The 112869-nt window shown below is 72.7% G+C and carries 104 protein-coding genes, 1 tRNA gene and 1 pseudogene (2 of these 106 only partly in view); 48 read left to right on the top strand and 58 right to left on the bottom strand.

The features are described from left to right. The 11 genes from ACY0MR_RS29055 to ACY0MR_RS29005 form a co-directional block, all read right to left on the bottom strand. Nucleotides 1-910, bottom strand: partial view of a DEAD/DEAH box helicase gene (locus tag ACY0MR_RS29055; protein WP_473556209.1) — the 5' end (the start) only. 1919 nt of this gene lie to the left of the window's left edge; the window shows 910 of its 2829 coding nt (coding positions 1-910); it begins with the start codon at nt 908-910; the stop codon falls past the left edge of the window. A 192-nt stretch (nt 911-1102) separates the two neighbouring features. Continuing rightward, nucleotides 1103-2005, bottom strand: coding sequence for a twin-arginine translocase subunit TatC (gene tatC / locus ACY0MR_RS29050; RefSeq protein WP_473561915.1), 903 nt, complete (start codon nt 2003-2005; stop codon nt 1103-1105). 105 nt (nt 2006-2110) lie between these two features. Continuing rightward, on the bottom strand, nt 2111-2407 hold the full coding sequence (tatA, locus tag ACY0MR_RS29045) for a Sec-independent protein translocase subunit TatA (protein WP_473556207.1): 297 nt from the start codon (nt 2405-2407) through the stop codon (nt 2111-2113). 185 nt (nt 2408-2592) lie between these two features. After that, nucleotides 2593-2790, bottom strand: coding sequence for a hypothetical protein (locus ACY0MR_RS29040; RefSeq protein WP_361856070.1), 198 nt, complete (start codon nt 2788-2790; stop codon nt 2593-2595). A 49-nt stretch (nt 2791-2839) separates the two neighbouring features. Then, nucleotides 2840-3103: a hypothetical protein gene (locus ACY0MR_RS29035; RefSeq protein WP_361856068.1), complete on the bottom strand. Its 264-nt coding sequence runs from the start codon at nt 3101-3103 to the stop codon at nt 2840-2842. 174 nt (nt 3104-3277) lie between these two features. After that, on the bottom strand, nt 3278-4231 hold the full coding sequence (locus ACY0MR_RS29030; RefSeq protein ID WP_361856065.1) for a helix-turn-helix transcriptional regulator: 954 nt from the start codon (nt 4229-4231) through the stop codon (nt 3278-3280). A gap of 16 nt (nt 4232-4247) precedes the next feature. Further along, complete coding sequence (locus ACY0MR_RS29025; RefSeq protein WP_388804581.1) at nt 4248-5204, bottom strand: helix-turn-helix transcriptional regulator; 957 nt, start codon at nt 5202-5204, stop codon at nt 4248-4250. Between the two features lie 292 nt (nt 5205-5496). Beyond that, the gene (locus ACY0MR_RS29020) at nt 5497-5877 is read right to left on the bottom strand and encodes an FKBP-type peptidyl-prolyl cis-trans isomerase (protein ID WP_351899861.1); all 381 of its coding nucleotides are present in this window, start codon (nt 5875-5877) and stop codon (nt 5497-5499) included. A 43-nt stretch (nt 5878-5920) separates the two neighbouring features. Next, nucleotides 5921-6862 carry an FKBP-type peptidyl-prolyl cis-trans isomerase gene (locus ACY0MR_RS29015; protein ID WP_388804577.1) on the bottom strand — a complete coding sequence of 314 codons (942 nt, stop codon included), beginning with the start codon at nt 6860-6862 and terminating at the stop codon, nt 5921-5923. 117 nt (nt 6863-6979) lie between these two features. Then, the gene (gene pafA, locus ACY0MR_RS29010) at nt 6980-8341 is read right to left on the bottom strand and encodes a Pup--protein ligase (protein ID WP_056566373.1); all 1362 of its coding nucleotides are present in this window, start codon (nt 8339-8341) and stop codon (nt 6980-6982) included. Between the two features lie 69 nt (nt 8342-8410). Further along, on the bottom strand, nt 8411-9691 hold the full coding sequence (locus ACY0MR_RS29005; RefSeq protein WP_473556201.1) for an MFS transporter: 1281 nt from the start codon (nt 9689-9691) through the stop codon (nt 8411-8413). Between the two features lie 134 nt (nt 9692-9825). Here ACY0MR_RS29005 and ACY0MR_RS29000 point away from each other — a divergent pair, with 134 nt between their 5' ends. Continuing rightward, nucleotides 9826-10929, top strand: a complete 1104-nt coding sequence (locus ACY0MR_RS29000; RefSeq protein WP_473556199.1) for a LacI family DNA-binding transcriptional regulator — start codon at nt 9826-9828, stop codon at nt 10927-10929. A gap of 127 nt (nt 10930-11056) precedes the next feature. Here the strand turns inward: ACY0MR_RS29000 and prcA are convergent, their stop codons facing one another. From prcA to arc, 5 genes are all read right to left on the bottom strand, one after another. Next, complete coding sequence (gene prcA, locus ACY0MR_RS28995) at nt 11057-11809, bottom strand: proteasome subunit alpha (protein ID WP_361851245.1); 753 nt, start codon at nt 11807-11809, stop codon at nt 11057-11059. Between the two features lie 46 nt (nt 11810-11855). Further along, nucleotides 11856-12695: a proteasome subunit beta gene (gene prcB / locus ACY0MR_RS28990; RefSeq protein WP_361851247.1), complete on the bottom strand. Its 840-nt coding sequence runs from the start codon at nt 12693-12695 to the stop codon at nt 11856-11858. Between the two features lie 160 nt (nt 12696-12855). Then, nucleotides 12856-13068 carry a ubiquitin-like protein Pup gene (locus ACY0MR_RS28985; RefSeq protein ID WP_187283998.1) on the bottom strand — a complete coding sequence of 71 codons (213 nt, stop codon included), beginning with the start codon at nt 13066-13068 and terminating at the stop codon, nt 12856-12858. 159 nt (nt 13069-13227) lie between these two features. Then, nucleotides 13228-14739 (bottom strand): depupylase/deamidase Dop, encoded by a 1512-nt coding sequence (dop, locus tag ACY0MR_RS28980; protein WP_388804567.1) that lies wholly within the window; start codon nt 14737-14739, stop codon nt 13228-13230. A gap of 180 nt (nt 14740-14919) precedes the next feature. After that, nucleotides 14920-16686: a proteasome ATPase gene (arc, locus tag ACY0MR_RS28975; RefSeq protein WP_148004858.1), complete on the bottom strand. Its 1767-nt coding sequence runs from the start codon at nt 16684-16686 to the stop codon at nt 14920-14922. A 250-nt stretch (nt 16687-16936) separates the two neighbouring features. On the opposite strand from arc, the gene ACY0MR_RS28970 reads away from it, so the two are divergent. After that, the gene (locus tag ACY0MR_RS28970) at nt 16937-17248 is read left to right on the top strand and encodes a ferredoxin (RefSeq protein WP_361851251.1); all 312 of its coding nucleotides are present in this window, start codon (nt 16937-16939) and stop codon (nt 17246-17248) included. A 4-nt stretch (nt 17249-17252) separates the two neighbouring features. Here the strand turns inward: ACY0MR_RS28970 and ACY0MR_RS28965 are convergent, their stop codons facing one another. From ACY0MR_RS28965 to ACY0MR_RS28955, 3 genes are all read right to left on the bottom strand, one after another. Beyond that, nucleotides 17253-17837, bottom strand: coding sequence for a hypothetical protein (locus ACY0MR_RS28965; protein WP_361851253.1), 585 nt, complete (start codon nt 17835-17837; stop codon nt 17253-17255). Between the two features lie 182 nt (nt 17838-18019). Next, nucleotides 18020-18907, bottom strand: a complete 888-nt coding sequence (locus tag ACY0MR_RS28960; protein WP_015032448.1) for a tRNA (adenine-N1)-methyltransferase — start codon at nt 18905-18907, stop codon at nt 18020-18022. Between the two features lie 18 nt (nt 18908-18925). After that, complete coding sequence (locus tag ACY0MR_RS28955) at nt 18926-20059, bottom strand: site-2 protease family protein (protein ID WP_361851278.1); 1134 nt, start codon at nt 20057-20059, stop codon at nt 18926-18928. Nucleotides 20060-20240: 181 nt separating this feature from the next. Between ACY0MR_RS28955 and ACY0MR_RS28950 the strand changes: the two genes are divergently transcribed. Together ACY0MR_RS28950 and ACY0MR_RS28945 are read left to right on the top strand one after the other, a co-directional pair. Further along, nucleotides 20241-21143 carry a RecB family exonuclease gene (locus ACY0MR_RS28950; RefSeq protein WP_361851255.1) on the top strand — a complete coding sequence of 301 codons (903 nt, stop codon included), beginning with the start codon at nt 20241-20243 and terminating at the stop codon, nt 21141-21143. Between the two features lie 42 nt (nt 21144-21185). After that, nucleotides 21186-21863, top strand: a complete 678-nt coding sequence (locus ACY0MR_RS28945) for a response regulator (RefSeq protein ID WP_148004852.1) — start codon at nt 21186-21188, stop codon at nt 21861-21863. Nucleotides 21864-21939: 76 nt separating this feature from the next. Here ACY0MR_RS28945 and ACY0MR_RS28940 read toward each other — a convergent pair whose 3' ends face one another. The 4 genes from ACY0MR_RS28940 to metH all read right to left on the bottom strand — a co-directional run bounded on the left by ACY0MR_RS28940 (nt 21940) and on the right by metH (nt 30134). Further along, complete coding sequence (locus ACY0MR_RS28940) at nt 21940-23520, bottom strand: ABC transporter substrate-binding protein (protein WP_392865337.1); 1581 nt, start codon at nt 23518-23520, stop codon at nt 21940-21942. A gap of 135 nt (nt 23521-23655) precedes the next feature. Continuing rightward, on the bottom strand, nt 23656-25245 hold the full coding sequence (locus ACY0MR_RS28935; protein WP_473556191.1) for an ABC transporter substrate-binding protein: 1590 nt from the start codon (nt 25243-25245) through the stop codon (nt 23656-23658). Nucleotides 25246-25767: 522 nt separating this feature from the next. Next, complete coding sequence (locus tag ACY0MR_RS28930; protein ID WP_388804549.1) at nt 25768-26466, bottom strand: HAD family hydrolase; 699 nt, start codon at nt 26464-26466, stop codon at nt 25768-25770. A 137-nt stretch (nt 26467-26603) separates the two neighbouring features. After that, nucleotides 26604-30134: a methionine synthase gene (metH, locus tag ACY0MR_RS28925; RefSeq protein ID WP_403316703.1), complete on the bottom strand. Its 3531-nt coding sequence runs from the start codon at nt 30132-30134 to the stop codon at nt 26604-26606. A 243-nt stretch (nt 30135-30377) separates the two neighbouring features. Here metH and ACY0MR_RS28920 point away from each other — a divergent pair, with 243 nt between their 5' ends. The 6 genes from ACY0MR_RS28920 (at nt 30378) to ACY0MR_RS28895 (ending at nt 37871) form a co-directional block, all read left to right on the top strand. Further along, a complete protein-coding gene (locus ACY0MR_RS28920; protein ID WP_388804543.1) occupies nt 30378-31142 on the top strand; it encodes an IclR family transcriptional regulator in 765 nt (254 codons plus the stop codon). Nucleotides 31143-31408: 266 nt separating this feature from the next. Next, nucleotides 31409-32167: an MIP/aquaporin family protein gene (locus tag ACY0MR_RS28915; RefSeq protein ID WP_361851268.1), complete on the top strand. Its 759-nt coding sequence runs from the start codon at nt 31409-31411 to the stop codon at nt 32165-32167. Between the two features lie 35 nt (nt 32168-32202). Then, nucleotides 32203-33729, top strand: coding sequence for a glycerol kinase GlpK (gene glpK, locus ACY0MR_RS28910; protein ID WP_388804540.1), 1527 nt, complete (start codon nt 32203-32205; stop codon nt 33727-33729). A gap of 6 nt (nt 33730-33735) precedes the next feature. Next, on the top strand, nt 33736-35340 hold the full coding sequence (locus tag ACY0MR_RS28905) for a glycerol-3-phosphate dehydrogenase/oxidase (protein WP_361851272.1): 1605 nt from the start codon (nt 33736-33738) through the stop codon (nt 35338-35340). A gap of 113 nt (nt 35341-35453) precedes the next feature. Continuing rightward, nucleotides 35454-36515, top strand: a complete 1062-nt coding sequence (locus tag ACY0MR_RS28900; protein ID WP_388804535.1) for an LLM class flavin-dependent oxidoreductase — start codon at nt 35454-35456, stop codon at nt 36513-36515. A gap of 141 nt (nt 36516-36656) precedes the next feature. After that, on the top strand, nt 36657-37871 hold the full coding sequence (locus ACY0MR_RS28895; RefSeq protein ID WP_473556186.1) for a PAC2 family protein: 1215 nt from the start codon (nt 36657-36659) through the stop codon (nt 37869-37871). Between the two features lie 309 nt (nt 37872-38180). Here the strand turns inward: ACY0MR_RS28895 and mshC are convergent, their stop codons facing one another. The 4 genes from mshC to ACY0MR_RS28875 form a co-directional block, all read right to left on the bottom strand. Continuing rightward, entirely contained in the window at nt 38181-39410 is a 1230-nt protein-coding gene (gene mshC, locus ACY0MR_RS28890) for a cysteine--1-D-myo-inosityl 2-amino-2-deoxy-alpha-D-glucopyranoside ligase (protein WP_388804529.1), read from the bottom strand. 159 nt (nt 39411-39569) lie between these two features. Further along, a complete protein-coding gene (locus tag ACY0MR_RS28885; protein ID WP_388804526.1) occupies nt 39570-40376 on the bottom strand; it encodes an SCO1664 family protein in 807 nt (268 codons plus the stop codon). Continuing rightward, a complete protein-coding gene (locus ACY0MR_RS28880; RefSeq protein WP_388804523.1) occupies nt 40373-40963 on the bottom strand; it encodes a DUF3090 domain-containing protein in 591 nt (196 codons plus the stop codon). The genes ACY0MR_RS28885 and ACY0MR_RS28880 overlap by 4 nt, the downstream gene beginning before the upstream one ends. Nucleotides 40964-41031: 68 nt before the next feature. Next, nucleotides 41032-41721, bottom strand: a complete 690-nt coding sequence (locus tag ACY0MR_RS28875) for a histidine phosphatase family protein (protein WP_473556183.1) — start codon at nt 41719-41721, stop codon at nt 41032-41034. A gap of 94 nt (nt 41722-41815) precedes the next feature. Between ACY0MR_RS28875 and corA the strand changes: the two genes are divergently transcribed. Beyond that, on the top strand, nt 41816-42808 hold the full coding sequence (gene corA, locus ACY0MR_RS28870) for a magnesium/cobalt transporter CorA (RefSeq protein WP_473561913.1): 993 nt from the start codon (nt 41816-41818) through the stop codon (nt 42806-42808). A 36-nt stretch (nt 42809-42844) separates the two neighbouring features. On the opposite strand, the gene ACY0MR_RS28865 is transcribed toward corA, so the two are convergent. Together ACY0MR_RS28865 and ACY0MR_RS28860 are read right to left on the bottom strand one after the other, a co-directional pair. Continuing rightward, on the bottom strand, nt 42845-43630 hold the full coding sequence (locus ACY0MR_RS28865) for a ferritin-like domain-containing protein (RefSeq protein WP_361858954.1): 786 nt from the start codon (nt 43628-43630) through the stop codon (nt 42845-42847). Between the two features lie 311 nt (nt 43631-43941). Further along, nucleotides 43942-44991, bottom strand: a complete 1050-nt coding sequence (locus ACY0MR_RS28860; protein ID WP_388804754.1) for an LLM class F420-dependent oxidoreductase — start codon at nt 44989-44991, stop codon at nt 43942-43944. A gap of 130 nt (nt 44992-45121) precedes the next feature. On the opposite strand from ACY0MR_RS28860, the gene ACY0MR_RS28855 reads away from it, so the two are divergent. Together ACY0MR_RS28855 and ACY0MR_RS28850 are read left to right on the top strand one after the other, a co-directional pair. After that, nucleotides 45122-46099: an aldo/keto reductase gene (locus ACY0MR_RS28855; protein ID WP_361858946.1), complete on the top strand. Its 978-nt coding sequence runs from the start codon at nt 45122-45124 to the stop codon at nt 46097-46099. Continuing rightward, complete coding sequence (locus ACY0MR_RS28850; protein WP_473556181.1) at nt 46096-48450, top strand: helix-hairpin-helix domain-containing protein; 2355 nt, start codon at nt 46096-46098, stop codon at nt 48448-48450. The genes ACY0MR_RS28855 and ACY0MR_RS28850 overlap by 4 nt, the downstream gene beginning before the upstream one ends. Before the next feature lie 126 nt (nt 48451-48576). Here ACY0MR_RS28850 and ACY0MR_RS28845 read toward each other — a convergent pair whose 3' ends face one another. Next, nucleotides 48577-49266 carry a hypothetical protein gene (locus ACY0MR_RS28845; protein ID WP_473556178.1) on the bottom strand — a complete coding sequence of 230 codons (690 nt, stop codon included), beginning with the start codon at nt 49264-49266 and terminating at the stop codon, nt 48577-48579. Between the two features lie 47 nt (nt 49267-49313). Here ACY0MR_RS28845 and ACY0MR_RS28840 point away from each other — a divergent pair, with 47 nt between their 5' ends. Beyond that, a complete protein-coding gene (locus tag ACY0MR_RS28840) occupies nt 49314-49502 on the top strand; it encodes a DUF5703 family protein (RefSeq protein ID WP_073915128.1) in 189 nt (62 codons plus the stop codon). 122 nt (nt 49503-49624) lie between these two features. Here the strand turns inward: ACY0MR_RS28840 and ACY0MR_RS28835 are convergent, their stop codons facing one another. From ACY0MR_RS28835 to ACY0MR_RS28825, 3 genes are all read right to left on the bottom strand, one after another. Then, nucleotides 49625-50512 (bottom strand): chaplin, encoded by an 888-nt coding sequence (locus tag ACY0MR_RS28835; protein ID WP_473556175.1) that lies wholly within the window; start codon nt 50510-50512, stop codon nt 49625-49627. Nucleotides 50513-50652: 140 nt separating this feature from the next. Next, nucleotides 50653-50886, bottom strand: coding sequence for a chaplin ChpH (gene chpH, locus ACY0MR_RS28830; RefSeq protein ID WP_030315925.1), 234 nt, complete (start codon nt 50884-50886; stop codon nt 50653-50655). A 128-nt stretch (nt 50887-51014) separates the two neighbouring features. After that, the gene (locus ACY0MR_RS28825; RefSeq protein ID WP_361863032.1) at nt 51015-52349 is read right to left on the bottom strand and encodes a M20/M25/M40 family metallo-hydrolase; all 1335 of its coding nucleotides are present in this window, start codon (nt 52347-52349) and stop codon (nt 51015-51017) included. 208 nt (nt 52350-52557) lie between these two features. On the opposite strand from ACY0MR_RS28825, the gene ACY0MR_RS28820 reads away from it, so the two are divergent. Together ACY0MR_RS28820 and ACY0MR_RS28815 are read left to right on the top strand one after the other, a co-directional pair. Next, nucleotides 52558-52645, top strand: a tRNA-Leu gene (locus tag ACY0MR_RS28820). Nucleotides 52646-52721: 76 nt separating this feature from the next. Beyond that, nucleotides 52722-53648, top strand: coding sequence for a pseudouridine synthase (locus ACY0MR_RS28815; protein ID WP_388804503.1), 927 nt, complete (start codon nt 52722-52724; stop codon nt 53646-53648). Here the strand turns inward: ACY0MR_RS28815 and ACY0MR_RS28810 are convergent. The 4 genes from ACY0MR_RS28810 to ACY0MR_RS28795 all read right to left on the bottom strand — a co-directional run bounded on the left by ACY0MR_RS28810 (nt 53632) and on the right by ACY0MR_RS28795 (nt 57838). Then, a complete protein-coding gene (locus tag ACY0MR_RS28810) occupies nt 53632-54261 on the bottom strand; it encodes an MBL fold metallo-hydrolase (RefSeq protein ID WP_473556171.1) in 630 nt (209 codons plus the stop codon). The genes ACY0MR_RS28815 and ACY0MR_RS28810 overlap by 17 nt on opposite strands. Then, nucleotides 54261-55346, bottom strand: coding sequence for an S-(hydroxymethyl)mycothiol dehydrogenase (locus ACY0MR_RS28805; protein WP_388804497.1), 1086 nt, complete (start codon nt 55344-55346; stop codon nt 54261-54263). The genes ACY0MR_RS28810 and ACY0MR_RS28805 overlap by 1 nt, the downstream gene beginning before the upstream one ends. A gap of 121 nt (nt 55347-55467) precedes the next feature. Further along, nucleotides 55468-56925: an amino acid permease gene (locus ACY0MR_RS28800; protein WP_361856820.1), complete on the bottom strand. Its 1458-nt coding sequence runs from the start codon at nt 56923-56925 to the stop codon at nt 55468-55470. A 211-nt stretch (nt 56926-57136) separates the two neighbouring features. Continuing rightward, the gene (locus tag ACY0MR_RS28795) at nt 57137-57838 is read right to left on the bottom strand and encodes a FadR/GntR family transcriptional regulator (RefSeq protein ID WP_055603653.1); all 702 of its coding nucleotides are present in this window, start codon (nt 57836-57838) and stop codon (nt 57137-57139) included. A 157-nt stretch (nt 57839-57995) separates the two neighbouring features. On the opposite strand from ACY0MR_RS28795, the gene ACY0MR_RS28790 reads away from it, so the two are divergent. From ACY0MR_RS28790 to ACY0MR_RS28780, 3 genes are all read left to right on the top strand, one after another. Beyond that, nucleotides 57996-58523 carry a gluconokinase gene (locus tag ACY0MR_RS28790; protein WP_473556167.1) on the top strand — a complete coding sequence of 176 codons (528 nt, stop codon included), beginning with the start codon at nt 57996-57998 and terminating at the stop codon, nt 58521-58523. An 85-nt stretch (nt 58524-58608) separates the two neighbouring features. Beyond that, on the top strand, nt 58609-60006 hold the full coding sequence (locus ACY0MR_RS28785; RefSeq protein ID WP_388804489.1) for a GntT/GntP/DsdX family permease: 1398 nt from the start codon (nt 58609-58611) through the stop codon (nt 60004-60006). A gap of 53 nt (nt 60007-60059) precedes the next feature. Beyond that, entirely contained in the window at nt 60060-60500 is a 441-nt protein-coding gene (locus ACY0MR_RS28780) for an ASCH domain-containing protein (RefSeq protein ID WP_388804486.1), read from the top strand. On the opposite strand, the gene ACY0MR_RS28775 is transcribed toward ACY0MR_RS28780, so the two are convergent. The 3 genes from ACY0MR_RS28775 to ACY0MR_RS28765 are packed head-to-tail and all read right to left on the bottom strand — an operon-like array spanning nt 60488 to nt 65974. After that, nucleotides 60488-63847 (bottom strand): NACHT domain-containing protein, encoded by a 3360-nt coding sequence (locus ACY0MR_RS28775; RefSeq protein WP_473556163.1) that lies wholly within the window; start codon nt 63845-63847, stop codon nt 60488-60490. The genes ACY0MR_RS28780 and ACY0MR_RS28775 overlap by 13 nt on opposite strands. Continuing rightward, complete coding sequence (locus ACY0MR_RS28770) at nt 63844-64266, bottom strand: hypothetical protein (protein ID WP_473556162.1); 423 nt, start codon at nt 64264-64266, stop codon at nt 63844-63846. Before ACY0MR_RS28770 ends, ACY0MR_RS28775 begins: the two co-directional genes overlap by 4 nt. A gap of 52 nt (nt 64267-64318) precedes the next feature. After that, nucleotides 64319-65974 carry an FAD-binding dehydrogenase gene (locus ACY0MR_RS28765; protein ID WP_451059752.1) on the bottom strand — a complete coding sequence of 552 codons (1656 nt, stop codon included), beginning with the start codon at nt 65972-65974 and terminating at the stop codon, nt 64319-64321. A gap of 105 nt (nt 65975-66079) precedes the next feature. On the opposite strand from ACY0MR_RS28765, the gene ACY0MR_RS28760 reads away from it, so the two are divergent. From ACY0MR_RS28760 to ACY0MR_RS28740, 5 genes are all read left to right on the top strand, one after another. Further along, a complete protein-coding gene (locus tag ACY0MR_RS28760) occupies nt 66080-66733 on the top strand; it encodes a TetR/AcrR family transcriptional regulator (RefSeq protein ID WP_388804474.1) in 654 nt (217 codons plus the stop codon). Then, entirely contained in the window at nt 66730-67494 is a 765-nt protein-coding gene (locus ACY0MR_RS28755) for a glucose 1-dehydrogenase (protein ID WP_392046754.1), read from the top strand. Before ACY0MR_RS28760 ends, ACY0MR_RS28755 begins: the two co-directional genes overlap by 4 nt. A 69-nt stretch (nt 67495-67563) precedes the next feature. Continuing rightward, nucleotides 67564-68100: an NUDIX domain-containing protein gene (locus tag ACY0MR_RS28750; RefSeq protein ID WP_388804468.1), complete on the top strand. Its 537-nt coding sequence runs from the start codon at nt 67564-67566 to the stop codon at nt 68098-68100. A 192-nt stretch (nt 68101-68292) separates the two neighbouring features. After that, the gene (locus ACY0MR_RS28745) at nt 68293-68688 is read left to right on the top strand and encodes a YidH family protein (protein ID WP_361856845.1); all 396 of its coding nucleotides are present in this window, start codon (nt 68293-68295) and stop codon (nt 68686-68688) included. Further along, complete coding sequence (locus tag ACY0MR_RS28740) at nt 68685-69011, top strand: DUF202 domain-containing protein (RefSeq protein WP_361856848.1); 327 nt, start codon at nt 68685-68687, stop codon at nt 69009-69011. Before ACY0MR_RS28745 ends, ACY0MR_RS28740 begins: the two co-directional genes overlap by 4 nt. 97 nt (nt 69012-69108) lie before the next feature. Here ACY0MR_RS28740 and ACY0MR_RS28735 read toward each other — a convergent pair whose 3' ends face one another. Further along, the gene (locus tag ACY0MR_RS28735) at nt 69109-70038 is read right to left on the bottom strand and encodes an NADP-dependent oxidoreductase (protein WP_361856851.1); all 930 of its coding nucleotides are present in this window, start codon (nt 70036-70038) and stop codon (nt 69109-69111) included. Between the two features lie 88 nt (nt 70039-70126). Between ACY0MR_RS28735 and ACY0MR_RS28730 the strand changes: the two genes are divergently transcribed. Continuing rightward, a complete protein-coding gene (locus ACY0MR_RS28730; RefSeq protein WP_473561911.1) occupies nt 70127-71062 on the top strand; it encodes an MBL fold metallo-hydrolase in 936 nt (311 codons plus the stop codon). Between the two features lie 239 nt (nt 71063-71301). Here ACY0MR_RS28730 and ACY0MR_RS28725 read toward each other — a convergent pair. Continuing rightward, nucleotides 71302-72573: pseudogene (locus ACY0MR_RS28725) on the bottom strand (enolase C-terminal domain-like protein); the annotation flags it as partial. Nucleotides 72574-72705: 132 nt separating this feature from the next. On the opposite strand from ACY0MR_RS28725, the gene ACY0MR_RS28720 reads away from it, so the two are divergent. Together ACY0MR_RS28720 and ACY0MR_RS28715 are read left to right on the top strand one after the other, a co-directional pair. Further along, complete coding sequence (locus tag ACY0MR_RS28720) at nt 72706-73728, top strand: phosphotransferase family protein (RefSeq protein ID WP_392865309.1); 1023 nt, start codon at nt 72706-72708, stop codon at nt 73726-73728. A gap of 6 nt (nt 73729-73734) precedes the next feature. Then, the gene (locus ACY0MR_RS28715) at nt 73735-74949 is read left to right on the top strand and encodes an acyl-CoA dehydrogenase family protein (RefSeq protein ID WP_388804454.1); all 1215 of its coding nucleotides are present in this window, start codon (nt 73735-73737) and stop codon (nt 74947-74949) included. A 118-nt stretch (nt 74950-75067) separates the two neighbouring features. On the opposite strand, the gene ACY0MR_RS28710 is transcribed toward ACY0MR_RS28715, so the two are convergent. Then, nucleotides 75068-75661: a TetR/AcrR family transcriptional regulator gene (locus ACY0MR_RS28710; protein ID WP_361862550.1), complete on the bottom strand. Its 594-nt coding sequence runs from the start codon at nt 75659-75661 to the stop codon at nt 75068-75070. A gap of 105 nt (nt 75662-75766) precedes the next feature. Beyond that, nucleotides 75767-76543 (bottom strand): SDR family oxidoreductase, encoded by a 777-nt coding sequence (locus ACY0MR_RS28705; RefSeq protein ID WP_473556156.1) that lies wholly within the window; start codon nt 76541-76543, stop codon nt 75767-75769. Nucleotides 76544-76735: 192 nt separating this feature from the next. On the opposite strand from ACY0MR_RS28705, the gene ACY0MR_RS28700 reads away from it, so the two are divergent. The 5 genes from ACY0MR_RS28700 (at nt 76736) to ACY0MR_RS28680 (ending at nt 82505) form a co-directional block, all read left to right on the top strand. Further along, nucleotides 76736-77986, top strand: a complete 1251-nt coding sequence (locus tag ACY0MR_RS28700; RefSeq protein WP_473556153.1) for an exo-beta-N-acetylmuramidase NamZ family protein — start codon at nt 76736-76738, stop codon at nt 77984-77986. A gap of 166 nt (nt 77987-78152) precedes the next feature. Further along, a complete protein-coding gene (locus ACY0MR_RS28695) occupies nt 78153-79493 on the top strand; it encodes an erythromycin esterase family protein (protein WP_473556151.1) in 1341 nt (446 codons plus the stop codon). Nucleotides 79494-79704: 211 nt separating this feature from the next. Further along, complete coding sequence (locus ACY0MR_RS28690; protein WP_473561909.1) at nt 79705-80937, top strand: serine-threonine protein kinase; 1233 nt, start codon at nt 79705-79707, stop codon at nt 80935-80937. 192 nt (nt 80938-81129) lie between these two features. Then, nucleotides 81130-81741 (top strand): hypothetical protein, encoded by a 612-nt coding sequence (locus tag ACY0MR_RS28685; RefSeq protein WP_361858796.1) that lies wholly within the window; start codon nt 81130-81132, stop codon nt 81739-81741. A gap of 26 nt (nt 81742-81767) precedes the next feature. Beyond that, nucleotides 81768-82505 carry a 3-keto-5-aminohexanoate cleavage protein gene (locus tag ACY0MR_RS28680; protein WP_388804747.1) on the top strand — a complete coding sequence of 246 codons (738 nt, stop codon included), beginning with the start codon at nt 81768-81770 and terminating at the stop codon, nt 82503-82505. A 160-nt stretch (nt 82506-82665) separates the two neighbouring features. On the opposite strand, the gene soxR is transcribed toward ACY0MR_RS28680, so the two are convergent. Beyond that, nucleotides 82666-83142, bottom strand: a complete 477-nt coding sequence (gene soxR, locus ACY0MR_RS28675; RefSeq protein WP_388804443.1) for a redox-sensitive transcriptional activator SoxR — start codon at nt 83140-83142, stop codon at nt 82666-82668. Between the two features lie 129 nt (nt 83143-83271). Here soxR and ACY0MR_RS28670 point away from each other — a divergent pair, with 129 nt between their 5' ends. Further along, nucleotides 83272-83733: a MaoC family dehydratase gene (locus ACY0MR_RS28670; RefSeq protein WP_361858802.1), complete on the top strand. Its 462-nt coding sequence runs from the start codon at nt 83272-83274 to the stop codon at nt 83731-83733. Here the strand turns inward: ACY0MR_RS28670 and ACY0MR_RS28665 are convergent. From ACY0MR_RS28665 to ACY0MR_RS28655, 3 genes are all read right to left on the bottom strand, one after another. After that, nucleotides 83724-84350 (bottom strand): TetR/AcrR family transcriptional regulator, encoded by a 627-nt coding sequence (locus ACY0MR_RS28665; protein ID WP_388804439.1) that lies wholly within the window; start codon nt 84348-84350, stop codon nt 83724-83726. The genes ACY0MR_RS28670 and ACY0MR_RS28665 overlap by 10 nt on opposite strands. Before the next feature lie 99 nt (nt 84351-84449). Then, on the bottom strand, nt 84450-84737 hold the full coding sequence (locus tag ACY0MR_RS28660) for a YiaA/YiaB family inner membrane protein (RefSeq protein ID WP_361858808.1): 288 nt from the start codon (nt 84735-84737) through the stop codon (nt 84450-84452). A 76-nt stretch (nt 84738-84813) separates the two neighbouring features. Continuing rightward, a complete protein-coding gene (locus ACY0MR_RS28655; protein ID WP_403316652.1) occupies nt 84814-85965 on the bottom strand; it encodes an acyl-CoA dehydrogenase family protein in 1152 nt (383 codons plus the stop codon). A 71-nt stretch (nt 85966-86036) separates the two neighbouring features. On the opposite strand from ACY0MR_RS28655, the gene ACY0MR_RS28650 reads away from it, so the two are divergent. The 4 genes from ACY0MR_RS28650 to ACY0MR_RS28635 all read left to right on the top strand — a co-directional run bounded on the left by ACY0MR_RS28650 (nt 86037) and on the right by ACY0MR_RS28635 (nt 89538). Continuing rightward, on the top strand, nt 86037-86768 hold the full coding sequence (locus ACY0MR_RS28650) for a TetR/AcrR family transcriptional regulator (protein WP_404084491.1): 732 nt from the start codon (nt 86037-86039) through the stop codon (nt 86766-86768). Nucleotides 86769-86786: 18 nt separating this feature from the next. Then, the gene (locus ACY0MR_RS28645; protein ID WP_473556146.1) at nt 86787-87482 is read left to right on the top strand and encodes an ArsR/SmtB family transcription factor; all 696 of its coding nucleotides are present in this window, start codon (nt 86787-86789) and stop codon (nt 87480-87482) included. A gap of 252 nt (nt 87483-87734) precedes the next feature. Further along, on the top strand, nt 87735-88649 hold the full coding sequence (locus tag ACY0MR_RS28640; RefSeq protein ID WP_361859651.1) for a DMT family transporter: 915 nt from the start codon (nt 87735-87737) through the stop codon (nt 88647-88649). 214 nt (nt 88650-88863) lie between these two features. Further along, nucleotides 88864-89538: a TetR family transcriptional regulator gene (locus ACY0MR_RS28635; RefSeq protein ID WP_361859649.1), complete on the top strand. Its 675-nt coding sequence runs from the start codon at nt 88864-88866 to the stop codon at nt 89536-89538. 202 nt (nt 89539-89740) lie between these two features. Here the strand turns inward: ACY0MR_RS28635 and ACY0MR_RS28630 are convergent, their stop codons facing one another. After that, on the bottom strand, nt 89741-90403 hold the full coding sequence (locus ACY0MR_RS28630; protein WP_361859646.1) for a TetR/AcrR family transcriptional regulator: 663 nt from the start codon (nt 90401-90403) through the stop codon (nt 89741-89743). Between the two features lie 123 nt (nt 90404-90526). On the opposite strand from ACY0MR_RS28630, the gene ACY0MR_RS28625 reads away from it, so the two are divergent. The 10 genes from ACY0MR_RS28625 to ACY0MR_RS28580 all read left to right on the top strand — a co-directional run bounded on the left by ACY0MR_RS28625 (nt 90527) and on the right by ACY0MR_RS28580 (nt 99487). After that, nucleotides 90527-91465 carry a DMT family transporter gene (locus tag ACY0MR_RS28625; RefSeq protein ID WP_392865295.1) on the top strand — a complete coding sequence of 313 codons (939 nt, stop codon included), beginning with the start codon at nt 90527-90529 and terminating at the stop codon, nt 91463-91465. Between the two features lie 70 nt (nt 91466-91535). After that, entirely contained in the window at nt 91536-92339 is an 804-nt protein-coding gene (locus tag ACY0MR_RS28620) for an MBL fold metallo-hydrolase (protein WP_388804418.1), read from the top strand. Nucleotides 92340-92365: 26 nt separating this feature from the next. Then, on the top strand, nt 92366-93067 hold the full coding sequence (locus tag ACY0MR_RS28615) for a DsbA family oxidoreductase (protein ID WP_404084494.1): 702 nt from the start codon (nt 92366-92368) through the stop codon (nt 93065-93067). Nucleotides 93068-93288: 221 nt separating this feature from the next. After that, entirely contained in the window at nt 93289-94467 is a 1179-nt protein-coding gene (locus ACY0MR_RS28610) for an aminotransferase class I/II-fold pyridoxal phosphate-dependent enzyme (protein WP_361859634.1), read from the top strand. Then, nucleotides 94457-94999, top strand: coding sequence for a DUF6190 family protein (locus ACY0MR_RS28605; RefSeq protein ID WP_361859631.1), 543 nt, complete (start codon nt 94457-94459; stop codon nt 94997-94999). Before ACY0MR_RS28610 ends, ACY0MR_RS28605 begins: the two co-directional genes overlap by 11 nt. A gap of 25 nt (nt 95000-95024) precedes the next feature. Further along, nucleotides 95025-95831 (top strand): dihydrodipicolinate synthase family protein, encoded by an 807-nt coding sequence (locus ACY0MR_RS28600; RefSeq protein ID WP_388804410.1) that lies wholly within the window; start codon nt 95025-95027, stop codon nt 95829-95831. Next, complete coding sequence (locus ACY0MR_RS28595; protein WP_388804407.1) at nt 95828-96709, top strand: iron-containing redox enzyme family protein; 882 nt, start codon at nt 95828-95830, stop codon at nt 96707-96709. Before ACY0MR_RS28600 ends, ACY0MR_RS28595 begins: the two co-directional genes overlap by 4 nt. Further along, complete coding sequence (locus ACY0MR_RS28590) at nt 96706-97089, top strand: Rieske (2Fe-2S) protein (protein ID WP_388804404.1); 384 nt, start codon at nt 96706-96708, stop codon at nt 97087-97089. The genes ACY0MR_RS28595 and ACY0MR_RS28590 overlap by 4 nt, the downstream gene beginning before the upstream one ends. Then, complete coding sequence (locus tag ACY0MR_RS28585; RefSeq protein WP_388804401.1) at nt 97086-98537, top strand: purine-cytosine permease family protein; 1452 nt, start codon at nt 97086-97088, stop codon at nt 98535-98537. Before ACY0MR_RS28590 ends, ACY0MR_RS28585 begins: the two co-directional genes overlap by 4 nt. 2 nt (nt 98538-98539) lie before the next feature. Continuing rightward, nucleotides 98540-99487 carry a PDR/VanB family oxidoreductase gene (locus tag ACY0MR_RS28580; RefSeq protein WP_473556139.1) on the top strand — a complete coding sequence of 316 codons (948 nt, stop codon included), beginning with the start codon at nt 98540-98542 and terminating at the stop codon, nt 99485-99487. Between the two features lie 94 nt (nt 99488-99581). Here ACY0MR_RS28580 and ACY0MR_RS28575 read toward each other — a convergent pair whose 3' ends face one another. The 9 genes from ACY0MR_RS28575 to ACY0MR_RS28535 form a co-directional block, all read right to left on the bottom strand. Next, the gene (locus ACY0MR_RS28575) at nt 99582-100664 is read right to left on the bottom strand and encodes a Zn-dependent alcohol dehydrogenase (protein ID WP_404084597.1); all 1083 of its coding nucleotides are present in this window, start codon (nt 100662-100664) and stop codon (nt 99582-99584) included. A 143-nt stretch (nt 100665-100807) separates the two neighbouring features. After that, a complete protein-coding gene (locus ACY0MR_RS28570; RefSeq protein ID WP_392865291.1) occupies nt 100808-102199 on the bottom strand; it encodes an aldehyde dehydrogenase family protein in 1392 nt (463 codons plus the stop codon). Between the two features lie 323 nt (nt 102200-102522). After that, the gene (locus ACY0MR_RS28565) at nt 102523-103389 is read right to left on the bottom strand and encodes a class F sortase (protein WP_473556136.1); all 867 of its coding nucleotides are present in this window, start codon (nt 103387-103389) and stop codon (nt 102523-102525) included. Between the two features lie 174 nt (nt 103390-103563). Next, entirely contained in the window at nt 103564-104997 is a 1434-nt protein-coding gene (locus ACY0MR_RS28560; protein ID WP_403316628.1) for a CitMHS family transporter, read from the bottom strand. A 133-nt stretch (nt 104998-105130) separates the two neighbouring features. Further along, on the bottom strand, nt 105131-107332 hold the full coding sequence (locus ACY0MR_RS28555; RefSeq protein ID WP_473556134.1) for a molybdopterin oxidoreductase family protein: 2202 nt from the start codon (nt 107330-107332) through the stop codon (nt 105131-105133). Nucleotides 107333-107412: 80 nt separating this feature from the next. Then, a complete protein-coding gene (locus ACY0MR_RS28550) occupies nt 107413-108033 on the bottom strand; it encodes a TetR/AcrR family transcriptional regulator (protein ID WP_388804383.1) in 621 nt (206 codons plus the stop codon). Nucleotides 108034-108071: 38 nt separating this feature from the next. Beyond that, nucleotides 108072-109430: a hypothetical protein gene (locus ACY0MR_RS28545; RefSeq protein WP_473556131.1), complete on the bottom strand. Its 1359-nt coding sequence runs from the start codon at nt 109428-109430 to the stop codon at nt 108072-108074. After that, complete coding sequence (locus ACY0MR_RS28540; RefSeq protein WP_404084508.1) at nt 109427-110236, bottom strand: hypothetical protein; 810 nt, start codon at nt 110234-110236, stop codon at nt 109427-109429. The genes ACY0MR_RS28545 and ACY0MR_RS28540 overlap by 4 nt, the downstream gene beginning before the upstream one ends. After that, nucleotides 110233-112434, bottom strand: a complete 2202-nt coding sequence (locus ACY0MR_RS28535) for a right-handed parallel beta-helix repeat-containing protein (protein ID WP_473556129.1) — start codon at nt 112432-112434, stop codon at nt 110233-110235. Before ACY0MR_RS28535 ends, ACY0MR_RS28540 begins: the two co-directional genes overlap by 4 nt. A 195-nt stretch (nt 112435-112629) precedes the next feature. Here ACY0MR_RS28535 and hmgA point away from each other — a divergent pair, with 195 nt between their 5' ends. Next, nucleotides 112630-112869, top strand: the 5' end (the start) of a protein-coding gene (hmgA, locus tag ACY0MR_RS28530) for a homogentisate 1,2-dioxygenase (RefSeq protein WP_473556126.1). Its footprint extends 1092 nt past the window's final position; only the first 240 of its 1332 coding nucleotides appear in the window; its start codon is at nt 112630-112632; its stop codon lies beyond the right edge, outside the window.

Genomic DNA, 112869 nt, shown 5'->3' with positions numbered 1-112869 from the left:
GCAGGAGTCCTTCGGCGTCGAGGCGCTCGATGACCTCGGGGCGGCCGGGGGTCCAGATGCGGGAGCGCTGGCGGCGCTCGCGCTCGCGGTCGGCCTCGCGGACCATCTTGCCGCGGCGCCGGTCGCGCGGGTTGTACGTGCGCGTGTTCTCGGTGCGGGCGAGGCGCTGGAGGTCGGGGTTGACCTCGCGGCGGGAGGCGCCGCGGCCGCCGTGGTCGGTCTCCTCCTCGAAGAGGTCGTACATCCGGCGTCCGGCGAGGACGTGCTGCCAGAGGGGGACGGGGCGGCTTTCGGAGACGATGACCTCGGTGTCGCCGCGGACGGTGTCGAGCCAGTCGCCGAACTCCTCGGCGTTGGAGACGGTCGCGGAGAGTGAGACGAGGGTGACCGATTCGGGGAGGTGGATGATCACTTCCTCCCAGACGGCGCCGCGGAAGCGGTCGGAGAGGTAGTGGACCTCGTCCATGACCACGTAGCCGAGGCCTGAGAGGGCCTGGGATCCCGCGTAGAGCATGTTGCGGAGGACTTCGGTGGTCATGACCACGATCGGCGCGTCGCCGTTGACGCTGTTGTCCCCGGTGAGGAGGCCGACCTTGTCGTTGCCGTAGCGCTTGACGAGGTCGGCGTACTTCTGGTTGGAGAGCGCCTTGATCGGGGTCGTGTAGAAGCACTTGCGGCCCTGGTTCAGGGCGAGGTGGACGGCGAACTCGCCGACGATGGTCTTGCCGGAGCCCGTGGGCGCGGCGACGAGCACGCCCTTGCCCGCTTCGAGGGCCTGGCATGCCTCGATCTGGAAGGGGTCCAGGCCGAACTCGTACATCTCGCGGAAGGGGGCCAGCGCGGTGGCCGCATCGGCGTTGCGGGCGCGGGCGGCCGCGTACGCCTCGGCTGGTGTGAGGTCCTCTGTCATCTTGTTCTCGAGCCTACCCGTCGCCTGTGACAGTGACGCGATCTTTATCGAGGGGATGTGGAGGGCCGGGTTCCGGGCCTTGCGGATGCGCCGCCGTCCCGGCGGGAACGCGAGGACCCCGCCGCGGGGCCGCGGCGGGGTCGTCTGTTCCGGACGGTGTCCGGAGGGGCGTGCGGGTGTGCGGGGGCGGCGTCAGGTGATGTCGTCGTACCCGTTGGCGCGGTGGACGCCGGCGCCGCCGGGTTCGCCGGTGGCCTGCTCGGGCAGGGCCCGGGCGGCGCCGACCGGTTCGATCGCGCCGACGGACTCGGGGCGGAGGTCCAGCACAGATGCCTCGTCGTCGTCGAGCTCGGCGTCGGGGTCGTCGCGCCTGCGCCGCCGGTCGTTGAGGAGGGCGAAGCCGACGGCACCGAAGTACAGGACGGTGACGGGTCCCGCGAGGGCGATCATGCCGACGGGGTCGGTGGTCGGGGTGATGACGGCACCGAAGACGAAGACGCCCATGATCACGCCGCGCCACCAGCCGGCCATCCGGCGGCCGGTGAGGACGCCGGTGAGGTTGAGCATGACCAGGACGAGCGGCAGCTCGAAGGCGAGCCCGAAGACGAGCACCATGCGCAGGGTGAAGTCGAGGACGTCAGCGAGCGAGAGGAGGTTCTGGGCCCCGTCGGGCGTGAGGCTGATGAGGACCTTCACGCTGATGGGGAGGATCTTGTACGCGAGGTAGGCACCGGCCGCGAACAGCGGGACGGCCGCGCCGACGAAGGCGTACGTGTACTTCTTCTCGCTCTTGTGCAGCCCGGGCGCGATGAAGGCCCACAGCTGGTAGAGCCACACGGGGCTCGCGACGACCAGGCCCACGGTCAGGGAGATCTGGATCGTCGTACTGAACGGAGCCGTCAGCGTGGCGAAGGTGACCTCGGCGCAGTTGCCGCCGCTGCTCTTGACGCCCGGTGGGCACTTGGGCACCGACTTCTGCAGGAACTGCAGCAGCTCCTCGCTGTACACGAGGGCGACGATCGTCACCGCGACGATGGCGAGGAGACCCTTCGCCAGTCGGTTGCGGAGTTCACGCAGGTGCTCCACGAGGGGCATCCGGCCCTCGGGGTCTTTGTCCTGCTTGCGGGCAGACTTGGGCAACCCACGTCCTCATCTCATGCGGCAGGCCGCCGCCCGGTGCGGCGGCCGCGGCGGACCGGGTCAGCGCTTGGTGGTGTCCGAGGGCTCGGTCACGGGACGTGCGCTGGTCACGTCGCCGGGAGCGGCCTGGATGGTGCGCGGGGCGGGCTCCTGGGCGGTGGGGGCACCGGTGGCGGCCTGCGGCGGGTCGGCGGGGGCGCTCTGCTGGTCGTCCGACTTCATCGCCTTGGCCTCGCTCTTGAGGATGCGGGCGGACTTGCCGAGCGAGCGCGCCATGTCCGGGAGCTTCTTGGCGCCGAACAGCAGGATGATCACGACGAGGATGAGAATGATCTCGGTGGGGCCGAGCCTACCCATAGCTGTTTACCTTCTTCACCGAGGCGACATGGAGTGCGTGCCCGGCGGGTCGGACATGCGTCCGGCCACCGCGCTGTCTGCGATCGTAACCCGCAGGAGTAAACGCAGGGCAATGCCCTTGCATACTCCCGATTGCGTCGTACGTGACCGGTTCGGGGCCACTTCACGCAGGGTACGGCACGGGATCAGCGCAGCGAGTCGCCCGTGCGGGCCAGTCCGACGGCGGCCGTTTCGAGGTCTTCGGCGGCGCGGTTGATCCGTTCTGTGGTGTGGGCCACTTGGCGGCCGAGGCGCTGGACCTCGACGAAGACCCTGATGGCGAGGACGCCGAGGACGGCGATGCCGAGGAATCCGAGGGCGATGGCGAGCATGGGCCAGAACATGAGGCGAGCCTAGACGTTGGGCGCGGCGGGCCGGGCGTCCGGTCGCCGCTCAGACGGTGGTGTGGAGCCGCAGGGTCCGGACGCCGCCGCCGGTGAGGAGTTCGACGATGCGCTCGCCCGCGGGCTTGCGGACGGAGCTGCCGCACTCGGGGCAGGTGAAGGAGTAGAAGGTGGTGCGGCGGCTGGCGCCGATGGCGAGGCGCAGGGCGTTCGCGGAGAGTTCGCAGCGGGAGCGGCAGTCGGGGCAGGCGGCCTTGAAGAGGACCGGGGCGATCGTCGCCGTAAGATCGTGCATCACGGACATTTCCCTCATCTCTCTGCTCCCGCACCCCGCGCGACGCGCAGCGCGTACGTCCGCAGGCGCGGCTCCCGTGTCCGTGCCTGCTCCGGCCCGGCGGGCCGGCGACCGTACCGGTCACCGCTCCCGTCGCACCGCCGGCCTGCGGCCGGTCACCTGTCTGTCACGGCGTCCCCCGGGCGGGGAGCGTCACGCGCCCTCGTACGCGGCGAGCGCGGCGGCGGCCGCGGCCCTGGCGTTGTCGGCGAGTTCCCGCGGTTCGGCGATCCGCCCGTCGCTGCCCAGGCGCAGCGCGAGCCGGCGCAGGGAGGCCGGGTCGGGCGTCCGCAGGGTGATCCGCAGGCCGCCGTCCGGCAGCTCCTCGGCCCGGTCGTGCGGGTAGTACTCGGCGACCCAGCGCCCGCCGGGGCCGACCTCGACGACCACCTCGGGGTCGTCGGCGGAGGGCTGGACCAGCCCGGCGGAGAGGTCGCGCAGTTCGAGCTCCGGCGGCGCGGCGTGCTCGTCGAGGATGCGGATCTCGGCCACGCGGTCGAGGCGGAAGGTGCGGCGCGCCTCGGAGAGCCGGCACCACGCCTCCATGTAGGTGTGGCCGACGGCGAAGAGGCGGATCGGGTCGACCTCGCGCTCGGTGAGTTCGTCGCGGGCGGGCGAGTAGTAGCGGACCCAGAGGCGGCGGCGCTCGGAGATGGCGCGGTCGACCTCGGCGAAGACGCCGCCCTCGGATTCGAAGGTGACGGAGAGCCGGGAGCTGGCTCCGGCGGCCTCGCCGGCCGCGGCCTCCAGCTTGGCCGTGGCGCGCAGGAGTGCCTCGCGGTCGCTCTCCCGGAGTCCGGGGAGGGTGGCGACGGCGCGGGCGGCGACCAGGAGGGCGGTCGCCTCGTCGGCGGCGAGCCGGAGCGGCGCGGCGACGTCGTCCGGGTTGTGCCACCAGATCCGGTCGCCGTCGGTGTCGATGTCGAGGAGGTCCCCGCCGCGGAAGCTGGTGCCGCACATGGGCAGCACGTCCAGGTCGGAGATCAGTTCGTCCTCGGTGATCCCGAAGGCGCGGGCGACGTCGGCGACGTGGGCGCCGGGGCGCTCGCGGAGATAGGTGACCAGCGAGAGCATCCGCCTCGTCTGGTCGATCGCGTTGGCAGCCATGCGGTACGTCTCCCCCTCAGCCCTTGGCGACGGCGCGCAGCCGGTCCACCACGTCGGCCCGCAGATCGGCCGGTTCCAGTACGACGACGTCGGGGCCGAACTCGACGAGCCAGGCGTCGAGGCCGTGCCCGTACGGGATCTCCAGCTCGTCCCATCCGTCGGTGCCCTCGGCCACGGACTGGGCGCGGGCGCGCAGCGGGTAGCCGCAGCCGGCGCGCAGCCGGATCCGGGCGGAGCGGGTGGCGGTCTCGCCGGCCCAGCTCTCCACGGTCTCGCGGACGGTCACGACGTCGGGCACGGGCGCGGTGAAGGCGCCAGCCCGGGAGCGGACCTTGCCGGTGATGCGGGAGAGCCGGAAGACGCGCTCGGCGCCGCGGTCGCGGTCCCAGCCGGCCAGGTACCAGTGGCCGCGCCAGCATTCGAGGGTCCAGGGCTCGACCTGGCGGGCCTCGGGGCGGGCGGCGTTGGCCTTGCGGTAGTCGAAGGCGACGGGCCGGCGGTCGCGGCACGCCAGCATGAGCGGTTCGAAGGCGGTCTCGTGGACGGGGATCCGCGGTTCGAGGGCACTGGGCTGGGTGTCGTACGAGTCCTCCGCCTCGGGCATGCCCGCGGCGCGGAGCTTCTGCAGGGCGCCGCTGGCGGCTCCGGCGAGGCGGGCCTGCTGCCAGACCTTGGCGGCGAGGCCGAGCGCGGCGGCCTCCTCGGCGTCCAGGGTGATGGGGGGCAGCCGGTTGGAGTCGCGGCGGGCGAGGTAGCCGGTCTCGCCCTCCAGGTTCTCGACGGTCTCGATGACGAGGCCGAGCTCGCGGAGGTCGTCCTTGTCGCGCTCGAACATGCGGTTGAAGGCGTCGTCGCCGCTCGCCTCGAGGTAGGCCTCGATGGAGCCGCGGAGCTCCCGCTTGCTCAGCGGTCGGCGTGTCCCGAGCAGGCACAGCGCGAGATTCATCAGCCGCTCGGACTTGGCAATCGCCATCGACGCCCCGCACCCCTTCGCCGGATCCACTTCTCGGACGTCCGACCGTACCGCCCCGGGGTGTCGGGGCCAAAGCGGGGACCGGAGGGCGGACCGCGGACGGGGTGGGCGGGGTGCTGCCGGGGCGCTGACCCGGGTACGGGGGCACCGCCCGGGCCCGTGTCCCGAGGGACGTGCAGGCGGGCCTCGCCGGCGCCCGACGCGTGCCGCAGCGGCCCGGAGCACGCCGAGGGCCCCCGCCGTGGACGGCGGGGGCCCTCGGGCCGACCGGAAGGGGTCGGGGCCGTGCGGGTCAGCGCTTGGTGACGCCGACGAGGTCGCAGACGAAGATCAGCGTCTCGCCCGGGGCGATCTTGCCGCCGGCGCCGCGGTCGCCGTAGGCGAGGTGCGCGGGGATGACCAGCTGGCGGCGACCGCCGACCTTCATGCCCTGCACGCCCTTGTCCCAGCCCTGGATGACCTGGCCGGCGCCGAGGTTGAAGTCGAGCGGGGCGCCGCGGTTCCAGGAGGCGTCGAACTCCTCGCCGGAGTCGAAGGACACACCGACGTAGTGGACCTTCACGAAGTCACCGGCTTCGGCGAGCTCGCCGTCGCCCTCCCAGATGTCCTTGATCTCCAGGTCCTTCGGCGGCTCGCCACCCGGGAAGTCGATCTCGGGCTTCTCGATGCTCACTGAACTGCTCCTCATGCTGATGAACTGCGTGATCGGGACAGTCTTACATCTTCGTCAGGATGTCCACGGCGAACACCAGCGTGGAGTTCTTGGGAATGCCCTGCTGCTCCTTGTCGCCGAACGCCTCGGACGGCGGGGCGACGATGAGGACGCGGCTGCCGACCGTCTTGCCGACGAGGCCGTCCTTGAGGCCCTTCAGCGTGAGCTGCGGGAGCGGGAAGTTCACGGGCTTGCCCGCGGTGTACGTCGAGTCGAAGACCTTGCCGTCCTTCCACAGGGAGGCGACGTAGTTCACGACGACCGTGTCGGTGGCCTTGACGGCCTCGCCCTTGGCCTCGAGCACGTAGTTCGAGACGAGCTTGGTCGGCGGGTCGACCTTGGGGATCGTCAGCGTGGGGGCCTTGCCGTCGGTGTTCGTCCCGACCTTCGGCAGGTCCTTGTTGTCCTGCGCGACCGGGGTGCCGGTGGCGGACTTGGGGATCGTGACGGACTTCAGGATGTCCACGACGAAGACGAGGGTGGCGTTGGGCTTGATGCTCGGGGGCGAGCCCTTCTCGCCGTAGCCGAGCTCCGGCGGGATGCCGACCTCGATGCGGCTGCCGACCTTCTGTCCTTCGAGGGCCTGCTCCCAGCCCTTGATGACCTGGCCCTCGCCCAGCGTGACGCTGAAGGGCTGGCCGCGGTCGAAGCTGTTGTCGAAGGGGGTGGTGGAGTCCCAGGCCTGACCCAGGTAGTTCACCGAGAGGGCGTCGCCCTTCTTCGTCTCAGCGCCCTTGCCCTCGCTGATGACGTTGACCTTGAGTTCCTTGGGCGGGTCGCCCTCGCCCTTGGCGAGGGTCGGCTTCTCGCCGAACTTGGCCCCCGCGGTGATGGCGGGCAGCCCGTTCGTCATCGAGGCGGAATCGGAGCCCTTGTCGTCGCTGCCGCAGGCTGCTGTGGAGAGCAGCAGCAGCGGGACGACGAGAAGGCCGGCAAGTCGGCGCACGTGTTCCTCAGATCTCAGACGGCACAGTAGTTGTCCCGACACTCTAGGGGACCCCTCTGCCACGTCGAGGGCCCCGCACGGTAAACGTGCGGGGCCCACAGCGCCGGTACGACCGGTCTACATTCCGGCGATCAGCTTTTCGACGCGGTCGTCGACCGAGCGGAACGGGTCCTTGCACAACACGGTGCGCTGCGCCTGGTCGTTCAGCTTGAGGTGCACCCAGTCGACGGTGAAGTCTCGCCGCTGCTCCTGGGCGCGGCGGATGAAGTCGCCGCGCAGGCGGGCGCGCGTGGTCTGCGGGGGCACCGACTTCCCCTCGAAGATCTTCAGGTCGTTGCAGATCCGGGCCGCCTGGCCGTTCTTCTGCAGCAGGTAGTAGAGACCGCGACGCCGGTGGATGTCGTGGTAGGCGAGGTCTATCTGCGCGACCCGCGGGTTCGACATGGTCATGTTGTGCTTGGCCCGGTAGCGCTCGATGAGCCGGTGCTTCATGACCCAGTCGATCTCGGTCTCGATCCGGTCGAGGCGCTCGCTCTCGATGGCGTCGAGCGTACGGCCCCACAGCTCCAGAACCTGGGCGACCGTGCCGTTGCGGATCCCGCGGCGGTCGACGAAGTCGACGGCCTTCTCGTAGTACTCGCGCTGGACCTCCAGGGCGGAGGCCTCGCGGCCGCTGGCGAGGCGGACCTTGCGCTGGCCGGTGATGTCGTGGCTGACCTCGCGGATGGCCCGGATCGGGTTCTCCAGGGTCAGGTCGCGCATCACCGTGCCGGCCTCGATCATGCGGAGGACGAGGTCGGTGGCGCCGACCTTGAGGAGCATGGTCGTCTCGGACATGTTCGAGTCGCCGACGATGACGTGGAGCCTGCGGTAGCGCTCGGCGTCGGCGTGCGGCTCGTCACGGGTGTTGATGATGGGACGGGAGCGGGTGGTCGCGGAGCTGACGCCCTCCCAGATGTGCTCGGCCCGCTGGGAGACGCAGAACACCGCGCCGCGCGGGGTCTGGAGGACCTTTCCCGCGCCGCAGATCAGCTGGCGGGTGACCAGGAACGGAATGAGGATGTCCGCGAGCCGGGAGAACTCGCCGTGGCGGGCGACGAGGTAGTTCTCGTGGCAGCCGTAGGAGTTTCCGGCCGAGTCGGTGTTGTTCTTGAAGAGGTAGACGTCGCCCGCGATTCCCTCCTCGTGCAGGCGGCGTTCGGCGTCGACGAGCAGGCCCTCGAGAATGCGCTCGCCGGCCTTGTCGTGGGTGACCAGTTCGGTCACGTTGTCGCATTCCGGTGTTGCGTATTCCGGATGCGATCCCACGTCCAGGTACAGGCGGGCGCCGTTCCGCAGGAAGACATTGCTGCTGCGGCCCCATGACACGACACGGCGGAAGAGGTAGCGCGCCACTTCGTCAGGAGACAGTCGGCGCTGTCCCCTGAACGTGCACGTGACGCCGTACTCGTTCTCCAGCCCGAAAATGCGGCGGTCCATGACTGAACATTACGCCTGACGGCCTGTGCTGAAACCGGGTTGGGCGCTCCCGTTTCGATCATTTTCCGATCAGCGCGTGTTCTTTTCCGTGTGTACGGCGGCGGGGGCGGGCGTGCCGACGGCGTGTCGCGCCTCGGCCGCGGGGGTCACGGGGGCCGCGGGCACGCGCAGGACGCGCCCGGTGGCGAGCAGGACCAGGAGGGCGACCAGGCCGCCCGCGCCGGCGACGGCGAATCCGGCGACCGTCCCGGCGAGTTCGACGGCGGGGCCCGCCACGGCGGAGCCGAGGGCCGAACCGACGCCGAAGGTGGTGACGAGCCAGGAGAAGGCCTCGGTGACCGTGCCGCGCGGGGCGTGCCGGTCCACCACGATGAACGCGCAGGCCAGCACCGGGGCCAGGAAGACGCCCGCGAGGGCCGCGAGGAGGGCCATGGCGACCGGGCCGGGGGTCAGCACCAGTGGCAGGTAGCAGACGGCGAGGAGCAGCACCAGGACGCGCAGCCGCCGCTCGGGGGCTCCGGACCATTCGCGGGCGCCGTAGGTGACGCCGCCGAGGAGCGCGCCGAGGCCCAGGGCGGCCATCAGCCAGCCGTAGACGGACGGGGTGCCCCGGTCGTCGGCGTAGGCGACGGCAGCCACGGTGATGGAGCCGAGGGCGAGGCCGACGAAGAAGAACGACCCGAGGAGGGCCAGGAGGCCCGGGGAGCGCAGGGCGCCGAGCCAGTGGGCCTCCCGGGGCGCGGAGCGCCAGGCCCGGGAGGGCGCGGAGAGGACGACGGCGAGGGCGCCGAGGACGCCGAGGACGTTGACGGCGAGGAGGGCGGCGGCGGGCGACCAGAGGGAGACGAGGAGGGTCAGCAGCAGCGGGCCGACGGTGAACATGACCTCCTGCGCGACGGCGTCCATGGCGTACGCGCGGTGGACCCGGTCCTCGCGGCCGAGGACGCTGGGCCAGAGGGCCCGCAGTCCGCCCTCCAGGGGCGGGGTGAAGAGTCCGGCGAGGACGACGGCCGCGTAGGCGAGGCCGAGGTGGCCGATGCCGGCGAGGGCGAGCAGGGCCATGCCGAGGGCGGAGAGGACGGCGGCGGGCAGCTGGACCCGGGGCTGGCCCTTGAGGTCGACGGCGCGGCCGAGGAGGGGCTGGCCGATGGCGGTGGCGACGCCGTAGGCGGCGATGAGGCCGCCGGCGAGGGTGTAGCTGCCGCCCTGGTCGCGGACGTAGAGGGTGAGGGCGATGGGGCCGACGCCGTTGGGCAGGCGCCCGACGAGGGTGCCGGCGAGGAGCCGGGCCGCGTGCGGCGCCCGGAGTATGTCGAGATAGCCGCCTCGTGCCGGGGCCCCGGTGGCCATGTGGTCTCCCCTCGCCTCGGACCCTGCCGAGGTTTTACGTATAACTTCCGAGGTCATACGTACCATGTCGGCAGCGCGCGGGTCCACCCCGCGACCAGTGAGCGGTCCGCGGGCCGCCCGACGCGGAGGCTTGTGTGCAGACCCCGGAGCCGCTCGGCGGCAGCCGCCCGACCAGCCGGGACGTCGCGCGGATCGCGGGCGTCTCCCAGGCCACCGTCTCCCTCGTCCTGGGCGACAAGTGGCGCGGCCGTGTGTCCGAACGCACGGCCGAGGCGGTCCGGGGGGCGGCCCGGGAGCTCGGCTACCGGCCCAACCTCGCCGCCCGCAACCTGCGCCTCGGCCGCACCCGGACCGCGATGCTCGTCGTCCCGGCCCTCACCAACGAGTTCTTCGCGCACGTCTACACGGGCGCCGCGGCGGCGGCGTCCCGGCACGGCTTCGGCGTCGTGCTCTACCCCTCCCCCGACGGCCTGGGGCCCGCGCGGGACCCCTTCGCCTCGGCGCAGGCCGCCCTCGACGGCGTCATCGCCTCCTCGATGGCCGCCGGCGCCCTGGAGGCCTTCCGGGGGACCGACCTGCCGCTCGTCATGCTCGACAGCGACCCGGCCGAGGCCGGCGCCGCCGCCCATGTGAACCTCGACGTCGCCGACGGCATGCGCCGGGTGACCGGGCACCTCCTCGCACTGGGCCACCGCCGCTTCCTGCACCTGGCGTCCGCGGCCCCGTCGTGGACCTTCGACGTGCGGGCCGCCACGCTCGCCCACGCCCTGCGCGGGGCGGAGGTGCGCACCGTGCGCGCGCCGCTGAACGTCGCGGACGCGTGGGAGGCCGCGCGCCGGGCCCTCGCCGCGCCGGGGCCCCGGCCGACGGCGGTGGTCTGCGACGACGACATCCTCGCGGTCGGCGTCTGCAAGGCGGCCCGGGGTCTCGGGCTGCGGGTCCCGGAGGACCTGTCGGTCACCGGTTTCGACGACATGGCGCTGGCGACGGTGGTGGAGCCGGAGCTCACCACGGTCCGGCTGCCGGCCGAGGAGTTCGGCCGGCGGGGCATGGAGGCGCTCCTCGCCGTCCTGGCGGGCGGTACGCCGGGCCCGGACACCCTGCCGGTCTCCCTGGTCGCCCGGGGCTCCTCGGGGCCCGCACCCGCCTCCTGGGCGGTGCCCGGACACGCCGTGCGTCCGGACACCGCGCGCCCGGAGGGCCCGGACACGCCGGAGGACCCCCGGACGCGTCAGTGAGGCCCGAGCACACGCCCCAGAGGCCCCCGGACACGACGGAGGGGCCCGGACAGATCCCAGAGGCCCGGACACGCCGGAGGGGCCCCGGACCGCGGGTGCGGTCCGGGGCCCCTCCGGGGCTCGGCGACTACTCCTCGGGCGCCTCGTCCGAGGGCTCGTCGGTCTTCGCCACCGCGGCGTCGTCCGCCTCCAGGAGGCGCGACAGCTGCCGGCCGACGATCCGCTTGAACTTGCGCTGCTGCGGCCGCGTGCGGTCCAGGACGGCCACCTCCAGGCGCTCCGCGGGGATCTCCCGCTCGGTGCCGTTGGTGTCCCGCGAGAGGGCCTGCACGGCCAGTCTCAGGGCCTCGGCCAGGGACATGCCGTCCCGGTGCCGCTGGTCCAGGAAGGAGCTGATCTGCTCGGCGTTGCCGCCGACCGCGACCGAGCCGTGCTCGTCCACGATCGAGCCGTCGTGCGGCAGCCGGTAGATCTGGTCGCCCGACGGCTCGGTGCCGACCTCGGCGACGACCAGCTCCACCTCGTACGGCTTCTCCCCCGCGCTGGAGAAGATGGTGCCCAGCGTCTGGGCGTACACGTTGGCCAGGCCGCGCGCGGTGACGTCGTCCCGGTCGTAGGTGTAGCCGCGCAGGTCGGCGTAGCGGACGCCGCCGATGCGGAGGTTCTCGTACTCGTTGTACTTGCCGGCGGCGGCGAAGCCGATCCGGTCGTAGATCTCGCTGAACTTGTGCAGCGCGCGGGACGGGTTCTCACCGACGAAGACGATCCCGTCGGTGTACTGGAGGACGACGAGGCTGCGGCCTCGGGCGATGCCCTTGCGGGCGTACTCCGCCCGGTCGGCCATGGCCTGCTGGGGTGAGACGTAGAACGGAGTGGACACCGGCGGTCCGTCCCTTTCTTCTGGGCTTCAGTCGGGCGACGAGTGGTCAGAGCAGGGCGGCGCGGGGCCCGTCGGGCTCCTCCAGCCGCCGCTCGGTGACCGACCGGGCCAGCACGGAGGACTCCTCCTCCGTGAGCCTGCGGTAGCCCTCGTCCGTGATGACCGTGACGATCGGGAAGATCCGGCGTGCCAGGTCCGGACCGCCGGTCGCCGAGTCGTCGTCCGCCGCGTCGTAGAGCGCCTGCACGACCAGCGTGGTGGCCTGCTGCTCGGTCAGGTCGGAGCGGTAGAGCTTCTTCATCGCGCCGCGCGCGAAGATCGAGCCGGAGCCGGTGGCGGCGTACCCGTGCTCCTCGGAGCGGCCGCCGGTCACGTCGTAGGAGAAGATCCGGCCCTTCTCCTTGCCCTCGTCCCAGCCGGCGAAGAGCGGCACGACGGCCAGTCCCTGCATGGCCATGCCGAGGTTGCCGCGGATCATGGTGGAGAGGCGGTTGGCCTTGCCCTCCAGGGAGAGCGTGACGCCCTCCACCTTCTCGAAGTGCTCCAGCTCCAGCTGGAAGAGCTTGACCATCTCCACGGCGAGGCCGGCGGTGCCGGCGATGCCCACGGCGGAGTACTCGTCGGCAGGGAAGACCTTCTCGATGTCCCGCTGCGCGATCATGTTGCCCATGGTGGCCCGCCGGTCACCGGCGAGCACGACCCCGCCGGGGAACGTGGCCGCCACGATGGTCGTGCCGTGCGGGGCCTCGACGACCCCCTCGGGGAGCTTGCGCCCGCCCGGCAGCAGATCCGGCGAGTGGTCCGCCAGGAAGTCGATGAAGGAGGACGAGCCCGGCGTCAGGAAGGCCGCCGGCAGACGCCCGGTGCTACGAGGGTTGGCTTCCACGCGATTCCTTCCGGGTGGGAGAATCGGCCCGCCGTGGGAAGCGCCGGCCGATCTTGCTTGCTGTGCACGGACCTTACCCGTGCCACCGCTTGTCATCCGTCCCCGGGCCCACGGCTTTCACCGGGGCTCCGGGGACGGGGACGACAGACGCGCTGTGCGGCTACTCGCCGCCCTTCTGTACGAACGACCGGACGAAGTCCTCGGCGTTCTCCTCCAGGACGTCGTCGATCTCGTCCAGGACCGAGTCCACGTCCTCGCTCAGCTTCTCCTGGCGCTCCTGGAGGTCGGAGCTCGCCTCCGTGGTGGTCTCCTCGACCTCCTCCGTGGAACGCGTCGCCTTCTGCTGTCCGCCGCCGCTGTCCTTGGTCGCCATATCCCTCACCCCGCTCGAATCGGCCCGCTCGGTTGAGTCCGTACAAGATCAGACCCTATAGGGCGGGTCCTCTTTCGGCCCCGCAGTTTCGACAACGCCCGGGCACTGATTCCATGATTCCCAGTGCCGGGGCATTTCAGGCCCCCGGAGGGCCTCCGATCAGCCGCCGGACAGCACCCGGACCAGTTCCTCGGCGGTCCGGCAGCGGTCCAGGAGCGACTGCACATGGGCCTTGGTGCCCCGCAGCGGTTCCATGGTCGGGACGCGCTGGAGCGAGTCGCGGCCGGGCAGGTCGAAGATCACCGAGTCCCAGGAGGCCGCGGCGACGTCGTCGGCGTACTGCTCCAGGCAGCGGCCCCGGAAGTAGGCCCTCGTGTCCTCCGGGGGCGCCGTCTGCGCGCGCGTCACCTCGGTCTCGTCCAGGAGCCGCTTCATGCGTCCGCGGGCCACCAGGCGGTTGTAGAGGCCCTTCTCGGGGCGTACGTCCGCGTACTGGAGGTCCACCAGGTGCAGCCGGGCGGCGTCCCAGTCCAGGCCGTCCCGCCGCCGGTAGCCCTCCATGAGTTCCCGCTTGGCGATCCAGTCGAGCTCGCCGGCCAGGCTCATGGGGTTGTTCTCGAGGCGGTTGAGCGTGTCCTCCCAGCGGACCAGGACGTCCTTGGTCTGCTCGTCGGCGTCCGCGCCGTACCGCTCCTCCACGTACTTCCTGGCCAGCTCGAAGTACTCCATCTGGAGCTGGACCGCGGTCAGGGTCCGGCCGCTGCGGAGCGACACCAGGTACTGGAGGGTCGGGTCGTGCGAGACCTGGTGGAGGGTCCGTACGGGCTGGTCGACGGCGAGGTCCACGGTGATGAACCCGTCCTCGATCATCGAGAGGACCAGCGCCGTGGTGCCGAGCTTGAGGTAGGTGGAGATCTCGGAGAGGTTGGCGTCGCCGATGATCACGTGCAGGCGCCGGTACCGCTCCGCGTCCGCGTGCGGTTCGTCGCGGGTGTTGATGATGGGCCGTTTGAGGGTGGTCTCCAGGCCGACCTCGACCTCGAAGTAGTCGGCGCGCTGGCTGATCTGGAAGCCGTGCTCCCGGCCGTCCTGGCCGATGCCGACCCGTCCCGCGCCGGTCACGACCTGGCGGGAGACGAAGAAGGGCGTCAGGTGGCGCACGATGTCCGAGAAGGGGGTCTCCCGCTTCATCAGGTAGTTCTCGTGCGTGCCGTAGGAGGCGCCCTTGTTGTCGGTGTTGTTCTTGTAGAGGTGGATCGGCTGGGCCCCGGGGAGCTGGGCGGCGCGCACGGCCGCCTCCGCCATGATCCGCTCGCCGGCCTTGTCCCAGAGGACGGCGTCGCGCGGATTGGTGATCTCGGGCGAGCTGTACTCGGGGTGGGCGTGGTCCACGTAGAGGCGGGCCCCGTTGGTGAGGATCACGTTGGCGAGGCCGATGTCCTCGTCGGTGAGCTGGCTGGAGTCGGCGACCTCGCGGGCGAGGTCGAAGCCGCGGGCGTCCCGCAGCGGGTTCTCCTCCTCGAAGTCCCAGCGGGCGCGGCGCGCCCGGTGCATCGCCGCCGCGTAGGCGTTGACGATCTGGGACGAGGTGAGCATGGCATTGGCGTTCGGGTGTCCCGGGACGGAGATCCCGTACTCCGTCTCGATGCCCATTACTCGCCGTACGGTCATGCGGCCCTCCTTGCCCGGCGTCGCTCACAGTGCGCGACTCGGCGTTACCGAAGAGCCTAGAGCGGCTCCGCGCTGGTGGGGAGATCGATTGCGTATTTCCCTGCGGTGCCGGGGGAAATGCTGGATGGAATGCGACGGCTGCGGATGCCCGGTTTCCGGACATCCGCAGCCGGGGGCGTTCTACAGGTACTGACCGGTATTGGCCACCGTGTCGATGGAGCGTCCGGTGTCCGCGCCCTGCTTTCCGGTGACGAGGGTGCGGATGAACACGATCCGCTCGCCCTTCTTTCCGGAGATCCGGGCCCAGTCGTCGGGGTTGGTGGTGTTGGGCAGGTCCTCGTTCTCCTTGAACTCGTCCACGCACGCCTGGAGGAGGTGGGAGACCCGGATGCCCTTCTGGTTGTGGTCGAGGAAGGCCTTGATGGCCATCTTCTTGGCCCGGTCGACGATGTTCTGGATCATCGCTCCGGAGTTGAAGTCCTTGAAGTAGAGGACTTCCTTGTCGCCGTTGGCGTACGTCACTTCGAGGAAGCGGTTCTCCTCGGATTCGGCGTACATCTGCTCGACGACCGACTGGATCATTCCGTGGGCGGCCGCCGCCTTGGATCCGCTGTGCTCGGAGATGTCGTCCGTGTGGAGCGGGAGGGTGGCGGTGAGGTACTTCGCGAAGATGTCCTTCGCCGCCTCGGCGTCCGGACGCTCGATCTTGATCTTGACGTCGAGCCGGCCGGGCCGCAGGATCGCGGGGTCGATCATGTCCTCGCGGTTGGAGGCGCCGATGACGATGACGTTCTCCAGGCCCTCCACACCGTCGATCTCGGCGAGCAGCTGGGGGACGATGGTGTTCTCCACGTCCGAGCTGACACCGGATCCGCGGGTGCGGAAGAGGGATTCCATCTCGTCGAAGAAGACGATGACGGGGGTGCCCTCGCTCGCCTTCTCCCGGGCACGCTGGAAGACGAGGCGGATGTGCCGCTCGGTCTCGCCGACGTACTTGTTGAGGAGCTCGGGGCCCTTGATGTTGAGGAAGTAGGACTTCCCCGCGGGCTGGCCGGTCACCTCGGCGACCTTCTTGGCCAGGGAGTTGGCCACGGCCTTCGCGATCAGCGTCTTGCCGCAGCCGGGCGGGCCGTAGAGCAGGATTCCCTTGGGCGGCCGGAGTTCGTGCTCCTTGAAGAGGTCCGGGTGGAGGTAGGGGAGCTCGACCGCGTCCCTGATCAGCTCGATCTGGTTGCCCAGGCCGCCGATCTTCTCGTAGTCGACGTCCGGGACCTCTTCCAGAACGAGCTCTTCGACCTCGCTCTTGGGGACCACCTCGTACACGTAGCCGGACCGGGAGTCGAGCAGCAGGGCGTCGCCGGGGCGGATGGTGACGTCCAGCAGAGGCTCGGCGAGCCTCACCACCCGTTCCTCGTCGGTGTGCCCCACCACCAGGGCGCGCTCGCCGTCCTCGAGGATCTCCTTGAGGGTGACGATGTCCCCGGCGCGCTCGAACTCCATGGCCTCGACCACGTTGAGCGCTTCGTTGAGCATGACCTCCTGGCCGCGCTTGAGCTCTTCGAGCTCGATGCTCGGGCTGACGTTCACCCGGAGCTTGCGGCCCCCGGTGAAGATGTCGCACGTGCCGTCCTCGTTCGCCTGCAGGAAGACACCGAAGCCGGCCGGCGGCTGCGCGAGCCGGTCGACCTCCTCCTTGAGGGCCACGATCTGGTCGCGGGCCTCACGGAGCGTGTTCGCCAGTCTTTCGTTCTGCGCGGACACGCCGGCCAGGCTGGTCTGCAGCTCGACGATCCGCTCTTCGAGAATCCTCGTGTGTCGCGGAGAGTCGGCGAGCTTGCGGCGCAGGACGGCGATTTCCTGCTCGAGATAGGCAACCTGACCGGCGGGGTCCTCAGACCCTCGCCCCGGCCGGATGCCGCGGTTGATGTCGTCGTCGTGGGCTGCCACGGTCCTCACCTCCTCCAAGGGGAGCTGGACGCTTCCTGACCCTACCTGCGTGGGTGGTGATTGAAACCCCTAGATCAAAAAGACTCCGAGGTGTGTCCGATCTTCACCCTTGCGCTTCCCCTGTCGACAGGGGAATACCCACCCTGCGCTGGTTGAAAGCGGGCGGTTGTATCGTCGTGTGGGGCCAACACCCTTCGGAGGCGGCCCGACTTACCCGCGAGAAGCAGCAGAAGCAGAAACGGCAGGAGATATGACCGTGCAGCACGAGGCTCCGTCCACGGGCGCCGCGGAGGCGCTGGAGGTCTGGATCGACCAGGACCTGTGCACCGGGGACGGCATCTGCGCGCAGTACGCTCCCGAGGTCTTCGAGCTGGACATCGACGGGCTCGCGTATGTGAAGAGCGAGGACGACGAGCTGCTGCAGGAGGCCGGCGCGACGACGCCGGTCCCGCTGACGCTGCTCCAGGACGTGGTGGACTCCGCGAAGGAGTGCCCGGGCGACTGCATCCACGTGCGCCGGGTCGCGGACCGGGTCGAGGTGTACGGCCCCGACGCGGAGTGACGGGTCAGGCGCCGCGCGCTTCGGCCTGTCCGGTGCGGACGAAGGCGCCGCCCTTCCAGTACCAGCTGACCTGCTCCTTCTCGTCGGGGCAGCAGCTGGGGACGTCGGGGGACGAGTAGCCGAGCAGGGTGGCGTGCACCGCTCCGTCGCGTACGGAGAAGCCGGTGACGGTCTTCAGCTGCTCGGGGGCGACGAGGGTGGCGACCACGCGCGCGGGTGCGCCGGCCTGCCGGCCCCGGGTGAGGACGTAGACGCCGCTCGGGGGCGTGCCGGAGCCCGCTTCGCAGTGCACGACCGCAACGGTCTCGGGGTTCCCGTCTCCGTCGAGGTCTCCGGAGGCGCGGGTGGCGACCTTGTGGGGTGCTCCCCCGCAGTCCAGGGGGTAGGTGACGCCGGCCGCCTCGGGGGCGGCCGCGGGGCGGGCCGCGGCGGCCGGGGGCGCCGTGGCGGTGGCGGTGGCGGGGCCGGGCTGGAGCAGGCCCGCGAGGGCGACGACCGCGGCGGTCGCGGTGGCGGTGGCCAGCCAGTGGCCGGGCCGGGCGTGGGTGTGTGCGAGGTCCGCGAGGTCCGGGGCGGCGGAGGGCTGCACGCGAGACGTCTCCTGAGGGGTGGTGCGGAGGGTTTCCGGCATCGTGCCACACGTCACAGGGGGACGGAACCGTCGGGGTCGGCCCGCCGGGCTCCAGGGCCGGTCGAACATGAGGACGCCGCCGCCGAGTTCTCCCGGGCTGGCGGGGAACTCGGCGGCGGCGTGCCGTGGATGTCGGGACGTCAGCCCTTGTTGGGGCCCTCGTAGTCCTCGCCGTAGGCGCCCTTGGCGGGGCGGCGGCGGCGCATCGGGGGCTCGACGCCGTCCGCGAGGCGGCGGGCGGTGACGAGGAAGCCGGTGTGTCCGATCATGCGGTGATCGGGGCGGACGGCGAGGCCCTCGACGTGCCAGTTGCGGATCATGGACTCCCAGGGCTGCGGCTCGGCGTAGCAGCCGAACTCGCGGATGGACTCCACGGTGCGGGCGAGCTGGGTGGTGGTCGCCACGTAGCAGCAGAGGATGCCGCCGGGGACGAGGGCCTTGGAGACGGCCTCCAGGCATTCCCAGGGGGCGAGCATGTCCAGGATGACGCGGTCGACGTCGGTGTCGGAGAGGTTGTCCTGGAGGTCGCCGACGGTGAGCTGCCACGCGGGGTGGGGTCCGCCGAAGTAGCGTTCGACGTTGCCCTTCGCGATCTCGGCGAAGTCCTCGCGGCGCTCGTAGGAGTGCAGCATGCCGCTGTCCCCGATGGCGCGCAGGAGGAAGCTGCTCAGCGAGCCCGAGCCCACTCCCGCCTCCACGACGCGGGCGCCGGGGAAGATGTCGGCGAAGGCCAGGATCTGCCCCGCGTCCTTGGGGTAGACCACGGCGGCGCCGCGGGGCATGGACAGGACGTAGTCGGGGAGCAGGGGGCGCAGCGCGAGGTAGGCGACGTTTCCGGTGGTGCGGACAACGCTGCCCTCGGGGGCGCCGATCAGTTCGTCGTGCGGGAAAGAACCCTTGTGGGTGTGGAAGTTCTTTCCCTCTTCGAGCGTGAACGTGTAGTGACGGCCCTTGGGGTCGGTCAGCTGAACCTGGTCCCCGACCTTGAAGGGCCCGCGTCGGCGGGCGGCACCGGTCGGTTCGGACATGTGACCAGAGTACAAGGACTACGAGGAGGGTCGTGCCATGGCCCGGACGAAGGCCCGCTCGACGTCGGTGGTGGAGAGGACGCCGTAGATCGCGCCGGTCTCCTCGACGACGAGGTACTCGGTGGCGGGGCTGGCGCGGAGGTGGTCGAGGAGGGGCTGGCCGGTGAGTTCGGCGGGGACGCGCATGCCGTCGGTGAGGTCCTGGACGAGGGTGCTGACGGCGACCCAGGGGCGGCGGTGCTCGGGGACGGCGGCGATGGCGGCCTCGCGGACGATGCCGGTGGGCTCGCCGTTCCCGTCGACGGCGACGAGGGCGCGGGCGCCGGCCGCGTTGGCGCGGCGGAGGGCCTCGGAGAGCGGGGTGGCGGGTTCGACGGGGATGGCGCGGCGGGTGAGGCTGCGGGCGCGGAGCTCGGGGAGGTGCTCGCGGAGCCTGGCCATGCGGAGGCTGTTGCCGGCGCCGGTCCAGATGATCGCGGCGAGGATCGCGGCGAGCAGGGCGTCGGTGACGGTGTCGAGGCCGCTGATGTCGTCGGTGGAGTTGCCGAGGAGGCCGGTGCGGGTGAGCAGGGGCAGTCCGACGAGGACGAGGACGGCGAGGGCGCGGCCGACCCAGGCGGCGGCGATGGTGCCGCTCATGGGCTTGCCGGTGATCTTCCACACGACGGCGCGGAGCATGCGGCCGCCGTCGAGCGGGAGGCCGGGGAGCAGGTTGAAGATCGCGACGATGAGGTTGGAGATCATCAGGCCGGCGAGGAGGACGCCGGGGACGGTGCCGGGCTCGACGGCGTAGAGGGAGAGGTAGAACACGCCGGCGAGGACGAGGGAGAGGAGGGGGCCGACGAAGGCGAGGACGAACTCGCGGCCGGGGGTCTCGGACTCCTTCTCGATCTCGGAGACGCCGCCGAAGAACTGGAGCTGGATGCGGCGCACCGGGAGCTTGAAGCGGAGCGCGGCGATGGTGTGGGCCAGCTCGTGGACGAGTACGGAGGCGTAGAAGGCGACGGCGAAGAAGAGGGAGACGAGGTAGCGGGCGGCGCCGAGTTCGGGCAGCACGCGCTCGATCTGGTCGCCGAAGACCCAGGTGATGAGGGCGGCGACGAGGAACCAGCTGGGGGCGACGTAGACGGGCACGCCGAAGGGCCGTCCCATGAGGATCCCGCCGCCGGGATCCTCGGTCCGCTGCGGCTTGGGCTCGTCCTGGTTCACGGGTTCCTCTCGTCGCGGGGGGTGACCCGGCGTCGGTGCGTCACGGTTCGATCATGCAGTGCGACGGGGTCCCAGGTCGATGGTATTCCGCTCGTTGTCGGCGGCGGGTCGTAGGGTCTTCGTCATGAGTACGAGCGAGCAGGTGCCGGTGGAGCCCCGGGCGCCCATGTCGTTGTCGCCGTCGCGGGCGAGCGATTTCATGCAGTGTCCGCTGCTGTACCGGTTCCGGGTGATCGACCGGCTGCCGGAGAAGCCGAGTCCGGCGGCGACCCGGGGCACGCTGGTGCACGCGGTGCTCGAGCGGCTCTTCGACGATCCGGCGGCGGACCGGACGGCGCCGCGGGCCAAGGCGATGGTGCCGGGTCAGTGGGACCGGTTGCTGGAGTCGAAGCCGGAGCTGGGCGAGCTGTTCGCGGAGGATCCGGAGGGCGAGCGGCTGGCGGGCTGGCTGGGCGAGGCGGAGCGGCTGGTCGAGCGCTGGTTCACGTTGGAGGACCCGACGCGGCTGGAGCCGGCGGAGCGGGAGCTGTTCGTGGAGACGGAGCTGGATTCGGGGCTGCGGCTGCGCGGGGTGATCGACCGGATCGACGTGGCGCCGTCGGGCGACGTGCGGATCGTGGACTACAAGACGGGGAAGGCGCCGCGGCCGGAGTACCGGGACGGCGCGCTGTTCCAGATGACGTTCTACGCGCTGGTGGTGTGGCGGCTGAGGCGGGTGATCCCCCGGCGGTTGCAGCTGGTGTACCTGGGCAGCGGGGAGGTGCTGACGTACGACCCGGTGGAGGCGGACCTGCTGCGGGTGGAGCGGAGGCTGCTCGCGCTGTGGGAGGCGATCCGGCTGGCGACGGAGACGGGTGACTGGCGGCCGCGGCCGACGAAGCTGTGCGGCTGGTGCGACCACCAGGCGGTCTGTCCGGAGTTCGGGGGGACTCCCCCGGTCTATCCGTTGAAGATCGTTTCGGTGCGCCCGCCGGACTCGGGCGATTCGGGTCAGGGCAGAATGGACCTGGCCCCGCCGGCGCCGTAGTGCCGGTGTACCTCGTGAGCTCAGCACCGTGAAGGAGCCCCTGTGACGATCCGCGTCCTGTTGGTCGACGATCAGCCGCTGCTGCGCACCGGCTTCCGGATGATTCTGGAGGCGGAGCAGGACATCGCGGTGGTGGGTGAGGCCGGGGACGGTCTCCAGGCGCAGGACCAGGTGCGGGCGCTGCAGCCGGACGTGGTGCTGATGGACATCCGCATGCCGCGGATGGACGGGGTGGAGGCGACCCGGCAGATCACGGGTCCGGGTCGGGACGGTCCGGCGAAGGTGCTGGTGCTGACGACCTTCGACCTCGACGAGTACGTGGTGGAGGCGCTCCGCGCGGGGGCGAGCGGCTTCCTGCTGAAGGACGCTCCGGCGAACGAGCTGGTGCAGGCGATCCGGGTGGTGGCGGCCGGCGAGGCGATGCTGGCGCCGTCGATCACCCGGCGGCTGCTCGACAAGTACTCGGCGCACCTGCCGACGGGCGAGGAGCAGATGCCGGACACGCTGACCACCCTGACGGACCGCGAGGTCGAGGTGTTGAAGCTGGTGGCGCGGGGTCTGTCGAACGCGGAGATCGCGGCGGACCTGTTCGTGAGCGAGACGACGGTGAAGACGCACGTGGGGCATGTGCTGACGAAGCTGGGGCTGCGGGACCGGGTGCAGGCGGCGGTGTACGCGTACGAGAGCGGTCTGGTGCGGCCGGGGGCGAACGGGCAGTAGGTCGTCCGGCGGGGGACGGGGAGGGGCCCGGTGCGCGGGGTGCGCGCCGGGCCCCTCTCGTCGTGTGCCGGGCGGGTCAGCCCTTGCGGATCTCCCAGAAGCGGAAGACCGTCGAGGCGTCGAGGGTCCATTCGAGGCCGGTGACGTCCTGGCGGGCGACGGCGTACTGCTTGCCCTGCCAGAGGGGCAGGAGCGGCAGCTGCTCGGCGACGAGGTCCTGGAGCCTGCCGTACTCGTCGGCGGTGGCGGAGCGGTCCGCGGCGGCGGCGGTCTTGGGGAGGAGGCTGCCGGTGATGGTGGCGTTCTCGTAGTGGTTGCCGAGGACGTTGCCCTCGCCGAAGAAGGGGGTGGTGAAGTTGTCGGCGTCCGGGTAGTCGGGGACCCAGCCCTTGACGTAGACGCCGTACTTGCCGGCGGCGATGTCCTTCTCGTACTGCTCGAAGGCGACGGACTTGACGTCGGCGTCGAAGAGGCCGCTGGCGTTGAGCTGGCCGGCGATCGCCTTGAGCTCCTCGTCGGTGGAGGGGCCGTAGCGGCTGGGGGTGGACCAGAGGGTGAGCTTCACCTTCTCGGTGATGCCGGCGGCGCGCAGGGCCTTCTTGGCCTTCGCCGGGTCGGGGGCGCCGTAGGTGTCGTAGAAGGCGGTGTTGTGTCCGGCGATGCCGGCGGGGACGATCGAGTACAGCGGGGTGGCCGTCGACTTGTAGACGTCCTCGACGAGGGCCTCGCGGTTGACGAGGTGGGCGATGGCCTTGCGGACGCCGAGCTTGCCGACGACCGGGTCCTTCACGTTGAAGACGAGGTGCTGGACCTCGGCGCTGCTGCCCTGGACGATCTCGATGCCCTTGTCGTCGGTGGTGTCCGAGGTCTCGAGGGCGGAGATGTCCTCGGCGGAGAGGCCTCGGTAGGCGACGTCTATGTCCCCGTCGGTGAGGGCCTTGGCGAGGGCGGAGCGGTCGCCGCCGTAGAGCTTGAGGGTGATGGCGTCGCTCTTGCGCTCCGCGGTGCCCCGGTAGCCGGGGTTGGCGGAGAAGGTGGCCTCGGTGTCGCTGAAGGAGTCCAGCTTGTAGGGGCCGGAGCCGGTGGCCTTGCCGTCGGTGCGCAGGGCGTCGGCGGGGTACTCGCGGTGGTCGACGATGGAGCCGGCGCCGGAGGCGATCTTGCTGGGGAAGGTGGCGTCGGGGACCTTGAGGTGGAAGACGACGGTCTTCTCGTCCGGGGTCTCGATGCTCTTGATGGTGGAGAGCAGCGGCGCGGGGCCGGAGGGGTCGGCGATCTTGAGGGCGCGCTCGAAGGAGAACTTGACGTCCTCCGAGGTGAGCTTGTTGCCGTTGGAGAAGGTGAGGCCGTCGCGCAGGGTGCAGCTGTAGACGGTGCTGCCGGTGTCGAAGCCGCACTTGTCGGCGGCTTCGGGCTCGGGCTCGGAGCCGCCCTTGGGGAAGGCCATCAGGGACTGGAAGACGTTGTTGAACAGCAGCCAGGAGCCGGGGTCGTAGCCGGCGGCCGGGTCGGTGGTGTGGATCTCGTCGGACATGCCGACGCGTACGCCGCCGCCGGCGGCGCCCGGGCCGCCCTGCTCGGTGCCGCAGCCGCTGAGGAGGGCGGCGGACAGGCCGGCGGCGAGGGGGGCCGTCAGCCACTTGTTGTGCGTCTTCACAGAACGTGCCTCGTGATCTCTTGTCAGGCCGGTCGCGCGCGGGTGCGGGGCCGGTGTAACCGATCTGTCGACGGGTGGGGCCTGTCCGGTGGGCAGGCCCCGGGGGTGTCGCGAAGGGGCTGGTCCGCGGGGGCTCTAGGCCGTACCGCGCCCCAGTTCCCAGAGCAGGAGGTCGGAGGACGTGTTGAGCGCGTACTCGACTCCGTTGAGGTCGTCGCGCGCGGCGACGTACTGCTTGCCCTGCCAGAGGGGCAGGATCGGTACGTCCTCGGCGACGATCTTCTGGATCTGGTTGAAGACGGGGCCCGCGGCGGTGCGGTCGGCCTGTCGGCGCGAGCTCGGGATGAGCTTGTCGCGGACGACCTTGTTGACGTACGGGGTGTTGAGGAAGTTGTCGCTGTCGAGGAACGGGGCGATGTAGTTGTCCGGGTCCGGGTAGTCCGGGAACCAGCCGAGTCCGTAGACGGCGTAGTCGCCGCGCTTCTGGGCGGTGCGGAAGGTCGACCACTCGGCGCCCTGGAGGGTGACGTCGAAGAGTTCGCTGCCGACGAGCTGCTTCTTGAGGGCGTCGAACTCCTCGGCGGTCTCGGCGCCGTAGTGGTCGGTGGTGTAGTTCAGGGTCAGCTTGACCGGGGTCTCGACGCCGGCGTCCTTGAGGAGCTTGGCGGCGCGGTCCTGGTCGGGCTCGCCGTAGGTGTCGAAGAAGGGGGTGGCGTGGCCGGTGATGCTGGAGGGGATCAGCGAGTAGAGCGGCTCGGCGGTGGTGCCGTAGACCCGGTTGACGAGGGCGCCCCGGTCGACGACGGCGGCCATGGCCTGGCGGACGGCCTTCTCCTGGACGGCGGGGGCCTTGGTGTTGAAGCCGAGGTAGCGGATCTCGAGGCCGGGGACCTCGACGACCTCGATGCCGTCCTTGGGCGTCTCGGTGAGGTCCTTGACCTGCTTGCGGGAGAGGGAGCGGGCCATCATGTCGATGTCGTCGCTCTCCAGGGCCTTGCCCATGGTGCCGGCGTCGGCGTAGGCGCGCAGTTCGACCTTGTCGTTGCGGAGGGTGATGTCGCCCTTGTAGGCGGGGTTCTTGGTGAAGACGAAGCGGGTGGCCTTGTCGCCGTCGAGCTCGGCCTTCATGGTGTACGGGCCCGAGCCGTCGACGTCGAAGCCGTCGCGGAGCTTGCCTGCCTCGTACTTGTCCTTGCTGAGGATGCCGGCGACCGGGGTGGAGAGCTTGTACGGGAAGGTGGCGTCGGGGGTCTTCAGGTGGAAGACGACCTCGTCGGCGCCCTTGGTCTCGATGGTGTCGATGTTCGAGAGGAGGGCGGCGGTGCCGTTGTCCGACTTGATCTTCAGGACGCGCTCGATGGAGAACTTGACGTCCTCGGCGGTGATCGGGGTGCCGTCGGCGAAGGTGAGTCCGGCGCGGAGCTTGCAGCGGTAGCTCTCGCTGGCCTTGTCGGAGAATCCGCAGGTCTGGGCCGCCTCGGGGACGGGCTCGCCGCTGTCGCGGGGCACGTGCATCAGGGTCTGCACGGTCTGCCGCAGGATGTTCCACGCGCCGGTGTCGTAGGCGAAGGCGGGGTCGAGCGGCGCGGGGGCGTCGGCGGTGGCGATGAACTGGTCCGTGGTGCCGACGACGATCGCTCCGCCCTCCTCGGCTCCGCCGCAGGCGGCGAGCAGGGGGGCGAGCAGTCCGGCCACGGCCGGCAGCACCAGGGTCTTGCGGTTCATCAGGGACGATCTCCTCATCCGGCACTGGGATACAGCGGTCAGTGGAACTCCGCCGCCGGCCGCCCGGTCGGGGCGGGAGCGATCGGGCCGGGTGTTGCGATCGGTCCTGTGTTCACGGCGACTTGGGTGTGCGCCGGGGCACGCGGGATATGCGGCGAAGTACTCGCGAAAGATTAGTGGGCGGCGTCCCTATTGCCTGACCACGGGCGGCGGTGGGGGTAATCGCACAGTGATCATGAATGCGGTCGCCTCGATAGTCATGCGTCGGATGATGCGGACGGCACCCATCGAACCGGGACACATGGGGGCGCCGAAACCCTGCCCAATCGGGCGGGGGACGCAGGAAGGCCACCCGCCGTCCGGCACTCTGCGTGAGCAAGGTCACGCGGAGGCCTTTTCGGCGAATGGCCTGATCGTTTTCCCGGGGCGTTCCCCGGGTGCACGCCGGGTGTCCCGGGCGTGCTCCTCGGGGGCGCCTCCCCGGGCGAAATGGCATTCCGCCCGGGAAAGCTCAGAAGGAGCTCAGATTCCGGTGATCAATGTGCGGAGGAAGGGCACGTCGACCTCTTCGAGGGAACGCACGACGACCCGGCCCGGGGAGGGCGCGATGGGCGCGACCGAGGGGACGGCGACGACCCGGCAGCCGGCCGCCTCGGCGGCCGCCACACCGGTCGCGGTGTCCTCGACCACGGCGCACAGCGCGGGGTCGGCCCCGACGCCTCTGGCGGCCGTCAGGTAGGGGTCCGGGTGCGGCTTGGTCCGGACGACCTCGTCGCCGGCCACGGTGAGGGCGAAGCGGTCGGGGCCCAGGGATTCGAGGACCCGGTCGATGATCCGCCGGTGCGAGGCGGAGACCAGCGCGGTCGGGATGGAGTGCCGGGCCAGCTCGGCGAGCAGCCGGTCGGCGCCCGGCATGAGGGGCACGCCGCGCTCGATGCGCTGCTCGAACTTCTCGTTGAGCAGGACGGTCAGCTCGGCGAGGGTGATGTCGGCGCCGGTGGACTCGATGAGGTAGCCCGCGCTCCGCGTCATGGGGCCGCCGACGACGACGTCCCGCCAGGCCTCGTCCAGCCGGTGTCCGAGGTCGGCGAAGGCCTCGACCTCCGCATCCCACCAGAAGCCCTCCGTGTCGACGAGGGTCCCGTCCATGTCGAGGAAGACCGCCTGCAGGGCGGAGCTTCCGTTCGTACGGATCAGGGACGCGGGGACCGTACTGGTCATCCGGCACACCTCCATGGAGGGACGAGAAGGCCGGCCCCCCTCCCCGGTACGGGGAGGAAGACCGGCCTGCACTGGACCGACAAGTGTACGTCCGGATCACCGAAAGGGCGCGGATTTGCGGACGGGGTCCGGTCCGGTCACCGAGCGTTGAAGTACTTCGCCTCCGGGTGGTGGATCACGATGGCGTCGGTGGACTGCTCGGGGTGGAGCTGGAACTCCTCGGAGAGGTGGACGCCGATCCGCTCGGGGCGCAGCAGCTCCGCGATCTTCGCGCGGTCCTCCAGGTCGGGGCAGGCGCCGTAGCCGAGGGAGAAGCGCGCGCCGCGGTACTTGAGGTCGAACATGTCCTCGACCGCGGCCGGGTCCTCGCCGCCGAAGCCGAGCTCGGCGCGGACGCGGGCGTGCCAGTACTCGGCCATGGCCTCGGCCAGCTGGACGGAGAGCCCGTGCAGCTCCAGGTACTCGCGGTAGGAGTCGGAGGCGAACAGCTTGGCGGTGGCCTCGCCGATCTTCGAGCCGACGGTGACGACCTGGAGGCCGACGACATCGGTCTCGCCGGACTCCTCGGGGCGGAAGAAGTCCGCGAGGCAGAGGCGGCGGCCGCGGCGCTGGCGGGGGAAGGTGAAGCGGGTCCGCTCGTTGCCGTCGTCGTCGAGGATGATCAGGTCGTCGCCCTTGGAGACGCAGGGGAAGTAGCCGTAGACCACGGCCGCCTCCAGCAGGTTCTCGGTGTGCAGCCGGTCGAGCAGGCCGCGGAGCCGCGGCCGGCCCTCGCTCTCGACGAGCTCCTCGTACGTGGCGCCGCCGGCGCGGGCCTGCTTGAGGCCCCACTGGCCCTTGAAGAGGGCGCCCTCGTCGAGCCAGGAGGCGTAGTCCTTGAGCGGGATGCCCTTGACGACGCGGGTGCCCCAGAACGGCGGGGTGGGGACGGGGTTGTCGACGGCGACGTCGGAGCGGCCGCCGGGCTCGTCCGCCTCCTCGACCTGGACGACCGGGGTGTCGCGCTTGGGGACGCGGCGCTGCTTGAGCTCGGGGAGCGTGGCGCCGGGGACGCCGCGCTTGACGGCGACGAGGGCGTCCATGAGGCGCAGGCCCTCGAAGGCGTCGCGGGCGTAGCGGACCTCGCCCTGGTAGATCTCGTGCAGGTCCTGCTCGACGTACGCCCTGGTGAGGGCCGCGCCACCGAGGATCACGGGGTACTTGGCGGCCAGCTCGCGCTGGTTCAGCTCCTCCAGGTTCTCCTTCATGATCACGGTGGACTTGACCAGGAGGCCGGACATGCCGATGACGTCGGCGCCGTGCTCCTCGGCCGCCTCCAGGATCGCGGAGACCGGCTGCTTGATGCCGATGTTGACGACGTTGTAGCCGTTGTTGGACAGGATGATGTCGACGAGGTTCTTGCCGATGTCGTGGACGTCGCCGCGAACGGTGGCCAGCACGATCGTGCCCTTGCCGTCCGCGTCCGTCTTCTCCATGTGCGGTTCGAGGTAGGCGACGGCGGTCTTCATCACCTCGGCGGACTGGAGCACGAACGGCAGCTGCATCTGACCCGAGCCGAACAGCTCGCCGACCGTCTTCATCCCGTCGAGCAGGATCTCGTTGACGATCTCCAGCGCGGGGCGGACCGTCAGCGCCTCGTCGAGGTCCGCCTCCAGGCCGTTCTTCTCGCCGTCGACGATCCGGCGCTTCAGCCGCTCGTCCAGCGGCAGGGCGAGGAGCTCCTCGGTCTTGCCGGCCTTCAGCGACTTGGTGTTGACGCCCTCGAAGAGGGCCATCAGCTTCTGCAGCGGGTCGTAGGCGGGTTCGTCGCCCTGTCCGGGGCGGCGGCGGTCGTAGATCAGGTCGAGGGCTGTCTCGACCTGCTCGTCGTCGAAGCGGGCGATCGGCAGGATCTTCGAGGCGTGCACGATCGCCGAGTCCAGGCCGGCCTTGACGCACTCGTCGAGGAAGACCGAGTTCAGCAGGATGCGGGCGGCCGGGTTCAGACCGAAGGAGATGTTGGACAGGCCCAGGGTCGTCTGCACGTCCGGGTGGCGCCGCTTCAGCTCGCGGATCGCCTCGATGGTGGCGATGCCGTCCTTGCGGGACTCCTCCTGACCGGTGCAGATGGTGAAGGTCAGGGTGTCGATGAGGATGTCCGACTCGTGGATGCCCCAGTTGCCGGTGAGGTCGTCGATGAGCCGCTCGGCGATGGCGACCTTGTGCTCGGAGGTGCGGGCCTGGCCCTCCTCGTCGATGGTGAGCGCGATGAGCGCGGCGCCGTGCTCCTGGGCCAGCCGGGTGACCTTGGCGAAGCGGGAGTCGGGGCCGTCGCCGTCCTCGTAGTTGACGGAGTTGATGACGGCGCGGCCGCCGAGCTTCTCCAGGCCGGCCTGGAGGACGTCGACCTCGGTGGAGTCGAGGACGATCGGCAGGGTGGAGGCGGTGGCGAAGCGGCCGGCGAGCTCCCGCATGTCGGCGACGCCGTCGCGGCCCACGTAGTCGACGCAGAGGTCGAGCATGTGGGCGCCCTCGCGGATCTGGTCGCGGGCCATCTCGACGCAGTCGTCCCAGCGGGCCTCCAGCATCGCCTCGCGGAACTTCTTGGAGCCGTTGGCGTTGGTGCGCTCGCCGATCGCCATGTACGCGGTGTCCTGGCGGAACGGCACGGTCTGGTAGAGGGAGGCGGCGCCCGGCTCGGGGCGCGGGTCGCGGGTGCCGGGGGTGAGGTCGCGGACGCGCTCGACGACCTGGCGGAGGTGCTCGGGGGTGGTGCCGCAGCAGCCGCCGATCAGGGAGAGGCCGTACTCGCGGACGAAGGTCTCCTGGGCGTCGGCGAGCTCGGCGGGGCCGAGCGGGTAGTGGGCGCCGTCGGAGGTGAGGACCGGCAGGCCGGCGTTGGGCATGCAGGAGAGCGGGATCCGCGAGTGCCGGGCGAGGTAGCGGAGGTGTTCGCTCATCTCGGCGGGGCCGGTGGCGCAGTTCAGGCCGATCATGTCGATCCCGAGCGGCTCCAGGGCCGTCAGGGCGGCGCCGATCTCGGAGCCGAGGAGCATGGTGCCGGTGGTCTCGACGGTGACGGAGACGATGAGCGGCACGTCGGCGCCGAGGGCGTCGAGGGCGCGGCGGGCGCCGATGACGGAGGCCTTGGTCTGGAGCAGGTCCTGGGTGGTCTCGACGAGGAGGGCGTCGGCGCCGCCGGCGAGGAGGCCCTCGGCGTTCTGCTGGTAGGCGTCGCGCAGCAGGGTGTAGGGGGCGTGGCCCAGGGTGGGGAGCTTGGTGCCGGGGCCGATGGAGCCGAGGACCCAGCGCTGGCGTCCGGTGGAGGCGGTGAACTCGTCGGCGACCTCGCGTGCGATGCGGGCGCCGGCCTCGGAGAGCTCGTGGACGCGCTCGGGGATGTCGTACTCGCCCAGGGCGGCGTGGTTGGCGCCGAAGGTGTTGGTCTCGACGCAGTCGACGCCGGCGGCGAAGTACTCCCGGTGGACCGAGCGGACGATGTCGGGCCTGGTGAGGTTCAGGATCTCGTTGCAGCCTTCGAGGTTCTCGAAGTCCTCGAGGCTGGGGTCCTGTGCCTGGAGCATGGTGCCCATGGCTCCGTCGGCGACGACGACTCGGCTGGCGAGTGCCTCGCGGAGGGCTGCGGCGCGGTTCCGGCTGTCTGCGGAAGGGGTCGGCAACGAGGCCATGGATGAGCTCCCTGGGCTGCGACGGCTGTCGGCTTTGCACCTTCGGTGGAGGGTGCACGGGGCCAGCGTAACCGCGCGCCGGTCGGGGTGGACACGGCGTCTCGGGGGGCGGACGGCATCCTGTGTGCGGGGACTCCCGGTTCTGCCCGTTCTCGGTCGACACTGTCAGGTGTAACGCGAGGTCGGCATCGACCGATAGTGTTCAGCATTGTCGAACAGCGTGAGAGGGAGAAGGGTCGGGCGATGGCGAAGAACATCCAGTCGCTTGAACGGGCGGCGGCCATGCTGCGACTGCTCGCGGGCGGCGAGCGCCGACTGGGCCTGTCCGACATCGCGTCCTCACTGGGACTCGCCAAGGGGACGGCCCACGGGATCCTGCGCACGCTCCAGGCGGAGGGCTTCGTGGAGCAGGACGCGGCCTCGGGCCGCTACCAGCTCGGCGCGGAGCTGCTCCGGCTCGGCAACAGCTACCTCGACGTGCACGAGCTGCGCGCGCGGGCGCTGGTCTGGACGGACGACCTGGCCCGGTCCAGCGGCGAGAGCGTGCACCTGGGGGTGCTGCACCAGCAGGGCGTGCTGATCGTGCACCACGTCTTCCGGCCGGACGACAGCCGGCAGGTCCTGGAGGTGGGGGCCATGCAGCCGCTGCACTCCACGGCGCTGGGCAAGGTGCTCTCGGCCTACGACCCGGTGGCGCACAGCGAGGTCGTGGAGGTCGACCGGGAGGCGTTCACGCCCCGGACGACCACGGCGCTCGGCGACTTCGAGTCGCTGCTCGACATGACGCGCGCCAAGGGCTGGGCGGCGGACGTGGAGGAGACCTGGGACGGGGTCGCCTCGGTGGCGGCGCCGATCCACGACCGGCGGCGCATGCCGGTGGGCGCGGTGGCGGTGACGGGCGCGGTGGAGCGGCTGTGCCCGGCCGGGGAGCTGCGGCCCGAGCTGGTCGCGGCGGTCCGGGACTGCGCCCGCGCGGTCTCCCGGGACCTGGGGGCCGGGCGGTTCTGACCCTGCGCCACCGCGCCCCCCGACCTGAGTGAACCCGCCGGTAACGATCGCGTCATCGGCGGGTTTTTCGCATCCCGGGGCCTTGACGTGCTGTTGACCCCGGGCAAAACTTCCGTTCATCGGTCGGCAATGCCGAACACTTGACGGCAATACGCGTTAGAGTGTCGCAGTGCCAAGGGCCGGAAACAGCCCTCACACGAGGGTGCGGACCTCCGGAGGGACCCGGAGTCCGCCGTTCCCCTGGACGAAGGACAAAGGAGTCGCGGGTGTCCAGCTCCGACATCTTCCTCGGCGAGACCATCGGTACCGCCGTTCTGATTCTGCTCGGCGGCGGTGTGTGCGCCGCCGTCACGCTCAAGGGCTCCAAGGCCCGCAACGCGGGCTGGCTCGCGATCACCTTCGGGTGGGGCTTCGCCGTCATGACGGCCGTCTACATGACGGCTTCCCTCTCGGGCGCCCATCTGAACCCCGCCGTCACGGTCGGCATCGCGATCAAGGACGGCGACTGGAGCAACGTCCCCGTCTACATCGCGGGCCAGATGCTCGGCGCCATGATCGGCGCGGCGCTGGTCTGGGTGGCCTACTACGGGCAGTTCCAGGCGCACCTCGCCGACCCCGAGGCCTCGGGCGAGAAGCCGATCGAGGGCCCCGGCCCGGTGCTCGGCATCTTCTCCACCGGCCCCGAGATCCGGAACACCTGGCAGAACCTGGCCACCGAGATCATCGGCACCGTCGTGCTCGTCCTGGCCGTGCTCACCCAGGGCCTCAACGACAGCGGCAAGGGCCTCGGCGTCATAGGCGCCCTGATCACCGCGTTCGTCGTGGTCTCCATCGGCCTCTCGCTCGGCGGCCCGACCGGCTACGCGATCAACCCGGCCCGCGACCTCGGCCCGCGCATCGTGCACGCCCTGCTCCCGCTGAAGCACAAGGGCGGCTCCGACTGGAGCTACGCCTGGATCCCGGTCGCCGGTCCGCTGATCGGCGGAGCCCTCGCCGCGGGTATCTACAACATCGCGTTCGCCTGAGCCGTCCTTCTTCCAGACCTCCCTTGGAGCCAACCGTGACCGACGCACACACCTCCGGCCCGTTCATCGCGGCCATCGACCAGGGCACCACCTCCTCCCGCTGCATCGTCTTCGACAAGGACGGCCGGATCGTCTCGGTCGACCAGAAGGAGCACGAGCAGATCTTCCCGAAGCCGGGCTGGGTCGAGCACGACGCCGCCGAGATCTGGACCAACGTCCAGGAGGTCGTCGCCGGCGCCCTGACCAAGGGCGGCATCGCCGCCGCCGACGTCAAGGCCATCGGCATCACCAACCAGCGCGAGACCACGCTGCTCTGGGACAAGAACACCGGCGAGCCCGTCCACAACGCCCTCGTCTGGCAGGACACCCGCACCGACGCCCTCTGCAAGGAGCTCGGCCGCAACGTCGGCCAGGACCGCTTCCGCCGCGAGACGGGCCTGCCGCTCGCGAGCTACTTCGCCGGTCCGAAGATCCGCTGGATGCTCGACAACGTCGAGGGCCTGCGCGAGCGCGCCGAGGCCGGCGACATCCTCTTCGGCACCATGGACTCGTGGGTCATCTGGAACCTCACGGGCGGCACCGACGGCGGCGTGCACGTCACCGACGTCACCAACGCCTCGCGCACCATGCTGATGAACCTGCACACCCTGGCCTGGGACGAGAAGATCGCGGAGTCGATGGGGGTCCCCCTCAACGTCCTCCCCGAGATCCGCTCCTCGGCCGAGGTCTACGGCCACGTCAAGGACGGCGTCCTCGCCGGCGTCCCGGTCGCCTCGGCGCTCGGCGACCAGCAGGCCGCCCTCTTCGGCCAGACCTGCTTCGCCGAGGGCGAGGCCAAGTCCACGTACGGCACCGGCACCTTCATGCTGATGAACACCGGTGACAAGATCATCAACTCCTACAGCGGCCTGCTGACCACGGTCGGCTACCAGATCGGCGACCAGAAGCCGGTCTACGCCCTGGAGGGCTCCATCGCCGTCACCGGTTCGCTGGTGCAGTGGATGCGCGACCAGATGGGCCTCATCAAGTCCGCCGCCGAGATCGAGACCCTCGCGTCCTCGGTCGAGGACAACGGCGGCGCCTACTTCGTGCCGGCCTTCTCCGGCCTGTTCGCCCCGTACTGGCGCTCCGACGCCCGCGGCGTGATCGCCGGCCTCACCCGGTACGTCACCAAGGCGCACATCGCCCGTGCCGTCCTGGAGGCCACCGCCTGGCAGACCCGCGAGATCACCGACGCCATGACGAAGGACTCCGGCGTCGAGCTGACCGCGCTCAAGGTCGACGGCGGCATGACCTCCAACAACCTGCTGATGCAGACCCTCTCGGACTTCCTGGACGCGCCCGTCGTGCGTCCCATGGTCGCCGAGACCACCTGCCTCGGTGCCGCCTACGCCGCCGGCCTGGCCGTCGGCTTCTGGCCGGACACCGACGCCCTGCGCGCCAACTGGCGCCGTGCGGCGGAATGGACCCCTCGCATGGACGCCGACAGGCGCGACAGCGAGTACAAGAGCTGGCTCAAGGCCGTCGAGCGGACCATGGGCTGGATCGAGGACGAGGAGTAGATCGACATGACCACCCTGCAGAGCGTCCCTGCCCTCGGGACGCACCCGGCGTCCGGCTCCCTCCCGAGCCGCGCCGAGACCCGGGACCGGCTTTCCAAGGCGACGTACGACCTCCTGGTGATCGGCGGCGGCATCCTGGGCATCTCCACCGCCTGGCACGCCGCGCAGTCGGGCCTGCGGGTGGCCCTGGTGGACGCCGGCGACTTCGCCGGCGCCACCTCCTCCGCCTCCTCGAAGCTGCTCCACGGCGGTCTGCGCTACCTGCAGACCGGCGCGGTCAAGCTGGTCGCGGAGAACCACTTCGAGCGGCGTGCGGTCTCCCGCCAGGTGGCACCGCACCTCGCCAACCCCCTCACCTTCTACCTGCCCGTCTACAAGGGCGGACCGCACGGCGCGGCCAAGCTCGGCGCCGGCGTCTTCGCCTACAGCGCCCTCTCGGCCTTCGGCGACGGCGTCGGGCACCTGCTCTCCCCCGCCAAGGCCGCGCAGGACGTGCCGGAGCTGCGGACGGACAACCTGAAGGCCGTGGCCGTCTACGGCGACGACCAGATGAACGACGCCCGCATGGCGCTGATGACGGTCCGCGCGGCGGTCGACGCCGGCGCCACCGTCCTCAACCACGCCGAGGTCACCGGCCTCCGCTTCACCCGGGGCCGGGTCACCGGCGCCGAGCTCAAGGACCGCACCAGCGGCGACGAGTTCGGCGTCACCGCCCGCCTCGTGCTCAACGCGACCGGCCCCTGGGTGGACCACCTGCGCCGCATGGAGGACCCCAACGCGGCGCCCTCCATACGCCTCTCCAAGGGCGCGCACCTGGTCCTCAAGCGGACCTCGCCCTGGAAGGCCGCCCTGGCCACCCCGATCGACAAGTACCGCATCACCTTCGCCCTCCCCTGGGAGGACATGCTGCTCCTCGGCACCACCGACGAGGAGTACGAGGGCGACCCCGGCCAGGTCGAGGTCACCGAGAAGGACACCGCCCAGATCCTGGACGAGGCCGCCTTCTCCATCCGCGACCAGCAGCTGTCGCGGGACCTCATCACCTACGCCTTCGCCGGCCTGCGCGTGCTCCCGGGCGGCCCCGGCGACACCTCGAAGGCCAAGCGCGAGACGGTCGTCACCGAGGGCCGCGGCGGCATGCTGTCGGTGGCCGGAGGCAAGTGGACCACCTTCCGCCACATCGGCCGCACGGTCATGAAGAAGCTGGAGCAGCTCCCCGGCCACCCGCTCGGCGAGGACTACGAGTCGGTGTCCACGCTGCCGAAGCGGCTGCCGCTGCCCGGCATCGCCAACCCGAACGCGGTCGCGCACCGGCTGCTCGTCGACGGCCCGGCGCCCGGCCCGCGGATGGCCGCCGACACCGCCAAGCACCTGGCGACGCACTACGGCTCGCTCTCCTTCGACATCGCGCGCATGGCGAACGAGAACCCGGACCTCGCCCGGCGCATCCACCCGGACGCCCCGGAGATCTGGGCGCAGGTGGCCTACGCCCGCGACCACGAGTGGGCCGAGACCGCGGACGACGTGCTGCGCCGCCGCACCACGCTGACCATCCGCGGCCTCGCCACGGACGAGATCCGCGCCGGCGTCGAGACGATGCTGAACGCGTAGCGCCGGGACCCGGATCCCGTACGCCCAGGGGCGGTTCCTCTCCGGAGGGCCGCCCCGCGGCGTGCCACACGCCGTCCACACCGCCGCAACACTCGGCGCGCAGAGTGGATCGCATGAAATTCCAGGTGCTCTCGATCGTCCACCACTCCCCGCACCCGCTCACCGGCGAACTCCTCTCCGCCGCCGACCGGTTGGAGCAGGTCGTCACGCTCGGCGAGACCGCCGAACGGCTCGGCTTCGACGCGTACGCCGTCGGCGAGCGGCACGCCGGCCCGTTCCTCTCCTCCGCCCCGACCGTGCTGCTCGCCGCGCTCGCCGCCCGCACCACCCGGATCAGGCTGCTCACCGGCGTCACCGTCGTCGCGATCCTCGACCCGGTCCGGGTCGCCGAGGACTACGCCACCCTGGACCAGCTCTCCCGCGGCCGGCTCGAACTCGTCGTCGGCAAGGGCGCGGAGGCCGGCCACTTCGACCTCTTCGGTCTGGACGAGGAGCGCCAGTGGGACCTCCAGAAGGAGAAGTACGAGCTGCTGCGCCGGCTCTGGACGGAGGAGGGCGTCGACTGGGAGGGCGAGTTCCGGCCGCCGCTGAAGAACGTCACCACCGTGCCCCGCCCGTACGCGGGACCGCCCCGCATCTGGCACGGCTCGGCCACCAGCCTCAACTCCCCCGAGCTCGCCGCGAAGCACGGCGATCCGCTCTTCACCGCCAACGCGATCCAGCCCCGTGAGGCGTACGCGCGGCTCATCGCCCACTACCGGGAGAAGTTCGAGGAGTACGGGCACGACCCGGCGCACGCGCGGGTGGCGGCCGGCTCCGGCGGGCTGCTCATCGCCGACACCACCCAGGAGGCGATCACCCGTCACAAGGACCTGTACGAGGCGAAGGTGCGGCAGAGCTTCAAGCCGCACCTGGAGGGCAAGGCGGGTTACAACACCCCGTTCCGCACGATCGAGGACGCCGTCGCGGACGGCCCCCAGCTCATCGGCTCCCCGCAGCAGATCATCGACAAGATCCTCGGCTACCACGCCCACTACGGGCACGACCTGCAGTCCGTCACCGTCGACACCTTCGGGCAGTCGACGGCCGAGCAGATCGAGACGCTCCAGCGGTTCGCCGAGGAGATCGCGCCGGTGGTCCGGAGGGAGGCGCCGAGCACGCTCTGGGAGGAGTGAGGGCGCCGTGTGCGGAGGCGGGTTCCTGGGTAGTCGATCAAGGCCGCACGGGTTTTCGGGGATGTCCGGAGGCTGCGGACGGACCTGGAGAAAGCCGTAAGGTTGGTCCGTACGACAGGAACTTCGAAAAGGAGGCGCTGGGTGATCGAGCTCGAGGGGGTACCCGAGCTGATCGACCCGGTCATGGTGGCCGCGTTCGAAGGCTGGAACGACGCCGGCGACGCCGCCTCCACCGCGGTCGCCCATCTCGACCGGGAATGGAAGGGCGAGGTGTTCGCGGCGCTCGACGCCGAGGACTACTACGACTTCCAGGTCAACCGGCCCACCGTCTTCCTGGACAACGGCGTCCGGAAGATCACCTGGCCGACGACCCGGCTCTCCGTGGTCCGGGTCGGCGGCGAGAAACCACGGGACCTGGTGCTCGTGCGCGGGATCGAGCCGTCGATGCGCTGGCGCTCCTTCTGCAACGAGATCCTCGCCTTCGCCCACGAGCTGGGGGTGGAGATGGTCGTGATCCTGGGCGCGCTGCTCGGGGACACCCCACACACCCGGCCCGTCCCGGTCAGCGGCGTGACGTCCGACCCGGACCTGGCGCGCACGATGGACCTGGAGGAGACCCGGTACGAGGGGCCGACGGGCATCGTGGGCATCCTCCAGGAGGCGTGCACCCACGCGGGCGTGCCGGCCGTGAGCCTGTGGGCGGCGGTGCCGCACTACGTGTCGCAGCCGCCGAACCCGAAGGCGACCCTGGCCCTCCTCAACCGCCTGGAGGACCTGATCGGGCTGCGCATCCCGCTGGGCGAACTGCCCGAGGACGCGCGGGCCTGGCAGGTGGGCGTGGACCAGCTGGCCGCGGAGGACAGCGAGGTCGCCGAGTACGTGCAGACGCTGGAGGAGGCCCGGGACACCGCGGAGCTGCCGGAGGCCTCGGGCGAGGCGATCGCCCGCGAGTTCGAGCGGTATCTGCGGCGCCGCGAGCCGGGCACGGGTCCGGGCGGCCCGGGGGTGGCGATGGAGGGCGGCGACACGCCCTTCCTGCGGGACACCGGCAGCGGCCGGACGCGCCCGCCGAAGCCCGAGCAGCCGGGCCCCGAGGCGGTCCCGGGAGCGGAGGCGGCCGAGACCCCCGAGACGGGTGAGACGGCTGAGAAGCCGGATGCTCCGGCGGCGCCGGAGGGCGGCGCGGAGGAGACCCCGGCGACGGGCTCAGGATCGGCCGACGCCCCGGACGAGGGTTCGGGCGAGGGCCTGGACGCGGGCACGGAGCCGGGCCCGGAGTCGGGCGACGGCGCGGAGGCGGACCGGGACGGCGGCTCCGACGCGGACGGCCGCCCGGGGAGCGGCCCCGGCGCGTAGTCGCCTCGCCGAGGACGGAACGGATCGGGAGGGGTGTCCTGCGGGGCGCCCCTCCCGTCGTCGTGCCGGGCCTCGATCCGGTCCCCGCCGGTCGGCCTGATGGACCGTCCGCCGCCGACCGGACCGCAGGGAAGCCCCTCGTCCGTGGCATCGCGAGCGCCCGCGGGTGGCGTCCACGACGACGGCACCGGGCGCTCGCGGGGGCCGTCGCCGGTGGGGGCGGCCCTCTCGGCGCGACGGAACCGCCCCCGGACTTCGGTGAGAAGTCCGGGGGCGGTCGCCCGAAGGGGAGTCGTGCGGTGCCGTCCGCTACAGGGCGACGCCCAGCAGGGCGTCGACGGCGCGGGAGACGAGTCCCGGGGCGGAGTCGTCCGTGCCGCCCCCGGCCGTCTGGAGCGCGGCCCAGCGGTCGACCGCGGCGAGCGCGGTGGGGGTGTCGAGGTCGTCGGCCAGGGCGTCGCGGAGCTCCTCGACGAGCGCGTCGGCGGACGGTCCGTCGGGGCGCGAGACGGCGGCACGCCAGCGGTCGAGCCGCTCCACGGCGTCCTGGAGGACCTGGTCGGTCCACTCCCAGTCGTCGCGGTAGCGGTGCGAGAGCAGCGCGAGCCGGATGGCGGCCGGGTCGACGCCGTCGCGGCGGAGCTTCGAGACGAAGACCAGGTTGCCCCGGGACTTGGACATCTTCTCGCCGTCGAGGCCGACCATGCCGGCGTGGACGTACGCCTTCGCCATGGGGAACTCGCCGGTGAGGGTCTGGGCGTGGGAGGCGCCCATCTCGTGGTGCGGGAAGATCAGGTCGGATCCGCCGCCCTGCACGTCGAATCCCATGCCGAGGTGGTCGAGGGCGATCGCGACGCACTCGATGTGCCAGCCGGGGCGGCCGGCGCCGAGGCTGCCGCCGTCCCAGCTCGGCTCGCCCTCGCGGGCGGCCATCCAGAGCATCGGGTCGAGCGGGTTCTTCTTGCCCGGACGGTCCGGGTCCCCGCCGCGCTCGGCGGAGAGGTGGCGCATCAGCTCGGTGGTGTAGTTCGAGACCTGTCCGAAGTGCGGGTCGGCGTCGACGGAGAAGTAGACGTCCCCTTCGAGCTCGTAGGCGGCCCCGGAGTCCCGGAGGCGCTCGACGAGCGGGACGATGCCGGGTATGGCCTCGACGGCGCCGACGTAGTGCTGCGGGGGCAGCATCCGCAGGGCGGTCATGTCCTCGCGGAACAGGGCGGTCTCCCGCTCGGCGAGGCCGACCCAGTCGACGCCGTCGCGGATCGCGCGCTCCAGGAGCGGGTCGTCCACGTCCGTGACGTTCTGGACGTAGTGCACCTGCCGCTTGGTGTCGAGCCACACGCGCTGAACGAGGTCGAACGCGTTGTAGGTCGCCGCGTGACCCATGTGGGTCGCGTCGTACGGCGTGATGCCGCAGACGTAGATACGGGCGACGGGGCCGGGGGCGAGGGTCACTCGTCCGCCGGTCGCGGTGTCGTGGATCCGGAGGTCGCGGCCCTTGCCGGGAAGGGCGGGGACCTCAGAAGCGGGCCAGGCATGCATGACCCGAGCGTAACCGGACAGGTGTTCCGGATACGAACCGGATCCGGGATCTTGACCTATTAGGCGGTCTTGCGGGTCGGAGGCGTGCGTGTATACCCCCCAGGGGTGCACGGCCCCGGAAGGGCCTCTCCCAGGGATGGCCGAAACTTTTCGGTCTGGTCAGACCGGCGGCCAGGGGATGGCCGGCCACTGCCCCGAGGGCTCGGGGTGCCGTCCCGAACTCCGCAGCGCCGCCACGCGCCCGCGTACGGCCGCCACCTCGGCCTCGGTGAGCAGTTCCGCCAGACGGGTGGCGAGCGGCTCCCCGGGGGCCAGGGAGCGGTCGAGCGCGCCGAGCACGTCGGCCGCCTCGGCGGGCAGCTCCTCGCCCGCCCAGCCCCACAGCAGCGTGCGCAGCTTGTCGTCGACGTGGAAGGTGACCCCGTGGTCGATGCCGTACAGGTGGCCCCCGGGAGCCGGCAGCAGGTGGCCACCCTTCCGGTCGGCGTTGTTGATGACGGCGTCGAGGACGGCGAGCCGCCGCAGTTCGGGGGTGTCCGCGTGGACGAGCAGCGCGGTGCGGTCCTCGTCCACCTGGGCGGGCCCGACGGCCTTCCAGCCCTCGCCGGCCTCGTCGTCCTCGGTCAGGGCGAGCAGGCGCGCGCCGGGGTCGGCCTCGATCCAGAGCTGGACCATGCCCTCCCCGTACGGCCCGTCGCGGAGGACGGTCGGCGGGACCAGGCCCCAGCCGGTCGCCTCGGAGATCTCGTACGCGGCGACCTCGCGGCGCGCCAGGGTCCCGTCGGGGAAGTCCCACAGCGGCGCCTCGCCGGCGACCGGCTTGTACACGCAGGCCGCCTCCCTGCCCTCGTACGCGACGGAGCAGTACAGGACGGCGTTGGAGGCCTCGCGGACCCGGCCGCGGACGGTCAGCTCACCGCGGGCGAGCAGCTCGGCGTCCCGCGGCCTCGGGGGGCTGCTGCTCATGCTCCGCGGCGGTATCCGTTCTGGCGCGGGCAGACGTGGCCCTCGGGGTCGAGCGGCAGGCTGCACAGCGGGCAGGGCGGGCGGCCGGCGTTGACCACGTCCAGGGCCCGCTTCGCGAAGGCGCGGGCCTGGGCGCCGCTGAGGCGGACCCGGAGCATCGGCGGACCGTTCTCCTCGTCCTGGAGCAGCCGCTCCTCGGCCTCGGCGAGGTCCTCCTCGGAGTCCGCGTCGAGCTCGACGAGCGCCTGCGCCTCGACGATCATGCGCTGCTCCTCGCCGTCCCAGGCGAGCGCCATGGTGCCGACCCGGAACTCCTCCTCGACGGGGACGTCGAGGGGGGCGGTGTCGGCCACCTCGGCGGGCGCGACGGCGGGGACCGGGGCGTTGCCCCCGGTGCGGCGGACGACCTCGTCGAGGAGTTCGTCCATCCGCTCGGCGAGCGCGGCGACCTGGGTCTTCTCCAGGGCCACACTGGTGACCCGGCCGGCGGCGGACGCCTGGAGGAAGAACGTACGGCGGCCAGGCAGCCCGACCGTACCGGCCACGAAACGCTCCGGTGGGTCGTAGAGGAACACCTGACGGGACACGTTTCCCGGCTCCCTTGCGTCTCGACAGTCGTACTACGGCGGCGCGTCCACCCTACTGCGCGAAGGGATCACGGTGCGCCCGCACCACCACCGACCTCGGCGGTCCCCGTGCCGTCCGGGTGCTCGCGCGGCGCGAAGCCGGCGAAGTCGCCGGTGTCGCCGAGGCGGACGAGGAAGGGACGCAGGCGCGTGTAGCGGATGACGGTGACCGAGCAGGGGTCGACGTGGAGGCGCTGGAAGAGGTCGAGGTGGAGGCCGAGGGCGTCCGCCACCACGGACTTGACGATGTCCCCGTGCGAGCACATGACGTAGGCGGCGTCCTCGCCGTGCTCGGCCTCGATCCGCGCGTTCCAGTCGTGGACCGCCTCGACGGCGCGGGCCTGCATGGCGCGCATCGACTCGCCGCCGGGGAAGGCGGCGGCGGAGGCGTGCGCCTGGACGACCTCCATCAGGGGTTCGTCGTTGAGCTCGGCCAGCTTCCGGCCGGACCAGTCGCCGTAGTCGCACTCGTTGATCCGGTCCTCGACGTGCAGCGGGAGGCCGGGACGGGCGTCCAGGAGGGGCCGTACGGTCTGCCGGCAGCGCTGGAGGGGGCTGGAGACGACGGCGGCGAGGGGGACGTCCGCGAGCCGTCCGGGGAGCGCGGCGGCCTGCGCGGCGCCGCGCTCGTCGAGGGAGATCCCGGGGGTGCGCCCGGCGAGGACCCCGGAGGTGTTGGCGGTGGAGCGTCCGTGCCGGACGAGGATCAGCGTGGCCATGGCGGCCAGCCTAGGCGGTGCCGGGAGGTGCCCGACGGGTCCCCGGCGGGCCCCGGGAGGGGCATGGATGCGTCGCGAGCCCGTTCGAGGGAGAATACGGCGCGTGATCGTGGACTCAGCCATCTACCGGGACGGGCGCCGTACGGACGGCCCCGCCGACCTCTCCGACGCGCTCGACGAGGCGCGGGCCACGGGGGACGCCTTCCTGTGGGTGGGGCTCCACGAGCCGACGGAGGCGGAGTTCGAGCACGTCGCCTCGGAGTTCGCCCTCCACCCGCTGGCCGTCGAGGACGCCCTCAAGGCCCATCAGCGGCCCAAGCTGGAGGTCTACGACGACTCGCTGTTCGTGGTGCTCAAGCCGGTCGTCTACGAGCCGGAGAGCGACCGGGTCTCCTCGGGCGAGCTGATGGTGTTCATGGGCGACTCCTTCGTGGTGACCGTCCGGCACGGCGAGGGCGCCCCGCTGGCGCAGGTGCGCAAGCGGCTGGAGGCCGACCAGGAGGTCCTGAAGCACGGGCCGACGGCGGTGCTGTACGCGGTGAGCGACGCGGTCGTGGACCACTACCTCGACGTGGCGGGTGAGCTCCAGGTCGACCTGGAGGAGCTGGAGGCGGACGTCTTCGCCCCCACCGGCGGCAATCCCTCGAACACGGCGGAGCGGATCTACACGGCGAAGCGGCAGGTCCTGGAGTTCCGCCGGGCCGCCGGGCCGCTCTCCGGGCCGATGGCCCGGCTCACGGGCGGTTCGGTGCCGTTCGTCAACGAGCGGTCGCAGCCGTTCTTCCGGGACGTCAACGACCACCTGCTGCGCTCCAACGAGCAGGTGGAGGGCCTCGACCGGCTCCTGTCCGACGTCCTCTCGGCCCATCTCGCGCAGATGGGAGTGCGGCAGAACGACGACATGCGGAAGATCTCGGCGTGGGCGGCCATGGCCGCGGTGCCCACGATGGTCGCGGGGATCTACGGCATGAACTTCGACCACATGCCGGAGCTGCACTGGACGGCCTCGTACCCGGTGGTGATCGTCGTGATGGCGGGCATCGTGGTGGCGCTGTACCGGCTGTTCAAGCGGCGCGGCTGGATGTGAGCGGAGGGGCCCGCCGTGCGGCGGGCCCGGACGCGGTCAGAAGGCGGGCGCGGGGGTCGCGGGCCCGCCGAGGGCGTCGAGTCGCTCGGGCATCTTCAGGCCGACCATCCGGTGCCAGCCGGCCGCGCGCTCCCAGGCGTACATCCCGTGGATGCCCGCGGCGAGGACGGCGGCCTTGGGCCGGGGCCAGTGCAGGATCCGCCCCATGTGCGCCATCACGGCGAGGCTGACGTCGCGGTAGACCCCGATCTCGACCAGGGCGGACTCGCGCAGGGTCCGCTGGATGAGCCGGCCGTGCCCCGCGCGCGCGAGGCGCAGCAGTTCCTCGTGGCAGTAGGCGAGGTGGTTCGCCTCGTCGTTGTCGATCATGTGGATGGCCTTGCCGAGTTCGGGATGGCTCCCGAAGTACGTGACGAGCATGTCCATCTGGTCGGCGGCCCGCTGCTCGGTGACCCGGCTGTGGGCGAGGTAGACGATGATGTCCTCCTCGCTCAGCGGCTCCTCGCGGCGCAGCTTGTCGTGCGCGAGGCCGATGCCGCGCTGTTCGAGCAGCATCGTGTAGTCGGTGTCGGGCGGCACCGGGACCGGCTCCAGGCCGCGCTTCTTCATCAGCGCGTTGAAGATCCGGCCGTGCTTGTCCTCGTCGGCGCCGTGCCGGGTGATCTTGGGGGCGAGGTCCCTCATCCCGGGGGCGACGAGCGCCGCGATCCGGCCGTTCTCCCAGCCGCCCTGGGTCTCGCCGCTCGCCGCGATCGAGCAGAAGAGCCGGAAGGACTCGTCGTTGTCGATGATTTCCTGGAACAGGCCCTTGGCCGTGAGCATCGCCGCCACCTCCGTGCGCAAGTCCGCACTCCGTCCGGCCCCCGGGACAACGAGTCAAATGCGCTCCGCCGCCCGGGGCAACAGGAGGGCCGGGCGACTCGGCCGAAAGAGTGAGTCCGGAGGGCGTAACCGCGGGGCCCGCGGAGCCGTTGTGCAGCGTGACGGCCGTGGCGGGGAAGACCCCCGAGCCCCCACCACGGCCGCAGACCACCTCACGCGGACCGCGCTCACCTCCCCCGGGGCCCTCGCCCGGCCGCGCCGGAATCCGCCCGCCCTGGCCCCCGCCGCGGGCCGGGCGGGCGGTCCGTGCGTCACGCGAGGCCGGCGCGCTCCATGGCCTCGACGCCCGCCCGCAGCGCCGCCACCCGCTCGTCGAGGGTGAAGCCGGCCGGGGCCAGGGTCAGGGTGGTGACCCCGGCCTCCGCGTAGGCCGTCATCCGCTCGGCGATCCGCTCCACCGGGCCGAGCAGCGAGGTCTGGTCGATCAGGCTCTGCGGCACGGCCGCGGCGGCCCCCGTCTTGTCGCCGGACAGGTACTTGTCCTGGATCTCGGCGGCCTCCTTCTCGTACCCCATGCGCTGCGCGAGCTGGTTGTAGAAGTTCTGCTTGCGGCTGCCCATGCCGCCCACGTACAGCGCGGTGTACGGACGGAACACGTCGGCGAGGGCGTCGACGTCCTCGCCCAGGGCCAGCGGGACGGTCGGACAGACGTCGAAGCCGTCCATCGTCAGGCCGGCCTTCTCGCGTCCGGCGCGGATGTGCCGGAGCGCCGTCTCCTCCAGGTGCGCGGCGGAGGGGAAGATCAGCAGCGCGCCGTCGGCGATCTCGCCGGTCTGCTCCAGGTTCTTGGGACCGATCGCCGCGATGTAGAGCGGGATGTGCTCGCGCTCCGGGTGGACGGTGAGCTTGATGGGCTTGCCGGGGCCGCCGGGCAGCGGCAGGGTCCAGTGCTCGCCGTCGTAGCTGAGGCGCTCGCGGGTCATCGCCCTGCGGACGATCTCGACGTACTCGCGGGTGCGGGCGAGCGGCTTGTCGAACTTGACGCCGTACCAGCCCTCGGAGACCTGCGGTCCCGAGACGCCGAGGCCGAGGCGGAAGCGGCCGCCGGTGAGCGAGTCGAGGGTGGCGGCCGTCATGGCCGTCATGGCCGGCTGGCGGGCCGGGATCTGCATGATCGCGGAGCCGACGTCGATGCGCTCCGTCTTCGCCGCGACCCAGGCGAGCACGGTGGGCGCGTCGGAGCCGTAGGCCTCGGCGGCCCAGCAGACGTCGTAACCGAGGCGGTCCGCCTCCTGAGCGACGGCGAGGTTGTCGCCGTCCATGCCCGCACCCCAGTAGCCGAGGTTGATGCCGAGCCGCATGTCCACGCACCCCTTACCCATCGGTAACGTCCTTGTGGGCGGGACTCTAGCGCGCGGCCGGGGCGGCCGTCAGGACGCGGTTGTCCACAGGCTCTCTCCGCGTGGTGCCCTGGCCAGTAATCTCGCGGCCATGGAGCAGAGGCATCTCGGACGTACGGGCCTGCGTGTGTCGCGCATCGGACTCGGCACCCTCACCTGGGGCCGGGACACCGACGAGCACGACGCCGCCGAGCAGTTGAAGTCGTTCTGGGACGCGGGCGGCACGCTCGTGGACACCGCCGACGTGTACGGCGGGGGCGAGGCGGAGTACCTGCTCGGGCGTCTCATGGAGCGGCTGGTGTCCCGGCAGGACCTGGTGCTGTCGACCAAGGCGGGCAGCGTCCCCGACCCCGACCGGCGCACGGACGGCTCGCGCGGCCACCTGCTCGCCGCGCTCGACGCCTCCCTCGCCCGGCTCGGCACGGACCACGTGGACCTGTGGCAGCTGCACGCCTTCGACCCGTACACGCCGCTGGAGGAGTCGCTCCAGGCCCTCGACATCGCGGTGCGCAGCGGGCGCGCGCGGTACGCGGGGGTGGCCAACTTCTGCGGCTGGCAGCTCGCCAAGGCGGGCACCTGGCAGCTCGGCGGGGACCGGACCCGGCTCGCGGGGGCTCAGCTGGAGTACTCGCTGCTCCAGCGGGGCGTGGAGCGCGAGGTCCTGCCGGCGGCGCAGGACCTCGGGATAGGCCTGCTGCCCTCCTCCCCGCTGGGCCGCGGGGTCCTGACGGGCAAGTACCGCGGCGGGACGCCGTCCGACTCGCGCGGGGCGTCGGAGACGATGGCGCCGTTCGTGGAGCCGTACCTGGACGATGCCGCGAGCAGGATCGTGGACGCGGTCGCGACGGCGGCGGAGGGCCTGGCGACGACCCCGCTGCACGTGGCGCTGGCCTGGGTCCGCGACCGGCCCGGGGTGACCGCGCCGATCGTCGGCGCGCGCACGGCGCGCCAGCTCGCGGCCGCGTTGTCGGTGGAGACCCTTAGTCTTCCTGACGAGATCTGTCGGGCGCTGGACGATGTGTCGGCGCCCGTGCACCGCTATCCGGATCACGACTGGAGCACCTTGTGACCGAGCCTGCCGGGGAGACCGCGCCCGAGGCACCCGAGGACGGGGCACCCACCGACGACGTACGGGGGGACGTACGCGAGGGAGCCGCCGAGCCGGCGGCGCCGGAGGCGGCCGAGGAGCCGGCCACGGCCGAGGAGTCCGCGGTCGGCGGGGAGCCGCCGGCGGACGGGGGTGTCGCATCCGCCGGGGAGCCCGGCGTCGCCGACGAGGCGGCCGCGACGGACCGGGCGGACGGACCCGCCGGGGACCATGCGTCCGAGTCCTCGGACGAGGCCGCCGGGGACGCCCCGGAACAGCAGTCCGGCAGCCCCGGGGCTGCCGGGGACGGGACGGCGGAGGCGACCGGGGGGTCGGCTGAGACCGCGGCCTCCGACACGCCCGAGCTGAGCGACGCGCAGGCCGAGCTCGCCGCGCAGCGGGAGCTGCGGGCGAGAATCGAGGCGCGGAAGGCCGAGAAGGAGGGGCCCCTGGCGAGCGGCGCCAAGCTGAGCGGCACGGCGGCCGACCTGCTGGCGGCCGTCCGGGCCGTGGAGGGCGGCAAGGCCTCCGGCAGCACGTTCTACGAGGCCCCCGAGCCCGCGCCCCGCCGGACCGCCCCCGAGGCGACCTCCGCGATGACGGTGCGTCCGCCGGTCCCCGCGCAGGCGTCCGCACCGGCCCCCGGCACGACCGCCGCCGTCCGGGAGGTGCTGGCCAAGGGCGGTGCGCCCGAGGCACTGGCCGGGCAGGTCGCGGCCGTTCTCGGCGAGGGCGCGGCGCAGGCCCTGCTGGACGACCCCTGGCAGCTGCTCGCGGTCTCCGGGGTGCGCCCCGAGCAGGCCGACGGCTTCGCCCGGGCCCTGCTCGGAGCGGAGTGCGGGCCCGACGACCCGCGCCGGGCGGTCGCCCTGACCGTGTGGCTCCTGGAGCGGGCCGCGCTCCAGGGCCACACGGCGCTGGAGATCGACACCGTGCGCGCCGGGCTCGCCGGGCACGCGGTGCCCGATCCCGGAGCGGGCGTCGAGGAGGCGGTGTCCGCGGGCGCGGTGCTCGTCTTCCAGGAGGAGACGGCCGAGGAACCGCCCGGGGAGGACGAGGAGGAGCAGGAGGCCGCCGGGGCGGCCGCCGAGGGGCCCGCCTCGCCGGTGCTGCTCGGGCTCGACCGGTACGCGCTCGCCGAGGAGAGCCTCGCGGACGGACTGGCCCGCCTCGTCCGGACGGCGACGGCCGACACCTGGGAGGGCTCCGAGCTCGAACGGGCCGCCGGGGCCCACGGACTCGTCCTGCACACCGGTGGCGAGGCCTCCCGCGCCGAGCCGGTCGCCCTGGCCGCGGACGCCCGCGGGCGGGGACTGCGCGCCCTGGTGGCCGTCCACGCGGACGCCGGCCGGCGCGCGCTCGGCCCCGCGGGGGCGGACGCGGTCACGGTCGCCGCGCTGCTCTCCGGAGCCGCCGGTCCCGGCCGCGACGAGGAGGGGGCCTTCGCGCTGGACCTCCTGGTGGTGCTCGACGCTCCGCAGCTGGACGTGGAGACCGCCGCGATGCTCGTCGAGTCGCTGCCCGACGGCTGCCGTCTGGTGCTGGGCGGAGACCCGGGCGTCCTCGGTGCCCCGGGAGCGGGCCAGGTCTTCGGCGACCTGCTCGCGGCCCGGGTGTGCCCGCGGATCGCCTCGCGCCTGCCCGATCCCGGGCCGCTCGGCGAGCTGGTGTCGGGCATCGGCGCCGGCGAGCTGAACCAGGTCGAGGCCCCCGGCAAGGAGATCGTGATCGTCCCGGTGCGCGACGCCGGCGAGGCCGTGCACCGCACCGTCCAGCTGGTCGCCGACTCGGTGCCGCGGGCGATCGGGGTGCCGACCGACCAGACCCAGGTGGTCACGGTCGGGCACGGCGGCTCCGCGGGTACCCGCGCCCTCAACACCGCGCTGAAGCAGCGGCTGAACCCCGGCCCCGGCCGCTTCGGCGGTTTCGACCCCGGGGACCGGGTCGCGTACGCGGAGGTGCCGGGGCGGACGGTGACCGGCACGGTCCTGTCGGCCGACGCCGAGGGGCTGCGGCTCCGCTGCGGCGACGCCGAGGTCCTGGTACCGAAGGAGCGGGTGGAGGCGTCGCTGCGGCACGGCTGGGCGGTCACCGCGCACCAGGCGGCCGGGGTGCGCTGGCCCGCGGTGGTCGTGGTGCTGCCGGGCGACGCCGCCGGCGGCCTGAGCAGGCCGTGGGTGTACACGGCGTTCGGCCGCGCGGAGCGGCATCTGTCCGTCGTGCACGGTGTCGACCAGGCGCTGCCGCGCGCGGTGGCCGAAGGGACGGCCCCGGAGCGGACGACCCGGCTGCGTCCGCTCCTGGAGGCGCTGCTCGCCGTGCCCGAGGAGTAGGACGCGGGGCGCCATGCGTCCGGGGCGGACGCGGAACGGCGGAGGGCCGGGACACCGATCGTGGTGTCCCGGCCCTCCGCCGTCTCCCCGCGTATCGCGCTCCCCCGAGGCTCCCCCGAGGCTCCCTCAGGGAGCGCCTGCCCCGGCCTCCCGACCGATGTCGGCGTCCTCCGCCTCGTCGGCGTCTTCGGCGTCTTCGAGATCGTCGTCGAAGACGGAGCTGACGTCGAAGCGGCAGACGATCCGCTCCGGATCGGCCTGCTCGAAGGGGGCGTTGAGCCACTCCCCCGGTTCCGGCAGTTCCTCGGCCGCGGTGACCCACAGCGTGGAGTCGCCCTCCTCCAGGCCGAACTCCTTGTGCCGGGAGGCGATCTCGTCCGGTTCGTACTCGCCGAAGAGCACCCCGAGGGCGGCGAGCGGCGAGACCCCGGCCCGGGCACCGGGTCCGGTGGGGTCGGCACCGCCGTCGACCTCGGCGACGCGGCGGGCCTGGGCGAGCAGGCGCTTGGGCTCCGCGACGGCGTAGTCGCGGCGGATCAGGAGGCTGAGCGCGTGCGGTGCGTCGGGCCCGGCGTACGGCGGCAGTGCGCCGTCCGCGCCGGGGATCTCGAAGGGGGTGACCTCGTCGTACCGGTCGTAGAGGAGTTCGTCGTACGCCTCGGCGGCTCCGGCGAGGGCGTTGAAGGCTTCGTAGACGGCCGGGTCGTCGTCACCCGTGCGGCGTTCGACCGCCGTGAGGTGACGGTCCAGTGCGGCTTTGACCGCCTCGGCGGCGGCGCGTACCTCGGCAGCGGTGGGCTGCGCAGCATCAGACATGGGACGCACGCTATCCGTAGCGGGCCCGTGCCCGCACAATAGATGCGATGCCGGAATACGAATTTGTCGACGTGTACGTGCCGCGCGGTGTCTCCCGCAAGGAGGCGACGCGCCTGCTGACCGACCATGCCGAGTACGGACACTGGGAGTTGGACCGTCTCACCCTGCACCGGGACGGAAGCCGCAGAGTGCGGCTGAAACGGCGGATCATCCGCCAGGTCCGCGCGACCTGGTAGCGCGACGAGAAGGGGCCCCGCGGTGTGCGGGGCCCCTCTGCGTGGTGCGCCGGCCGCGGCGCCGCCCGGCCCGGATCACCGTCAGGATGTCCGGTCGGCGGGGCGTCGGGGGGCGCCGCGGGTCAGGCGGCGCTGCGGGTGCGGCGGTAGATCAGCGAACCGGCGAGCAGCAGGCCCGCACCGGCGGGGACGATCACGCCGAGCGGACCGGAACCGGTCTCGGCGAGCTCCTCGACGGCACGCGGCGGGGTGCCGTGCGCACCCGGGGTGTTCGGACCGTTCTCGCCACCGGGCGTACCGGGCGTACCCGGGGTTCCCGGAGTACCGGGCGTGCCCGGAGTACCGGGGTTGCCGGGGTTGCCGGGGTTCCCAGGGTTACCCGGATTCCCAGGGTTCCCAGGGTTACCGGGGTTACCGGGGTTACCGGGGTTACCCGGGTTGCCAGGGTTACCCGGATTCCCAGGGTTACCCGGATTCCCGGGGTTGCCAGGGTTACCCGGATTCCCAGGGTTACCCGGATTCCCAGGGTTACCGGGATTGCCCGGGTTCCCCGGGTTCCCGGGATGCGTCGGCTCGATGCCGTTGCCGCAGGTGCTGCCCGCCGCGGCGTTGCCCAGGCCGACGCCCGTGATGCTGTTGCCGCACACGTTGACCGGGACGTCGACGGGCACCTGGACGGTGTTCCCGGAGCCGACGCCCGGGGAGTTGCCGGTGTGTCCGCCGGCGGAGGACCCGCCGCCCGGCTTGCCGGGCTTCCCCGGCTTGGAGGTGTTGGCGCACTTGTTGCCCATCGCCGGATTCAGCAGTCCGACGACGTTGACGGTGTTTCCGCAGGCGTTCACCGGTACGTGGACCGGGACCTGGACGGAGTTCCCGGACGCGACGCCCGGGGAGTTGGCGGCCGCGCCGTTCGCAGCGGAGTCGGCGTGCGCGTAACCGCCGCCGACCGCGGCGAAGACGCCGCCGGCTGCCGCAACGGTGATCAGACCCTTGCGCGTGACCTGTCGCATAGTTCGTTCCCTGCCTGCTCGGCTTCGAAAGAGTGCCACCGGGTGGAACACCCGGGGCGGAAATGGCCACCGGCCCCGGAGTGCATGGCACGCACTCCGGGGCCGGACCGGCTCACACCCTCACGGGGCGAGGCACAACGTCAGGCGTTGACGCAGGTGTTGCCGAAGGCGGGGTTCAGCAGCCCGATGACGGAGACCGTGTTGCCGCACACGTTCACGGGAACGTGAACCGGCACCTGGACGACGTTGCCCGAGAGGACACCGGGAGAACCGATGGCCGCACCCTGGGCACCCGAGTCGGCAACGGCCATGCCCGCGCCCGCGAGAACCAGACCGCCAGTGGCAGCCGCAGCAGCGACGACCTTCTTGATCATTATTCCTCCTAGTTGGAAATGCGGTCCCAGCCGCGGACCGCACCACCTGTAACGAGGGGGAATGGTGGGGGCTACGAGCCCCCGTGTTCATTCACTCTTTCCGGTCACATGCAAACGCGCGGTCGAATTCAGCAGGCGTCGATGAAACGGTCCAGGACCCGGGCGCCGAACTTCAGGCCCTCCACCGGGACCCGCTCGTCCACCCCGTGGAACATGCCGGCGAAGTCGAGCTCCGGGGGCAGCTGGAGCGGGGCGAAGCCGAAGCAGCGGATGCCGAGGTCGTCGAAGGACTTCGCGTCGGTGCCGCCAGAGAGCATGTACGGCACGGCCCGGGCGATCGGGTCCTCGGCGCGCAGCGCCAGCTGCATGGCGTCGACCAGGGCTCCGTCGAAGCTGGTCTCCAGGGCCTTGTCGCCGTGCACGTCCTCGCGCTTCACGTTCGGCCCGAGGATCCGGTCGAGGTCGGCGAGGAACTCCTGCTCGTAACCGGGCAGGAAGCGGCCGTCGACGTGCGCGGTGGCCTGGCCGGGGATGACGTTCACCTTGTAGCCGGCGCCCAGCATCGTCGGGGCGGCCGAGTTCCGCAGGGTGGCGCCGACCATCTTGGCGATGCCGCCGAGCTTGGCGAGGGTGCCGTCCATGTCCTCGGGGTCGAGGGGGGTGCCCAGGGCGTCGGAGAGCTCGTCCAGGAACGAGCGCACGGTCTTGGTGACCCGCACCGGCCACTGGTGGCGGCCGAGGCGGCCGACGGCCTCGCACAGCTCGGTGATGGCGTTGTCGTCGTTGGTCATCGAGCCGTGGCCGGCCGTGCCCTCGACGGTCAGGCGCATCCAGTGCATGCCCTTCTGGGCGGTCTCGACCAGGTAGAGCCGCAGGTTCTCGTTCACCGTGAAGGAGAAGCCGCCGACCTCGCCGATCGCCTCGTCGACCCCGTCGAAGAGGTCGCGGTGCTTGTCGACCAGGTGCCGGGCGCCGTAGGTGCCGCCGGCCTCCTCGTCGGCGAGGAAGGCGAGGACGATGTCGCGCGGGGGCTTGCGGCCGCTGCGCAGCCGGTCCCGGACGACCGCGAGGGTCATCGCGTCCATGTCCTTCATGTCGACGGCCCCGCGGCCCCAGACGCAGCCGTCGGCGATCTCCCCGGAGAAGGGGTGGTGGGTCCAGTCCTCGGCGTTGGCCGGGACGACGTCGGTGTGGCCGTGGATGAGCAGGGCGGGCCGCGAGGGGTCCTCGCCCTCGATGCGGGCGACGGTGGAGGCCCGCCCCTTGTGCGACTCGATGATCTGCGGTTCGAGCCCGACCTCCGCGAGCTTCTCGGCGATGTACTCCGCCGCCGCGCGCTCGCCGGGCCCGGAGTGGTCCCCGTAGTTGCTGGTGTCGATGCGGATGAGGTCGCGACAGAGGTCCACGACCTCGTTCTCGGCGGTCCCGGCCGCGCCGTTCCGGCTCGTGTTCGACTCGCTCACGCTGCTTCCTCCCACTACGTGCCCCACGTGGTTGCTTCGGTCCTCGCTCCATCCTCCCGCGCGCCCCCCTTCCCGCCCAAGGGCGGCCCCCGGCCGACATGCGGCTGTCACATGACGGGGGCCACCCGGGGTGGTGATCCGCCACCCCGAATGTTTGCTATGGTTTTCCTCGTCGGAAGGGCCCAGCGGCCAGGACGGCAGACACCTTGTCCGGGTGGCGGAATGGCAGACGCGCTAGCTTGAGGTGCTAGTGCCCTTTATCGGGCGTGGGGGTTCAAGTCCCCCCTCGGACACCACACGGAAGTCCCGGTCGATCTCATCGACCGGGACTTTCCGCATGCGTACGTGTACCTGCGGTCACGAGGCGGAACGGTGAGAGGGAGAGCGAAGGCGCCGGTGGCGCCGCTGCCGCAGCGGGACGGGGTCGATCCCGTGCGGCTGCGGCTGCCGGAGGATCCGGACGGTGCCTGGGCGACCGTGCGGGAGCACCTGCTCCACCGGTACGGGGCGGCCGTCGGGGCCGGGCGGGTCGAGGAGATGCTCGGCGCGGGGCGGTTCGTCGGGGTCGACGGGCCGGTCGCCGCGGACGACCCGTACACCGCGGGCCGGTACGTCTGGTTCCACCGGGACTTCCCCGCGGAGGAGCCCGTGCCGTTCCCGGTCGGGGTGGTGTACCGGGACGAGCGGATCGTCGTCGCGGACAAGCCGCACTTCCTCGCCACCATGCCGCGGGGCCGGCACGTCACGGAGACCGTGCTGGCGCGGCTGCGGCGGGAGCTGGACCTGCCGCGGCTCCAGCCCGCGCACCGGCTCGACCGGCTCACGGCGGGCCTGGTGCTGTGCGTCGTACGGCCGGAGGACCGGGGGGCGTACCAGACGCTGTTCCGTGACCGGCTGGTGCGCAAGGAGTACGCCGCGGTGGCGCCGTACGACCCGGCGGTGGCGCTGCCGGTGACGGTGCGGAGCCGGATCGAGAAGGAGCGCGGGGTGATGGCCGCCCGGGAGGTGCCGGGCGAGCCGAACAGCGAGAGCCGGATCGCGCTCGTGGAGCGGCGGGGCGGGCTCGGTCTGTACCGGCTGGTGCCGGAGACCGGGCGGACGCACCAGCTGCGGGTGCACATGAACGCGCTCGGGCTGCCGATCCTGCACGATCCGGTCTATCCGGTGGTGCGTGAGGACGGGCCGGAGGACTTCCGGCGTCCGCTGCAGCTGCTGGCGCGGACGCTGGAGTTCACCGACCCGTTCACGGGTGCGCCGAGGCGGTTCGGGAGCCGGCTGGCCCTCAGTGGCCTCGGTTGATCCACTCCTGGAGGTGGGGGGCCTCGGCTCCGATCGTGGTGCTGTCGCCGTGACCGGTGCGGACCACCGTCTCCGGCGGGAGGGTGAGGAGCTTCCCGCGGATCGAGTCGACGATCGTCGGGAAGTCCGAGAAGGACCGGCCGGTGGCGCCGGGGCCGCCCTGGAAGAGGGTGTCGCCGGTGAAGACCGTGCCCAGGTCGGGGGCGTACAGGCAGATGCCGCCGGGGGCGTGGCCGGGGGTGTGCAGGACCGTGAGGTCGGTGCCGGCGATGGTGAGGACCTGGCCGTCGGCGAGGTCGCCGTCGGGGCTGTGGTCGGGGTGGGTCTGCTTCCACAGCGGCTGGTCGGCGGGGTGCAGCAGGATGCGGGCGCCGGTGGCGGCCGCGAGCGCCGGGGCCGCGTCGATGTGGTCGTTGTGGGCGTGGGTGCAGACGATGGCGCGCAGGGCGCGGCCGTCGAGGGCGGCGAGGATGGCCTCGGCGCCGTGGGCGGCGTCGATGACGATCGCCTCGGTGTCGTCGCCGACGATCCAGACGTTGTTGTCGACGTCCCAGGTGCCGCCGTCGAGGCTGAAGGTTCCGGAGGTGACGACGTGGTCGATGCGGGCGGCCATCAGAAGACCACCACCGAGCGCAGGACGTCGCCCTCGTGCATGCGGCCGAAGGCCTTCTCGACGTCGTCGAGTCCGATGGTCTCGGTGACGAAGGCGGAGAGGTCGATGCGGCCCTGCTGGTGCAGGTCGACGAGCATCGGGAAGTCGCGGGAGGGCAGGCAGTCCCCGTACCAGGAGGACTTGAGCGAGCCGCCGCGGCCGAAGACGTCGAGGAGGGGGAGTTCGAGCTTCATCTCGGGGGTGGGGACGCCGACGAGGACGACGGTACCGGCGAGGTCCCGGGCGTAGAAGGCCTGCTGGTAGGTCTCGGGGCGGCCGACGGCCTCGATGACCACGTCGGCGCCGAAGCCGCCGGTGAGCTCGCGGATCGCCTCGACGGGGTCGGTGGAGCGGGAGTTGACGGCGTGGGTGGCGCCCATCGTGCGCGCCGTCTCCAGCTTCCGGTCGTCGATGTCCACGGCGATGATCTTCGCGGCTCCGGCGAGGCGGGAGCCGACGATCGCCGCGTCGCCGACGCCTCCGCAGCCGATGACGGCGACGGTGTCGCCGCGGCCGACCTCGCCGGTGTTGATCGCGGCGCCGATGCCGGCCATGACGCCGCAGCCGAGGAGGCCCGCGACCTCGGGGGCGACGGCGGGGTCGACCTTGGTGCACTGGCCGGAGGCGACGAGGGTCTTCTCGGCGAAGGCGCCGATGCCGAGGGCCGGGGACAGCTCGGTGCCGTCGAGGAGGGTCATCCGCTGCGCGGCGTTGTGGGTGTCGAAGCAGTACCAGGGGCGGCCGCGCAGACAGGCCCGGCACTGGCCGCACACGGCGCGCCAGTTGAGGATCACGAAGTCGCCGGGCTCGACGTCGGTGACGCCCTCGCCGACGGTCTCGACGATTCCGGCGGCCTCGTGGCCGAGCAGGAAGGGGAACTCGTCGTTGATCGCACCCTGCTTGTAGTGGAGATCGGTGTGGCAGACGCCACAGGCCTGGATCTTCACGACGGCCTCGCCGGGGCCGGGATCGGGGATCACGATCGTCTCGACGCGTACCGGTTCGTTCCTGCCGGGGGCGATGACCCCCTGGACGTGCTGCGGCATCGCGAACTTCCCTTCCTCCGACCGGATCTTGTAAGGCTCTTGCGTACCACTATCTCCTGACAAAAGGCGAGACCCCCGCAGGCCGTGCCTGCGGGGGTCTCGCCGTTCCCGTGGGGGAGGGTCAGTCGCGGGTGGCCGCGGCGGTCGCGCGGACCCGCTTGCGGACCAGGAACCAGCCGGCGACGAGGGCGGCCGCGATGAGCGGGAGGCAGTTGACGGTGGTGCGGCTGATGCCGCCGTCCATCCACATGAGGACGAGGACGGAGCCGAGGAAGACCAGGGTCACGATCTGGGTGTACGGGGCCCAGGGCAGCTTGTAGCCGGGGCGGTTCAGACGGCCCTCCTGGGCGTTGCGCCAGAACAGGAGCGAGCAGACCATGATCATGGCCCAGGTGCCGATGATGCCGATGGAGGCGAAGTTGAGGACCAGTTCGAAGGCCTCGCCGGGCATCACGTAGTTGAGCGCGACGCCCATGACGCCGAAGGCGGCCGTGAGCAGGATGCCGCCGTAGGGGACGCCGCCCTTGTTCATGACGCCGGTGAACTTCGGCGCGGAGCCGGAGAGCGACATGGAGCGCAGGATGCGGCCGGTGGAGTAGAGGCCCGAGTTGAGGCTGGAGAGGGCGGCCGTGAGGACGACGAGGTTCATCACGCCGGCGGCGCCGGGGATGCCCAGCTTGTCGAAGACGGTGACGAAGGGGCTCTGGTCGCCGGAGTACGCGGTGTACGGGAGGATCAGCGCGAGCAGGACGACGGAGCCGACGTAGAAGAGGCCCACGCGCCACATGATCGAGTTGATCGCCTTCGGCATGATCTTCTCGGGGTTCTCGGTCTCGCCGGCGGCGACGCCGCACAGCTCGACGGAGGCGTAGGCGAACACGACGCCCTGGATGAGCAGCAGCATCGGCATCATGCCGTTGGGGAAGATGCCGCCGTTGTCGGTGATGTTCGCGAGGCCCGGGGTGCTGCCGCCGACGTCGTGCGAGGTCACGATGAGGAAGATGCCGACCAGCATGAAGGCGACGAGGGCGCCCACCTTGATGATCGCGAACCAGAACTCCATCTCGCCGAAGTACTTCACGGAGATGAGGTTGGCGGCGAGGACGACCGCGAGGGCGATCAGCGCGAGGATCCACTGCGGGACGTCGCTGAACATCGACCAGAAGTGGGCGTAGGTCGCGGCCGCGGTGATGTCGGCGACGGCGGTGGTCGACCAGTTGAGGAAGTACAGCCAGCCGGCCGTGTAGGCGCCCTTCTCGCCCATGAACTCGCGGGCGTAGGAGACGAAGGCGCCGGACGAGGGGCGGTAGAGCACGAGCTCGCCGAGGGCCCGCACGACGAAGAAGGCGAAGACGCCGCAGACCGCGTACGCGATGAAGAGGGAGGGGCCCGCCTGGGCCATCCGGCCGCCGGCGCCCAGGAAGAGGCCGGTGCCGATCGCGCCGCCGATGGCGATCATGTTGATGTGGCGGGACTTGAGGTCCTTGCGGTATCCGGCGTCGCCGGCGTCGACGTGGGGGGCGGCCGGGTTCGCCTTGGCGGCGGACAGCGGGTCGGCCGCGATGACGCGGTCACTCATGGACTGGTTCGCCTTCGTGAGGGGGCTGTGCGGTACCCGGCCGTGCCTGGTGGGGGGTGTCCCCGGCACGGCCAGCGCACATCCTCACGGCAAGGTGCGGCAGCTGACTGTGGCCCATGTCACTGAACGCCCATATTTGAGCTAGTTCAGAGCTTTACCGGCGCTTTACGGCACGGTGGAGGGGCGTTCGGGCGGGGTTCGCCGACACCCCTCAGGGGGCGAGGACGTCCAGCTCCTGGAGGGCGCCGACCGCGATCTGCCGGGTGAGCTCCTCGGCGCGGGCCGCGTCCCGCTCCCGGACGGCCTCGGCGACCTGCACGTGGAGGGTGACGGCGGCCGGGTCGGGGTCCTCGAACATCACGTGGTGATGGGTGCGGCCGGTGAGGACCTCGGCGACGACGTCGCCGAGGCGGGCGAACATCTCGTTCCCCGAGGCGTTGAGCACGACCCGGTGGAAGGCGATGTCGTGGACGAGGTACTCCTCCAGGCGGCGGCCGCGGGAGGTGGCGACCATGCCGAGGGCGTGCTCGGTGAGTTCGCGGCACTGCTCGGGGGTGGCGTTCTCGGCGGCCAGGCCGGCGGCGACGGGCTCGACGGCCGAGCGGAGCACGGTGAGCGAGCGGAGCTGGCGGGGGCGGTCGGCGCCGGCCAGCCGCCAGCGGATGACCTGGGGGTCGTACACGTTCCAGCTGGCGGTCGGGAGGACGGTCACGCCGACGCGGCGGCGGGACTCGACGAGGTGCATGGACTCCAGGACGCGGACGACCTCGCGGACCACGGTCCGGGACACGTCGAAGCGCTGGGCGAGCTCGTCGGTGCGGAGCACGGTGCCGGGCGGGTACTCCCCCGCGGTGATCGCGAGACCCAGGGTGGCGAGGACGTGCGAGTGGAGCCCCTGGGCCGGTGTCGTCATGGCGACAAGCCTATGCGCGCCCGCGGGGACGATCACCTCGATCAATCCCCGCGATTAAAAGTACTACTTTTATGTCACAGCTTCTTGAATACGTCGTACCCAATGGGTTTCATGGGCGCGACGGATCGATGTCGAAGAAGACAGCGAGGCAGTACCCATGAACTCCACCCTCCGGCCTGGGACGCGGGCCGTCATCGTCGTGATGGGCGTCGCCGGGACCGGCAAGACCACGATCGGTCCGCTGGTCGCGGAGGCCCTCGGGCTCCCCTACGCCGAAGGCGACGACTTCCACCCGGCGGCGAACGTGGCCAAGATGTCGGCGGGCACCCCCCTGGACGACCGCGACCGCGAGCCCTGGCTGGACGCCATCGGCGCCTGGGCGCACGACCGGGCCGGGCTCGGCGGCGTGGTGAGCAGCTCCGCGCTGAAGCGCGGCTACCGGGACCGGCTCCGCGCCGCCGCCCCCGGTGTCGTCTTCCTCCATCTGACCGGCGACCGGGAGCTGATCGAGCAGCGCATGGCGGCCCGCAGGGGCCACTTCATGCCGACGGCCCTCCTCGACTCCCAGTTCGCCACCCTGCAGCCGCTGCAGCAGGACGAGGCCGGTGTCGCCGTCGACGTGTCCGGCACCCCCGAGGAGATCGCCGCCCGGGCCGCGGCCGCGCTGCGCGGCCTCGCCGGCTGATCCCCCGCTCCCCCGCCGTCCCAGCCCCGCTCCCCCGCCGTCCCAGCCCCGCTCCCCCGCCCCCGCTCGTACGAAGGACACCACCGTGACCAGTCTCAGCGTCGAGATCCTGGCAGCGGACGCCGCCGAACCGATCACCTCGGCAGGCAACGCCCAGCTCGGCATCGCCGTCCTCGCCGGCATCGCCGTCATCGTCCTGCTCATCACCAAGTTCAAGCTGCACGCGTTCCTGGCGCTGACCATCGGGTCGCTCGCCCTCGGCGCGTTCGCCGGTGCGCCGCTCGCGGACACCATCAAGTCCTTCACCACCGGCCTCGGCAACACCGTCGCCGGCGTGGGCGTCCTGATCGCCCTCGGCGCGATCCTCGGCAAGCTGCTCGCGGACTCGGGCGGCGCCGACCAGATCGTCGACACCATCCTCGCCAGGGCGAGCGGGCGGGCCATGCCGTGGGCCATGGTCCTGATCGCCTCGGTGATCGGTCTGCCGCTCTTCTTCGAGGTCGGCATCGTGCTGCTGATCCCGGTGGTGCTGCTCGTCGCCAAGCGCGGCAACTACTCGCTGATGCGGATCGGCATCCCGGCCCTCGCCGGCCTCTCCGTGATGCACGGCCTGATCCCGCCGCACCCCGGCCCGCTCGTCGCGATCGACGCCGTCGGCGCCAACCTGGGCGTCACCCTCGCCCTCGGTCTCGTCGTGGCGATTCCGACCGTGATCATCGCCGGCCCGGTCTTCTCCCGGTACGCGGCCCGCTGGGTGGACATCCCGGCCCCCGAGAACATGATCCCGGTGCGCCCCTCCGAGGACCTCGAGAAGCGCCCCGGCTTCGGCGTCACCGTCGCGACCGTGATGCTGCCCGTCGTCCTGATGCTGGTGAAGGCGCTCGTCGACATCGTCGTCGACGACCCGGAGAACGGCGTCCAGAAGGTCACGGACGTCATCGGCTCCCCGCTGATCGCCCTGCTCGCGGCCGTCATAGTCGCGCTGTTCACGCTGGGCCGCGCCGCCGGCTTCAGCAAGGAGCGGCTGTCCTCGACCGTCGAGAAGTCCCTCGCCCCGATCGCCGGCGTGCTGCTGATCGTCGGCGCGGGCGGCGGCTTCAAGCAGACCCTGATCGACATCGGCGTCGGTCAGATGATCCTGGAGTTCTCCGAGGACTGGTCCATCCCCGCCCTGCTGCTCGCCTGGCTGATCGCGGTCGCGATCCGGCTGGCGACGGGCTCCGCGACGGTGGCGACGATCTCGGCCGCGGGCCTCGTGGCCCCGCTGGCGGAGGGCATGTCGACGACCGAGGCGGCCCTGCTCGTCCTGGCCATCGGCGCGGGTTCGCTCTTCTTCAGCCACGTCAACGACGCCGGGTTCTGGCTGGTGAAGGAGTACTTCGGCATGACCGTCGGGCAGACGGTGAAGACCTGGTCGGTGATGGAGACGATCATCTCGGTCGTGGGCATCGTGTTCGTGCTGCTGCTGTCGCTGGTGCTGTAGCCGGCGCGTCCGACACGGCTCGGGGGCCGGTCGTGGCTGACAGACTGTCGGCCATGACCGGCCCCCACGCGCTCAAGCCCTTCCTCCTCGCCTACCCCGGCCCCCTGCGGGACCGGCTCGTCGCGGCGGTGCTCTCCGGCGAGAAGACCGCCACGACGGGGCTCCTCGTGGAGTACGAGGTCGAGAACGAGGAACTGCCGGAGGCGGGCGAACGCTCGGCGCTCATCGACTCGGACGGTCGCGAGGTGGCGGTCGTGGAGGTCACGGAGGTGGAGGTTTTGCCCCTGGGCGACGCGGACCTGCGGCTCGCGCTCGGCGAGGGCGAGGGCTATCGCTCGGTCGCGGAGTGGCGCGCGGGCCACGAGAGCTTCTGGCACGGCGAGGAGATGCGCGAGGCGCTCGGCGACCCGGAGTTCGTGGTGGACGAGGAGACGGTGCTGGTCGTGGAGTGGTTCAAGGTGGTGGAGCGGCTGAAGGCGGCTCAGGGGGACTGAGGGGCGAGGACAATGAGCAGCGCTTCGGCGAGGTCGCGGATCCTCTGGTCCTCGGACCCGGTCGCCCGGCGGACGAGCGGGAGGAGCGCGGGGTCGTCGCGACGGAGGTCGGCGAGGATGCGGAGGGCGATGAGCCGCACCGACGGATCGGTGTCGTGGACGAAGCGGTCATGGGCGACGGCGGCGAGCTCGGGACCGGAGCTCAGCGCCCGGAGACTGTCCAGGGCCGCGAACCGTATGCCGCCGTCCTCGGCGTGCACGGCCTGGCCGAAGACCAGGCGCGCCGCCTCGGCGTCGTCTCCGTACGTGGTCAGCAGGTGGAAGAAGGCCACCTCCCGGCCTCCCTCGTCGGGGTGGGTCCGGGCCCGGTCGACGACCAGGTCCCGGGCGAGCTCGCGGTCCAGCTCCACGAGCCCGTTCAGAGCCTGGTTCTGGACCGAGGAAATCGGATCGTTCCGCACCCGGTCGAGCAGGACACCTCTGACGGCCGCGTCGTCCGCGACGTGCGTCACATAGAGCCGGAGCGCGGTCTCCCGGACCCAGCGGGACTCGTCATGCGCCAACCTGTGAGAAAGCAGTTCCACGGCCGACGGATCCAGGGCGACGCCCTCGGCCAGACAGCGGAGGGCCGCCCTGCGGACCTCGCTGTCCGGGTGGGCGGACAGCTCGTGCAGGAGCGCGTGGGCGTCCGGGGCGTCGGAGCCGATCTGCCGGACGGCGTTGATCGCCGCGGCCACGACCTCGGGGCTCTCGTCGGTTCTCATCCGCTCCTGGACGAAGGCGCGGACGGCCGGCTCGTCGCCGGCCCGCGCCGCCACGGCGGACAGCGCCGTGGCCCGAAGTCCGGGGTCGGGGTCCGCAAGGGCCTCCCGCAGGAGTTCCAACGCCCGCGCCCCGTCCTCGGTGTGCGCGACGAGCGGGCGCACGGCCTGTCGGCGGACGTAGGGGTCGGGGTCGTCGATCAGACGGGCGAGCTCGGCACGTGCCTCGGGGCTGTCGGTCCGGCGGTCCTGCAAACACTGGAGTGCCGCGACCCGCACCCGCAGGTCGTCGTCCGCCAGCTGCTCGACGGTGATTCGGGCCGCCCAGTCCGGGTCGACGTCCTCCGCGCCGGCCAGGTGTCCCAGGAGGGCCGCTCGCGCGTCGGCGTCCGGGCCCGCGCGCAGGCAACGGCCCACCAGCTCCATGGTGGCCGGATCCCGGCCCGTGGAGCGGACGAGCAGGCGGGCGGCCCCGAGCCTCGCCATCATGTCGTCACTGGTCAGGAAGGTCTGCGCGAGGTGGGCGGCGTGGGGCAGCGCTCCCCCGCCCCGGAGGCACAGAAGGATGTCCGTGGCGAGCTGGTCCGTCGAGTTCAGCGAGAGGGACCAGTCGTCGTAGGCCCCCTCGTCGAGCCGCCACACCTCGTGCCAGCGTGCGTACGCCTCCCTGCCCGCCCAGTCGTCCCCGAGGGCCGCCAGCGCCGGGCCGAGGGACTCCACGTGTGCGTAAGGGTAGAAGAGGCCAACGCCCAGCACTCTGGCGCACTCGAAGAGCCGGATCACCGTCCGGACCGTGGCCGCGCTCTGCGGGGCCAGCACCCCCAGCCGGCGTACCTCGGCGAGACAGCGGGCCACGAAGGCCACTTCGGCGAACGCGTCGTCGCGGCGGGAGCCCAGCGGCACCGCGATCGCCCGCGGCGCCAGCAGCCGGTCAAGGATTCCCGCTACGAACCGTTCGTCCAGCAGCCCCACCAGCAGCAGCAGGATCTCGTGCCACGTCGGGTCGTGGACCTTGTCCGCGAAGAGGTTCTGGAGGTCCTCCTCCGACAGGCTTCGTTCGTGGTTGAAGCGGTGGGCCAGGTCCGTCGCCGCCAGGTACTCCAGGAACGTGCGGTGGACGAAGCCGTAGATCTCGCCGCCGTAGCGGCTGAGGACGAAGTTGCGGTGGCGGAACTGGTCCAGCATCACGCGGGCCGCCGTCGCCGCGCGGTCCGGTGGGAGGGCGTAGCGGTCCCTCAGGTACTCCTCGAAGCTCTTCAAGAGGTCCGGGCCCGCTATGTGGTTGCCGGAGATGCCGCCGTGGCCCTCCTGCATCTGCCGCGCGATGAGCCGCAGGAGTTCGCGCTTGTCCTCGGGGCCGAGGTACGGGAGGTGTTCCTCGACCTGCCGGTCCCTGAGGTACTTGCTGGGGTCCCAGTGCTCCACCAGGACGTCGACGGCGTGCTCGTACACCGTCCGCCGGTCGCGCGGGAGTTCGCGGCGGCGGCCGATGATGGCGAGGATCGTGAGGATCAGGGGGTTGCCCGCGAGCTCGCGGACGGAGGTCGACGCGTCGACGGCCGTCGTGACGCGTTCGATCAGCCGCCGGGCCTGGTCCGGGTCGCCCGGGCAGGCCAGGGCGAACCACTGCTCCGCGAACGCGCCGATCTGTTCCCGGTCGAGGTCCTGGAGCATGAAGTCGGTGAAGCCCGCGCCGTCCAGGACGGCCCGCTGGTAACCGTAGCCGCGTGAGGTGACGACGATCCTCGCCCGCGGGTGGCGGGCGGCGAAGCCGGCGATGCGGCGGGTGACCGCGTCCCTGACGTCCTTCTCGAAGAGCTCGTCGAGGCCGTCGAAGAGGACGAGGGCGCGGTACGGGCCCTCCCCCGCCAGGACCGCGGTCAGCGTCTCCGGCGGGAGGCCGAGGCCCTCCGTCGTGTACTGGTGGGCCAGGAAGTCCTCGAAGGTCCGCTCGCGCCAGGCGGGCTGCGCGTACTCGCGGAGTTCGACGATCAGCGGGAGGGTGCCGTGCAGTGCCGCGAGGCCGGGGGGCGGCTCGGGGGAGGTGAGGACGAGGGCCAGGTAGCGGGCCAGGGTGGACTTGCCGGAGCCGGGGTGTCCGAGCAGGACCACCCGGTCGTGCTCGGGGCGGACCAAGACGTCGAGAACGGGCAGCGGTGGCCGGTCCCGGTAGGCGCGGCGGACGCGGTCGACGGTCTCGCGGTCGATGCCGGGCGGCAGGTCGTGCAGCTCGGCCTCGGCCGGGTCCATGAGGCGGCGCAGGAGTTCCTGGGGCAGTTCCACGGGCGGCGGGTCGGCCCGTACGGACTGGGGGACGAAGACGTCCCGCAGGTGCAGGACCGGGCGCTCGTCCTGTTCCCGGAGAGGGGTGAGGACCTCCAGGTCGAGACGGCCGTAGCGCTGGCGGACGCGGGTGGCGTAGGCCTCACGGGCCGACTCGATCTCCGGCGGTCCGGGCTGGGGCGGGACGGGCGCGAGCGTGACGTGGACGTTGCCCTGGACGCCGCTGATCTGGGTGAGGGGGCCCTGGACGGTGGCTCCCGGCGCCGACTGGCGTGCCGTCCAGCGCTTGAAGAGGCCCTTCACGGCGTCGGGGAGGTCGGCGGTTCGACGCGGACCGAGCCGCCCACCCCGTCGATCTGGTGCAGGTCGCCCGCCGTCCGGGCGCCGTGGGCCGACTGCGTTCCGCCGCCCTGCCCCTCCGTGGGGGCGCCGGCGGGGGTGGGCGGGGTGCCCGTGCCGCCGCCGGTCCTGATCACCACGTCCCCGGTGACGTTCCTGATCTGGTGCAGCGATCCGCCGGTCGTGGCCCGGTCCGCCGACTGGGCGGCGGGGCGGTTGAACAGGCCGAACGCGGTCAGTGCGAAGCCCGCCACCGTGAAGAACAGACTCAGGACGCTGCTCCACTTGTCGGCGGCGTCCAGACCCTGGAGGACGAGGAAGGCGGCCAGGCCGCCCAGGGCCAGGAACCCGCCAACGGCGATGAGCATTACACGTCTTGTCACACCGTCATCTTGCCCCGGCGGGCCCTCCCCCGTCAGCTCACCGCCTCCCTCGTCAGCTCACCGCCTTCGCCGCCGCCCTGCCCGCCGCGCGGCCCGAGAAGATGCAGCCGCCGAGGAAGGTGCCTTCGAGGGAGCGGTAGCCGTGGACGCCTCCGCCGCCGAAGCCGGCCGCCTCACCCGCCGCGTAGACGCCCGGCAGGGGCTCGCCGCCCTCCGTCAGGACGCGGGAGTCCAGGTCGGTCTCCAGGCCGCCGAGGGACTTGCGGGTGAGGATGTTGAGGCGGACCGCGATCAGCGGGCCCGCCTTCGGGTCCAGGATGCGGTGCGGGGCGGCCGTGCGGATGAGCTTGTCGCCGAGGTACCTGCGGGCTCCGTGGATCGCCGTGACCTGGAGGTCCTTGGTGAAGGGGTTGGCGATCTCGCGGTCGCGGGCGCTGATCTCGCGGCGCAGGGCCGTCTCGTCGACGAGGTCCTCGCCCGTGACCCGGTTCATGCCGCGGACGAGGGCGGAGAGGTCGTCCTCGACGACGAAGTCGACGCCCTTGTCCATGAACGCCTGGACGGGGCCGGGGACGTCGGCGCGGGCCCGGCCGATGACGTCGCGGATCGACTTGCCGGTCAGGTCGGGGTTCTGTTCGGAGCCGGAGAGGGCGAACTCCTTGCCGATGATCCGCTTGTCGAGGACGAACCAGGTGTGGTCGTGGCCGGTCCGCATGATGTGTTCGAGGGTGCCGAGGGTGTCGAAGCCCGGGAAGAGCGGGACGGGGAGCCGCTTGCCGGTCGCGTCCAGCCAGAGCGAGGACGGCCCGGGGAGGATCCGGATGCCGTGCTTGGCCCAGACGGGGTTCCAGTTCTCGATGCCCTCGGTGTAGTGCCACATCCGGTCGCGGTTGATGTGGCTGGCGCCGGCCTTCTCGGCGATGCCGAGCATCAGGCCGTCGACGTGGGCGGGGACGCCGGAGAGCAGCTTCGCGGGCGGGGTGCCGAGCCGGTCGGGCCACTGCGCGCGGACCAGCTCGTGGTTGCCGCCGATGCCGCCGGAGGTGACGATCACGGCCTGGGCGCGCAGCTCGAAGGCCCCGGTGGCGGTGCGGCTGCTGGCCGCGCCGCGCTCGGCCGCGGAGGGTTCCAGGATCTCGCCGGTCACGGTGTCGACCGTCCCGGCCGTGCGGCCGAGGCCGGTGACGCGGTGCCGGAAGCGGAGGTCGACCAGGCCGCGGGCGGCGCCCTCGCGGACCTTGCGCGCGAAGGGGGCGACGAGGCCTGGGCCCGTCCCCCAGGTGATGTGGAAGCGGGGGACGGAGTTGCCGTGGCCGGTGGCGTCGTAGCCGCCGCGCTCGGCCCAGCCGACGACGGGGAAGAACCGCACGCCGCGCGCGTGGAGCCAGGAGCGCTTCTCGCCGGCGGCGAAGTCGACGTACGCCTCGGCCCACTTCCGCGGCCAGCGGTCCTCGGTCCGGTCGAAGCCGGCGGTGCCGTACCAGTCCTGGAGGGCCAGGGCGTGGCTGTCCTTGACGCGCATCCTGCGCTGCTCGGGCGAGTCGACGAGGAAGAGGCCGCCGAAGGACCAGTGGGCCTGGCCGCCGAGGGACTGCTCCGGTTCCTGGTCGAGGAGGATCACGGTGCGGCCGGCGTCGACCAGCTCGGCGGTGGCGACGAGGCCGGCGAGGCCCGCCCCGATCACGATCACATCTGCGTCGTAGGACATGGACCGCATCTTGGATACACGGATGTATCGAGTCAACCTTTTCGCCGCGCGGGCCGCGCGCGGCACCCCCTCCCGTTTTCTAATGTCGAGCATTAATATGAATGCATGGCAAGGACATCGGGTCCCGAGACCCGGGACAGACTGATCCGTGCGGCGGAGGAGCTCTTCGCCGCCCAGGGCGTCCACGGCGCGCAGCTGCGGGACGTCGTGAGCCTGGCCGGACAGGCCAACCCCTCCGCCGTGCAGTACCACTTCGGCTCCCGCGCCGGACTGCTCGACGCCGTGATGGCCGGCCGCCAGGCCCGTACGGAGGCCGTGCTCGCCCCGCTCCTCGCGGCGGCGGCCGACACCCCGCACGAGCTGGTCGCCGCGCTCGTCACGGCCGAGGCGAGCGAGCTGCGCACCGACCGGGGCCGCCGCTGCCTGCGGATCTCCGCGCAGCTCAGCCACGAGAGCGGGGTCCGCGCCCGGACCCCGCACCCCACGCTCGCCGGCACCGGCTACTGGCGCCTGATCGAGCGGATCGCGGAGTGCCTGGGCGCGGACGGGCTGCCGGGGCCGCTGCTCCTGGAGCGCCTCGATCTGGCGCTGACCCTGGTGGGCGCGGCGATGGCGGACCGGGCCCGGCAGTACCTCGACGGCACCGAACCCCTCACCGGTGAGGCGCTCTTCCTCGCCGATCTGGTCGAGACCACCACCGCCCTGCTGCGTGCCGCACAGCCGGAGCAGGCGCACCTCCCCCGAAAGGATCTTCCATGAACGACCTCACCGGCAGGACCGTGCTGATCACCGGCGGCGCCCGCGGCCTGGGCGCGGAGGCCGCCCGGCAGGCGGTCGCGGCCGGCGCGAACGTCGTCCTCACCGACGTGCTCGACGAGGACGGCCGGGCGACCGCCGAGGCGCTCGGCGAGCGGGCGCGGTTCCTGCACCACGACGTGACCTCCGAGGAGGAGTGGGCGGCGGCCGTCGCGTACGCGGTGGCGGAGTTCGGCGGGCTGCACGGCCTGGTGAACAACGCGGGCATCTCCACGGGCGCTCTCCTGGAGAGCGAGTCCGTCGAGCACTTCCGCAAGGTCCTCGACATCAACCTGACCGGCGTCTTCATCGGCATGAAGGCCGCGATACCGGCGATGAAGTCCTCCGGCGGGGGCTCCATCGTGAACATCTCCTCGGCCGCGGGCCTGATGGGCCTGGCGCTGACCGCCGGCTACGGCGCGTCCAAGTGGGGCGTGCGGGGCCTGACGAAGATCGGCGCGGTGGAGCTCGGCACGGCGGGCATCCGCGTCAACTCGGTCCACCCGGGCATGACGTACACCCCGATGACGGCCGCGGTCGGGATCGAGCGCGGCCCGGGCCGGTACCCGAACACGCCGATGGGCCGGGTCGGCGAGGCCGACGAGATCGCCGGCGCGGTCGTCTTCCTGCTGTCGGACGCCGCCTCGTACGTGACGGGCGCGGAGCTCGCGGTGGACGGCGGCTGGACCACCGGGCCGACGGTCAAGTACGTCATGGGGCAGTGACCCCGCGGCGACCCGCCTCCGCGGCCCCGGGCCCGCGCCGCACCCGGCCCGTGCTGCTTGGATGGCGGGATGAGTGCCGCTGAAGAGATCCTCGACGTCGTCGACGAGCAGGACCGGGTGATCGGGCGGGCCCCGCGCGCGGAGGTGTACGCGCGGGGCCTGATCCACCGCTGCGTCTTCGTCCGGGTCCGGGACGCCGAGGGCCGGATCTTCGTCCACCGCAGGACGCCCGTGAAGCTGGTCTTCCCGTCGATGTACGACATGTTCGTCGGCGGGGTGGTCGGCGCGGGCGAGTCCTACGACGAGGCCGCGCTGCGCGAGGCCGAGGAGGAGCTGGGGGTACGGGGCCTGCCCCGGCCCGAGCCCGTCCTGACCTTTCTGTACGACTCCGCGGGCGTGGCCGGCAAGTGGTGGTCGGCGGTCTACGAGGTGCGCTGCGAGCTGCCGGTGGACCCGCAGGCGGAGGAGGTCGCCTGGCACGCCTTCCTGACGGAGGCGGAGCTGGCGGAGCGGCTCGGCGACTGGCCGTGGGTGCCGGACGGGCTGGCGGCGTACGAGCGGCTGCGGGAGCACGGGGCGGCGGGCGGCGGACACCTCTCGGGCTGAGCCCGCGGGCCGGGGGCGGGAGCGTCGGTCCGGGCTGCGCAGGTCCGGGGATGACAGGTCCGGGGCGTGCAGGTCTGTCGGCCGGGGCCGGAGGGCGTCGGTCCGGGCTGCGCAGGTCAGGGGCGCGGGGCGGGGCGGTCCGTGGCCCCCCGGCGCCCGGCGGTCGGATCATCCGAACGTTAGGGTGCGCGTGTGAGCGATTTCGTACAGAGCGTGCGCCTGTGGTTCGCGCCGCAGCGGATCCGGGACGAGGGCGAGACGCCCGACTACCGGTTCTCCCTGGCCAACGAGCGGACCTTCCTGGCCTGGATCAGGACCGCGCTCGCCCTGGTGGGCGGCGGCTTCGCCGTCGACCAGTTCCTGCCGGACCTGCGCTGGGGCGTCCGGGTGGGGCTCGCGCTCGCCCTGCTCGCGGCCGGGGTGCTCTGCGCGCTGCGGGCGGTGAACCACTGGGTGCGCTGCGAACGGGCCATGCGGCGCGGCGAGGACCTGCCCGGATCCCGTTTCCCGGCGGTGCTGAGCCTGGTCGTGGCCGTGGTGGCGGTCGCGATGGTCGTGGTCGTGCTCTTCGGCTGGGCGGGGCGGTGACGGCGTCCGCGTCCGGGATCGACGCGCGTGATCCCGGGCTCCAGCCGGAACGGACCCGGCTCGCGTGGCGGCGTACGACCCTGTCGTGCACGGTGGTGGCGGTGCTCGCCGTCAAACTGGCCGTGAGCGACGAGACCACCGCCGCGGGCCTCACCGGGCTCGCCCTGTCGGCGCTGGTGTGGATCGGCTTCCTGGCCGTCGCCCACCGCCGGATCCGCTCCCTGAGCCCGGCCCGGCCGCAGCCCCTCTCCCACCGGGGCGCGCTGCTCGCGGCCTGCTGCACGATCGCGCTCGCGGTGTTCGGGGCGGTGCTGATCTGGTGAGCGGCCCCGCCGGCGCGGGGCCGCGCGGTCCGAGGGGGAGCCGGCCGGTCCGGGACGGCTCAGGGGACGGTGACGCACGGGGCCGAACGGTGACGGCTCAGGGGACGGTGACGACGACCTTGCCGTTCAGCCCGCCCGCCGCGTTGGCCCGCTGCGCGTCCGCGGCCTGCTCCAGGGGGAACGTCCTGGCCACCCGGACGGTGAGCGCGCCCTCGTCGACCAGGTCCGCGAGGGCCGCGAGGTCGACCGGGTCGGGGCGGACCCAGAAGTAGCGGCCGCCGAGGGCGAGGACCTCGCCGTCGGCGATGGAGGCGAGCCGACCGCCGGGCGCCAGCAGCCCGGCGGAGATCCGCAGGAACGGTCCGCCGAGGGTGTCGAGCACCGCGTCCACGCCCTCCGGGGCGAGCGCGCGGACCTGATCCGCGAAGTGCGCCTCGTCGTACACGACGGGCTCGGCGCCGAGCCGCGCGACCCGTTCCAGGCCGGCCTCGCGCGCCGCGCCGATGACCCGGCAGCCGAGGTGACGGGCGATCTGCACGCCCATCGAGCCGACCCCGCCGGCCGCCGCGTGCACGAGGACGGTGTCGCCGGGACCGACCGCGAGGGGCCCGCGGAGCGCCTGGTAGGCGGTGAGGCCGGCGAGCGGCAGTGCGGCGGCCTCCTCGAACCCCACCGAGCGCGGCTTGCGGGCGAGGGTGCGGACGGGCGCGGCGACGTACTCGGCGAAGGTGCCCCGGGAGAGGAAGTCCTCACGGACGTAGCCCATGACCTCGTCGCCCTCGGCGAACTCGGTGACGGAGACGCCGGGTCGGACGACCACCCCGGACACGTCCCAGCCGGGCACCACGGGGAAGACCGCGTCCATCATCCCGTCGAGGTAGCCCGCCTGGCACTTCCAGTCGACCGGGTTGACCGCGGCGGCCCGCACGGCGACCAGCACCGCGTCGGGTCCGACCTTGGGGTCGGGCAGTTCTCCGTACTCCAGGACCTCGGGGCCGCCGTACCGGCGGTAGCTGATCGCCTTCATGGTGTCGACCCTCCGCGCAGCGGTGTCCGCCCGCAACCGGGGAGACTCTCCCTGTCCGATCGGGCTCTCACGCCTCTCAACCGGGGGAATCCCTGTGCCTGCCACCACCGCCCTCGACGCCCGCGCCCCCCGTGTGGTCGCGCTCGCGCCGAACGTCCACGCCTTCCTCCAGCCCGACGGGGGCTGGTGCCTGAACAACGCCGGCTTCCTCGGCGACGCGCGCGAGACGCTGCTCGTCGACACCGCCGCCACCGAGCGCCGGGCGCGGCTGCTGCGGGACGCGGTCCTCACGGAGGGCCTCCCGCTGCCGGGGACGATCGTCTCCACCCATCACCACGGCGACCACACCTACGGCAACGGGGTGTTCCTGCCGGAGGCCCGGATCGTCGGCCACGAGAACTGCCGGAGCGAGCAGCTCGCCGCCGGACACCAGCTCCATCTGCTCTGGCCGCAGACGGACTTCGGGGCGATCGACATCGTGGCGCCGTCTGTCACCTACCGCGAGCGGCTGACGCTGTACGTGGGCGGGATCGAGGTCAGGGTCGTCCACCCGGGTCCCGCGCACACCACGGGCGACTCGATCGTGCACCTGCCCGAGCAGGGCGTCGTCTTCACCGGCGACCTGGTCTTCCACGGCGGGACGCCGTTCCTGCCGATGGGTTCGCTGGCCGGGTCGCTGCGGGCGCTCGACGTGCTGCGCTCGCTCGACGCGCCGACGGTGGTCCCGGGGCACGGGCAGGTGACCGACCCCTCGGCGTACGACGCGACCGAGCGGTATCTGCTCTGGGTGCGGGAGCTCGCGGCCGAGGGGCACGCGCGGGGCGCGACGCCGCTGGAGACGGCGCGGCGGGCGGAGCTGGGCGAGTTCGCCGCGTGGCGGGAGAGCGAGCGCCTGGTGGCGAACCTGCACCGGGCGTACGCGGAACTGGCGGGCCTGCCGGAGGGGTCGCCGCTCGACCCGGTGGCGGTCTTCGGCGACATGGCGGTGATGAACGGCGGGGTGCCGGTGGCCTGCCACGCGTAGCCCGGCACGGTCGGGGTGGGAGCGGCGGGCGGCGCCGGCTCGCCCGGCCGCGCCCCTGGTCGCCCGACTGCCCGTCGCGGGCCCGGCCGCCGAACCCTGGCCAGGCGCGTGGCCGGGAGGCGCGAGGCCGGCCTCCGGGTCGGGTGCCGCCCGGCTCGGGCCCGGCCGCCGGGCCCGAGGCGGGCGCGTGGCGGGTCGGTCGCCGGCCCCGGTCGGCGGGTCTCCCAGCTGCCCTGGGTCCACCCCGGGTCCGCCACCCACATGGCGGCCGCGTCGTCGCGGTTCCGCAGGGTGCCGTCGTCGTCGAGCCAGCGGCGGTGCAGGGCGGCGAGCGCCTCCCGGTCGAGTGCGATGCCGAGGCCGGGCGCGTCGGAGACGGCGAGCCGCCCCTCCCGGAAGACGGGACGGGCGGTGACCACGTCCTCGGTCTGCCACGGGTAGTGGGTGTCGCAGGCGTGCCGGAGCCCGGGCAGGGTCGCGGCGACCTGCGTCATGGCGGCGAGGCTGATCCCCAGGTGGGTGTTGGAGTGCATGGAGAGCCCGACCCCGTACGTCCGGCAGAGCGCGGCGAGTTCGCGGGTGCGTCCGAGTCCGCCCCAGTAGTGGTGGTCGCAGAGGACGATCCCCACGGCGCCCTTCGCGAAGGCCTCGGGGACCTCCTCGAAGGTGGTCACGCACATGTTGGTGGCGAGCGGGACGCGGGTGCCGGCGGCGACCTCGGCCATCGCCGCGGTGCCGGACGCCGGGTCCTCCAGGTACTCCAGGACGTCCTGGAGCTCGTGCGCGACGGAGAGCGAGGTCGCCACGGACCAGGCGCCGTTGGGGTCGAGGCGGAGCGGGCTGCCGGGGAACTCCTCGGCGAGCGCGCCGATCGCGGCGACCTCGCGCTCCGGTGCGAACACCCCGCCCTTGAGCTTGAACGAGCGGAAGCCGTGGAGGCGCTCGAAGCGGCGGGCCTGGGCCACGATGCCCGCGGGGTCGAGGGCGGCGCCCCAGTCGTCGACGGGTCCGGACGAGGGGTGGGTGGCCCAGCGGTGGAAGAGGTAGGCGCTGTACTCGACGGAGTCGCGGACCTTGCCGCCGAGGAGGGCGTGGACGGGCAGCCCCAGGGTCCTTCCGAGGGCGTCGAGGAAGGCGGTCTCGAAGGCCGAGACGACGGAGAGGCGGAGCTTCTCCGCGGTACGGACCCCGCGCAGGCCGGCCGCGTCGACGCCGGCCTCGTCGGCCGCTCCGCCGCCCGCCCCACCGTCGAGCGTTTCGGCGAGCGCGAAGAGGCTGTTCACATCCGTGACCTCGTGTCCTGGCAACGTCTCGGCCAGCGGGCCGGCCAGGTCCAGGTAGGCGCCGTCGCCGTACGTCTCCCCCAGGCCGGTCACCCCGCCCCGGGTGACCACCTCCACCACCAACCGGGGCGTATAGGGCTGGTGAACGCCCTGGACGTTGAGGAGGGGCGGGTCGGCGATGAGGATCGGGGTCGGCCGGACGTGATCGACAAGCAGCTTCGCATCCATATGTGAACCCTATTCAGGGGTGCGATCGACGACCAGAGGATGCGGGGCGGTTTCACGGCACCCCTCTGGACGACATACCGACTGGTCGGTCATCATGAACGCCGACCGAAGCCGATCCGGAGGTACGCATCGATGAGTTCCGCCCCGCCACCAGGCCTCGACCCCGAGCAGCTGCGCCGCCACCTCGACCGCGAGCGCCCCGGCCTGGTGTCCGGCCCCCTCGAAGCCCGGCTCATCGAAGGCGGCCGGTCGAACCTCACGTACGTCGTGACCGACGGCGCCGGCCGCTGGGTGGTCCGCCGGCCGCCCCTGGGACACGTCCTCGCCACCGCGCACGACATGCGGCGCGAGCACCGCGTCATCAGCGCGCTGCACGCCACGGACGTGCCCGTGCCGGAGACGCTGCTGCTCTGCGAGGACGACTCCGTGCTCGGAGCTCCCTTCTACGTCATGGAGTTCGTCGACGGGACGCCGTACCGCTCGGCGGCGGAGCTCGCCCCCCTCGGCCCCGAGCGCACCCGCTCCGCCGTGCTCGGACTGGTCGACACCCTCGTCGACCTGCACGCCGTGGATCCGGCGTCCGTCGGGCTCGCCGACTTCGGGCGCCCCGAGGGCTTCCTCGACCGGCAGCTGCGGCGCTGGGGCAAGCAGCTCGACGCCTCGCGCGGACGGGAGCTCGCCGGGATCGACGAGCTGCACGCCGCCCTCGGCCGTGCGCTCCCCGGCTCGCCCGAGCCGACCGTGATCCACGGGGACTACCGGCTCGACAACGTCCTCATCGGCGAGGACGACCGCATCGGGGCCGTCCTCGACTGGGAGATGTCGACGCTCGGCGACCCGCTGACCGACCTCGGCCTGCTCGTCATGTACAGCACGCCGCTCGACCTGCCCGACTCCCCCGTCTCCACCACCGCCACCGCACCCGGGCACCCGACCGCCGCCGAACTGGTCGAGCGCTACGCCGCCCGCTCGGGCCGCGACACCTCCGCGCTCGCCTGGTACACCGCCTTCGCCTGGTTCAAGCTCGCCGTGATCCTGGAGGGCATCCACTACCGCTGGACGCTCGGCCAGACCGTCGGCGCGGGCTTCGACCGCATCGGCGAACTCGTCCCCGTCTTCATCGAGCACGGCCTCACGACCCTTCAGGAAGGCTGATCCGCCATGGACTTCGCGTACGACGCCCGCACCGAGGACCTGCGGGCCCGGCTCCTCGCCTTCATGGACGAGCACGTCTACCCGGCGGAGGCCGTCGCCGAGGAGCAGCGCGCCCGGCTCGCCTCGCCGTGGGACACCCCGCGGGTCGTCGAGGAGCTCAAGGCGGAGGCCAGGCGGCAGGGCCTCTGGAACCTCTTCCTGCCGGACGCGGAGTACGGCGCCGGGCTGACCAACCTCCAGTACGCGCCGCTCGCCGAGATCACCGGCCGCAGCCCGCACCTCGCGCCGACCGCCCTCAACTGCGCCGCCCCGGACACCGGGAACATGGAGCTGCTCGCGCAGTTCGGCGACGAGGCCCAGCGCAAGCAGTGGCTGGAGCCGCTGCTCGCGGGCGAGATCCGCTCGGCGTTCGCGATGACCGAGCCGGAGGTCGCCTCCTCCGACGCGACGAACATCGAGACCCGGATCCGGCGGGACGGGGACGCGTACGTCGTCGACGGCCGCAAGTGGTACATCTCCGGGGCCATGAACCCCGACTGCCGGATCTTCATCGTCATGGGCAAGACCGACCCCGACGGGGCCGACCCGCGCCGTCAGCAGTCGATGATCCTGGTGCCGCGCGACACCCCCGGTGTCGAGGTGCGGCGGGCGATGCAGGTCTACGGCTACGAGGACCACTCCCACGGCGGCCACGCCGAGGTGGTCTTCGACGGCGTCCGCGTCCCCGCCTCGCACCTGATCGGCGAGGAGGGCGGCGGCTTCGCCATCGCCCAGGCCCGGCTCGGCCCCGGCCGCATCCACCACTGCATGCGGCTCATCGGCATGGCCGAGCGGGCGGTGGAGCTGATGTGCCGCCGGGCCGTCTCGCGCACCGCCTTCGGCAAGGCCCTGGCCCAGCAGGGCGTCGTCCAGAACTGGATCGCGGACGCCCGGGTGCAGATCGAGCAGCTGCGGCTCCTCGTCCTCAAGACGGCCTGGCTCATGGACACCGTCGGCAACCGGGGCGCGCACACCGAGATCCAGGCCATCAAGATCGCGACCCCGCGGGCGGTGGTCGACATCATCGACAGGGCGGTGCAGGCGCATGGGGCGGGCGGGGTCTCCCAGGACTTCCCGCTGGCCGAACTCTGGGCCGCGGCGCGGACGCTGAAGCTCGCGGACGGTCCGGACGAGGTGCACCAGCGGTCGCTGGCGCGCCGCGAGCTGAAGAAGTACCTGTAGCCCGGCCCTCCCGCTCCGCCGTCCCCGCGGTCCGCCCCGTGCACCCCGTGCGCGGGGCGGACGCCGTGCCCCTCGGCCGGGGGCGGTCACGCCCCCCGGGGCTCCGGGCGTACGGGCCTCAGGGGCGCAGGGCCCGGAGGAGGAGGTCGGCGAGGTGGCCGGCGACCTGCTCGGGGGTGAGCGGGCCGTCCGGGCGGTACCAGGTGGACAGATGGTGGACCGAGCCGAAGTGGTAGTCGACGACCAGGTCGGCGGGGGTCGCCGCGGAGAAGACCCCGGCCTGCTGCCCCTCCTCGATCAGGGCCCGGAACCGCTCGTGGTAGCGCCGCCGCTCGGACCTGACCTGCTTGTTCTTCTCCGGGCTGAGGTGGTGCATGGAGCGGAAGAAGATGGCGGCGTCGTCGAGGTTCTCGATGGTGGTGACGACGACGTCGGCGGCGGCGTCGCGCAGCCGGTCCTCGACGGGCGCGTCGGCGTCCGCGAAGGCGTCGAGGCGCTCCTGCTGGAGGCGCAGGACGCGGGAGTACACCTCCTGGAGGAGGTCCTCCTTGGAGCCGAAGTAGTGGTAGAGCGCGCCCTTGGTGACCCCCGCCGCCTCGACGATCTCCTGGACGGAGGTGCGGTCGTACCCCCGCTCGGCGAAGAGCCGGGTGGCGGCGGCGAGGAGCCTCTGGGGGACGGGGGCGCCGCTCCCGTCCGTCGTCCTGGCCATGCTCCGCCGCCTTCCTGGGGGTCGTTCTCGGGTGGTTCTCGATGCTGGTTTCCGGTCAGGGGAACGAGTTCCCGCCGGTAGATCTTCGCATCCGGCGGGGCCCGGTCAGCGCGTACCCGTCTCCCAGGCCTGCTGGACGTGGTTCATCGTGCCGAGCCAGCGTTCCGGATCGGTGGCCCGGTTGCGGTAGTAGCCGGCCACCTCGGGGTGGGGCAGCACCAGGAAGCGGTCGGCGGAGATCGCGTCGAGGAGGGCGTCGGCGACGTCCTCGGGCTCGATGGCGGTGGGGGCGAGGACGAGTTCGCCGGCGGTCCCGGCGGCCGTGAGCATGTCCGTGCGGACGCCCTGCGGGCAGATGGCGTGGACGGCGAGGCCGCGGTGCCGGTAGGTGAGGGAGAGCCATTCGGCGAAGGCGTACGCGCCGTGCTTGGAGACGCTGTAGGGCGCGGCTCCGATCATGGTGAGCAGTCCGGCGGCGGAGACCGTGGAGACGAAGCGGCCGCTGCCGCGCTCCAGCCAGTCCGGGAGGAGGGCGCGGGCGGCGCGGACGTGGGCCATGACGTTGACGTCCCAGGCGGCGGCCCAGACGTCCTCCTCGGCGAAGGCGTCGCCGGGCGAGGAGAGGCCGGCGTTGGCGCACCAGACGTCGACGGTGCCGCCGAGGGCCTCGCGGGCCTCGTCGACGACGGCGGAGGCGTCGCCGGGCACGGCGAGGGCGCCGATCTCCTCGGCGACGGCCTTGGTGCGCGCGGGGTCGAGGTCGTTGACGACGACACGGGCCCCTTCGGCGGCGAACCGGCGCGCGAGGGCGGCGCCGATGCCGCCGCCCGCTCCCGTGACGACGACTCCGGCGCCCTGGACCTGGTTCGTGCCCTCGCTCATGGACCCACCCCTCCGCTCGACGACCTGTGGTGACCTGTGACGACCTGTGACGACGGGGACAGACTAACCAGTCGGTATGGAAAGACGGAAGGGTGTCGGAGGCCCGCCTCGTTCCCGTGGGCGGTCAGGACCGCTAGCGTGCGTGCCCATGTCACGCGCCCCGGCCGGGGACGGCGATCGAGGAGGTTTCGCATGGACCTGTCGCGACGGAGTCTGCTGGCCGCCGGTGGCGCCCTCGGGGCGGTGGCGGCCGGCGCGCCCGGCGCCGCGGCCGCCGCGCCGGGGCAGGGGCACGCGCGGGTGCGGACCGGCTTCGACCGGCTCGCCGACGACGGGTACGCGCTCCTCGCCGGCGAGCGCGTCGGCGTCGTCACCAACCCGACCGGCGTCACCCGGGACGCCCGGCACCTCGTCGACGTGATGCACGCCGACGAGCGGGTGGACCTGGTGGCGGTCTTCGGGCCGGAGCACGGCTTCCGGGGCACCGCGCAGGCGGGCGGCTCCGAGGGGCGGTACGACGATCCGGCGACGGGGCTGCCCGTCTACGACACGTACCTGAAGAGCGGCCGGCCGCTGGCGGACGTCTTCACCGCCTCCGGCGTGGACACGGTCGTCTTCGACATCCAGGACGCCGGCGCCCGCTTCTACACCTACATCTGGACGCTGTACGACTGCATGGCGGCCGCCGCGCTCGCCGGGAAGCGGTTCGTCGTCCTGGACCGGCCGAACCCGGTCACCGGGCGGGCGGCGCTGGGTCCGGTCCTGGACCGGGCGTTCGCCTCCTTCGTCGGACGCGAGCCGATCGCGCAGGCGCACGGCATGACGGTGGCCGAGCTGGCCCGCCTCTTCAACGGCGAGTTCCTCGCGGCGCCGGTCGCGCTGGAGACCGTGCGGATGACGGGGTGGCGCCGCGGCGACTTCTTCGACGCGACGGGGCTGCCCTGGGTGCCGCCCAGCCCCAACATGCCGACCCCGGAGACCGCCCTGGTCTACTCGGGCACCTGCCTCTTCGAGGGGACGAACCTCTCCGAGGGGCGGGGCACCACCCGCCCCTTCGAGCTCCTCGGCGCGGAGGGGGTCGACCGGCGGTGGGCGGAGGCGGCGAACGCGCTCGACCTGCCCGGGGTGCGCCTCCGGGAGGCCTACTTCGCGCCGACCTTCTCCAAGTTCCAGGGGAAGACCGTGGGCGGCGTGCAACTGCACGTCCACGACCGGGAGTCCTTCGATCCGGTACGGACCGGCATCGGGCTCCTGGTCACCGCCCGGAGCTCGTGGTCCGGCTTCGCCTGGCGGGCGGACCACTGGATCGACAAGCTGACCGGATCGACCCGGGTGCGGACGATGATCGACGCGGGCGCCGGGGTGGACGAGGTCGCCGGCGCGTGGCAGGCGGACCTGGCGGCGTTCCGGGCGGTACGGAGGGAGTACCTGCTGTACCGGTGAGACACGGTCGCGCCGGGTCACCCGGGCTGACGGGACGGGTCTGACGGGGCAGGTCGGACGGGGTGGAGCCGGCGGCGCGCGTCCGACGGGGTGGGGCTGCCCCCATGATCGACAGGGGTGCGGGCGGGATGTCCCCCCGCCCGCCCCGCCGACCAGGCTGGACCCCATGAACCGCATCCCCTCCTCCTTACGGCGCCGTCTGCCCGTCGTCGGTCTCCTCCTCGCCGCCTGCCTCGGCACCCTGGCACCCGCCGCGGGGGCCGCCGCACCGCCCGTCGACCCCGCCCTCGAACTCGCGCGCACGGCGCACCCGTTGACCGACCTCCGGCCGCTGGACCGGATGATCGGATCGGCCAGGGTCGTCGGGATCGGCGAGGCCACGCACAGCTCCGCGGAGTTCTTCACCACCAAGCACCGCGTCTTCGAGCACCTCGTGGAGAGCAGGGGCTTCACCGCCTTCGCCCTGGAGGCGAACTGGTCCACGGGCCTGCTCGTCGACGAGTGGGTCCGCACCGGCCGCGGGGACATCCGGGCGATCATGCGGGACGAGTTCCAGGAGTCGTACCGGCTCTGGAACACCGAGGAGTACCTCGACCTCTTCCAGTGGATGCGGCGGCACAACCAGCGCCATCCGGACCATCCGGTCCGCTTCCTGGGCAACGACCTCGGGTACGCGGGCGCGAACGTCTTCGACGAGGTGACCTCGTACGTGGCCCGCACCCGGCCCGCACTCCTCCCCCGCATCCAGGAGCTGTACCGGGGCTCGCGCCCCACCGGCGGGGTCGAGGCCTGGATGCGGGGGTACATGGACCGGCCGCGGGCCGAACGGCAGCGGATGGCCGCCGACGTGAACACCGCGCTCGCCCTCCTGGAGCGGCGGCTGCCCGCCGCGCGCGACCCGCGCGCGCGGGAGGCGGCGGAGTGGGCGGTCCAGCACGCGCGGGCGATCGCCCAGGTCGGCACCGAGTACGCCCACGACCTGGAGACGCCGGAGGGCGTGGCCGCGGCGATGCTCTACCGCGACCGGACCATGGCCGACAACACCGTGTGGTGGCAGCGGCGAACCGGCGACCGGATCGTGCTCTCGGCGCACAACGGGCACGTCGGCTACGAGACACCGAAGGCCGACCAGTACCCGCGGATCCAGGGCGCCTTCCTCCGGGACGCCCTCGGACGGGACTACGTGAGCGTCGGCGCCTCCTTCGGACAGGGCTCCTTCACCGCGCACGACACCGAGGCCCCCGGGGAGCCGCGGCGGGTCTTCACGCTCGGCACGCTCGGCCCGGACAGCAACGCCCACACCCTGGACCGGGTCTCGCCCGCCCCCTTCTACCTGGACATGCGGCGGGCGTCACCGGCCGCGCGGGACTGGCTCGCCGTCCCCCGCCCGACCCGCAGCATCGGTACGGCCTACCCGTGGCCGGACGCCGTGTATCCGGCGCGCCTCTCCACCGGGTACGACCTGCTGATCCACTTCCCCCGGATCACGACGGCGCGCCTCCGCTGAGGCGGGAGGCACGGGCGGGACGCCCGGTGCGGCACGGGGCCGGCCGTCGTCCGGGCGAGACGGAACCGCCCCTGCCCGGGACCCGTCCGGCGCCGGGTCCCAGGTCTGGCCGGGGGCGCGCGCGGGCATGCTGGCCTGGAGCCGCCGCCCGCGCACGGCGCGTCCTGGGTGCGACGGCCACCTCGACGGAGAGGGCCGGGCCGTGACCGGGATGAGTGTGGAGCCGTACCGGGAGATCACCTTCGACAAGGAGGGCGACGGGCCCGCGGGTCAGCCCGCGGCCCTCGCCGCTCTCGCCCGGCAGGGCGTCACCGACCTGGTGGTGTTCGCGCACGGGTGGAACAGTTCACCGGCCGGCGCCACCCGGCTCTGCTCCGACTTCTTCGAGCCCTTCCCCGGGCTGCTCGCGCCCGGCGTCGAGGCCGGGTACGCGGGGGTGATCTGGCCCTCGATGATGTTCACCGGCGAGCCGGTCCCCGACTACCGGGCCCTGGTGACGGTCCTGCCGGAGAAGGAGCCGGTCCTCGACCGGCTCACCGAACTCCTGGTGACGGCGCCGTCGGACGCGGCGGCGTTCGCCGCGTTCGGGGCGCTGCTGCGGGAGCTGACGGACGTGGACGGCGGCGGGCCGGACGGGCCCGGAGCCGCGGGGCCCCGGGAGCCGGTCCCCGCGTTCCTGGTCGCGGACCCGGTGGAGGTGTGCGCCCTGTTCACCGAGGCGCTGGAGGCGGCCGAGCCGGACTCCGGTCTCCCGGCAGGGCGGGCGGAGGGCTTCGGGGAGGGGCTCGCGCGGTACTGGAAGGGTGCCCGCGAGGTCCTGCGCCAGGCCACGTACTACCTGATGAAGAGACGGGCCGGGCGGGTCGGCGAGTTCGGCCTCGGGCCGCTGCTCGGCGAGGTCGCCCGCGCCGCCCCGCGCCTCCGGGTCCATCTGGTGGGCCACAGCATGGGCGCGCGGCTCGTCGCCCACGCGTTGAAGGGACTGCCGCCCGGGGTCCGCCCGGTCGCCTCGGTGACCCTCCTCCAAGGCGCCTTCTCGCACTACGCGTTCGCGGCGCGGCTGCCGCACGACCCCGGGCGTGCCGGCTCCCTGCGGGGCGTGCACGAGCGGGTCCGGGGGCCCGTGGTCGCCTGCTACTCGCGGCACGACACGGCGCTCGGGGTGTTCTACCCGCTGGCGTCCCGGCTGGCGGGCGACTCCGCCTCGCTGGCCCCGGCCGGACTGCTCGGGCCGGGCGATCCGCGCTGGGCGGCGATCGGGCACGACGGCGTCCAGGCGGTGCCGGGGACGGTGGTGCGGCCGCTGGCGGCAGTGCTGCGCGAGGGAGTGCCGGCCTCGGGGTGCGTGAGCGTCGACACGGCGGACGTGGTCCGCTCCCACGGCGACATCTGCCGTGCGGAGCTGGCCCGGGTGGTGGTGTCGGCCGCGCGAACGGGCAGGTAGGAGGGTCGCGGGGGGCATCCCGGGCGCGCACCCGGGGCCGCTTCGGGCGCCTGCGGACTCCTCCGTTCCGCCCCGCCTTCGGCGCCCCGGGACCCCCGCTGATGGCTGCCATCCGATTTTCGATGGAACACCGCGGGGCGCTCGTTCGTCCCTCTGATACCGCGGAACGACCAGCGACGGAGGTGGCGGGAGATGGCCGGTTTCCGGAGTCTCGCGAGACAGGTGCGCGATCCGGGGTGCGACACGGCGCTGCGCAGGTACTCCCTGCGCAAGTGCCTGGAGCGGTTCGCGCCGTACGGACACAGGGCGACGTGGGACCACCTGTGCCGCCGGCACAGGTTCGGACCCGAGGACCGGGAGCTCGACCCCGGGCGGCTGATCGCCGCGCTCGACGAGCTGGAGGAGGCGCGGGCCGTGTGGCTCGCGTACGAGGAGGAGTTCGCCGCCCGAAGGCGGCGCGAGAAGCACGAGGGGCTGCGCGGGCTCGGCGCCCTGGACGACTGGCACCGGCGGGTGTGGGGCGGCAACGGCGTGGTGCGGTGCGGCGATCCGGCCGTGCACCCCTCGGACCCGCTGCCCGAGGTGCTGCGGCGGTTGATCACCGCCCTGGAGGGCGACCCGGGCGAGCGGTGCCCGGTGTGCACGGGGCCGCGCATCGAATGGACCGGCGGCGACACGTACGAGCCGTGGCTCGGTCCGGTCTGCGGGGACTGCGGGGTGGGCGTGCCGCGCGCGGTGCTCACCTCGGGGGCGCTGGCCCGCGCCCGCGGGGAGCGGAGTCGCTCCCTCGCGTCGGCGGCGTGAGTCCGCGCCGGGACGAGGTGCCGCCGGTGCTCCAGGTCTGCCTCAACGGGACGCGGGGGCCAGGGGACTGCGCCGGGGTGCCGATGTCGCCCGAGTCGCTCGCGGAGTCCGCGGCGCGGGCGGTGGCGGCGGGTGCGGGCGAGGTGCGGGTGCACCCCCGGACGCCGTGCGGGAGCACGTCGCTCTCGCCCCGGGTGCTCGGACCGGTCCTGGAGGCGGTGCGGGCGGCGGTGGGCGGCGGCGTGCGGATCGCGACCGCGGTGACCGCCGAGCCCGACGCGGGGCGCCGGGTGGAGCGGATCCGGTCCTGGACGGTGCTGCCCGACCTGGTGTCGGTCGACTGGCACGAGCCGGGGGCCGAGGAGGCGGCGGAGGCGCTCCTGGCCCGCGGGATCGGGGTCGAGGCCGGGCTGTGGGCCGGTACGGACGGAGCGGAGCGCTTCGCCCGCTCGGCGCTCGCGCCCGGGGTGCGGCGGATCCTGGTGAAGGTCCCGCACCCGTCGGCCGGCGGCGACGCCGAACGGGCCGCGCGCTCCTTCCTGTCGGGCATGGGACCGCCGGCCGGGACCGCCGTGCTGCTGCACGGCGAGGGGCCCGGCGCGTGGCCGGTGCTGCGGCTCGCCGGTCGGCTCGGCCTCGGCGCCCGGATCGGCCTGGAGGACACGCTGCTGCTGCCGGACGGCACGGCGGCGCGGTCGAACGCGGAACTGGTCGCCGCGGCGCGGGCCGCGTCCGGCCCGCGGCCGCCGGAGCCGGAGGGTTAGGCCGTCTCTTTCGGATCTTGCCTGACCCGCGCCGCCCGACACAGCACCTCGCCGCGTTGTCGAGGCACCCGGGTACGCCCAGTACCCGGGTACCTCTCCGCCTTGCGAGGCACGGCACCGGACGACGCGGGCCTGACCGGCAAGATCCGAAAGAGACGGCCTAGTCCTCCGCGTCGGCGGGGCGGCGGACGGGGAGGAGCCGGGAGCCCGCCATGCGCGCGCCGAAGGCGTCGTCGGGGTTGGACAGGACGCAGGTCTCCAGGGAGAGGCAGCCGCAGCCGATGCAGTCCGTCAGGTGGTCGCGGAGCCGGCCGAGCTGCTTGATGCGCTCGTCCAGCTCGGTGCGCCAGGTCGCGGAGAGCCGGGCCCAGTCCTCGTTGGTCGGCGTGCGCTCCTCGGGGAGCTGGGCCAGGGCCTCGCGGATGGTCGCCAGGGGGATCCCGACCCGCTGCGCGGCGCGGACGAACGCGACCCGGCGCAGGGCGTCCCGGCCGTAGCGGCGCTGGTTGCCGGTGGTGCGGCGGCTGCTGATGAGCCCCTTCGCCTCGTAGAAGTGGAGGGCGGAGACGGCCGCCCCGCTGCGGGCGGAGAGCTGGCCGACGGTGAGCTCGTGGATCTTCTCTGGAATCTGCGGCACCCCGCGACCCTACTGGTCCGGTCCGTTGACAGCGGACCGCTCACCCCACATGCTGAGCAAGCGCTTAGATACCGACCGTTGGGTATGCCGTACGAGGTGGGGCATGCCGGACCAGAAGGGACCAGGAACATGGCCGAGCCGAGGATCTTCACCTCCGCCGAGGAGCTGCGCGCGGGAGTCGGCGAACAGCTGGGGCACAGCGACTGGGTGGAGATCGACCAGAAGCGGATCGACCTCTTCGCGGACGCGACCGGGGACCACCAGTGGATCCACGTGGACCCGGAGCGCGCGGCCACCGGCCCGTTCGGCACCACCATCGCGCACGGCTACCTGACCCTGTCGCTGCTCCCGCTGTTCGTTCCGCAGGTGCTGCGGGTCGAGGGCATGAGGATGGGCCTCAACTACGGCACGGAGAAGGTGCGCTTCCCCGCGCCCGTGCCGGTCGGTTCGCGGCTGCGCGCCACGGCCGTCCTGACGAAGGTCGAGGAGGCGGGCGGCGGGGTCCAGGTGACGGCGGCCGTGACCGTGGAGCGCGAGGGCTCCGAGAAGCCGGTCTGCGTCGCCGAGTCCGTCTCCCGCTACTACTTCTGAGCGCCGACCATTCTGAGCACGAGGTCGGCGTAGAGCGCGCCGACCTCGTCGGGCGAGCGGCGGCCCTGGACGTTGAACCAGCGCGAGACGTCGATGCAGAGCGACAGGACGGCGACGGTGGTGCCGGCGACGTCCGGCACGTCGAACTCACCCGCGGCCACGCCCTCGTCGATGATGCCGCGGACCGCCGCGTCGGAGTGGCGGCGCAGTTCCACGATCTCGGCCCGGTGCTCGGGGCCGAGGGCGTCGAGCTCGTACTGGACGACCCGCGCGGTGGTGTGGCGCTCGGCGTGCCAGCGGACGAAGGAGCGCACGGCGTCGGCGAGGCGCTCGGCCGCCGTGCCCTCGCCGCCGGCCGCGGCCCGGAGGATCTCCAGGGCCTTGTCGTGGCCGATGCGGCTGATCCGGTGGAGCAGCTCTTCCTTGGTCTTGTAGTGGATGTAGAGCGCGGCCGGGCTCATGCCGGCGCGGCCCGCGATGTCCCGGGTGGTGGTGGCGTGGTAGCCGCGCTCGGCGAACGCCTCGACGGCGGCCACCAGCAGTCGCCGGGCCGCCTCGGGCGTGACCTCGCCCCAGGGCATGTCCTCGCCCCCGGGCGTCTCCTCCGCCGCGCTCATCCCACACTCCCTCTCGGACCCGTCAGGACGCCCACCATACCAACGAGGGTGAGCAAGCGCTTAGAGACGGAGAACGCCAGCTCAGGACCCGCGGAGCGGTCAGAGCTTCTGGAAGGGGTCGTGCTCGGCGAGCAGCTTCTCCAGCCGGGCCTGGTCGACGCGGCTGACGATCTGCCCGGCCTCCTGGCGGTCGCGGACGACCTTGGCGAGGGTGAAGGACGAGGTGGTGAGGTAGAGGACGGCGACGGCGAGGAAGGCGCGGACCCAGGCGCTGGCCTCCAGCTGATAGATGCCGATGGCCACCGCCGCGAGGGCGAGCGAGAAGGAGGCGACGGCCTGGGCGTAGTAGGCGGCGGTGTTCTGCTGCTTGACCGGTGTGTCACTCATGGGCACAGCATCGGCCGGATGTGGCCGGCACCACATCCGTCCGCGTACTCAGCCGGGTACTCAGAAGGGCCCGGGGTCAGAAGGCGGACACCCCCGTCAGCGCCCGGCCGATGATGAGCTTCTGGATCTGGCTGGTGCCCTCGTACAGGGTCATCACGCGGGCGTCCCTGAGGAGCTTTCCGACCGGGTACTCGTCGATGTAGCCGTAACCGCCGAAGACCTGGAGGGCGTTGTTCGCGGCGCGGACGGCGGCCTCGGAGGCGTACAGCTTCGCCTTGGAGGCGGCGGTCGCGAAGTCCCGGCCCCGGTCGATCAGGTCGGCGACCCGCCAGGTGAGCAGCCGGGCGGCGTCCACGTCGACGGCGATGTCGCTGATCAGTTCCTGCACGAGCTGGTACGAGGCGATGGGCTTGCCGAACTGCTCACGCTCCCCCGCGTACCGGACGGCCGCGTCGAGGGCGGCCTGGGCGATGCCGACGCAGCCGGCGGCGACCGACATGCGGCCCTTGGCGAGGGCGGACATGGCGACGGCGAAGCCCTTGCCCTCGGGGCCGAGCATTGCGGCGGCCGGGACGCGGACGTCCTCCAGGACGAGTTCGGCGGTGGCCTGGCCGCGGAGTCCGAGCTTGCCGTGGACGGCCCGCCGGGTGAGGCCGGGACTGTCGGTCGGGACGAGGAAGGCGGACACCCCGCGGTGGCCGGGGGCGCCTCCGGTGCGCGCGAAGAGCAGCACGACGTCGGCCCAGGTGCCGTTGGTGATGAACATCTTGGTGCCGCTGAGGAGGTAGTCGTCGCCGTCGCGCACGGCCCGGGTGGCGAGGTTCCCGGCGTCGGAGCCGGTGCCGGGCTCGGTGAGGCCGAAGCAGCCGAGGGCGTCGCCGGAGGCGAGCCGGGGCAGCCACTCCCGCTTCTGCTCCTCGTCGCCCCAGGCGGCGACGGTCTTGGCGACCAGGCCGAGGGAGACGGAGACGATGCCGCGCACCGAGGAGTCGCCGCGGCCGAGCTCCTCGGTCACGAGGCAGTAGGCGAGGTGGTCGCCGCCCGAACCGCCGTACTCCTCCGGGATCGTGAGCCCGAGGAAGCCGACGGCCCCGAGCTTCTTCACGATCGCCCGGTCCACCTCCTCGGCGCGGTCCCAGGCGGTGGCGTGCGGGGCGACCTCGCGCGCGACGAAGTCCTCGGCGAGCCGCCGTGCGGCTTCCTGCTCCTCGCTCGGTTCCAGATTCACGTGGCGCCCACCTCACCCGACCGTTTAATTACCACTGCTAGTTTTCAGCGTGCAGGCCTACTATGTGCGCCATGGCCCGACCGCGCAAGCCCCTGCTCAGCCGAGACCGCATCGTCGAGACGGCGGGCGCGCTCGTGGACGCGGAGGGCCTCGGCGCGCTCTCCACCCGGCGGCTCGCGGCCGAACTCGGGGTGAGCGGGCCCTCGCTCTACAACCACTTCCGGACCAAGGACGAGATCCTGGACGCGGTCGCCGACGCGGTGAGCGCCAAGATCGACCTGTCGATGTTCGCGGAGGACGACGGCCGCGACTGGCAGACGGCGCTGCACGACTGGGCCGTCTCCTACCGCGCCGCCCTCGCCGACCACCCGCACATCGTCCCGGTCCTCGCCCAGGGCCCCGGCCGCCGGCCCGCCGGACTGCGCGTCGCGGACGCCGTCTTCGGCGCGATGGTCCGGGCCGGCTGGACACCGGCCCAGGCCACCTCGATCGGTGCGCTGATGCGGTACTTCGTGACCGGCTCCGCCCTCGGCTCCTTCGCGCGGGGCTTCGTCGACGACGAGACGGCCTACGACCCGGCCGACTACCCCCACCTCGGCCAGGCGCACCGCCTCGCCGAGCACCGCCAGAAGGTCGACGAGGGCGCCTTCGGCACGGGCCTGCGGGCGCTGCTCGACGGGCTGCGGCTGCAGTACGAGGCCCTGGCGCCCGGCTCCCCCGGTCGGTCCGCCGCCGGCTCCCCCTCCCGGCCCGCGGCCGGCTCGCCGGGACGACGGGACGGTTCGGCCGCCGCCGAAGCGTGAGTGCGGGACGCTGGGTGCATGGCAGCCACCGACCTCGCCGCCCTCGCGGCGCTCTTCGCGGACGAGACCCGCGCCGCCTTCCTCCTCGCCCTGCTGGACGGACGGGCCTGGACCTCCGGGGAACTCGCCCGGCACGCGGGCGTGGCGCCGTCCACCGCCAGCGAGCACCTCGGGAAGCTCGTCGCCGGCGGGATGCTCGCCGAGGAGCGGCAGGGGCGCCACCGGTACGTGCGCCTCGCCGACCCCGGCGTCGCGCACCTCGTCGAGGACCTGGCCGCCCGCTCCGAACCGGCGGTCGCGCCGCCGCCCCGCTCCCTGGGCGCCGCGAGCGCCGGGCGCGCGATGGCCCGCGGCCGGACCTGCTACGACCATCTCGCCGGACGGCTCGGCATCGCGATCACCGAGGCGATGACGGTCCGCGGACTGCTGCGCCAGGACACCGGGTTCGCGCTCACGGACCGGGGTCTGGCCTGGTTCGACGAGCTGGGCGTCCCCCTCGTGCGCCGCGGACGGCGGCCCCTCGCGCGCGGCTGCCTCGACTGGACCGAGCGCAGGCCGCACCTCGCGGGGCTCGCCGGCGCCGCGCTGTGCCGGCACGCGCTGGAGGCGGAGTGGTGCGAACGGATCGGCTCGGAGCGGGCCGTCAGGGTGACCGCGCGGGGCGAGCGCGAGCTCCACGCGCACCTGGGCATCGCGCCGGAGGGTCTGCGGTGAGACCGCGCCGCCGGCCCCGGCGGCCCGGGCGGCTCGGGCCGCTCCGGCGGCTCGGGCCGCTCCGGCTGCTCAGACGGCTCAGGCGGCTCCGGCCGCTCGGACGGCTCCGGCCGCTCCGGCCGCTCCGGCGATGACGCGAGGAGACCGCACCGGCTCGCGGCCCCAGCGGCGGCGGCGCGGGGGGCCGTTCCGGCCCGGCGGACCCGGGATATTGCGGTGAGCGCCGAAGGGTCCGCGCCCTACGGTCGAGCCATGCAGAAGCAATCCTCGCGGCTCGCCCTCGCCGCCGCCGGTGTCACGGTCGTCCTGTGGGCCTCCGCCTTCGTCTCCATCCGCAGCGCGGGAGAGGCCTACTCCCCCGGGGCGCTGGCGCTCGGCCGGCTGCTCGCCGGCGGCCTCGTGCTGGGAGCCGTCCTCCTGGTACGCCGGGAGGGGCTGCCGCCCCGGGCGGCCTGGCCGGGGATCCTGGTCTCCGGACTGCTCTGGTTCGGGGTGTACATGGTGGTGCTCAACTGGGGTGAGCAGGAGGTCGACGCGGGCACCGCGGCGATGGTGGTGAACATCGGACCGGTCCTGATCGCGCTGCTCGGCGCCCGCTTCCTCAAGGAGTCCCTGCCGCCGCGGCTGCTGGCCGGCATGGCGGTGTCCTTCGCCGGGGCGGTGGTCGTGGGCCTCTCGATGTCCCGGGACTCCTCCGGCGCGCACGCCTCGCTGCTCGGGGTGCTCCTCTGCCTCCTCGCGGCGATGGCATACGCGGGCGGGGTCGTGGCGCAGAAGCCGGCGCTCGCCCACGGCAGCGCGCTCCAGGTGACCACGTTCGGATGCCTGGTGGGCGCGGCGGCCTGCCTGCCGTTCGCCGGGCAGCTGGTCGACGAGGCGGCCCGGGCGCCGCTGTCGGCCACCCTGAACATGGTCTACCTGGGGGTGTTCCCGACCGCGCTCGCCTTCACGACGTGGGCCTACGCGCTGGCCCGGACGACCGCGGGCCGGATGGGCGCGACGACGTACGCCGTACCTGCCCTCGTGGTGCTGATGGCCTGGCTGCTGCTCGGCGAACTGCCGGGGCTCCTCACCCTCGCCGGCGGCGCGCTGTGCCTCGCCGGGGTGGCCGTATCCCGCTCACGGGCGCGTACCTCCGCCGGCGCCGGAACGGCCGAATCCACCTGACAGGGCATGGCTTCGGTTCCGGACACTTCACCGGCCGCCGACGCCGGGTGTGCGCCCGCGACCTGGACGGGAGGAGCGCGTCAAGCCCCAGTTTCGGCCCCTGCGGCGAGAGCGTACGTTTCGTGGCCCCTCGGCCGGATAGTTTCGAGTCGGTCACAGGCGCGGGCCGGAACACAACGCTCCGGCACCTTCTCGGAAGCCGACGGGGGAGCTCATGGCGATTCAGCAGAGGGCGGAACGCACAAGACAGGAAATCCTGTCCGCGGCCGCGAAAGTGTTCGACGGGCAGGGGTACGAGCGGGCGTCGCTCGCCAGGATCGCAGGCGAGGCCCGGGTCACCACCGGGGCCCTCGTGTTCCACTTCGCCACCAAGGCGGAGCTCGCGACGGCCGTCCACGGGCGGGCCCGGGCGGTCACCGGGATCACGGTGGAGTCGGCCTGCCTGTCCACGGAGGGAGTCGGCGGGACATCGATCGACAAGCTGGTCATCGCCACGCACGCGCTGATCCGGCTCTTCGAGACCGACCCGACGGCGCGGGCGGGTGAACGCCTGGCACGGGAGCTCCAGTTAACCGGCCCGGGGTTATCCCGGGACTGCCCCTGGCGGCGCGAGGTGGCGCGCCTGGCTCGTTACGCGGAGGCCGAGAAGGCCCTGCGCCCCGGTGTGGACGCGACGGCGGTCGCGGCGCTGATCGGCTACGTGATCACCGGCGTCGAGCTGGAGATGCGCTGTCCGAACGGCCCGTCCGACGAGTGCTGGCCCACCGAGGACCCGAGGGGCGCGGACAGCGCCGCCCTGCACGGCCCCGCCGAGCAACGGCTGGACCGTATCTGGAAGTTGATCCTCCCCGGCCTGGTCCACCCGGCCGGCCGACGGCCCGCCCCCTAGCGGGGCCTTGCCGATCGGGCCGCCCCGCGGAGCGGCACCGGGCCGCACGAGCCCGGCGTGACCGGCGGAGCGCCGCCCCGGGGGCCGTCCCGCCGGACCCGCGGCGCCGGCCGGCGGGACGCCCCTCCCGCCCGCGGGGCGCCCCTCCCGCCCGCGGGACGCCCCTCCCCGGGTCGCAACCGGAGGGGGGCGCCGCCCCGCCTCACTCCCCCGAACGCAGCAGCTGCCGGGCGAAGTCCGCGAGCGAGCGGCCGACGCGTTCGGCCGACAGGCCGAGTTCGTGCCGCTGGAACTGGAAGAGTTCGGGTGACAGCGGGCTGAGCGCGATGTCGATCAGCGGGTCCGGGTCCTGGATCCCGTGGTCGACGAGCAGCGTGCGGACGTGCACGCGCCAGAAGCCGTAGGCACCCGTGCGGAAGCGTGCGGGCCCGGTCTCCGCGCCGAGGGCCAGCGGCAGGTGCCGCTCCAGGAGGTCGAGCATCGCGAGGTAGAACGCCGCGAGCCGCTCCCCCGCCGGAGCGCCCGGGCCGAGCGGCGGCGGCCCGTAGATGAGCTGGCCCTGGAGCCTGCGCTCGTGCTCGTCGAGCAGCGCGACGGCGACCGACGAGGGGTCGGGGAAGCTCCGGTAGAGCGTGGCCCGGCCCACTCCGGCGGCCTTGGCGATCCGGTCCATGGTGACCGTCCGCGGATCCTGCTGGGCGAAGAGCTGCTCGGCCGCGGCCAGGATCTGGGCGCGGTTGCGTTCGGCGTCCGCGCGTCTGCGCGGGGCGACCGGCTGTTCGTCCGCGGCCTGGAGATCACCGAGGAGCCCGCCGACCCGGTGGACGGAGGCTGCTCCACGACCCCGCTGCTCGTCGTCGCTCATGGATCAGACCTTACTTCCCTCGAAGCTAAGTGGACACCTTGTCCGTTTGACGTGTCGCGTGGCATGCTAAACGGACTCAGTGTCCACTTACCCGCTCGCCATCCCCGCCCCAGGGAGATCCAGATGCACACCGCGCTCCTCGCCGCGGCCCTGCTGGTCGGCTGCCTCCTGGCCGTCCAGGCCTCGGTGAACCTCCAGCTCAACTCGGCCGTCGGCACCCCGTACGGCGCCTCGACCATCCAGCTCGGCGTCGCGACCGGTCTGCTGACCGTGCTCGCGGTGGCGGCCGGAGCGCTCGGCGCGCTCGGCAAACTGCCCGACGTCGAGCCCTGGCAGCTGCTCGGCGGACTCGCCAGTCCGCTCTACATCACCAGCGGCATCCTGCTCTTCCCCAGGCTCGGCGCCCTCGCGGCCGTCGGACTCTTCGTCACCGGCCAGATGTTCGCCTCGCTCGCCCTCGACCTCTTCGGTCTGCTCGGCCTCCAGAAGCAGGACCTGAGCGCCGGCATCGTCATCGGCGCCGTGGCCGTGCTCGTCGGCATCGTCGTGATCATCCGGGGCATGAAGGCCGCGGCGCCTCCCGGCGCCCCCAAGATGTCGAGCGCCGGCCGGGTCGGCTGGCTCGCCCTCGGCATCGTCGCCGGAGCCGTGCTGCCCGTGCAGGGCGCGGTCAACGCCCAGCTGCGCGCCCAGCTCCAGCAGCCCGTCACCGTCGCCGTGATCAGCTTCGCCGTGGCGACCTTCACGATCGCCGTCGTCCTGCTCGTGCTGTACGCGACCCGGAGGACCCCGGCGCCCAAGATCGCCCCGCTGAAGAAGATGCCCTGGTGGGGCTGGCTCGGTGGCGCCTGCGCCGCCGCCTACGTCACCGGCACCTTCCTGCTCATCCCCGAGATCGGCGCGGCCGTCACCATCGCCCTCACCGTCACCGGGCAGCAGCTCACCTCGGCCCTGATCGACCACAAGGGCCTCTTCAAGCTCCCCCAGCGCTCCCTCACCAAGGAGCGCGCCGTGGGCCTCGCCCTGCTGATCGCCGGCTCCCTGACCATCCAGCTCGTCTGACCGGGGCCGCGCTCCCCCGGACCCCCTCCCGGGGGAGCGCGGCCCGCCCGGTCGTCATGAAAGGTGTGCCATGAAAGCGTCCTACACCGCCGGGCCGGACCTCCACGTCCTCCCCTCGGCACTGCCCATCCCGGGCCTCGGCGACCAGCCGGTCAACGCCTTCCTCCTCCGCTCCGGCGAGCCGATCCTCGTGGACACCGGCATGCCCGTGGACCGGGAGGGCTTCCTGGACTCCCTCTGGTCGCTGATCGAGCCGGCCGACCTGCGCTGGGTCGTCGTCACCCATGACGACCGGGACCACACCGGCGCCCTCGCCCGCATCCTGGAGGCGGCGCCGAACGCGAAGGTGCTCGCCAACGCGATATCGGTGACGCGAATATCGGAAGAGTTCACCATTCCGCAGGAACGTGTCGTGACCGCGAACCCGGGAAGTCGCGTGAAAGTCGGCGACCGCGAGCTGAGTTTTCACCGGCCGCCCACCTTCGATTCACCCGGGACTCTCGCCGTGTTCGACCATTCCGATGGAACGCTCTACAGCTCCGACAGTTTCGGCACCGTCGTCGAGGAAATCAGCCAGGAGTTCACCGACCTCTCGGAGGCGGAATTCTTCCACGGCTTCGAGGTCCTCAACCGGGCGATAGCCCCGTGGACCGCGCTGGTCGACGAGACGAAGTTCCTGGCGCCGGTGCACGAGCTGGCCGCCCTGCGCCCGGCGAAGCTGCTGAGCGCCCACGGGCCGACCGTCCGCGAGGCCGCCGTACCGCGGCTCTTCGAGGCGATGGCCCGCATCCCCTCCCTGCCGGCCTGGCTGCCCGGCGCCGACCTCGACCTGGAGGCGGCGCTCGACGCCGTCGAACCGCCGCCCGCCGCCTGAGATCCCCGCACGAACCGAGGAGAACCATGTTCGACCCGACCACCGCCGACCTGACGCCGCCGCGCGGAGTCGTCACCGTCTTCTCCGACATCTGGTGTTCCTTCGCGCACATCGCGATCCACCGGCTGCACGCCACCCGGGCCCGCCTCGGCCTGGAGGAGCAGGTCTCCTTCGACCTGCGCGCCTTCCCCCTCGAACTGCTCAACGACGCCCCGAGCCCGCGCCCCGGCACGGACAGCGAGGTCGCCCGGATGGCCAGCCTGGAGCCGGCCGCCGGCTGGCAGCTGTGGCAGGCCAAGGACTGGCTCTACCCGTCGACGACCCTGCCCGCCCTGGAGGCCGTGCTCGCCGCCAAGGAGCAGAGTCTGCGCGCCTCCGAGCTGCTGGACCTGGGGCTGCGCAGGGCCTTCTGGGCCGAGTCGCGCTGCATCAGCCACCGCAAGGTGATCCTGGACGTGGCCGCCGAGACCGGCGCCGTCGACGTGGGGGCGCTCACCGAGGCCCTGGACGACGGGCGGGCCCGCCGGACCCTCGCGGACCAGTCGGCACTCGCCCAGAGCGACCGGGTGAACTGCAGCCCCCACCTGTTCCTGCCCGACGGCTCCGACCACGCGAACCCCGGCATCGAGGTCGACTGGGAGGGCGCCTACGGCATCGGCTGGCCGGTCATCGGCTCGGACGACCCGAAGGTGTTCGAGGACATCCTCCTGAAGGCCGCCACTGAATAGTTGAAACACCGCCGAAAAAGGCGGCGCAGTACCGGAACGACGGGTAGGCATTCCTTTTCGAGGAATGCCTACCCGTCGTTCCTTTTTTCGGCCCGCAGAACATCGCGGTGATTATTAATTGCGTGACCCGGCCGTTATTCGCAAGGCCGCTCGAAGCTCCTACAGTCATTCACGCCGCCGGAATTCCGGACGGAGATTCGTTTCGACAGCGGGAGTTCTTCATGTCGTTGACCGACAAGGCAGACGTCAGCACGTTCGTCGACCTCACCCAGCACGAGATCGAAGCCCTGAAGACCCGGTTCAACCTTGCCGACGCGCACACCCACCAGCGGCAGTCCACCTCCCAGGAGCGGATCGTCTCGCGGCTCCCCGAGCTCTGGCACGAGTCCGAGTCGAAGCAGCAGGCGCACTTCGAGCGGCAGTTCCTGGACGCCTTCTTCCGGCTGCACCAGCAGCCCACCGCCCGTGCGATGGGCCGCACCCTCCTGTCGTACTCGGCGAGCGTCTCCACGATGGTCGCCGGCATGTTCCTCAAGCAGCGCGACATGTCGGTGCAGCTCGTCGAGCCCTGCTTCGACAACCTGGTCGACCTGCTCCGCAACATGCAGGTGCCGATCGCCCCGTTCGCCGAGTCGGCGCTGCACGACAAGGACTCCATCTACCAGCGGCTCGTCGACGAGATCACCGCGGACGCGATCTACCTCGTCGACCCGAACAACCCGACCGGGTTCACCCTGCTCGCCGAGAAGCTGGAGGGCTTCCGCGAGGTCGTCCGCTACTGCGTGGACCACGACAAGGTCCTGGTGATGGACTTCTGCTTCGCCTCCTTCGCGCTCTGCGACGAGGGCATCGGCCGGGTGGACATCTACCGGCTCCTGGAGGAGTCCGGCGTGACGTACATGGTCATGGAGGACACCGGCAAGACCTGGCCGATCCAGGACGCCAAGTGCGCCATGATCACGGCCAGCCAGGACATCCAGGAGGAGGTCTACAACCTCCACACCAGCGTCCTCCTGAACGTCTCGCCGTTCGTCCTCAACATGGTCACGCAGTACGTCGAGGACTCCATCACCGACGGCTTCGCCTCCGTCCGCGACATCATCCGCACCAACGGCGAGGCCGCCCGCCAGGCGCTCAGCGGCACGATCCTCGAGTTCCAGGAGCCGGTCGTCGGCACCAGCGTCGCCTGGTTCCGGATCAAGCCCGAGCACCTCACCGCCACCCAGCTGCAGGCCGTCCTCTTCGACGAGGAGGTGTACGTCCTGCCGGGCACCTTCTTCTACTGGAACACCAAGGAGAAGGGCGAGCGCTTCGTGCGCCTGGCCCTGGCCCGCGAGCCGGAGCTGTTCGCCGGCGCGATGGAGCGGATGCGGAAGGTGCTCGAGCGCTATGCCGTCTGACCGCGGACCCGTGTTCATCGACGCCACGACGTTCATGGGCATGCACAGCAAGGACGACGCGGTCCGCACGGCCGCCAAGGCCTTCTTCGCCGGCCGGCTGGCCGCGGGGGAGGCGGGCGGGGTCGTCATGAGCTGGGAGCAGGTCGGCCGCTGCGACGACCTCGTGTGGGGCTACGAGCGGGGACTCCAGGACGAGTACTACCCGTTCATGGACGTCCTCCACACGGACCTGGCCGTCGACCGGATCCCCTACACCGAGGACGACGTCCGCCGGGCCTTCGACGAGCCCGCCCTCGACGGACTGCCCGCCCATGAACGCCTGCTGCTCTCCCAGGTCATCGGCCGCGGGGGCGTGCTCCACACGGCGAGCCCCCGGCTCGTCCGCACGGCGGCCGCGCTGCCCGTCGTCCCCCTGGTCCCGCTCGACCCGGCCGACGCTCCCGCCCCCGGCGAGGAGCCCTCGTTCCCGGCGTACCTGGAAGACCTCTACCAGCGGTCGCTGGTCCTGAAGGTCGTCTCCGAAACCCTCTGAACTCGTTCCGAAGGGCACTCCACTCATGCCTGGCACCTACTCCGGGACCGTCGTCCCGCTGATCACCCCCCTCGACGAGCACGGCGTCGTCGACGAGGCGAGCGTCGTCCGCCTCCTGGACCACATCCGCAACGAGGTCAGCGGCTTCATGCCGGCCCTGACCTCCGGCGAGGGCTGGAAGCTCGACGCGCGGCAGTGGCAGGACGTCGTCACGTACACCGTCCGGCACGCGGGCGGCCTGCCCGTCCTGGCCGGCATCCAGCTCCCCGACACCGACGCCGTGATCGAGCGGGCCCGGGCGGCGGCCGCGATCGGCGCCGACGCCGTCGTCGTCACCACGCCGTTCGGCACCGACGTGACGCAGGACGCGATCGTCGAGCACTACAAGGCGATCCGCGCGGCCCTCGACATCCCGATCTTCCTCTACAACGAGGAGGCGCTCTCGGGAAACCGCATCGAGTTCGACACCCTGATCCGGATCTGCAAGGAGATACCGGGGATCGTCGGCATCAAGGAGTCCAGCGGCGACGCCGCCTTCACCCGGAACATGGCAGAGGCCGGCACCGGCATCCCGGTCTTCGAGGGCTGGGAGAACCTCCTCGTCGACGCCCGCGGCATCGACGGCTTCATCGGCCCGCTGGCCAACCTCGAACCCTCCCTCTGCAACGCGATGCTGGTCGACCCGACCCCCGACCGGCAGGCGGAGATCAACGCCGTCTGCGAGCGGTACGGCGTCTTCAAGGACGACTGGTACCGCTGGGTCAAGAAGGAACTCCACCAGCGCGGCGTGATCGCCTCCCCCACCGTGCACGAGGAGGCGAAGGCGGCATGAGCACCACCCCCGCCGCTCCCTCCCCGGCCGACGTCCCGGTGGCCGCCCACTCGATCACGGCCCCGGCCGCGACCGCCCAGCGCGAGCTGCACGGTCTCTACCGCCGGGTCCCCAACCTCGGCGACTACGGCTCGATGACCGCGATCGAGGAACGCTGGATCCTGCCCAAGGCGCGGGCGTACGAGGCCTCCGCCCCCCGCTTCTCCTCGCCCGGCGAACTCCTCCAGGCGCTCAAGGAGTTCCTGGCCGAGGAGGAGGCCGCGCTCCCGGAGAGCGCGACCTTCCTCGCCGAGCACGCGACGCTCGACCAGTTCAAGACCGTGGTCCGGCAGTTCGCGCTCGACGGCCTCACCGAGTCGGAGTCGCTGCTCCCGGTCGTGCCCCGGCTGCCGTACCGCTCGGCGATGGCGGTCTTCCGCGTCCTCATCGACGAACTCGGCTGCGGAAACGAGGAGAAGGCCCACTCCCAGCTCTACCGGGACCTGCTCACCGAGCTCGGACTGAGCCTCCGGCTCGACGACTACCTCGACGAGACGGTTCCGGAGTGCTTCGCCTACGTCAACATGTTCCACTGGCTGGCGAGCCGGGCCCCCTCGCCCCAGTACTTCCTGGGCGCGTACGCCTACTTCGAGACCAGCGTGCTGTACGCCTTCCAGAGCTTCGCCCGGGCGGCCCGGCGGCTGGGCATCACCCACGACGCCTACTACACCGAGCACCTGTACATCGACTCGTACCACAGCAACCACATGCGGACGGCGATCCGCTCGCTCGACGAGCCGGACCTGGCGAAGATCTGGGCCGGCGTGCGACTGGCCTCCGACATCGTCGGCACGGCCACGGAGGCGGCGGTGGCGCGAGCCCGGGAGACGGCCGCATGACGGCCGTGCCCGCGGGGCGGCGGCGGGACTCCGACGAGCCCGCCGTCCGCCAGGTGACCGAGGACCTGGTCCTCGTCGAGGTCGGCGGCCGCAAGGTCCTCGCGGCCGCCCTCTGCCCCCACCGCGGGGGCCGGCTCAAGTACGGCAGGGTCGACGGGGACAGGCTGCGCATCACCTGCCCCCTGCACCACACCACCTTCGACCTGAGCAGCGGGGAGCGCCTGTCGGGAGCGGCGTGCGCCTCCCTCCGCGTGGTGGACGTGCTGCCGGGCGACCTGTCGGTCCCCGAGCAGCGCGACCCCGCGCACGACAGGGCCCCGGCCGCATCCGCCGAGGCGGCCGCCGCTCCCGGCGCGGCCCCGTCCGGGGGCGCCTCATGACCACCACACCGACGGGGGCGGCGTCCACCGCGACGCCGCCCCCCGCGGCGGCCGACCACGACGGCATCGCGCCGGTCCCCGAGGCCGAACGGACCTCGACCCCGGGCGACTTCGGCTGGATCTGGCCCTCCGCGCAGTTCTCCTTCGGCACGGTCGTGCTCGGCGCGCTGCCCGTCGTGTTCGGCCTCGGCTGGTGGGCCTCGGCGAGCGCCATCGCCGTCGGCGCCGCCGTCGGCACGGCGCTGCTCGCGCCGCTCGCCCGCTTCGGCGTCCGCACCGGCACCAACGACCCCGTGTCGAGCGGCGCCCACTTCGGCGTCCGGGGCCGGGTCGTCGGCAACGTCCTCACGGTGGTGACGGCGCTCGGCTTCTTCGCCATCGCCGTGTGGACGGGCGGCACCGCCGTCATGGTCGCGGGCCACCGCCTGCTCTCCACCCCCACCGGCCCCGGCGCGCTGACCGTCGCGATGTTCGTGACGGCGGCGGCGGTCGCCCTGGTCGCCGTGCGCGGCCACGAGACCCTGGTCCGCACGTACAAGATCACCGCGGTCACCGGCGGCGCGGTCCTCCTCGGCACCGCCCTGGTCCTCGCCCCGGACTTCGACCCGGGCTACGCCGGCGGGACGCTGGCGCTCGACAGCACCCTGCACACCTGGCTGCTCGCGGCGACCGCCTCCGCGACCGTGCCCCTGTCCTACGCCACCTTCCAGGGCGACTACACCCGCTACATGCCCGCCTCCACGCCCACCGGCCGGGTCGTGCGGGCCAGCGGGACCTCCATGTTCCTCAGCAGTCTGGCCGCGCTGCTCACCGGCGCGTACGTGACGACGCTCTTCCCCGTCCCCGACGAGCCCTGGCTCCAGGGCCTGACGGACGCGGTGCCCGGCTGGTTCGCGGTCGCCGTCGTGGTGTTCGGCTTCGCCGGCACCCTGCCGCAGGCCGGACTCTGCCTGTACGCGGCCGGGCTCTCCGCGAACTCCGTGTTCTGGCGCTCCTCTCGGGCCGCCGTGACCACGGTGGTCGCGGTCCTGGCGGCGGCCGTCCTGTACCTGGGGGCGGTGGTGTACGACGCCATGGACGCGATGTCGGCGTTCGTGACGCTGCTGCTCACCGTCGTCGCCCCGTGGGCGGCGGTGCTCTCCGTCGGCTACGTGCTCCACCGGGGCCGGTACGACGCGGAGGCGCTGCGCACCTTCACCACCGGCGGGGGCGGCCGGTACTGGTACACCGGCGGGGTGAACCCGAGGGCCGCCGCGGCCTTCGTGCTGGGTTCGGCCGTCGGCGTGCTCTGGGTCAACAACCCGCTGTACACCGGCCCGCTGACCGATCTCACGGGTGGCGTCGACCTGAGCCTGCCGGCCTCCTTCGCGGTCGCCGCCGTGGTCTACGGGGTGCTGTGCCGGGTGTGGCCCGAGCCGCTGCTGCCGCCGACACGAGTCCCGAGGTGACGATGTCCGCCACAGTCCCGACCACCGCCCGGCTCACCGTCCGGTCGGTCGTCCCCGAGGCCGAGGGCGTGCTGGGCCTGGTCCTGTCCGATCCCTCGGGGGCCGAACTGGCCCCCTGGGAGCCGGGTGCCCACCTGGAGGTGACGCTGCCGTCCGGGACCGTCCGGCACTACTCGCTCTGCGGGGACCCGGCGGACCGGAGCACGTACCGGCTCGGGGTGCTGCGGGAGACCGGCGGCCGCGGCGGGTCGGAGGAAGTCCACACGGCCGTCGGCGCGGGCACGGTCCTCGGGGTGCGGGGCCCGTTCAACCGCTTCCCGCTGGTGCCGGCGGACCGGTACCTGTTCGTCGCGGGCGGCATCGGGATCACCCCTCTGCTGCCGATGGTGCGCTCGCTCCCGCCGGGGTCCTGGTCCCTGCTGTACGGCGGACGGAACCTGGCGTCCATGGCGTACCGCGAGGAGCTGGCCGCGCTTCCCGGGGTCACGCTCGTCCCGCAGGACACGGCGGGCCTGCCCGACCTGGAAGGGGTCCTCGCGGGGCTGCCCGCGGGGACAGCCGTGTACTGCTGCGGGCCGGAAGGGCTGCTGCGGGCCGTGCAGGACCGCTGGCCCGGCCCCCTGCACACGGAGCGGTTCGCGGCGGACCCGGCCGCCGGCCCCGCGGCGGACCCCGGGACCGGCGACGGCTTCGAGGTGGAGCTGCGGCGGAGCGGGCGGACCGTGCGCGTCCCGCCCGGGCGCACCCTGCTCGACGCCGTCCGCGACGTCGTCCCCGGGGTCGCCTACTCCTGCGAGGAGGGGTTCTGCGGGACCTGCGAGACCAAGGTGATCGCCGGGACGCCCGAGCACCACGACTCCGTCCTCGGCGAGGACGAGAAGGCCTCGGGCACGACGATGATGATCTGCGTGGGCCGCTCGCGCGGCGCCCGCCTCGTCCTCGACCTGTGACCCGTCGCGCGCGGACACCCCCCGTACCGCGCCGACGCGCGGAGGCCCGTACCGGCCCGACGGCCGGTGCGGGCCTCCGCGCGTGCGGGTCGTGTCAGGGGAAGACCACCAGGGCCCGGCCGCCCTTGCCCGCGAGCATGTTCTCGAAGGCGCCCGGGATGCCATCCAGGGTGATCCGCTCGGTGACGAGCGCCCCCAGGTCGAACCGGCCGGCGCGGATGTGCTCGGCGAGGACGGGCAGGTCGGCGGCCGGGTTCGAGTTGCCGTAGACGCAGCCCGCGAGGGTGCGGCCCCAGTGGAAGATCTCCAGGGCGTTGAAGGCGACCTGCTGGTCCTTGCCGCCGATGCCGACGACCGTGGTGCGGCCGCCGCGCCGGGTGGAGTCCCAGGCGGTGCGGATGGTGACGGCCCGTCCGACGCACTCGACGGCCGCGTCGACGCCCCGGCCCCCCGTCAGCCTGCGGATGTCCTTCGGCGTGGTCGCGGAGGCGACGACGTACTCGGTCGCGCCGGCCGCCCGGGCGAGCGCCTCCTTCTCCGGCGAGACGTCCACGGCCACGATCGTCGAGGCGCCCGCGATCCGGGCGGCCTGGAGGGTGGCGAGGCCGACCCCGCCGACGCCGAACACCGCGACGGTCTCCCCCGCCCGGACCCGGGCCGAGTGGTGCACCGCGCCCCAGCCGGTGAGGACGGCGCAGCCCAGGAGGGCGGCGTCGGTCAGCGGCACGCCCTCGGGCGCGGGGAGGACGCAGTTCCCGGCGACGACGGTCTCCTCGGCGAACGCGGCGACGTTCAGACCGGGGTGGAGGTCCCGGCCGTCCTCCGTGCGGGCGTGGAGGTTCCCGGTGCCGGTGAGCGCCTCGGCGCAGAGCCACACCTCGCCGAGGGAGCAGGGGTGGCAGCTGCCGCAGGAGGGCGCCCAGTTGAGGACGACGTCGTCGCCGGGGGCGACATGGGCGACGCCCTCGCCGACGGACACGACGGTCCCCGCCCCCTCGTGGCCGAGGACGGCCGGCACCGGCACCCGCATGGTGCCGTTGGAGAGCGACAGGTCCGAGTGGCAGACCCCGGCGGCCGCGAGCCGGACCCGGACCTGGCCGGGGCCCGGCTCGGGGAGTTCGATGCCGGTGATCTCCAGCGGGGAGCCCACGGCGGGCAGGACGGCGGCGCGGATCAGGCTCACGTGCGGTGCTCCTCGGGAGTGGCGTGGACGGGGCGGGGCGTCGGGGCGGGGCCCGATCGGGGTGCGGGGCGGGGCCGAGCCTCGGGCCGGGGCGGGCGTCGGGCGCGCCCGTACGCCGGGTCGGGGCCGGCCGCCCCTCAGAACTGGAGGGACTTGGTCTGGAGGTACTCGGCGAGACCGTGGGCGCCGAGTTCCCGGCCCACGCCGGACTGCTTGTACCCGCCGAACGGGGCCAGCGGGTTGAAGCGGCCGCCGTTGATGTCGACCTGCCCGGCCTCCATGCGGCGGGCGAAGGCGACGGCCTGCCCGGGCTCGCCCCAGACCGCGCCGGCGAGGCCGTACACGGTGCCGTTGGCGATGGCGAGGGCCTCCTCCTCGTCCTCGTACCGCAGGAGCGAGACGACCGGTCCGAAGATCTCCTCCTGCGCGATGGTCATCTCCGGGGTGACGTCGGCGAAGACGGTCGGGGCGACGTAGTAGCCGGTCTCCAGCGGGGCCTCGGTCCCGCCGGCGACGAGCCGGGCGCCCTCCTCGACGCCCTTCTCGATGTAGCCGCGGACGCGCTCCAGCTGCTTGGCGTTGACCAGCGGGCCGAGGCGCTCGCCCGGGACGTACTTGGCGACGGCCTCGGCGGCCAGCGCCACCGCCTCCTCGTACCGGTCCGCGGGGATGAGCATGCGGGTCCAGGCGCTGCACTTCTGACCGGAGTTGGACATCACGTTGGCGACGCCGACGGAGACCGCCTTGGCGAGGTCGGCGCTGGGCAGGACGACGTTGGCGGACTTGCCGCCGAGTTCGAGGGCGACCCGCTTCACGGCACCGCCCGCGAGGGCGCCGATGCGGCGGCCGACGGCGGTGGAGCCGGTGAACGAGACGAGGTCGACGTCCGGGTGCTCCGCGAGGGCCTGTCCCGCGACCGGTCCGAGGCCGGTGACCAGGTTGAACACTCCGGCCGGGAGGCCTGCCTCGTGCACGGCCTCGGCGAAGAGCTGGGCGGTCAGCGGGGTGTCCTCGGCGGGCTTGAGGACGGTCGTGCAGCCGGCGGCGAGGGCCGGGGCGACCTTGGCCACCACCTGGTGCAGCGGGAAGTTCCAGGGGGTGATCGCGGCGACGACGCCGACGGGCTCGGCGTAGACGGTGGAGTTGCCCACCTTCTCCTCGAAGGGGTGGGTGGCGGCGAGTTCCGCGTACGTCCCCGCCACGGCGATCGGCAGGCCGGCGTGCACGGTCGCGGCCAGCTGCGGCGGGGCGCCGAGCTCGGCGGTGACGGTGGCGGCGATCTCCTCGGCGCGGGCGGCCAGCGCGTCGCGCAGGGCGGCGATCCGGGCTCCGCGCTCGGCGGGCGGGGTGGCGGCCCAGCCGGGCAGCGCGGCACGGGCGGCGCGCACCGCCGCGTCGACGTCCTCGGCGGTGCCGGCCGGGACGTGGGCGATGACCTGCTCGTCCGCCGGGTTGAGGACGGCGATCGTGTCGGGTCCGGCGGCGGGGCGCCACTCCCCGTCGATGTACATCGCGTCGTGCGCCTTCATCCGATGTCTCCTCACACTGCCGACCGGTTCGACACCCAAACTAGCGCTGATAGTTTTTGGGCGCCAGGGTCTCCGAACGTGCCCCCGGTCTCACCCGGGACACCGCACGGCGGTCGCCGGACCGCGACCCCCTCCCCACCGATCGTGCCGCCCCCGGCCCGACCCTGTCCACGGACGGCGCGGCGCGGTGGCGTGGACACGACCCCGCCCCGGCGGGCGCGCGCCGGGGCGGCGCGGCCCGCCGGGGCGGGTCCGCCGCGGACGCCGTGGCACGGACGGCGGCTCCGCGGGACGGAACGACGGACGCGGCTGGGGCCCGTCGTTCAGATCTTCTGGGCGATGTCGGTGAGGTGGGCGAAGACGACGATGTTCGCGTCGTAGCCCTTCCCCCGCTCGAAGGCCCCGCCGCAGGTGAGCAGCCGCAGTTCGGGCCGCCCGGTGGAGCCGTACACCTCCTTGTCGGGGAATTCGGCCTTGGAGTACGTGGCGACCCGGTCGATCGTGAAGACGGCGACCTTGCCGTCGGCGCGGGCGACCCGGACGGTGTTGCCGGGGCTGAGCGAGTCGAGGCTGACGAAGATGGCGGGGCCGGTCCGGGTGTCCCGGTGGCCGACGACGACGGCGGTCCCGCGCTCGCCCGGACTGACCCCCTTCGCGTACCAGCCGACGACGTCGGGGTTGTCGACCGGCGGCGTGGCGAGCCGCCCCCGGGCGTCCAGACCGAGGTCCATCACGGGGGCCTCGATGGTGATCGCCGGAACGGCGACGGTGGTCGGGCGCGAGCGCGCCAGCGGTGCGGGCGGGCGGGGCGCGGGAGCCGCCTTCGGCCGTGCGCCGTGGGCGGCCCGGGGCTTCGCCCCCGCCTTCCCCGCGGCTCCCGGTCCGGACGTCGCCCCCTGGCCGGCGGCCGCCTTCGGCTCGGACGTCCGCTCGGACTTCCCGGGCTTCTGCTCGGGCTTCGCCTTGTGGTCGAGGGCCGCCGGATCGCCGCCGACGCCGTCCGCGCCGTCCGCCCGGCCGGCCACGGCGGGGGCGGCGGCGAGCACCGGGTCGACGGGCTCCTCGTCACCCGCCCACCAGAAGCCCCCGGTGACCAGGACCCCGGCGACCGTCACGGTCCTGGCGAGCCGGAACAGTCGCCGTCGGCGGCGCGTGAGGCGCGAGGACCTGCGGTGGGGCGGAGCCGTCATGGTGGAGGTCCTCGGATCGCAAGAGAACAGAACGAACAGATGATTCGATAATCCGACTATCTGTCATGATCGGGACCCAGCCGGTGAAGACGCGACCCGCCTCCGCCGCCTCCACCCGTCCGGCCCACTCCCCCGGGCCGCCGGACGGCGACGGAGTCCCGTTCGCGTTCGCGCTCAGATGATCCCGAAGAGGACCCCCGCCCCGAGCACCACCAGGGAGGTCAGGGCGGCCCACTTCACGGTGAACCTCGTGTGGTCGCCGAACTCCACCTTCGCCATGCCGACGAGGACGTACACGGCGGGGACCAGCGGGCTCGACATGTGCAGCGCCTGACCGACCAGGGAGGCCCGCGCGATCTCCACGGCCGACACCCCGTGCGCGGCGCCCGCCTCCGCGAGGACCGGCACGACGCCGAAGTAGAAGCCGTCGTTCGACATGAAGTAGGTGAGCGGGATGCTGAGCACACCGGTGACCAGCCCCATGTGCGGCCCCATGCCCTCGGGGATGGCGCCCACCAGCCAGTCGGCCATGTGCTTGACCATGCCCGTGCCGGTGAGGACACCGGTGAAGACGGCGGCGGCGAAGACCATGCCGGAGACGTTGAGGACGTTGTCGGCGTGGGCCGCGATCCGGGCCTTCTGCTCGGCCTGCTTCGGGTAGTTCACGGTGAGCGCGAGCGCGGCACCGAGCAGGAACAGCACCGGGATCGGCATCAGTTCGAGGATCATCGCGGCGAGCAGCGCGACGGTCAGGCCGGCGTTGAACCAGTACAGCCGGGGGCGCAGGGTCGCGCGGTTCGGGTCGAGCCCCTGGAATCCCTCGTCCCCGCCGGAGGCCTCGCCCGGGCTCCGCGCGTCCCCCGGCCCGGCGCCCGGCGCGTCGCCGGAGGCGCCCGCGGGCCTCTTGGTCAGGTCCACGGTCCCGCCGCCCCCGCCGCCCGCCGTGACGAGCACCGGGTCGGCCCCGGAGACGAGGACCTCGTCCAGCGTGAGGTAGCCGATGCGCTTCCGCTCCCGGCGCCCGAGGACGTACGCGAGGACGAACACGAAGAGCAGGCCCGCGCCGAGCGCCGGGATCATCGGCACGAACACGTCGCTCGCGTCCAGCTTCAGCGCGGTCGCGGCGCGGGCCGTGGGGCCGCCCCAGGGCAGGGTGTTCATGACGCCGTTCGCGGTGGCGGCGACACCCGTCATGACCACCAGGCTCATGCCGAGCCGCTTGTACAGCGGATACATCGCCGAGACGGTGATCATGAAGGTGGTCGAACCGTCGCCGTCCAGCGACACGATCGCGGCGAGCACCGCCGTGCCCACGACGATCCGTACGGGGTCGGCCTTGCAGAAGCGCAGGATGCCCCGGACGATCGGGTCGAAGAGGCCGACGTCGATCATCACCCCGAAGTAGACGATGGCGAACATCAGCATCGCCGCCGTCGGCGCCAGCGTGCCGACTCCTTCGATGACGTAGTCGCCGAGCCGGGCACCCTGCCCGACCACCACGCAGAACAGCGCGGGGATCAGGACGAGTGCCGCGATCGGCGACATCTTCTTCATCATGATCAGGACCAGGAAGGTCGCGATCATGGCGAAGCCGAGGACGGTCAGCATGGAGGACACCTCACGTTCACCCTTGAACTTCCGCCGAGCGGCGGCGGCCCGGACGACGCTAAGTGCCCCGTTCCGCGGTCAGCAAGGTGTTGACGCGTGAGCAATACGAGCAAAACCCCAGGTCAAGACAGGGTCACGGCAGGGGCGACACCTCGACGGGGAAGCCGTTCAGCACCGCCGTGCCCGACAGCGGGTCGAGCCGGGAGCCGTCGAGGAGCTGGTTGACGTTGACTCCGGGGCGCGCGGACGCGACGGCCAGCCGGGTGCCCGACCGGTCGTGCCCCCAGCCGTGCGGCAGGCTGACCACCCCGGGACGCACCCCGTCGGTCACCTCGACCGGGACCTCCAGCTCACCGCCCTCGCCCTTGATCCGGGCGAGGCCGCCGTCGGCGAGCCGCAGCCGGGACGCGTCGTCCGGGTGCACCTGGAGCGTGCACCGGTTCGTGCCGCCGTTCAGCACGGGGGTGTTGTGCAGCCAGCTGTTGTTCGAGCGGAGGTGGCGGCGGCCGACGAGCCGTACGGTGCCGGCGTCGGGCACCTCGTCGAGCGCGGCGCGCAGCCGGGGCAGGTCGGCGGCGAGCGGCGCGGCGAACAGCTCGATCCGTCCGCTGCGGGTCTTGAGGACCTGCGGGAGACGCGGCTTGAGCGGGCCGAGGTCGATGCCGTGGGGGTGGGCCCGCAGTGCGTCGAGGGTGAGCCCGTACGGGCCGAGGCGCAGCATCAGGTCGAGCCGGCGCTCGGGCCCGGTCTCCCCGCTGAGCCCCGCCGCGAACTCCGCCGGGTCCGCGCCGTAGGCCGGCGAGTGCTCCTGGGTCACCGCCTTGGCGAGGGTGGTGTCGATGGCGAGCTGGTCGACCGCGGACGGCGGCGCCCCGTGCATCCCGGAGACGGCGAGGATCAGCCGGGCGTGGATCTCGCACTCGTCCATCCGGTCCGCCTCCAGGGGGACGGCGGGCGGGGTGTAGCGGACCTGGTCGCGGACGGCGAGGGCGTTGAAGGCGAAGTCGAAGTGGGCGCTGCGCGAGGGCGGCGGCGGGGGCAGGAGGACGTCGGCGTGGCGGGTGGTCTCGTTGAGGTACGGGTCGACGGCGACCATCAGGTCGAGGGAGCCGAGGGCCGCGTCGAGCCGGTTCCCGTCGGGCGCGGACAGGACGGGGTTGGAGGCGACGGTGACGAGCGCCCGGATGCGCCCCTCCCCCGGGGTCTCGATCTCCTCGGCGAGCGCGACCATCGGCAACTCCCCCTTGACCTCGGGGTGGTGCGAGACCCGGCTGTGCCGGCGGCCGAGGTCGAAGCCCCTGCCGGGTCCCGCGGGGCGCGGGGCGGGCGCGGTGGCGGAGAGTGGGAAGAGGGCACCGCCGGCCCGGTCGAGGTTGCCGGTGAGGATGTTGAGGACGTCGACGAGCCAGTTGCCGAGGGTGCCGTACGCGACGGTGGAGCTGCCCATCCGCCCGTAGACGGCGGCGGTGGGCGCGGCGGCGAGTTCCCGGGCGAGGGCGCGGAGGGTGTCCGCGTCCACGTCGCAGGCCTCGGCGACCGCCTCGGGGCGGAAGTCCCGCACGGCCTCCCGTACCTCCTCGACCCCCTCCACCCGGGCGGCGAGCGGGCCGAGGTCGGTGAGGTCCTCCTCGAAGAGGGTGTGGACGAGGGCCGCGAGGAGGAGCGCGTCGGTGCCGGGGCGGATCGCGACGTGCCGGTCGGCGAGGCGCGCGGTGCGGGTGCGCCGGGGGTCGACGACGGTGAGGGTGCCGCCGCGTCGGCGCAGCGCCTTGAGCCTGCCGGGGAAGTCGGGGGCGGTGCAGAGGCTTCCGTTGGAGTCCAGGGGGTTGGCTCCGAGGATCAGCAGGTGGTCGGTGCGGTCCAGGTCGGGGACGGGGATCGCGAAGGGGTCTCCGAACAGGAGGCCGCTGGAGACGTGCTTGGGCATCTGGTCGATCGTCGACGCCGTGAAGAGGTTCCGCGTGCGCAGGGCGCCGATCAGCAGGGGCGGGTAGAGGGCGCCGGCCATCGTGTGCACGTTGGGGTTGCCCAGGACGATACCCACGGCATCCGGCCCGTACTCCTCGATCAGCGGACGGATTCTCGCCGCGATCGTGTCGAACGCCTCCTCCCAGGTCGCCTCCTGGAGCCGGCCGTCCTTCCGGACCAGCGGCGTGCGGAGCCGGTCGGGGTCGGCGTCGACCTCGGGCAGCGCGGCCCCCTTGGGGCAGATGAAGCCCTGGCTGAAGACGTCCTCGCGGTCGCCGCGCGCTCCGGTGACCCGGGAGCCCTCGACGGTCAGGGTCAGTCCGCAGGTCGCTTCGCAGAGCGGGCAGATGCGCAGGGCGGTGGGCATGGCGTCTCCCTGGGGCGGCGGTCGGGGCCGGGGCGTCGGCCCGCCGCGAGCATACCGACCGGTAGGCACGCCGGGGAGGGTTACGACAGGGAGGGCGCGAGATAGGCATGAAGGAGCTGCCGGGTCTCGTCGATGACGGCGGGGTCGCCCTCGGGGGCGGCACGGAAGGCCAGCCGGACGAGGGTGTCGGCGGTCTCGACGCCCACCCGGACCTTCCGCCGCAGGGTCTCGTCGGCCGGGCGGCCGAGGTGGTCGGCGAGCAGGTCGCAGATCCGCTCGGCGACCAGGGCGTTGGGGTCCTCGCCGGCCTCCTCGGCGGCGGGCACGCCGAAGTCGACGAGGGCGAAGCCGGGCACGGTCCGCTTCATGGCGATGAACTCGTCGAGGACGCCGTCGATGGCCGCGTGCGGGTCGGGGTCGGCGGCGGCGTCGAGGTGGGCGGCGATCCGCTCGGCGTACCGGTCGAGGTTCCGGTGGGCGAGCGCGGAGACCATGGCCCGCTTGTTGTCGAAGAAGCGGTAGACGGAGCCGATGGGGACGCCGGCGCGGGCGGCGACCGCCCGGGTGCTCAGCTGCTCGTAGCCGGTCTCGTCGAGGAGTTCGGCACAGGTGTCGAGGATTCGGGCGAGCCGCTCGGCGCTCCGCTGCTGCACGGGGGTGCGGCGGAGCGTGGACGGGGCGGGGGCGGGGGACTGGGGCACGGGTCCATGATGCCGGTCCCGGCCGGGAGGCGGGCGGGTCAGGCGATCAGCAGGCCGATGCCGCCGAGGGTGTACGCGATCATCAGCGCGAACAGCGGGAGTTGCCCGGCGACCGCGCGGTCGGCCGGGAAGAGGCGCACGGACCGGTCGTGGGCGGCGACCACGCCGAGGACGTGACCGGTGACGATCGCGGCGACCTGGAGCGTCGCGAGGCCGCCGGGAGCCAGGAGCGGGGCGGGTGCGGGGGCGTTGTCAGTGCCCCCTGCCATCATGACGGTGCGTGGTCCTTCGGTGACGAAGAGCGAGAAGTAGTGGGCGACGAGATAGCCGAGGGCGATGGGCAGGAGCGAGTGGGCGAAGGAGGTGAGCGGGGTGGTGAGGGTGCGGTTCATCAGGCGGAGGGCGCCGGCGCAGAGTCCGTAGCAGGCGGCGACGAGGGCGACGGACGCGAGCAGGCCGAGGGTGGCCGAGGGGACGGGGCCGAGGGGTGAGGTCTGGAGGGCGGTGATCCAGCGGGGATTGTCCGAGAGGCCGTCGTAGGCGGTGGAGCCGAGGAGGACGCAGACGGCGGCGACGAGGCCGGGTGTCTGCGGGGTGGCGTCGAGGCCGTGGAAGGGGGAGCGGAGGACCAGTCGGCCGTCGGCGCGGCGGCCCAGGGGGGACAGCCGGGCGAGGAGGGAGGAGTACACCTCGAAGGGGTCGGCGTGGGCGAACCACCGGTCGCCGTAGCGGGCGGCGCCCAGGAGCAGGAGACCCGTGTGGGCGGCCAGGGCGGTCAGGAGGGTGGCGGAGGAGGTGTTGTCGGGGGCGACGAGTTCGAGCCAGGTGAAGAGGAGGAGACCGAGGGCGGCCGGGCGGATGCCGAGGCCGGCGGGCAGGGGGCGGGGGTTCCGCGGCGGACGGAGGGAGTGGAGCGCGCGCAGGGGGTTGAGGAGGCGCCAGACGGGGCCGAGGAGGAGGGAGGCGGGGACGAGTCCGACCCAGAGCAGGACGTAGACGGCGCCGGGCGCGGGGTTCCGGTCGGGGTCGTCGGGGCCGAGGAGGAGGTGGAGGAGGACGAGGAGGGCGGCGGCCGCACCGAGGAGCCGGAGCGCCGCGCGGGTGGCGGGGGCGTCGGCGACCCGTTGGAGGGCGGCGGGGAGCGGACGTCCCGACAGGTCGCCGCGGAAGCGGGAGGAGGACCAGAGCAGCCCAAGGGCGAGGAAGGAGACGAGCAGCGCGGCGAAGGCGCCCGCGTAGGCGTAGAAGGGCGAGAGGGGGAGGTCGTGCTGCGAGCCCACGCCGTGGGCGAGCGGAAGTCCCGGGCCGGAGCCGGTCGGGAGGACGTGGGCGTGGACGGGGTCGGGGGCGAGCGCGGTGGTCGGCGGGGTGGGGTTCGGGGTGAGGAGGCCGGTCATCGGACGACGAGTTGGGTCAGGAGTAGGCCGGAGCCGTGGGTCTCGACCTCGAAGAGGCCGGTGCGGTCGACGGTGAGGGTGAGGGAGGCCGGGGTGCCGGGCGGGAGGGGGAGCTCGCGGTCGTAGCCGTGCACGTGGAGGGTGTCGGCGCGGTCGGAGGTGACACGGAGGGTGAGGCGCTCGCCCTTCTTCAACTCGATGCGGGAGGGGGGCGGTGCGACGGTCGATCCGGAGACGGTGATGTCGACGGTGCGTCCGGTGGTGGTCGGTGCGGGCTTCGGAGCCGGAGGCGCGGTCGGGGGCGGCGCGCCGTCCAGGCGCACGGTGGCCTGGACGGGGGCGCCGGCGACGGCCCACGCGGTGTGGTCGTCGGCGTGGAGGCGGACGGTGAGGGTGCGGGTGCCGGCCGGCACGTGTCCCCACGGGCCGTAGAGGCGGCCGGCCTCCCGGCCGTCGACCAGGAGGCGGGCGTGACCGCGGCCCGGGAGGGCCGCGCCGCCGGTGCTGTCGGGGGTGAAGCGGAACCTCTCCACGGTGAGGTGGATGTTCCACCCGCCCTCGGTGTCGGGGCGGGTCTCGACCCGGACGGCGGGCGCCTGCGACGCCGGGAGTTCACGCAGCCGGTGTCCGCCCTCGTCCCGCGCGGAGAGCAGGGTGCCGGCGCCGCCGGTGGCCTCCTCGTGACGGGTGCCGGGCTTGTGGTGGGTGGTGGCCCGGCCGCCGCATCCGGCGAGCAGCAGGACGGCGACGAGGACCGCGGCCAGGGCATGGGGTCGGCGGGACGCGCCGGTCAGGGGCCGCCTCATGCCGAGGCCCCGCCGTGCGGCCGGGGCTCCCCGGTGCGCCCGTGCGGCCGGGGCTCCCCCGGTGCGCCCGCGCCGCCGGGGGCGCCCGCACCCGCCCCGGGGCCGCCCGGAGTGTCGGCCCCGGGGCCACCCGGGGTGTCCGCGTCGGGGTTCTGCGGGGTGTCGGGCTGCGGTGGGGCGGCCGGGGTCGGGGACGGGCCGCGGGCTCCCGCGGCCACGACCGCCCACAGCACCCAGACGACGCCCAGCAGGAGGCGGAGCCAGGCGGGGCTCACGGGGATGCCGGGGACCATCAGGATCGCCTTGTCGAAGGCGTCGAGGAGGGTCAGGGCGCCGAGGAGCACGGTGGCGGCGGCGAGGACCGGGCGGACGGGGCGCAGGGCGAGTCCGAGGAGGGTCCACCAGACGCCGGTGAGGAGCAGGGCGAGGGCCGGGACGGGGGTCGGGGTGAGGGCGAGGGTGGAGCCCCCGACGTCGAGGGCGAGGCCCGCGAGGCCGATGAGGGTGGCGGCGCCCGCGAGGCGGTGGCCGCGCAGGCGGCGCCGCCAGAGGGCGAGGCCCGCCAGGGCGAGGACGAGGGAGCTGCCGAGGGCGAGTTGGGTCTCGACCCGCTGGAGGCCGCGGGCGCCGTACCAGTCGCAGCCCGCCGGGAGGCGGCGCGCCTGGACGCTGTAGTCGGCGCAGACGAGGAGCTGGGCGAGCTTGACGGGTTCGCCGACGAGCCGGTCGGTGCCGCCGGAGACGTCGCCCCGGCGCGCCCCGCAGTCGGGGAGGGCGCCGGGGCTGGCGGCGCCGGCGTCGGACTGCCAGCAGTTGCCGCTGCCCTGGCCGTCCCACCACACGTCGGTGCGGTTGGGGCGGGCGGTGCCGGACCTGTCGACGCCGAGGCGGTTGCCGGCGTAGCGGTTGTGGTGGGAGGTGTCGGCCTGCTTGCCCCAGGCGGACTCGCCGCGGATGAAGGCGGGGACGGCGCTGAGGTAGAAGGCGGCGCGCTGGTGGCCGTAGACCCAGTTGTCCTCGTAGAGGTTCCAGTTGCCGCCGGCGGTGATGATGCCGGTGCCGGGAGGCATCGAGATCTGGGGGCAGACGACGCCCTGTTCGTAGCCGCGGTCGACGGGCGGTCGGGCGCAGGTGCCGTCGGCGACGTACCGGTAGTAGTTCTGGTTGTTGTCGTGGATGAGGTTGCGTTCGAAGCGGGCGTGGTTCTGGGGCAGGCCGGGGTGGCCGGGGAAGGCGGAGTCCATGGAGGCGCCGCCCATGTTGTGGTCGAACTCGTTGTCGTGGACCCAGACGGAGTCGCCGGCGGTGCCGGAGTAGCCGACCATGTTGTGGTGGCTCCGGCAGCCGGTGATCTCGATGGAGTAGCGGGGGACGTCGTACCCGCGGCCGTCGTTGATGTCGGAGGCCGAGCCGGGGTAGATGCCGGAGTCGCCGTTGCCGTAGGACTCGCAGTCCTTGTAGAGGCCGTGGTCGGAGGCGAAGGTGAGGAAGCCGTACTCGTCGTTCCAGCGGGTGAGGACGTCGTCGATGACGAAGCCGTCGGCGGCGAGGACGTACAGCGAGTTGAACGTGGTGCGCTGGGCGGTGAAGTTGCGGAAGTAGACGCCGTCGCTGCCGTCCGCCCGCAGGGCGTTCAGCTTGCGGTAGCCGGCGTCGATGACCACATCGAGGCGGGAGGCCCCGGTGCCCTCGATCTGGAGGTCCTTCTTGCCGAGGACGGCGACGAGGTTCTGGTTGTGCGGGCACTGCCGCTGCTGCTCGTAGCTGAGGATCTGGTAGCCGAGCGAGGAGGTCCGCGCCTCCAGGGCGGCGCAGGCTCCGGTGGGCGGGGGCTGCGAGGGCTCCTCCTCGTACAGGCCGGGGAGGATCGCGATGGTGAGGCCGGGCCGGTCGACGGCGTCGACGGCCTGCTGGAGGTGGCGGTAGCCGTCGCGGGCGCAGCGCTCGTAGAGGGTGAGGTTGCGGGCCTTGAGGGGGGCCGGGAAGCCGGCGATCCGGCGTTCGAAGGCGGCGCGGTCGGTCTTGCACACGAGGAGGTCGGGTTCCCCGGTGCGGAGTTCCGGCACGCTGCCGGAGCCGTCGGGGAAGGTGACGGGCCGCTCCTCGTGGGCCTGGGCCCCGGGGGCGGTGAGCAGGCTCGCGGCGAGCGCCGCGAGCACGACCGAGAGCGCGAGGACGAACCTTCGGGTCCAGGACATGCGCGTGAGAGTAGAGCAATGCTCATCTTTTTGGACCCCCTCACGCAGGCCCGTTTTCCGGGCGCCCCGCCGCCGGCGCGCCCGGACGGGAGCCCTTTCCCGCCACCCGCCGACCGGCACCCCGTTGACGTGGGACGCGCGGAATCCTACGGTCATGCATAGGATTCCCTTGTGGGCTCAGGACAGGAGCGGGCGATGACCACGGAGCAGGCCGAGAGGCGCGAGCGGGCCAGGAAGACGGCCGAGGCGCTGGGCTACAGCACCGGTTTCGGCAACGAGCACAGCTCGGAGGCGATCCCCGGCGCACTGCCGCACGGCCGCAACTCGCCGCAGCGGGCACCCCTCGGCCTCTACGCCGAGCAGCTCAGCGGCAGTGCCTTCACCGAGCCGCGGGCGCACAACCGCCGCTCGTGGCTCTACCGGATCCGTCCCTCG

The sequence above is a fragment of the Streptomyces sp. JN8 genome (genome assembly GCF_055808075.1).
This window is presented reverse-complemented; position numbering and strand designations above follow the sequence as displayed.

Coding starts and splice junctions, on each gene's coding strand:
- ACY0MR_RS28650 (WP_404084491.1), top strand. CDS start 86,037: ATGGCCCGACCGCGCAAGCCCCTGCTCAGCCGAGACCGCATCGTCGAG.
- ACY0MR_RS28930 (WP_388804549.1), bottom strand. CDS start 26,466: ATGACCAGTACGGTCCCCGCGTCCCTGATCCGTACGAACGGAAGCTCC.
- ACY0MR_RS28565 (WP_473556136.1), bottom strand. CDS start 103,389: ATGACGGCTCCGCCCCACCGCAGGTCCTCGCGCCTCACGCGCCGCCGA.
- ACY0MR_RS29035 (WP_361856068.1), bottom strand. CDS start 3,103: ATGAGGGAAATGTCCGTGATGCACGATCTTACGGCGACGATCGCCCCG.
- ACY0MR_RS28755 (WP_392046754.1), top strand. CDS start 66,730: ATGAACGACCTCACCGGCAGGACCGTGCTGATCACCGGCGGCGCCCGC.
- ACY0MR_RS28950 (WP_361851255.1), top strand. CDS start 20,241: ATGAGTACGAGCGAGCAGGTGCCGGTGGAGCCCCGGGCGCCCATGTCG.
- ACY0MR_RS28595 (WP_388804407.1), top strand. CDS start 95,828: ATGAGCACCACCCCCGCCGCTCCCTCCCCGGCCGACGTCCCGGTGGCC.
- ACY0MR_RS28555 (WP_473556134.1), bottom strand. CDS start 107,332: ATGCCCACCGCCCTGCGCATCTGCCCGCTCTGCGAAGCGACCTGCGGA.
- ACY0MR_RS28920 (WP_388804543.1), top strand. CDS start 30,378: ATGGCGAAGAACATCCAGTCGCTTGAACGGGCGGCGGCCATGCTGCGA.
- pafA (WP_056566373.1), bottom strand. CDS start 8,341: ATGGACCGCCGCATTTTCGGGCTGGAGAACGAGTACGGCGTCACGTGC.
- ACY0MR_RS28970 (WP_361851251.1), top strand. CDS start 16,937: ATGACCGTGCAGCACGAGGCTCCGTCCACGGGCGCCGCGGAGGCGCTG.
- tatA (WP_473556207.1), bottom strand. CDS start 2,407: ATGGGTAGGCTCGGCCCCACCGAGATCATTCTCATCCTCGTCGTGATC.
- ACY0MR_RS28795 (WP_055603653.1), bottom strand. CDS start 57,838: ATGACGACACCGGCCCAGGGGCTCCACTCGCACGTCCTCGCCACCCTG.
- ACY0MR_RS28810 (WP_473556171.1), bottom strand. CDS start 54,261: ATGGCCGCCCGCATCGACCACGTCGTCACCTCCGGAACCTTCAGCCTC.
- ACY0MR_RS28615 (WP_404084494.1), top strand. CDS start 92,366: ATGTTCGACCCGACCACCGCCGACCTGACGCCGCCGCGCGGAGTCGTC.
- ACY0MR_RS28885 (WP_388804526.1), bottom strand. CDS start 40,376: ATGAGCAGCAGCCCCCCGAGGCCGCGGGACGCCGAGCTGCTCGCCCGC.
- ACY0MR_RS28845 (WP_473556178.1), bottom strand. CDS start 49,266: ATGTCTGATGCTGCGCAGCCCACCGCTGCCGAGGTACGCGCCGCCGCC.
- ACY0MR_RS28600 (WP_388804410.1), top strand. CDS start 95,025: ATGCCTGGCACCTACTCCGGGACCGTCGTCCCGCTGATCACCCCCCTC.
- ACY0MR_RS28665 (WP_388804439.1), bottom strand. CDS start 84,350: ATGAGCGCGGCGGAGGAGACGCCCGGGGGCGAGGACATGCCCTGGGGC.
- ACY0MR_RS28875 (WP_473556183.1), bottom strand. CDS start 41,721: ATGGCCACGCTGATCCTCGTCCGGCACGGACGCTCCACCGCCAACACC.
- ACY0MR_RS28760 (WP_388804474.1), top strand. CDS start 66,080: ATGGCAAGGACATCGGGTCCCGAGACCCGGGACAGACTGATCCGTGCG.
- ACY0MR_RS28625 (WP_392865295.1), top strand. CDS start 90,527: ATGCACACCGCGCTCCTCGCCGCGGCCCTGCTGGTCGGCTGCCTCCTG.
- ACY0MR_RS28560 (WP_403316628.1), bottom strand. CDS start 104,997: ATGCTGACCGTCCTCGGCTTCGCCATGATCGCGACCTTCCTGGTCCTG.
- ACY0MR_RS28765 (WP_451059752.1), bottom strand. CDS start 65,974: ATGTCCTACGACGCAGATGTGATCGTGATCGGGGCGGGCCTCGCCGGC.
- ACY0MR_RS28535 (WP_473556129.1), bottom strand. CDS start 112,434: ATGTCCTGGACCCGAAGGTTCGTCCTCGCGCTCTCGGTCGTGCTCGCG.
- ACY0MR_RS28635 (WP_361859649.1), top strand. CDS start 88,864: ATGGCGATTCAGCAGAGGGCGGAACGCACAAGACAGGAAATCCTGTCC.
- ACY0MR_RS28780 (WP_388804486.1), top strand. CDS start 60,060: ATGACCGGCCCCCACGCGCTCAAGCCCTTCCTCCTCGCCTACCCCGGC.
- ACY0MR_RS28905 (WP_361851272.1), top strand. CDS start 33,736: ATGACCACCCTGCAGAGCGTCCCTGCCCTCGGGACGCACCCGGCGTCC.
- ACY0MR_RS28900 (WP_388804535.1), top strand. CDS start 35,454: ATGAAATTCCAGGTGCTCTCGATCGTCCACCACTCCCCGCACCCGCTC.
- ACY0MR_RS28545 (WP_473556131.1), bottom strand. CDS start 109,430: ATGACCGGCCTCCTCACCCCGAACCCCACCCCGCCGACCACCGCGCTC.
- ACY0MR_RS28865 (WP_361858954.1), bottom strand. CDS start 43,630: ATGCTCACGGCCAAGGGCCTGTTCCAGGAAATCATCGACAACGACGAG.
- ACY0MR_RS28645 (WP_473556146.1), top strand. CDS start 86,787: ATGGCAGCCACCGACCTCGCCGCCCTCGCGGCGCTCTTCGCGGACGAG.
- ACY0MR_RS28935 (WP_473556191.1), bottom strand. CDS start 25,245: ATGAACCGCAAGACCCTGGTGCTGCCGGCCGTGGCCGGACTGCTCGCC.
- ACY0MR_RS28835 (WP_473556175.1), bottom strand. CDS start 50,512: ATGCGACAGGTCACGCGCAAGGGTCTGATCACCGTTGCGGCAGCCGGC.
- ACY0MR_RS28805 (WP_388804497.1), bottom strand. CDS start 55,346: ATGCCGCAGCACGTCCAGGGGGTCATCGCCCCCGGCAGGAACGAACCG.
- ACY0MR_RS28610 (WP_361859634.1), top strand. CDS start 93,289: ATGTCGTTGACCGACAAGGCAGACGTCAGCACGTTCGTCGACCTCACC.
- ACY0MR_RS28750 (WP_388804468.1), top strand. CDS start 67,564: ATGAGTGCCGCTGAAGAGATCCTCGACGTCGTCGACGAGCAGGACCGG.
- ACY0MR_RS28695 (WP_473556151.1), top strand. CDS start 78,153: ATGAACCGCATCCCCTCCTCCTTACGGCGCCGTCTGCCCGTCGTCGGT.
- ACY0MR_RS28605 (WP_361859631.1), top strand. CDS start 94,457: ATGCCGTCTGACCGCGGACCCGTGTTCATCGACGCCACGACGTTCATG.
- ACY0MR_RS28790 (WP_473556167.1), top strand. CDS start 57,996: ATGAACTCCACCCTCCGGCCTGGGACGCGGGCCGTCATCGTCGTGATG.
- ACY0MR_RS28735 (WP_361856851.1), bottom strand. CDS start 70,038: ATGAAGGCGATCAGCTACCGCCGGTACGGCGGCCCCGAGGTCCTGGAG.
- ACY0MR_RS29005 (WP_473556201.1), bottom strand. CDS start 9,691: ATGGCCACCGGGGCCCCGGCACGAGGCGGCTATCTCGACATACTCCGG.
- ACY0MR_RS29030 (WP_361856065.1), bottom strand. CDS start 4,231: ATGGCTGCCAACGCGATCGACCAGACGAGGCGGATGCTCTCGCTGGTC.
- ACY0MR_RS28590 (WP_388804404.1), top strand. CDS start 96,706: ATGACGGCCGTGCCCGCGGGGCGGCGGCGGGACTCCGACGAGCCCGCC.
- ACY0MR_RS28660 (WP_361858808.1), bottom strand. CDS start 84,737: ATGAGTGACACACCGGTCAAGCAGCAGAACACCGCCGCCTACTACGCC.
- ACY0MR_RS28710 (WP_361862550.1), bottom strand. CDS start 75,661: ATGGCCAGGACGACGGACGGGAGCGGCGCCCCCGTCCCCCAGAGGCTC.
- ACY0MR_RS28720 (WP_392865309.1), top strand. CDS start 72,706: ATGAGTTCCGCCCCGCCACCAGGCCTCGACCCCGAGCAGCTGCGCCGC.
- ACY0MR_RS28860 (WP_388804754.1), bottom strand. CDS start 44,991: ATGCGGCTCGGCATCAACCTCGGCTACTGGGGTGCGGGCATGGACGGC.
- chpH (WP_030315925.1), bottom strand. CDS start 50,886: ATGATCAAGAAGGTCGTCGCTGCTGCGGCTGCCACTGGCGGTCTGGTT.
- dop (WP_388804567.1), bottom strand. CDS start 14,739: ATGACCGTACGGCGAGTAATGGGCATCGAGACGGAGTACGGGATCTCC.
- ACY0MR_RS28640 (WP_361859651.1), top strand. CDS start 87,735: ATGCAGAAGCAATCCTCGCGGCTCGCCCTCGCCGCCGCCGGTGTCACG.
- ACY0MR_RS29040 (WP_361856070.1), bottom strand. CDS start 2,790: ATGTTCTGGCCCATGCTCGCCATCGCCCTCGGATTCCTCGGCATCGCC.
- ACY0MR_RS28630 (WP_361859646.1), bottom strand. CDS start 90,403: ATGAGCGACGACGAGCAGCGGGGTCGTGGAGCAGCCTCCGTCCACCGG.
- metH (WP_403316703.1), bottom strand. CDS start 30,134: ATGGCCTCGTTGCCGACCCCTTCCGCAGACAGCCGGAACCGCGCCGCA.
- mshC (WP_388804529.1), bottom strand. CDS start 39,410: ATGCATGCCTGGCCCGCTTCTGAGGTCCCCGCCCTTCCCGGCAAGGGC.
- ACY0MR_RS28690 (WP_473561909.1), top strand. CDS start 79,705: ATGAGTGTGGAGCCGTACCGGGAGATCACCTTCGACAAGGAGGGCGAC.
- tatC (WP_473561915.1), bottom strand. CDS start 2,005: ATGCCCCTCGTGGAGCACCTGCGTGAACTCCGCAACCGACTGGCGAAG.
- ACY0MR_RS28700 (WP_473556153.1), top strand. CDS start 76,736: ATGGACCTGTCGCGACGGAGTCTGCTGGCCGCCGGTGGCGCCCTCGGG.
- ACY0MR_RS28670 (WP_361858802.1), top strand. CDS start 83,272: ATGGCCGAGCCGAGGATCTTCACCTCCGCCGAGGAGCTGCGCGCGGGA.
- ACY0MR_RS28580 (WP_473556139.1), top strand. CDS start 98,540: ATGTCCGCCACAGTCCCGACCACCGCCCGGCTCACCGTCCGGTCGGTC.
- ACY0MR_RS28620 (WP_388804418.1), top strand. CDS start 91,536: ATGAAAGCGTCCTACACCGCCGGGCCGGACCTCCACGTCCTCCCCTCG.
- ACY0MR_RS28855 (WP_361858946.1), top strand. CDS start 45,122: ATGGAGCAGAGGCATCTCGGACGTACGGGCCTGCGTGTGTCGCGCATC.
- ACY0MR_RS28585 (WP_388804401.1), top strand. CDS start 97,086: ATGACCACCACACCGACGGGGGCGGCGTCCACCGCGACGCCGCCCCCC.
- ACY0MR_RS28800 (WP_361856820.1), bottom strand. CDS start 56,925: ATGAGTGACCGCGTCATCGCGGCCGACCCGCTGTCCGCCGCCAAGGCG.
- ACY0MR_RS28540 (WP_404084508.1), bottom strand. CDS start 110,236: ATGAGGCGGCCCCTGACCGGCGCGTCCCGCCGACCCCATGCCCTGGCC.
- ACY0MR_RS28840 (WP_073915128.1), top strand. CDS start 49,314: ATGCCGGAATACGAATTTGTCGACGTGTACGTGCCGCGCGGTGTCTCC.
- ACY0MR_RS28985 (WP_187283998.1), bottom strand. CDS start 13,068: ATGGCGACCAAGGACAGCGGCGGCGGACAGCAGAAGGCGACGCGTTCC.
- ACY0MR_RS28960 (WP_015032448.1), bottom strand. CDS start 18,907: ATGTCCGAACCGACCGGTGCCGCCCGCCGACGCGGGCCCTTCAAGGTC.
- ACY0MR_RS28705 (WP_473556156.1), bottom strand. CDS start 76,543: ATGAGCGAGGGCACGAACCAGGTCCAGGGCGCCGGAGTCGTCGTCACG.
- ACY0MR_RS28570 (WP_392865291.1), bottom strand. CDS start 102,199: ATGAAGGCGCACGACGCGATGTACATCGACGGGGAGTGGCGCCCCGCC.
- ACY0MR_RS28685 (WP_361858796.1), top strand. CDS start 81,130: ATGGCCGGTTTCCGGAGTCTCGCGAGACAGGTGCGCGATCCGGGGTGC.
- ACY0MR_RS29025 (WP_388804581.1), bottom strand. CDS start 5,204: ATGGCGATTGCCAAGTCCGAGCGGCTGATGAATCTCGCGCTGTGCCTG.
- ACY0MR_RS28715 (WP_388804454.1), top strand. CDS start 73,735: ATGGACTTCGCGTACGACGCCCGCACCGAGGACCTGCGGGCCCGGCTC.
- ACY0MR_RS28955 (WP_361851278.1), bottom strand. CDS start 20,059: ATGGGACGGCCCTTCGGCGTGCCCGTCTACGTCGCCCCCAGCTGGTTC.